This is a genomic window from Ornithinicoccus sp. (assembly GCF_057176825.1).
The window spans coordinates 1064986-1178032 of the sequence record NZ_CM169976.1; the positions used below are offsets into that span (position 1 = coordinate 1064986).

The 113047-nt window shown below is 71.7% G+C and carries 101 protein-coding genes, 1 tRNA gene and 2 pseudogenes (2 of these 104 running past the window's edge); 69 read left to right on the forward strand and 35 right to left on the reverse strand.

The features are described from left to right. The 4 genes from AC1QRC_RS05560 to AC1QRC_RS05575 form a co-directional block, all read left to right on the forward strand. On the forward strand, positions 1 to 834 hold the 3' portion of the coding sequence (locus AC1QRC_RS05560; protein ID WP_484205803.1) for a sugar ABC transporter substrate-binding protein. It extends 531 nt beyond the left edge of the window; 834 of the gene's 1365 nt are visible here — the last part of the coding sequence; its start codon lies beyond the left edge, outside the window; it ends in the stop codon at positions 832 to 834. A gap of 109 nt (positions 835 to 943) precedes the next feature. Then, positions 944 to 2551, forward strand: a complete 1608-nt coding sequence (locus AC1QRC_RS05565) for an ABC transporter permease subunit (RefSeq protein WP_484205804.1) — start codon at positions 944 to 946, stop codon at positions 2549 to 2551. Then, the gene (locus tag AC1QRC_RS05570) at positions 2551 to 3468 is read left to right on the forward strand and encodes a sugar ABC transporter permease (protein ID WP_484205805.1); all 918 of its coding nucleotides are present in this window, start codon (positions 2551 to 2553) and stop codon (positions 3466 to 3468) included. Before AC1QRC_RS05565 ends, AC1QRC_RS05570 begins: the two co-directional genes overlap by 1 nt. Positions 3469 to 3472: 4 nt before the next feature. Beyond that, a complete protein-coding gene (locus AC1QRC_RS05575) occupies positions 3473 to 6385 on the forward strand; it encodes an alpha-amylase family glycosyl hydrolase (RefSeq protein WP_484205806.1) in 2913 nt (970 codons plus the stop codon). Here AC1QRC_RS05575 and otsB read toward each other — a convergent pair. Next, positions 6336 to 7166, reverse strand: a complete 831-nt coding sequence (gene otsB, locus AC1QRC_RS05580; RefSeq protein ID WP_484205807.1) for a trehalose-phosphatase — start codon at positions 7164 to 7166, stop codon at positions 6336 to 6338. The genes AC1QRC_RS05575 and otsB overlap by 50 nt on opposite strands. Continuing rightward, a complete protein-coding gene (locus AC1QRC_RS05585; RefSeq protein WP_484205808.1) occupies positions 7147 to 8619 on the reverse strand; it encodes an alpha,alpha-trehalose-phosphate synthase (UDP-forming) in 1473 nt (490 codons plus the stop codon). The genes otsB and AC1QRC_RS05585 overlap by 20 nt, the downstream gene beginning before the upstream one ends. A 95-nt stretch (positions 8620 to 8714) precedes the next feature. On the opposite strand from AC1QRC_RS05585, the gene AC1QRC_RS05590 reads away from it, so the two are divergent. From AC1QRC_RS05590 to AC1QRC_RS05600, 3 genes are all read left to right on the forward strand, one after another. Continuing rightward, complete coding sequence (locus tag AC1QRC_RS05590; RefSeq protein WP_484205809.1) at positions 8715 to 10466, forward strand: serine/threonine-protein kinase; 1752 nt, start codon at positions 8715 to 8717, stop codon at positions 10464 to 10466. A gap of 235 nt (positions 10467 to 10701) precedes the next feature. Beyond that, entirely contained in the window at positions 10702 to 11658 is a 957-nt protein-coding gene (locus AC1QRC_RS05595) for a transglycosylase family protein (protein WP_484205810.1), read from the forward strand. A 119-nt stretch (positions 11659 to 11777) separates the two neighbouring features. Continuing rightward, positions 11778 to 11850: transfer RNA gene (locus tag AC1QRC_RS05600), tRNA-Thr, on the forward strand. A 13-nt stretch (positions 11851 to 11863) separates the two neighbouring features. Here AC1QRC_RS05600 and AC1QRC_RS05605 read toward each other — a convergent pair. Both AC1QRC_RS05605 and AC1QRC_RS05610 read right to left on the reverse strand, forming a co-directional pair. Continuing rightward, positions 11864 to 12628, reverse strand: coding sequence for an SDR family NAD(P)-dependent oxidoreductase (locus tag AC1QRC_RS05605; protein WP_484205811.1), 765 nt, complete (start codon positions 12626 to 12628; stop codon positions 11864 to 11866). Positions 12629 to 12656: 28 nt separating this feature from the next. Further along, positions 12657 to 13805 carry an acyl-CoA dehydrogenase family protein gene (locus AC1QRC_RS05610; RefSeq protein WP_484205812.1) on the reverse strand — a complete coding sequence of 383 codons (1149 nt, stop codon included), beginning with the start codon at positions 13803 to 13805 and terminating at the stop codon, positions 12657 to 12659. A 68-nt stretch (positions 13806 to 13873) separates the two neighbouring features. Between AC1QRC_RS05610 and AC1QRC_RS05615 the strand changes: the two genes are divergently transcribed. Genes AC1QRC_RS05615 through AC1QRC_RS05630 form a run of 4 tightly spaced genes read left to right on the forward strand, consistent with a single transcriptional unit; the run spans position 13874 to position 16931 of the window. Beyond that, positions 13874 to 14269, forward strand: a complete 396-nt coding sequence (locus AC1QRC_RS05615) for a TOBE domain-containing protein (RefSeq protein ID WP_484205813.1) — start codon at positions 13874 to 13876, stop codon at positions 14267 to 14269. Between the two features lie 7 nt (positions 14270 to 14276). Then, positions 14277 to 15074, forward strand: a complete 798-nt coding sequence (modA, locus tag AC1QRC_RS05620; protein WP_484205814.1) for a molybdate ABC transporter substrate-binding protein — start codon at positions 14277 to 14279, stop codon at positions 15072 to 15074. Continuing rightward, positions 15061 to 15873 carry an ABC transporter permease gene (locus AC1QRC_RS05625; protein ID WP_484205815.1) on the forward strand — a complete coding sequence of 271 codons (813 nt, stop codon included), beginning with the start codon at positions 15061 to 15063 and terminating at the stop codon, positions 15871 to 15873. The genes modA and AC1QRC_RS05625 overlap by 14 nt, the downstream gene beginning before the upstream one ends. Next, complete coding sequence (locus tag AC1QRC_RS05630) at positions 15870 to 16931, forward strand: ABC transporter ATP-binding protein (protein WP_484205816.1); 1062 nt, start codon at positions 15870 to 15872, stop codon at positions 16929 to 16931. The genes AC1QRC_RS05625 and AC1QRC_RS05630 overlap by 4 nt, the downstream gene beginning before the upstream one ends. A 55-nt stretch (positions 16932 to 16986) precedes the next feature. Here AC1QRC_RS05630 and AC1QRC_RS05635 read toward each other — a convergent pair whose 3' ends face one another. Both AC1QRC_RS05635 and AC1QRC_RS05640 read right to left on the reverse strand, forming a co-directional pair. Beyond that, positions 16987 to 17835: an SGNH/GDSL hydrolase family protein gene (locus AC1QRC_RS05635; protein ID WP_484205817.1), complete on the reverse strand. Its 849-nt coding sequence runs from the start codon at positions 17833 to 17835 to the stop codon at positions 16987 to 16989. A 52-nt stretch (positions 17836 to 17887) separates the two neighbouring features. Next, positions 17888 to 18574, reverse strand: coding sequence for a uracil-DNA glycosylase (locus tag AC1QRC_RS05640; RefSeq protein ID WP_484205818.1), 687 nt, complete (start codon positions 18572 to 18574; stop codon positions 17888 to 17890). A gap of 99 nt (positions 18575 to 18673) precedes the next feature. On the opposite strand from AC1QRC_RS05640, the pseudogene AC1QRC_RS05645 reads away from it, so the two are divergent. Continuing rightward, positions 18674 to 18966, forward strand: a pseudogene (locus AC1QRC_RS05645) (DUF3263 domain-containing protein). Between the two features lie 95 nt (positions 18967 to 19061). Here AC1QRC_RS05645 and AC1QRC_RS05650 read toward each other — a convergent pair. The 3 genes from AC1QRC_RS05650 to AC1QRC_RS05660 form a co-directional block, all read right to left on the reverse strand. Continuing rightward, positions 19062 to 19211, reverse strand: a complete 150-nt coding sequence (locus AC1QRC_RS05650) for a hypothetical protein (RefSeq protein ID WP_484205819.1) — start codon at positions 19209 to 19211, stop codon at positions 19062 to 19064. Between the two features lie 62 nt (positions 19212 to 19273). After that, complete coding sequence (locus AC1QRC_RS05655; RefSeq protein ID WP_484205820.1) at positions 19274 to 20140, reverse strand: DUF4097 family beta strand repeat-containing protein; 867 nt, start codon at positions 20138 to 20140, stop codon at positions 19274 to 19276. 47 nt (positions 20141 to 20187) lie between these two features. Continuing rightward, entirely contained in the window at positions 20188 to 20748 is a 561-nt protein-coding gene (locus AC1QRC_RS05660; RefSeq protein ID WP_484205821.1) for a toxin-antitoxin system HicB family antitoxin, read from the reverse strand. Between the two features lie 121 nt (positions 20749 to 20869). On the opposite strand from AC1QRC_RS05660, the gene AC1QRC_RS05665 reads away from it, so the two are divergent. After that, positions 20870 to 21715: an MBL fold metallo-hydrolase gene (locus tag AC1QRC_RS05665; RefSeq protein ID WP_484205822.1), complete on the forward strand. Its 846-nt coding sequence runs from the start codon at positions 20870 to 20872 to the stop codon at positions 21713 to 21715. 187 nt (positions 21716 to 21902) lie between these two features. Continuing rightward, positions 21903 to 23528, forward strand: a complete 1626-nt coding sequence (gene groL / locus AC1QRC_RS05670; RefSeq protein WP_484205823.1) for a chaperonin GroEL — start codon at positions 21903 to 21905, stop codon at positions 23526 to 23528. Between the two features lie 192 nt (positions 23529 to 23720). Here groL and AC1QRC_RS05675 read toward each other — a convergent pair whose 3' ends face one another. Continuing rightward, the gene (locus tag AC1QRC_RS05675; RefSeq protein WP_484205824.1) at positions 23721 to 24017 is read right to left on the reverse strand and encodes a WXG100 family type VII secretion target; all 297 of its coding nucleotides are present in this window, start codon (positions 24015 to 24017) and stop codon (positions 23721 to 23723) included. A 137-nt stretch (positions 24018 to 24154) separates the two neighbouring features. Here AC1QRC_RS05675 and AC1QRC_RS05680 point away from each other — a divergent pair, with 137 nt between their 5' ends. Further along, complete coding sequence (locus AC1QRC_RS05680; RefSeq protein ID WP_484205825.1) at positions 24155 to 24499, forward strand: YnfA family protein; 345 nt, start codon at positions 24155 to 24157, stop codon at positions 24497 to 24499. Continuing rightward, positions 24496 to 25263, forward strand: coding sequence for a DUF4031 domain-containing protein (locus AC1QRC_RS05685; protein WP_484205826.1), 768 nt, complete (start codon positions 24496 to 24498; stop codon positions 25261 to 25263). Before AC1QRC_RS05680 ends, AC1QRC_RS05685 begins: the two co-directional genes overlap by 4 nt. Here the strand turns inward: AC1QRC_RS05685 and AC1QRC_RS05690 are convergent. Further along, positions 25260 to 25784, reverse strand: coding sequence for an HD domain-containing protein (locus tag AC1QRC_RS05690; RefSeq protein ID WP_484205827.1), 525 nt, complete (start codon positions 25782 to 25784; stop codon positions 25260 to 25262). The genes AC1QRC_RS05685 and AC1QRC_RS05690 overlap by 4 nt on opposite strands. Positions 25785 to 25930: 146 nt before the next feature. Further along, positions 25931 to 26431 carry a hypothetical protein gene (locus tag AC1QRC_RS05695; RefSeq protein WP_484205828.1) on the reverse strand — a complete coding sequence of 167 codons (501 nt, stop codon included), beginning with the start codon at positions 26429 to 26431 and terminating at the stop codon, positions 25931 to 25933. Between the two features lie 926 nt (positions 26432 to 27357). Here AC1QRC_RS05695 and AC1QRC_RS05700 point away from each other — a divergent pair. Both AC1QRC_RS05700 and AC1QRC_RS05705 read left to right on the forward strand, forming a co-directional pair. Beyond that, on the forward strand, positions 27358 to 29616 hold the full coding sequence (locus tag AC1QRC_RS05700; RefSeq protein WP_484205829.1) for an HNH endonuclease signature motif containing protein: 2259 nt from the start codon (positions 27358 to 27360) through the stop codon (positions 29614 to 29616). Between the two features lie 103 nt (positions 29617 to 29719). Then, on the forward strand, positions 29720 to 30517 hold the full coding sequence (locus tag AC1QRC_RS05705) for a deoxyribonuclease IV (RefSeq protein WP_484205830.1): 798 nt from the start codon (positions 29720 to 29722) through the stop codon (positions 30515 to 30517). 36 nt (positions 30518 to 30553) lie between these two features. Here AC1QRC_RS05705 and AC1QRC_RS05710 read toward each other — a convergent pair whose 3' ends face one another. Together AC1QRC_RS05710 and AC1QRC_RS05715 are read right to left on the reverse strand one after the other, a co-directional pair. Then, on the reverse strand, positions 30554 to 32617 hold the full coding sequence (locus AC1QRC_RS05710; protein ID WP_484205831.1) for a HelD family protein: 2064 nt from the start codon (positions 32615 to 32617) through the stop codon (positions 30554 to 30556). Positions 32618 to 32699: 82 nt separating this feature from the next. Beyond that, entirely contained in the window at positions 32700 to 33860 is a 1161-nt protein-coding gene (locus AC1QRC_RS05715; protein WP_484205832.1) for a S1C family serine protease, read from the reverse strand. Positions 33861 to 34135: 275 nt separating this feature from the next. On the opposite strand from AC1QRC_RS05715, the gene AC1QRC_RS05720 reads away from it, so the two are divergent. From AC1QRC_RS05720 to ehuA, 4 genes are read left to right on the forward strand one after another with little or no spacing between them, the layout of a single operon-like run. Further along, positions 34136 to 35089 carry a transporter substrate-binding domain-containing protein gene (locus AC1QRC_RS05720; RefSeq protein ID WP_484205833.1) on the forward strand — a complete coding sequence of 318 codons (954 nt, stop codon included), beginning with the start codon at positions 34136 to 34138 and terminating at the stop codon, positions 35087 to 35089. Between the two features lie 11 nt (positions 35090 to 35100). Next, positions 35101 to 35814 (forward strand): amino acid ABC transporter permease, encoded by a 714-nt coding sequence (locus tag AC1QRC_RS05725; protein ID WP_484205834.1) that lies wholly within the window; start codon positions 35101 to 35103, stop codon positions 35812 to 35814. Position 35815: 1 nt separating this feature from the next. Then, positions 35816 to 36463, forward strand: a complete 648-nt coding sequence (gene ehuD, locus AC1QRC_RS05730) for an ectoine/hydroxyectoine ABC transporter permease subunit EhuD (protein WP_484205835.1) — start codon at positions 35816 to 35818, stop codon at positions 36461 to 36463. Continuing rightward, on the forward strand, positions 36453 to 37265 hold the full coding sequence (gene ehuA, locus AC1QRC_RS05735; protein WP_484205836.1) for an ectoine/hydroxyectoine ABC transporter ATP-binding protein EhuA: 813 nt from the start codon (positions 36453 to 36455) through the stop codon (positions 37263 to 37265). The genes ehuD and ehuA overlap by 11 nt, the downstream gene beginning before the upstream one ends. A 13-nt stretch (positions 37266 to 37278) precedes the next feature. On the opposite strand, the gene AC1QRC_RS05740 is transcribed toward ehuA, so the two are convergent. The 3 genes from AC1QRC_RS05740 to AC1QRC_RS05750 form a co-directional block, all read right to left on the reverse strand. Next, positions 37279 to 38787 (reverse strand): sensor histidine kinase, encoded by a 1509-nt coding sequence (locus AC1QRC_RS05740; protein WP_484205837.1) that lies wholly within the window; start codon positions 38785 to 38787, stop codon positions 37279 to 37281. After that, positions 38784 to 39488 (reverse strand): response regulator transcription factor, encoded by a 705-nt coding sequence (locus AC1QRC_RS05745; protein WP_484205838.1) that lies wholly within the window; start codon positions 39486 to 39488, stop codon positions 38784 to 38786. The genes AC1QRC_RS05740 and AC1QRC_RS05745 overlap by 4 nt, the downstream gene beginning before the upstream one ends. Before the next feature lie 67 nt (positions 39489 to 39555). After that, a complete protein-coding gene (locus AC1QRC_RS05750) occupies positions 39556 to 41223 on the reverse strand; it encodes a DNA repair helicase XPB (protein ID WP_484205839.1) in 1668 nt (555 codons plus the stop codon). Positions 41224 to 41277: 54 nt separating this feature from the next. Here AC1QRC_RS05750 and AC1QRC_RS05755 point away from each other — a divergent pair, with 54 nt between their 5' ends. Both AC1QRC_RS05755 and AC1QRC_RS05760 read left to right on the forward strand, forming a co-directional pair. After that, the gene (locus AC1QRC_RS05755) at positions 41278 to 42216 is read left to right on the forward strand and encodes a hydroxymethylglutaryl-CoA lyase (protein WP_484205840.1); all 939 of its coding nucleotides are present in this window, start codon (positions 41278 to 41280) and stop codon (positions 42214 to 42216) included. Between the two features lie 15 nt (positions 42217 to 42231). Next, positions 42232 to 42555 carry a YrdB family protein gene (locus tag AC1QRC_RS05760; RefSeq protein ID WP_484206581.1) on the forward strand — a complete coding sequence of 108 codons (324 nt, stop codon included), beginning with the start codon at positions 42232 to 42234 and terminating at the stop codon, positions 42553 to 42555. Here the strand turns inward: AC1QRC_RS05760 and AC1QRC_RS05765 are convergent. Continuing rightward, complete coding sequence (locus tag AC1QRC_RS05765) at positions 42546 to 42785, reverse strand: hypothetical protein (protein ID WP_484205841.1); 240 nt, start codon at positions 42783 to 42785, stop codon at positions 42546 to 42548. The genes AC1QRC_RS05760 and AC1QRC_RS05765 overlap by 10 nt on opposite strands. A gap of 157 nt (positions 42786 to 42942) precedes the next feature. Between AC1QRC_RS05765 and AC1QRC_RS05770 the strand changes: the two genes are divergently transcribed. Further along, complete coding sequence (locus AC1QRC_RS05770; RefSeq protein WP_484205842.1) at positions 42943 to 44916, forward strand: M13 family metallopeptidase; 1974 nt, start codon at positions 42943 to 42945, stop codon at positions 44914 to 44916. 1 nt (position 44917) lies between these two features. Here AC1QRC_RS05770 and AC1QRC_RS05775 read toward each other — a convergent pair whose 3' ends face one another. From AC1QRC_RS05775 to AC1QRC_RS05785, 3 genes are all read right to left on the reverse strand, one after another. Then, on the reverse strand, positions 44918 to 47149 hold the full coding sequence (locus AC1QRC_RS05775; RefSeq protein WP_484205843.1) for a helicase-associated domain-containing protein: 2232 nt from the start codon (positions 47147 to 47149) through the stop codon (positions 44918 to 44920). 10 nt (positions 47150 to 47159) lie between these two features. Further along, positions 47160 to 47549, reverse strand: coding sequence for a DoxX family protein (locus AC1QRC_RS05780; protein WP_484205844.1), 390 nt, complete (start codon positions 47547 to 47549; stop codon positions 47160 to 47162). An 82-nt stretch (positions 47550 to 47631) separates the two neighbouring features. Next, on the reverse strand, positions 47632 to 48489 hold the full coding sequence (locus tag AC1QRC_RS05785) for a SurA N-terminal domain-containing protein (RefSeq protein ID WP_484205845.1): 858 nt from the start codon (positions 48487 to 48489) through the stop codon (positions 47632 to 47634). 230 nt (positions 48490 to 48719) lie between these two features. On the opposite strand from AC1QRC_RS05785, the gene menD reads away from it, so the two are divergent. Beyond that, positions 48720 to 50486 carry a 2-succinyl-5-enolpyruvyl-6-hydroxy-3-cyclohexene-1-carboxylic-acid synthase gene (menD, locus tag AC1QRC_RS05790; RefSeq protein WP_484205846.1) on the forward strand — a complete coding sequence of 589 codons (1767 nt, stop codon included), beginning with the start codon at positions 48720 to 48722 and terminating at the stop codon, positions 50484 to 50486. 22 nt (positions 50487 to 50508) lie between these two features. On the opposite strand, the gene AC1QRC_RS05795 is transcribed toward menD, so the two are convergent. After that, the gene (locus AC1QRC_RS05795) at positions 50509 to 51831 is read right to left on the reverse strand and encodes a GNAT family N-acetyltransferase (protein WP_484205847.1); all 1323 of its coding nucleotides are present in this window, start codon (positions 51829 to 51831) and stop codon (positions 50509 to 50511) included. 154 nt (positions 51832 to 51985) lie between these two features. Here AC1QRC_RS05795 and AC1QRC_RS05800 point away from each other — a divergent pair, with 154 nt between their 5' ends. Continuing rightward, positions 51986 to 53155, forward strand: coding sequence for an MFS transporter (locus AC1QRC_RS05800; protein ID WP_484205848.1), 1170 nt, complete (start codon positions 51986 to 51988; stop codon positions 53153 to 53155). A 3-nt stretch (positions 53156 to 53158) separates the two neighbouring features. On the opposite strand, the pseudogene AC1QRC_RS05805 reads toward AC1QRC_RS05800, so the two are convergent. Then, a pseudogene (locus AC1QRC_RS05805) lies at positions 53159 to 54426 on the reverse strand (RNA polymerase sigma factor). Then, a complete protein-coding gene (locus tag AC1QRC_RS05810; protein WP_484205849.1) occupies positions 54423 to 54857 on the reverse strand; it encodes a YciI family protein in 435 nt (144 codons plus the stop codon). Before AC1QRC_RS05810 ends, AC1QRC_RS05805 begins: the two are co-directional and overlap by 4 nt. Positions 54858 to 55027: 170 nt before the next feature. On the opposite strand from AC1QRC_RS05810, the gene AC1QRC_RS05815 reads away from it, so the two are divergent. The 6 genes from AC1QRC_RS05815 to AC1QRC_RS05840 all read left to right on the forward strand — a co-directional run bounded on the left by AC1QRC_RS05815 (position 55028) and on the right by AC1QRC_RS05840 (position 62619). Continuing rightward, positions 55028 to 55717: a response regulator gene (locus AC1QRC_RS05815; protein WP_484205850.1), complete on the forward strand. Its 690-nt coding sequence runs from the start codon at positions 55028 to 55030 to the stop codon at positions 55715 to 55717. Between the two features lie 270 nt (positions 55718 to 55987). Beyond that, positions 55988 to 58327: a DUF4153 domain-containing protein gene (locus AC1QRC_RS05820; protein WP_484205851.1), complete on the forward strand. Its 2340-nt coding sequence runs from the start codon at positions 55988 to 55990 to the stop codon at positions 58325 to 58327. A gap of 6 nt (positions 58328 to 58333) precedes the next feature. Beyond that, positions 58334 to 59290: an alpha/beta fold hydrolase gene (locus AC1QRC_RS05825; RefSeq protein ID WP_484205852.1), complete on the forward strand. Its 957-nt coding sequence runs from the start codon at positions 58334 to 58336 to the stop codon at positions 59288 to 59290. Beyond that, the gene (locus AC1QRC_RS05830; protein ID WP_484205853.1) at positions 59278 to 59850 is read left to right on the forward strand and encodes a dihydrofolate reductase family protein; all 573 of its coding nucleotides are present in this window, start codon (positions 59278 to 59280) and stop codon (positions 59848 to 59850) included. The genes AC1QRC_RS05825 and AC1QRC_RS05830 overlap by 13 nt, the downstream gene beginning before the upstream one ends. Positions 59851 to 59947: 97 nt before the next feature. Continuing rightward, a complete protein-coding gene (locus AC1QRC_RS05835) occupies positions 59948 to 61300 on the forward strand; it encodes an FAD-dependent oxidoreductase (RefSeq protein WP_484205854.1) in 1353 nt (450 codons plus the stop codon). Between the two features lie 89 nt (positions 61301 to 61389). Next, positions 61390 to 62619 (forward strand): thiolase family protein, encoded by a 1230-nt coding sequence (locus AC1QRC_RS05840; RefSeq protein ID WP_484205855.1) that lies wholly within the window; start codon positions 61390 to 61392, stop codon positions 62617 to 62619. A 10-nt stretch (positions 62620 to 62629) separates the two neighbouring features. Here the strand turns inward: AC1QRC_RS05840 and AC1QRC_RS05845 are convergent, their stop codons facing one another. Together AC1QRC_RS05845 and AC1QRC_RS05850 are read right to left on the reverse strand one after the other, a co-directional pair. Then, positions 62630 to 63163: a GNAT family N-acetyltransferase gene (locus AC1QRC_RS05845; RefSeq protein WP_484205856.1), complete on the reverse strand. Its 534-nt coding sequence runs from the start codon at positions 63161 to 63163 to the stop codon at positions 62630 to 62632. Continuing rightward, entirely contained in the window at positions 63147 to 64478 is a 1332-nt protein-coding gene (locus AC1QRC_RS05850) for an isochorismate synthase (RefSeq protein WP_484205857.1), read from the reverse strand. The genes AC1QRC_RS05845 and AC1QRC_RS05850 overlap by 17 nt, the downstream gene beginning before the upstream one ends. A gap of 59 nt (positions 64479 to 64537) precedes the next feature. Between AC1QRC_RS05850 and AC1QRC_RS05855 the strand changes: the two genes are divergently transcribed. The 19 genes from AC1QRC_RS05855 to AC1QRC_RS05945 all read left to right on the forward strand — a co-directional run bounded on the left by AC1QRC_RS05855 (position 64538) and on the right by AC1QRC_RS05945 (position 86537). After that, complete coding sequence (locus AC1QRC_RS05855; RefSeq protein ID WP_484206582.1) at positions 64538 to 65227, forward strand: demethylmenaquinone methyltransferase; 690 nt, start codon at positions 64538 to 64540, stop codon at positions 65225 to 65227. A 43-nt stretch (positions 65228 to 65270) separates the two neighbouring features. Continuing rightward, complete coding sequence (locus AC1QRC_RS05860) at positions 65271 to 67136, forward strand: DUF294 nucleotidyltransferase-like domain-containing protein (RefSeq protein WP_484205858.1); 1866 nt, start codon at positions 65271 to 65273, stop codon at positions 67134 to 67136. 92 nt (positions 67137 to 67228) lie between these two features. Next, entirely contained in the window at positions 67229 to 67819 is a 591-nt protein-coding gene (locus tag AC1QRC_RS05865) for an exonuclease domain-containing protein (RefSeq protein ID WP_484205859.1), read from the forward strand. Between the two features lie 124 nt (positions 67820 to 67943). Continuing rightward, positions 67944 to 69266 (forward strand): geranylgeranyl reductase family protein, encoded by a 1323-nt coding sequence (locus AC1QRC_RS05870; protein WP_484205860.1) that lies wholly within the window; start codon positions 67944 to 67946, stop codon positions 69264 to 69266. Between the two features lie 58 nt (positions 69267 to 69324). Further along, positions 69325 to 69687 (forward strand): NADH-quinone oxidoreductase subunit A, encoded by a 363-nt coding sequence (locus tag AC1QRC_RS05875; RefSeq protein WP_484205861.1) that lies wholly within the window; start codon positions 69325 to 69327, stop codon positions 69685 to 69687. A 68-nt stretch (positions 69688 to 69755) separates the two neighbouring features. Next, positions 69756 to 70310 carry a NuoB/complex I 20 kDa subunit family protein gene (locus AC1QRC_RS05880; RefSeq protein WP_484205862.1) on the forward strand — a complete coding sequence of 185 codons (555 nt, stop codon included), beginning with the start codon at positions 69756 to 69758 and terminating at the stop codon, positions 70308 to 70310. A gap of 111 nt (positions 70311 to 70421) precedes the next feature. Continuing rightward, a complete protein-coding gene (locus AC1QRC_RS05885) occupies positions 70422 to 71225 on the forward strand; it encodes an NADH-quinone oxidoreductase subunit C (RefSeq protein ID WP_484205863.1) in 804 nt (267 codons plus the stop codon). Next, complete coding sequence (locus tag AC1QRC_RS05890) at positions 71225 to 72571, forward strand: NADH-quinone oxidoreductase subunit D (RefSeq protein ID WP_484205864.1); 1347 nt, start codon at positions 71225 to 71227, stop codon at positions 72569 to 72571. Before AC1QRC_RS05885 ends, AC1QRC_RS05890 begins: the two co-directional genes overlap by 1 nt. Then, the gene (gene nuoE, locus AC1QRC_RS05895; protein ID WP_484205865.1) at positions 72568 to 73410 is read left to right on the forward strand and encodes an NADH-quinone oxidoreductase subunit NuoE; all 843 of its coding nucleotides are present in this window, start codon (positions 72568 to 72570) and stop codon (positions 73408 to 73410) included. Before AC1QRC_RS05890 ends, nuoE begins: the two co-directional genes overlap by 4 nt. Continuing rightward, entirely contained in the window at positions 73407 to 74720 is a 1314-nt protein-coding gene (nuoF, locus tag AC1QRC_RS05900; RefSeq protein ID WP_484205866.1) for an NADH-quinone oxidoreductase subunit NuoF, read from the forward strand. Before nuoE ends, nuoF begins: the two co-directional genes overlap by 4 nt. Continuing rightward, positions 74717 to 77218 (forward strand): NADH-quinone oxidoreductase subunit G, encoded by a 2502-nt coding sequence (locus AC1QRC_RS05905; RefSeq protein WP_484205867.1) that lies wholly within the window; start codon positions 74717 to 74719, stop codon positions 77216 to 77218. The genes nuoF and AC1QRC_RS05905 overlap by 4 nt, the downstream gene beginning before the upstream one ends. After that, entirely contained in the window at positions 77215 to 78654 is a 1440-nt protein-coding gene (gene nuoH, locus AC1QRC_RS05910) for an NADH-quinone oxidoreductase subunit NuoH (protein ID WP_484205868.1), read from the forward strand. The genes AC1QRC_RS05905 and nuoH (AC1QRC_RS05910) overlap by 4 nt, the downstream gene beginning before the upstream one ends. A gap of 85 nt (positions 78655 to 78739) precedes the next feature. Continuing rightward, positions 78740 to 79381 carry an NADH-quinone oxidoreductase subunit NuoI gene (nuoI, locus tag AC1QRC_RS05915; protein WP_484206583.1) on the forward strand — a complete coding sequence of 214 codons (642 nt, stop codon included), beginning with the start codon at positions 78740 to 78742 and terminating at the stop codon, positions 79379 to 79381. Next, positions 79378 to 80217 (forward strand): NADH-quinone oxidoreductase subunit J, encoded by an 840-nt coding sequence (locus tag AC1QRC_RS05920; RefSeq protein WP_484205869.1) that lies wholly within the window; start codon positions 79378 to 79380, stop codon positions 80215 to 80217. The genes nuoI and AC1QRC_RS05920 overlap by 4 nt, the downstream gene beginning before the upstream one ends. Beyond that, positions 80214 to 80513 (forward strand): NADH-quinone oxidoreductase subunit NuoK, encoded by a 300-nt coding sequence (nuoK, locus tag AC1QRC_RS05925; RefSeq protein ID WP_484205870.1) that lies wholly within the window; start codon positions 80214 to 80216, stop codon positions 80511 to 80513. The genes AC1QRC_RS05920 and nuoK (AC1QRC_RS05925) overlap by 4 nt, the downstream gene beginning before the upstream one ends. 15 nt (positions 80514 to 80528) lie before the next feature. After that, on the forward strand, positions 80529 to 82478 hold the full coding sequence (gene nuoL / locus AC1QRC_RS05930) for an NADH-quinone oxidoreductase subunit L (RefSeq protein WP_484206584.1): 1950 nt from the start codon (positions 80529 to 80531) through the stop codon (positions 82476 to 82478). Next, complete coding sequence (locus tag AC1QRC_RS05935; protein ID WP_484205871.1) at positions 82478 to 84007, forward strand: NADH-quinone oxidoreductase subunit M; 1530 nt, start codon at positions 82478 to 82480, stop codon at positions 84005 to 84007. The genes nuoL and AC1QRC_RS05935 overlap by 1 nt, the downstream gene beginning before the upstream one ends. Then, a complete protein-coding gene (gene nuoN, locus AC1QRC_RS05940) occupies positions 84007 to 85536 on the forward strand; it encodes an NADH-quinone oxidoreductase subunit NuoN (protein WP_484205872.1) in 1530 nt (509 codons plus the stop codon). The genes AC1QRC_RS05935 and nuoN overlap by 1 nt, the downstream gene beginning before the upstream one ends. Beyond that, positions 85533 to 86537, forward strand: a complete 1005-nt coding sequence (locus tag AC1QRC_RS05945; RefSeq protein WP_484205873.1) for a polyprenyl synthetase family protein — start codon at positions 85533 to 85535, stop codon at positions 86535 to 86537. The genes nuoN and AC1QRC_RS05945 overlap by 4 nt, the downstream gene beginning before the upstream one ends. A 77-nt stretch (positions 86538 to 86614) precedes the next feature. On the opposite strand, the gene AC1QRC_RS05950 is transcribed toward AC1QRC_RS05945, so the two are convergent. Together AC1QRC_RS05950 and AC1QRC_RS05955 are read right to left on the reverse strand one after the other, a co-directional pair. After that, entirely contained in the window at positions 86615 to 87280 is a 666-nt protein-coding gene (locus tag AC1QRC_RS05950; RefSeq protein WP_484205874.1) for an HAD family hydrolase, read from the reverse strand. Positions 87281 to 87339: 59 nt separating this feature from the next. Next, positions 87340 to 89292, reverse strand: coding sequence for an HNH endonuclease signature motif containing protein (locus AC1QRC_RS05955; RefSeq protein WP_484205875.1), 1953 nt, complete (start codon positions 89290 to 89292; stop codon positions 87340 to 87342). A 417-nt stretch (positions 89293 to 89709) separates the two neighbouring features. Here AC1QRC_RS05955 and AC1QRC_RS05960 point away from each other — a divergent pair, with 417 nt between their 5' ends. The 5 genes from AC1QRC_RS05960 to AC1QRC_RS05980 all read left to right on the forward strand — a co-directional run bounded on the left by AC1QRC_RS05960 (position 89710) and on the right by AC1QRC_RS05980 (position 93153). Then, positions 89710 to 90351, forward strand: a complete 642-nt coding sequence (locus tag AC1QRC_RS05960) for a CDP-alcohol phosphatidyltransferase family protein (RefSeq protein WP_484205876.1) — start codon at positions 89710 to 89712, stop codon at positions 90349 to 90351. Positions 90352 to 90360: 9 nt separating this feature from the next. Then, positions 90361 to 90870, forward strand: a complete 510-nt coding sequence (locus tag AC1QRC_RS05965; protein WP_484205877.1) for a hypothetical protein — start codon at positions 90361 to 90363, stop codon at positions 90868 to 90870. A gap of 44 nt (positions 90871 to 90914) precedes the next feature. Next, complete coding sequence (locus tag AC1QRC_RS05970) at positions 90915 to 91565, forward strand: response regulator (RefSeq protein WP_484205878.1); 651 nt, start codon at positions 90915 to 90917, stop codon at positions 91563 to 91565. 122 nt (positions 91566 to 91687) lie between these two features. Next, complete coding sequence (locus AC1QRC_RS05975) at positions 91688 to 92242, forward strand: hypothetical protein (protein WP_484205879.1); 555 nt, start codon at positions 91688 to 91690, stop codon at positions 92240 to 92242. 5 nt (positions 92243 to 92247) lie between these two features. Further along, positions 92248 to 93153 (forward strand): universal stress protein, encoded by a 906-nt coding sequence (locus AC1QRC_RS05980; protein WP_484205880.1) that lies wholly within the window; start codon positions 92248 to 92250, stop codon positions 93151 to 93153. A gap of 10 nt (positions 93154 to 93163) precedes the next feature. Here AC1QRC_RS05980 and AC1QRC_RS05985 read toward each other — a convergent pair whose 3' ends face one another. Beyond that, positions 93164 to 94798: a GAF domain-containing sensor histidine kinase gene (locus AC1QRC_RS05985; protein ID WP_484205881.1), complete on the reverse strand. Its 1635-nt coding sequence runs from the start codon at positions 94796 to 94798 to the stop codon at positions 93164 to 93166. A 99-nt stretch (positions 94799 to 94897) separates the two neighbouring features. Here AC1QRC_RS05985 and AC1QRC_RS05990 point away from each other — a divergent pair, with 99 nt between their 5' ends. Further along, entirely contained in the window at positions 94898 to 95917 is a 1020-nt protein-coding gene (locus AC1QRC_RS05990; RefSeq protein WP_484205882.1) for a hypothetical protein, read from the forward strand. Here the strand turns inward: AC1QRC_RS05990 and AC1QRC_RS05995 are convergent. The 6 genes from AC1QRC_RS05995 to AC1QRC_RS06020 form a co-directional block, all read right to left on the reverse strand. Beyond that, positions 95875 to 98445 carry an MMPL family transporter gene (locus tag AC1QRC_RS05995; protein WP_484205883.1) on the reverse strand — a complete coding sequence of 857 codons (2571 nt, stop codon included), beginning with the start codon at positions 98443 to 98445 and terminating at the stop codon, positions 95875 to 95877. The two genes, AC1QRC_RS05990 and AC1QRC_RS05995, sit on opposite strands and share 43 nt — an antisense overlap. A 124-nt stretch (positions 98446 to 98569) precedes the next feature. After that, entirely contained in the window at positions 98570 to 99235 is a 666-nt protein-coding gene (locus tag AC1QRC_RS06000) for a TetR/AcrR family transcriptional regulator (RefSeq protein WP_484205884.1), read from the reverse strand. Positions 99236 to 99341: 106 nt separating this feature from the next. Further along, positions 99342 to 99713, reverse strand: a complete 372-nt coding sequence (locus tag AC1QRC_RS06005; RefSeq protein WP_484205885.1) for a nuclear transport factor 2 family protein — start codon at positions 99711 to 99713, stop codon at positions 99342 to 99344. Positions 99714 to 99811: 98 nt separating this feature from the next. Next, positions 99812 to 100747 carry an EamA family transporter RarD gene (rarD, locus tag AC1QRC_RS06010; RefSeq protein ID WP_484205886.1) on the reverse strand — a complete coding sequence of 312 codons (936 nt, stop codon included), beginning with the start codon at positions 100745 to 100747 and terminating at the stop codon, positions 99812 to 99814. Next, on the reverse strand, positions 100744 to 101841 hold the full coding sequence (locus tag AC1QRC_RS06015; protein ID WP_484206585.1) for a 2-oxoacid:ferredoxin oxidoreductase subunit beta: 1098 nt from the start codon (positions 101839 to 101841) through the stop codon (positions 100744 to 100746). The genes rarD and AC1QRC_RS06015 overlap by 4 nt, the downstream gene beginning before the upstream one ends. Positions 101842 to 101918: 77 nt before the next feature. Further along, positions 101919 to 103808, reverse strand: a complete 1890-nt coding sequence (locus AC1QRC_RS06020) for a 2-oxoacid:acceptor oxidoreductase subunit alpha (RefSeq protein ID WP_484205887.1) — start codon at positions 103806 to 103808, stop codon at positions 101919 to 101921. A gap of 303 nt (positions 103809 to 104111) precedes the next feature. On the opposite strand from AC1QRC_RS06020, the gene AC1QRC_RS06025 reads away from it, so the two are divergent. The 11 genes from AC1QRC_RS06025 to AC1QRC_RS06075 all read left to right on the forward strand — a co-directional run. Beyond that, complete coding sequence (locus AC1QRC_RS06025; RefSeq protein WP_484205888.1) at positions 104112 to 105530, forward strand: serine hydrolase; 1419 nt, start codon at positions 104112 to 104114, stop codon at positions 105528 to 105530. A gap of 47 nt (positions 105531 to 105577) precedes the next feature. Then, entirely contained in the window at positions 105578 to 105934 is a 357-nt protein-coding gene (locus AC1QRC_RS06030) for an NADH-quinone oxidoreductase subunit A (RefSeq protein ID WP_484205889.1), read from the forward strand. Next, on the forward strand, positions 105934 to 106572 hold the full coding sequence (locus AC1QRC_RS06035) for an NADH-quinone oxidoreductase subunit B (RefSeq protein ID WP_484205890.1): 639 nt from the start codon (positions 105934 to 105936) through the stop codon (positions 106570 to 106572). Before AC1QRC_RS06030 ends, AC1QRC_RS06035 begins: the two co-directional genes overlap by 1 nt. Next, complete coding sequence (locus tag AC1QRC_RS06040) at positions 106569 to 107117, forward strand: NADH-quinone oxidoreductase subunit C (RefSeq protein WP_484205891.1); 549 nt, start codon at positions 106569 to 106571, stop codon at positions 107115 to 107117. The genes AC1QRC_RS06035 and AC1QRC_RS06040 overlap by 4 nt, the downstream gene beginning before the upstream one ends. A 176-nt stretch (positions 107118 to 107293) precedes the next feature. After that, positions 107294 to 107569 (forward strand): protein-tyrosine phosphatase family protein, encoded by a 276-nt coding sequence (locus AC1QRC_RS06045; RefSeq protein WP_484205892.1) that lies wholly within the window; start codon positions 107294 to 107296, stop codon positions 107567 to 107569. Between the two features lie 71 nt (positions 107570 to 107640). Then, positions 107641 to 108609, forward strand: a complete 969-nt coding sequence (gene nuoH, locus AC1QRC_RS06050) for an NADH-quinone oxidoreductase subunit NuoH (protein ID WP_484205893.1) — start codon at positions 107641 to 107643, stop codon at positions 108607 to 108609. Next, positions 108606 to 109175 carry a 4Fe-4S binding protein gene (locus tag AC1QRC_RS06055; protein WP_484205894.1) on the forward strand — a complete coding sequence of 190 codons (570 nt, stop codon included), beginning with the start codon at positions 108606 to 108608 and terminating at the stop codon, positions 109173 to 109175. The genes nuoH (AC1QRC_RS06050) and AC1QRC_RS06055 overlap by 4 nt, the downstream gene beginning before the upstream one ends. After that, positions 109172 to 109672 carry an NADH-quinone oxidoreductase subunit J family protein gene (locus AC1QRC_RS06060; protein ID WP_484205895.1) on the forward strand — a complete coding sequence of 167 codons (501 nt, stop codon included), beginning with the start codon at positions 109172 to 109174 and terminating at the stop codon, positions 109670 to 109672. The genes AC1QRC_RS06055 and AC1QRC_RS06060 overlap by 4 nt, the downstream gene beginning before the upstream one ends. Further along, positions 109669 to 109974 carry an NADH-quinone oxidoreductase subunit NuoK gene (nuoK, locus tag AC1QRC_RS06065; protein ID WP_484205896.1) on the forward strand — a complete coding sequence of 102 codons (306 nt, stop codon included), beginning with the start codon at positions 109669 to 109671 and terminating at the stop codon, positions 109972 to 109974. Before AC1QRC_RS06060 ends, nuoK (AC1QRC_RS06065) begins: the two co-directional genes overlap by 4 nt. After that, positions 109971 to 112025: an NADH-quinone oxidoreductase subunit 5 family protein gene (locus AC1QRC_RS06070; RefSeq protein WP_484205897.1), complete on the forward strand. Its 2055-nt coding sequence runs from the start codon at positions 109971 to 109973 to the stop codon at positions 112023 to 112025. Before nuoK (AC1QRC_RS06065) ends, AC1QRC_RS06070 begins: the two co-directional genes overlap by 4 nt. Next, positions 112022 to 113047, forward strand: the 5' portion of a protein-coding gene (locus AC1QRC_RS06075) for a complex I subunit 4 family protein (protein ID WP_484205898.1). Its footprint extends 567 nt past the window's final position; the window shows 1026 of its 1593 coding nt (coding positions 1-1026); it begins with the start codon at positions 112022 to 112024; the stop codon falls past the right edge of the window. Before AC1QRC_RS06070 ends, AC1QRC_RS06075 begins: the two co-directional genes overlap by 4 nt.

Below are 113047 nucleotides of genomic sequence, written 5' to 3' on the forward strand. Positions count from 1 at the left end.
ATCTATGGCGTGCCCTACGCCACCGAGAGCCTGGGCCTGATCCGCAACACCGCCCTGGCCCCCGACGAGCCGGAGACGATGGAGGCCCTGGTCGAGCACGGCAAGGGGCTGGTGGAGTCCGGCGAGGCCGAGGAGGTCATGCTGTCCCCGGTCGGTCAGACCGGCGACGCCTACAACGCCTTCCCGTGGCTGTCCGCCTACGGCGGCGGCATCTTCGGGCTCAACGACGAGGGCGGCTGGGACGCCGACAACGTCATCGTGGGCTCCGAGGAGACCGTCCAGGGTGGCGAAAAGATGGCCTGGATGGCCGAGGAGGGCGCGCTGAACGTCAACGTCGGTCACGACAACCTGGAGGCACTGTTCTCCGAGGGCAAGTCGGCCTACGTCGTCGGTGGCCCGTGGACCATCGCCGCGGCCGAGGGTGCCGGCATCGAGTACGCGATCAGCCCGATCCCGGACTTCGAGGACGGTGGGGAGACCGTGCCGTTCCTCGGGGTGCAGATGTTCTACGTCTCCAGCAAGGCCAAGAACCCCACCCTGGCCCAGGAGTTCGTGAACAAGTACGTGCCGAACGTCGACCTGCAGGTCGCGCTCTACGAGGCCGGTGACCGCCCGCCGGCGCTGCAGGAGGCGCTGGACGCCGTGTCGGCCGACGACGAGGACATCGCCGCCTGGGCGACCGCCGGTGAGGGTGCCCCGCCGATGCCGAACATCCCGGCGATGAACTCGGTGTGGGGCCCGCTGGGCCAGGCCACCTCCGACATCGTCGGTGGTGACGACCCGGCCGAGCGGCTGCAGCTGGCGCAGGACGAGATCGTCTCCGCCATCGGCTGAACGATCCTTCCGTGACAGGCCCGTCCGGACCGTGAACCCCACGGTCCGGACGGGTCTGCCCGGTCCCCCTACTCCTGACCAGTCCCGCTGACCTGCCCCGGAGGCGACGATGCCCCAGACCACCGCACCGCCCGAGCCGCTCCCGGACCTGACGGACCCCGAGCACCTGGAGTTCACCTCGCGCCCTCCGTGGTGGCTGACCGTCACGAAGTGGGTGATGCTCGCCGCGGCGGCACTGCTCGCGGTCTACGTCGCGATGCAGCTGGCCGAGGCGGGTCACGTCGCCTGGGTGGTCCTGGTCGCCTTCGTCGGCCTGTGCATCCTCGCCGTCTACGGCACCCGGCGGGCGATCCCGCTGAAGTACCTCCTGCCGGGCGTGCTGCTGATGCTCACGCTGCAGATCTGGCCGCTGGTCTACACGGTGAGCCTGTCCTTCACCAACTACGGCGACGGGCACATGGTCACCCAGGAGGAGGCGATCGCCTCCATCGAGGCCAACTCGGTCCGGGAGGTCCCGGGGTCCACCCGCTACTCGCTCAACATCGCCGTCCCGGAGGGGCAGGACCCCGCCGACGGCGACCTGGTGTACCTGCTCACCGACCCCGACGGGGTGTTCCTGGCCGGAGACTTCGAGGGGCTGACCGAGCTGGACCCGGACACTGTCGAGTCGGGCCTGACCGGCCGGATCACCTCCGCCGAGGGCTTCGTTGTGCTCTCTGCCTCGGAGGTCAACGCCCGGACGGCGGACCTCAACGAGTTCGCGGTGCCGACCGACTCCGGCGGCATCAAGTCGATCGGGCTGTCCGAGGCCTTCATCGGGGAGCCCACCAAGGTCTTCGACCCCGCGACGGAGACCATCACCGACACCGTCACCGGACAGGTCTATGTCGCCGAGGGAGCCCGGTTCGTGCCGCAGGACGGTCAGGGGGCGGCCCTCCCGCAGGGGTGGCAGGAGAACGTCGGGTTCGACAACTACACCCGGGCGCTTACCGACCCGGTGCTGCGCGCCGGATTCGTCAAGGTGTTCGTGTGGAACGTCGCCTTCGCGGCGATCACCGTCGGCAGCACCTTCATCCTCGGGATGGCGCTGGCCCTGCTGTTCAACGACCCGCGGTTGAAGGGCAAGGGGATCTACCGTTCGCTGTTGATCCTGCCCTACGCCCTGCCGGTCTATGTCACCGCGCTGGTCTGGGCCTCGATGTTCAACCAGGACTTCGGGCTGATCAACGACCTGACCGGGCTCCATATCAACTGGCTGGGCGACGGCAACTGGGCGCGGTTCGCGCTCCTGCTGACGAACCTGTGGCTGGGGTTCCCCTACATGTTCATCGTCTGCACCGGCGCCCTGCAGGCCATCCCCAACGACGTGCGCGAGGCCGCGCAGATCGACGGGGCCGGACCATTCCGCACCGTCCGGTCGGTGATCATGCCGCTGCTGCTGGTGGCGGTCGGGCCGTTGCTGATCGCCTCGTTCGCCTTCAACTTCAACAACTTCGGGCTGATCTACCTGATGACCGAGGGCGGACCCTTCGAGGGCGGGCAGAGCCAGGTCGGCTCCACCGACCTGCTGATCACCTGGGCCTTCCGCCTGGCGCTGGGCGGCACCCAGCCCAACTTCGGCCTGGCCTCGGCCATCGCCGTTTTCATCTTCATCATCGTGGCCCTGATCAGCTATGAGGGATTCCGCCGCACCAAGGCCCTGGAGGACGTGAACTGATGAGCACCACACCCACGGACCTGACCGCACTCGAGGCCGCCACCGGCGACCCGGACCGGCACGAGCCCTCGACCAGCCGGTGGGGCGGCGTCTGGTGGCGCCACGCCCTGGCGCTGTTGGCACTGGCGTTCGCGCTCTTCCCGATCCTGTTCATCATTTCCTCGGCGTTCAACAACGCGGGCACGCTGTCCACCTCCGGGCTGATGCCCACGGTGTTCGGGCTCGACAACTTCAACGACCTGTTCAACGACCGGGCCCGGCCCTACTGGTCCTGGTATCGCAACTCGGTCATCATCTGCGTCGTCGCGACGGTGTGCACCCTGTTCCTGGGGGCCAGTGCCGCCTACGCCTTCTCTCGCCTGCGGTGGAAGGGGCGTCGCGCGGGGCTGCTCTTCATCCTGCTGATGCAGATGTTCCCCGCGGTGCTGGCCTTCGGTGCGCTCTACATCACCTTCGCCAACGTCGGCCAGGTGCTGCCCGCGCTGGGACTGAACACCCTGCTCGGCCTGATCCTGGTGTACCTCGGCGGGGCGATGGGCTCGAACATCTGGCTGCTCAAGGGGTACTTCGACACGGTGCCCAAGGAGCTGGACGAGGCGGCCTACATCGACGGCGCCTCCCACGCGCGCATCTTCTTCACGATCACGCTGCGCCTGGTCACCCCGATCCTGGCGACCGTGGCGATGCTGGCCTTCGTCGGGCTGTGGGGAGAGTTCCTGCTGGCCAGCATCTTCCTCACCGACGTCAACCAGCAGACCCTGGCCGTCGGGCTGTGGCAGACCCGCAACGCCGACCAGAACGCCTACTTCGGCCAGTTCGTCGCCGGGGCGGTGCTCGCCTCCATCCCGGTCGTGCTGGTCTACCTCGGCCTGCAGCGGCAACTGATCGGCGGGCTCACCCAGGGGTCGGTGAAGTAACGACGTGCCCCTCCAACCCCACCACGACGGATCACCGCTCTACGTCTCCGACCAAGCACCCCGGCCGGGTGACACCGTGTCGGTGCGGATCCGCATACCCCGCGCCGCAGGCATCACCGGCGTGCACGTGCGGACCGCCCCGGACGGCGAGCAGGCGTTCACCGACGCACGCCGGGTCGCCGGGTCGGAGGCGGAGGACTGGTGGCAGGCTGAGCTCGTCTGCCACAACCCGGTCACCCACTACCGTTTCCTCCTCGACGGGGGCGAGACCGGGTACGCCTGGCTCAACGGCACCGGGCTGCACGACCGCGACGTGCCCGACGCCGCGGACTTCCGCCTGGTCAGTTACCCCGCGCCGCCGGAATGGGCGCAGCGGGCCGTGGTCTACCAGGTGTTTCCCGACAGGTTCGCGCGGGACTCCTCGGTGGAGCCTGCGGGCCTCCCGGGCGGTCCCCGGGACGACGTGCCGGACTGGGCGCACCCCGCGGCCTGGGACGACGCGGTCGACCTGAGCCGCGAGCGGGGGTCCACCCAGCTCTACGGCGGGACCCTGGACGGCATCGTCGACCACCTGGACCACCTGGTCGACCTCGGCGTGGACGTGCTCTACCTGACGCCGTTCTTCCCGGCCCGATCCAACCACCGCTACGACGCGAGCACCTTCGACGAGGTCGACCCGCTGCTCGGCGGGACGCCGGCGCTGCACCGGTTGCAGGAGGCGGCGCACTCCCGCGGGATCCGCGTGCTGGGGGACATCACCACCAACCACACCGGTGACGCGCACGAATGGTTCCGCGCCGCCCGCGCCGAGCCGGACGGCCCCCCGGGCCGCTGGTACGTGCGCGACCCCCACGCACGCCGTGAGTGGGTCACCTGGTTCGACGTGCCGAGCCTGCCGAAGCTGGACTACCGGGAGCCGGCCCTCCGGGAGGCGATGTATGCCGCACCCGACTCGGTCATCCGCCGCTGGCTGGCGCCGGGAGCCGGGCTGGACGGCTGGCGGGTCGACGTGGCCAACATGACGGGGCGGTACCAGGGCACCGACCTGGCCCACGAGGTCGCCCGGGAGATCCGTGAGGCCGTCGACCAGGTCGGGGAGGCGACTGGGAGCGCGCCGCTGCTCATCGCCGAGCACACCCACGACCACAGCGCCGACGCGACCGGTGACGGGTGGCACGGGGTGATGAACTACTCCGGCTTCACCAAGCCGCTGTGGACCTGGCTGCGGCACGAGGGCTTCGCCCCCAAGTTCCTGGGCAGCCCGGTCCGGGTGCCGCGGCTCGGGGGAGAGGCGGTGGCGCGGACCATCGACGAGTTCGGCGCAATCGTGCCGTGGCGTTCCCGGGTCAACTCCTTCAACCTCATCGGCTCGCACGACACCAGTCGGTTGCGCACCCTGGTCGGTGGGGACCTGGCCACCGCCACCGTCGCCGCCGCGATGCTCTTCGCGGTGCCGGGCGTCCCGATGGTGACCTACGGCGACGAGATCGGCATGCCCGGGGACTTCGGCGAGGCCGGGCGCCGGCCGATGCCGTGGTCGGCCCGTGGGGTCGACGCGGACCTGTGGGACGAGGACCTGTATGCCATCTACCGCACCCTGATCCGGGCGCGCCGGGACAACCCCGCGCTGTATGCCGGGGGGTTGCGGTGGCTGCACACCGGTGAGGACGCGTTGGTGTTCCTCCGGGAGCACCCCGAGCAGACGGTGCTGGTGCACCTGGCCCGTGCGGCGCACGACCCCGTTGCCCTGCCGGCCGGGCTGGTCCCGGGCGTGGACGGACGGGCACGCCCTGGTCGGACCCGCACCGGAGACCACCGGGGATTGCGTCGTGCTGGCCGCGGACGGGCCGCTCGCCCGGCTGTGGGCGCTCCCGACGCGGGCCCCTGCGTGGGACGAGGCGGCGTCGTGAGCGGGCGGCTGGCCGACATCGCGGCCTACGCGGGGGTCAGTGAGGCCACCGTGAGCCGGGTCCTGAACGACAAGCCCGGCGTGGCCGCAGCCACCAGGCAGGCCGTCATCACGGCGCTCGACGTGCTCGGCTACGAGCGGCCCAGCCGGTTGCGGCGCAGCAGCGCCGGACTGGTGGGCCTGGTGGTGCCTGAGCTGACGAACCCGATCTTCCCGGCGTTCGCCCAGGCCGTGGAGACCCACCTGGCCGCGGCCGGGTACACCCCGGTCCTGTGCACGCAGACGCCCGGTGGAGTGCACGAGGACGAGTACGTGCAGATGCTCCTGGACCGTGGCGTGGCCAGCATCCTGTTCATCAGCGGGTACCACGCAGACTCACGGGCCGAGGTCGCACGCTACGCCAGGCTCCGGGAGCGGGGCCTGCCGATCGTGCTGGTCAACGGCTACCGGGAGGACATCGACGCCACCTTCGTGAGCCACGACGACGCGTCCGCTGTGCAGCTGGCCGTCGGCCACCTGCGGGACCTGGGGCACACCCGCATCGGGCTGGCGACCGGCCCGGCGCGGTATGTGCCGGTACAGCGCAAGACGACCGGGTTCCGCGCGGCGATGGACGGGCTGCTCCCCGCGGAGCAGATCGACGAGCTGGTCGTCACCACGATGTTCAGCGTCGAGGGCGGGCGTGCCGCAGGGGCGCGGCTGCTGGAGCGGGGCGTGACCGCGGTGGTCTGTGGGTCCGACATGATGGCCCTGGGCGTGGTGCGCGCGGCCCGTCAGGCCGGGCTGGAGGTGCCCCGCGATGTCTCCGTCGTCGGCTCCGACGACTCCCAGCTCATCGGCTTCACCGAACCGCCGCTGACCACCATCCGCCAGGACGTCCTGGGGATGAGCGAGGCCGCGGTCTCTGCCGTGCTGGAGCAGATGGGCGGGGCGAACCCCGAGCGGAGGGAGTACCTCTTCAGCCCCGAGTTGGTGCTGCGCCGCTCGACCGGCCCCGCCCCCCGCTGAGCGACTCCAGGAGGGTGCCCAGGGCCGCGACCACCGCGTCCTCGTCGGGGACCCAGGTGTCGGCCGCGGACTCGCCGGACCCGACCTTCACGGTCAGTGTCTCCACGCCGGCGGGGGCCCGCTCGGCGAGGTGGGTGAAGGCGCGCTCGTCGGTCACGTCGTCGCCCAGGTAGACCACGGACGCCGCCCCGACCCGGCGGGCCAGGCCCAGCAGGGCCGGGCCCTTGCCGGCCTCGGTGACGGCTAGCTCCAGGACGTCCTTGCCCGGGGTCACATGCACCCCCGGGTGGTGCGCGGCCAGCGTGGCGGCGGCCTGGATGGCGTCCGCGGCCACGTCCCCCGGCAGGCCCCGGGTGTGCAGCACCAACGCCGTCGGCTTGCGCTCCAGACGGACCCCGGGGTGGACCTGCTCGATGCGGCGCATGCCGTGCTCGAGCTCGGCCAGGCGTCGTGCCGCGGCCGGGTCGACCCCCTCATCCCGGGCCCATGGCGTCTCAGCCCCGTGGGAGCCGATCAGCAGCAGGGGTGGTGTGGCGCCGCTGAGCTGCTCCAGCACCGCCAGCTCCCGGCCGGAGACCAGCGCGACGGTCACGTCGGGGACCGCGGCGAGGGCCGCCAGCAGGTCGACCGACCCGGGGAGCGGTGCGGCCCGCATTGGGTCATCGACCAGGGGCGCCAGGGTCCCGTCGAAGTCCACCCCGACCAGGAGAGGCAGGTGCTCGGCGGCGTAGGCCAGTCGTGCCTCGGGAGCGGGAGCCTGCTCAGTCCTTCCGGTCGTCACCGGACCTCCTCGGAGGGCGTTCGGGGGCCATCTGCAGCGCGCCCAGGTACCGGCGCGCCCAGGTCTGGACGTCGTGGGAGAACACCCGGCGCCGCATCGACTGCATCCGCCGTTGCTTGGCCGCAGGGTCGTCCCGCATCGCGAGCAGGATCTTACGCTTCAACCCGACGATGTCGTGCGGGTTGCACAGGTAAGCCTGGCGCAGCTCGTGAGCGGCCCCGGTGAACTCGCTGAGCACCAGCGCACCCCCGAGGTCGTGCCGGCACGCGACATACTCCTTGGCCACCAGGTTCATCCCGTCCCGCAACGGGGTCACCAGCATGACGTCGGCAGCCTGGAACAGCGCCGCCATTTCCTCGCGCGGGTAGGACTGGTGCAGGTAGTGCACGGCGGCGTGCCCGATCCCGGAGTAGTCACCGTTGATCCGACCGACCATGCCGTCGATCTGGTGGCGCAGCTCCTGGTAGGCCGCGACCCGCTCCCGGCTGGGGGTGGCCACCTGGATCAGCGTGACCTCGGGCGGGTGGATGTCGCCGTCCTGCAACAGCTCGGCGACCGCGCGCAGGCGGTGCCGGATGCCCTTGGTGTAGTCCAGCCGGTCCACGCCCAACAGCACCGTCCCGGGGTTGCCCAGGGAGGCGCGGATCTCCTGGGCGCGCTCCTGGACGGCGGGGGTGCGCGCCAACTCCTCCAGGCCGGTGGCGTCGATGGAGATCGGCACCGCTCCGGCCCGGACGGTGCGCGGGGCGGCGCCGAGCAGTTCGTCGTCGGCGCCCTCCCACCGCACGACCTCGCCCTTGCTGGTCGTCCCGAGCAACTGCCGGCAGGCCCGGATGAAGTTGCCCGAGTCGGTCAGCCGCTGGAACCCGAGGAAGTCGGCGCCCAGCAGGCCGCGCAGCAACTCCTCGCGCCAGGGCAGTTGCCCGAAGAGCTCGACGGGCGGGAAGGGGATGTGGTCGAACCAGCCGATCCGCAGGTCGGGGCGCAGGTCCCGGAGCAGCGCGGGCACCAGCTGCAACTGGTAGTCGTGCACCCACACCGTGGCACCACGGGCGGCCACCGCCGCGGTCGCCTCGGCGAACCGCTGGTTCACCCGTGCGTAGCTGGCCCACCACCGGCGGTGGAAGGTCGGGGGCACGATCACGTCGTGGTAGATCGGCCACAGCGTGGCGTTGCTGAAGCCCTCGTAGTACTCCTCAAGCTCCTGCCCCGTGAGCGGGACGGGGACGAGGTACATGCCACCCTCACCCTCGAACGGCGCCGGGGCCTCACCGGTGTCACCAGCCCAGCCGACCCACGCCCCGTCGCGGTGCCTCATGACGGAGTCCATCGCCGTCACCAGGCCCCCGGGGCTGGTGCGCCACTGGGTCTGTCCCTCGTGGTCGACCACACGGTCGACGGGCAGCCGGTTGGCCACGACGACAGTGTCGAAGGTGCGTCCGCCTGAAACCATCTGAGCTCCTCGTGCGTTCGCTTCTTCGTGGCCGAGCCTAGTTCACCCGGCTCAGATACGAGACCTGGAGGAGCTGACCGCATACCGTGGAGACCATGACGACCGAGGAGACGTGGCAGGAGGGACCAGAGGTCCCCCGCCAACTGGGTCGCTACGCCCTGGGGCCGAAGGTTGGCGAGGGCGGGATGGGCGTGGTCCACCGGGCCCGCCGGGACGACGGCACCGAGGTCGCGATCAAGGTGCTCCGTCCGCACATCGCGCACGACCCGGCGGCTCGCCAGCGGCTGGAGCGCGAGGTGCACACGCTGTCTCGCGTGCACCACCCGCGGGTGGCCGCGGTGCTGGATGCCGACGTCGCGGGGGAGGCGCCCTACATCGTCACCGAGTACGTCCCGGGGGCACCCCTGGACACCGTCGTCGCCGAGAACGGCCCCGTCCGGGGTGAGGGGCTGGTCCGTCTGGGGCGCGGGCTGGCCGAGGCGCTGAGCGCGATCCACCAGGTGGGGATCGTGCACCGGGACCTCAAGCCCGGCAACGTGCTGATGGTCGGCCACGACCCGGTCGTGATCGACTTCGGGATCGCCCAGGTGGCCGACGACGTCCGACTCACCATGACGGGGATGGTGATGGGCACCCCCGGGTACCTCTCGCCCGAGGTTGTCGAGGGGGGCCGGGTCACCGAGGCCACCGACTGGTGGGGCTGGGCGGCCACCCTGGCCTTCGCGAACTCCGGGCAGCCGCCGTTCGGCCGCGGGCCCATGAGCGTGGTGCTGGACCGGGTGATCCGGGGGCGCAGTCAGATGGAGGGGGTGGATCCTGAACTGGCGCCGCTGCTGGCGGCGGCCCTGGACCCGGTGCCCTCCCGACGGCCACCGTCGCACGAGGTGATCCAGGCGTTGGAGCTGTATGCCGATCACCGTCCGGTGACCATGGCGCTGACCCAGCAGGTGCGGCGCGAGCCCGAACCGCGGGACACCACGCCGGAGAACCCGTGGTCGGTGGGGGTCGCCGACCCCACGACGGTGCAGCCGGTCGACCAGACGCGGGTCCAGCCCAGCGCACCACCCGCCGGGGCGCGGCAGGGTGATCGGCAGGGACCCCGCCCCGCACCGGGGGCCCCCTATCGCGGGCAGCCGGTGCGGTACGACCAACCCGGCCCCTCGGCATACCCCCCGCAGGGGACCTCGCCGTATGCCGCCGGGTACGGGCAGCAGGTCTCCGGTGACCCGCGGATCGGCCGGCCGACCCGCAGCGGCACGATCGCGGCCTGCCTTGTCGCGTTCGTCGGGCTGGCCGCCGTCGTGCCGTTGGTGGCCTGGGGGATCCTGGCGACCTGGTCCCTCGTGGCCCGGACGACCGATCAGGCGGTGACCTCCCTGGTGCTCCGACGCCACCAGATCGGGCCGCGTCGCTCCGACCTGCCGGTGGCCGTGCTGTCCAGTCCCTGGCACGTCATCCTCGCCGCCTTCTTCACCGTGCTGGCGCTCGTCCTCCCGCTCGCGATCGGGGTCGGGGCCACGGTGCTGACCGCAACGGTGCTGACCGAGTTCACCTCCTACGCCGCGGGCTACGAGCACCCGCTCCCGGTGGCGCTCGGGTCGCTGTTGGGGGCCGTCATCGCCTGGTGGGGCCCTGGTGGTCTGTCGCTGCGGCGCGGGTCGCGCACCGTGCTGCGGGCCGTGGTGCCGGCGGGCCTGGGCACCCAGGTGGTCGCCACCTTCCTGGTCGCTGGTGGGGTCGCACTGGCGGGCTGGGCGCTCCTGGACGGGGTGGACGTCTCGTGGTGGCCGCTGCAGGACGGGGAGGCGCCGTTCCGGGACCTGATCCCCCAGGTCTTCCGCAGCTGACGCGGCACGACGTCACACCCGTCCCACCCACACCAACAGCCCCTCTTGGTGCGGCAAAATGGGTGCCCACCGGGGGTATGTCAAGAGTCAACTCAGGCCTGTGACCTGCGACTTTGCTTCGACGACTCCACAATCAGAAAAGTGTTGGGTACGGTGGTTTGCGTTTGTTGCCCGTCTCCCCTTGTGGCCACGTCCCCTGCGTGGTCCCGCCATGACCGGAAGGACAACCCACCTCATGGCCCTTGCACAGCACCGCTCTGCCTCCATGCCCTCGACCTGGCGCCGCCGCGTCCTCGGGGTCGGGCTCGCCGGAGCCGCCGCCATCGCCAGCGTGGGTCTCACCGCCCCCGCCGCCCAGGCCTCCGGCGTCTGGGACCGAGTCGCCCAGTGCGAGTCCGGTGGCAACTGGTCGATCAACACCGGCAACGGTTTCTACGGCGGCCTGCAGTTCTACCACCCCACCTGGGTCGGCTACGGCGGCCAGCAGTACGCCCCCTACGCCCACCAGGCCTCCAAGTCCCAGCAGATCGCGATCGCCCAGAAGGTGCTCGCCTCGCAGGGCCCGGGCGCGTGGCCGGTCTGCTCGGTGCGTGCCGGGCTGACCCGTCAGAACGGTGGGGCTCCCGTCAGCTCCCCGCCGGCCGCCAACCCGCCGGCCGCCTCCCCGCCGGCGTCCTCCAACCCGCCGGCCACCTGGACCGGCACCCCGGTGACCCGGTACGTCCCGGGCAACGGTGCGGTCAACGTCCGCTCCGGGCCGGGCACCGGCTACCGCGTGGTCGGCACCCTGGCCGCCGGCACCCAGGTGAACGGCACCCAGGCCAGCGGCTGGGTCAAGATCGCCGACGGTCGCTTCGTGAGCACCTCGGTGCTGTCCTCGGGTAGCGACCGCGTGGTCACCCCGCCCTCGCGCAGCACCGGTCGCCTGCTGGTCAAGGACGGCATCCGCGGTCCGCTGACCACCGTGGCGATCCAGCAGTGGGTCGGCACCACCCAGGACGGCAAGTTCGGCCCGATCACGACCAAGGCGCTGCAGCGCAAGGTCGGCACCACGCCGGACGGCATCTGGGGCCCGAAGTCCCAGGCCGCGCTGCAGGACTACCTGGGGATCTCCCGGGACGGCTCCACCTACATGAACGCCCGGACCGTGTCGGCCCTGCAGGCCTACCTGAACAACAACGTCATCGGCTGACCACCCGGTCGCTGACAACCCGGGCCCGGTGCGGAGACTCTCCGCGCCGGGCCCGCTCGTCATATTGGGTACCATCGTCGTCGGCCGTCCGGGCCCCTCGGCCCGCACGGACGGCATACGCCCCTGTAGCTCAGTTGGTAGAGCATCCGCCTTGTAAGCGGACGGTCGCGGGTTCGACTCCTGTCGGGGGCTCCGTCAGCCAGCGCTAGCGCGGGGGCATCCGCAGCGCGCCGTCGAGCCGGATGACCTCGCCGTTGAGCAGCGGGTTGTCCACGATGTGCGCGACGAGCGCGGCGTACTCCTCCGGCCGGCCCAGCCGGGAGGGGTGGGGGACCAGCGCCTCCAGGGAGGAGCGCACCTCATCACCCAGCCCGGCCATCATCGGGGTCTCGAAGACGCCGGGGGCGATCGTCATGACCCGGATGCCCTTGTCGGCCAGGTCGCGTGCGGCGGTGAGCGTCAGCCCCACCACACCTGCCTTGGACGAGGCGTAGGCGGCCTGCCCGATCTGGCCGTCGAACGCCGCCACGGACGCCGTCATCAGGACCACGCCGCGATCACCGTCGACGGGCTCGTGGGCGGCCATCGCCTCGGCTGCCAGGCGCAGCACGTTGAAGGTGCCGATCAGGTTGATCTCCACGACGGCCCGGTAGGCGTCCAGTGACAGGGTGCCGCGGCGGGACAGGATCCGGCCGGGCGTCGCGACCCCGGCGCAGTTCACCACGACCCGGAGCTCGCCGAACTCGCCGGCAGCCTCGACCGCGGCCCGCACCTGCTCCTCCTCACGCACGTCGGCCGCGGCGAACCGGGCCCGTTCGCCCAGCTCGGACACCAGCTCCTCGCCGCGACCCCCCGGGAGGTCGACCAGGACGACACGGCCGCCCTCGGCCAGGAAGCGACGGGCCGTCGCCTCGCCCAGGCCGCTGGCGCCGCCGGTGATCAGGGCGACGGTGTTCTCGGTGATCTGCACGGGGTGTTCCTCCTGCGCTCGGGTGGGGTCAGTCCTTGAGCAGCTGCCGGGAGATGACCAGGCGCTGGATCTGGTTGGTGCCCTCGAAGATCTGGGTCACCTTGGCCTCGCGCATGAAGCGCTCGACCGGGAAGTCCTTGGTGTAGCCGTAGCCCCCCAGCACCTGCACCGCGTCGGTCGTGACCCGCATCGCGGCGTCCGTCGCGACAAGCTTGGCCACCGACGCCTCCTGGGAGTGGGGCAGACCGGCGTCCTTGAGTCGCGCCGCGTGCAGGTAGGTGGCCCGCGCCGCCCCCACCGCGGCAGCCATGTCCGCGAGCAGGAAGGCCAGACCCTGGTTGTCGGCGATGGGGCGGCCGAACTGCTGGCGCTCCTTGCTGTATGCCGTGGCCTCCTCGAGCGCCCGCTGCGCCAACCCGGTGGCTGCCGCGGCGATGCCGAGCCGGCCGGAGTCCAGGGCGGCCAGGGCGATCTGCATGCCCTGCCCCGGCTCTCCGACGAGACGGTCGGCCTCCAGGGGGACCTTGTCGAAGAGGACCTCGCGGACGGTGTCGCAGTCCAGCCCCATCTTGCGCTCCGGCTCGGCGAAGCTGAGCCCCTCGGCCCCGGCGGGCACGAGGAAACAGCTCAGGCCCCGCCCGCCGTCGTCGGAGGTCCGCGCGAACGTGGTGTAGAAGTCGGCGTGGCCGGCGTGCGAGATCCAGGCCTTGCCGCCGGTGATCCGGTAGCCGCCGGCGTCGGCCGGGACCGCCCGGGTGCGGATGGCGGCGACGTCCGACCCGGCCTGCGGCTCGGACAGACAGTAGGCGCCCAGCTGGTCGCCGGACAACATGCCGGTGAGGTACTTCTCCTGTTGCTCGGGGGTCCCGAAGTGGGCCAGCGGCGCGCAGGTCAGGGAGTGGACCGAGACCCCGACGGCCACCGACATCCAGGCGTGGGCGATCTCCTCGACCACCTGAAGGTAGACCTCGTACGGCTGACCGCCCCCGCCCAGCTCCTCGGCATACGGCAGGGAGAGCAGGCCCGCGCCGCCCAGGAGTTCGAAGGTCTCCCGCGGGAACCGGCCCGCCGCCTCGGCGGCATCCACCTGCGGCAACAGGTTCTTCCGGGCGATGTCGCGGACCAACTCGATGAGATCTCCAGCTTCCTCGCTGGGCATCAGGCGCTGCACGGGCATGCGCGCACTGTACCCACTGGCCCAGCACCCCGTGCAGGAGCCGAAGAATCGGCGATATAGTGCCATTCATGCCGCACTTGAGGATTGGCGAAGCCGCAGCCCTGCTGGGAGTCAGTGACGACACCCTGCGTCGCTGGGCCGACCAGGGGCGCCTCCCGGTGTCCCGCTCGGCCTCGGGGCGCCAGCAGGTGGAGGGCGCGGACCTGGCTGCCCTGGCCCAGGAGCTCGCGACCGAGCAGCACTCGGGGTTGCGCGCCTCGGCCCGCAACCAGTTGCGGGGCATCGTCACCAAGGTCACCGCGGACACCGTGATGGCCCAGGTGGAGATGCAGGCGGGCCCGTTCCGCGTGGTCTCGCTGATGAGCAGCGAGGCGGTGCAGGAGCTGGGTCTGGACGTCGGCGTGGTCGCCGTCGCCTCCATCAAGGCCACCCACGTCATCGTCGAGATCCCACCGGAGAGCTGAGGCCACCATGTCCCGCACCCGCACCCGCACCCTTCGCCGACTCGCCGCTCTGGCCGCGGTTCCGGCCCTGGCCCTCACCCTGGCCGCGTGTGGCGATGACACGGGGGAGGCTGGGGCCGGGGGCGAGGTCACCGGGGACGTCGTGGTGTATGCCGCAGCCTCCCTCACCGACACCTTCACCGAGTTGGGGGAGCAGTTCGAGGAAGAGCACCCGGACACGTCGGTCACCTTCAACTTCGCCGGCAGCTCCGCGCTGGCCCAGCAGATCATCTCCGGGGCGCCGGTGGACGTCTTCGCCTCCGCCTCCCCGGCCACGATGACGCAGGTCACCGACGAGGACCTTGCCGACGGGGAGCCGGTCGTGTTCGTGAGCAACCGGTTGCAGATCGCTGTGCCCGCGGGCAACCCCGCGGGCGTCACCGGCCTGGAGGACTTCACCAAGGAGGACCTCACCATCGCCCTGTGCGCCGAGGAGGTGCCGTGCGGTGCGGCCTCGGTGAGGGTGTTCGAGGCGGCCGGGCTCACGCCGGCCCCGGACACCTACGAGGAGGACGTCCGGGCCACGTTGACCAAGGTGGAGTTGGACGAGGTCGACGCGGCGCTGGTCTACCGCACCGACGTGCTGGTGGCCGGCGACGCGGTCGAGGGCATCGACTTCCCCGAGTCCGAGGAAGCGGTCAACGACTACCCGATCGTGCTGCTCACCGACGCACCGAACGGCGCTGCCGGCCAGGCTTTCCTGGACTTCGTGCTCTCCGAGGCGGGCCGCTCGGTGCTGGGCGACGCCGGTTTTGACCTCCCCTGAGCCGCGGGGGCGGGGGACCGGCATCCCGCCGGTCCTCCTGCTCCCGGCCGCCCTCGGCCTGCTCTTCCTCGTCCTGCCCCTCGCGGGGCTGCTGGTCCGGACGCCCTGGGCGGACCTGGGGGAGCACCTGGCCCGGCCAGCGGTGCTGGAGGCGCTGCGTCTCTCCCTCCTCTCCGCCGTCGTGGCGACGGGGATCTGCCTGGTCCTCGGCGTCCCACTGGCGTGGGTGCTGGCGCGGGCCACGGTCCCGGGGATTCGGGTGGTCCGGGCGCTGCTCACCCTGCCCCTGGTGCTGCCGCCGGTCGTCGGCGGTGTTGCCCTGTTGCTGCTGCTGGGGCGCCGGGGCCTGATCGGGCAGTACCTCTACGAGTGGTTCGGGGTCAGCCTGCCCTTCACCACGACGGCCGTCGTCCTCTCGCAGGCCTTCGTGGCGATGCCCTTCCTGGTGATTGCGGTCGAGGGCGCACTGCGGGGGGCGGACCGACGCTACGAGGACGCCGCGGCCACCCTCGGTGCGGGGCGCTGGCTGACCTTCCGGCGGGTCACCCTGCCGCTGGTCGCTCCGGGCATCTCGGCCGGGGCGGTGCTGTGCTTCGCCCGCGCGCTGGGGGAATTCGGCGCCACCATCACCTTCGCCGGCAACTTCCCCGGGGTGACCCGGACCATGCCGCTCGCGGTCTACCTGGCGCTTGAGTCGGACCCCGAGGCCGCGATCGTGCTCGCCCTGGTGCTGCTGCTCGTCTCCGTCGTCGTGCTGGTCAGCCTGCGCGGCCGGTGGGTCGCGGGGGCAGCGTCGTGAGCGGCTTGCAGGCCCGGCTGGAGGTCCAACGGGGAGCGTTCGAGCTCGCCCTGGACCTCGCCGTGGGCTCCGGGGAGATCGTGGCGCTGATCGGGCCCAATGGGGCCGGCAAGACCACGGCGCTACACGTCCTGGCGGGATTGCTGCGGTTGGGCTCCGGGTCGGTCCGGCTCGGCGACCGGGCGGTGGACGACCCGGCCACCGGCAGCTTCGTGCCGACCGAGCGCCGGGAGGTCGGGATGGTCTTCCAGGACTACCTGCTCTTCCCCCACCTGACGGCGCTGGAGAACGTCGCGTTCGGACCCCGCGCGACCGGAGCCCCCCGCGCGGTGGCGCGGGCCATGGCGCGGGAGTGGCTCTCCCGGGTGGGGGTCGCCGAGCACGCCGGCTCCCGACCGGGTGCGCTCTCCGGCGGCCAGGCCCAGCGTGTGGCCCTGGCGCGGGCACTGGCCACGCACCCCCGGCTGCTCCTGCTGGACGAGCCCCTCGCGGCGCTGGACGCCGGCACCCGGATGGAGGTGCGGGCCGAGCTGGCCCGGCACCTGGCGGCCTACGACGGAGCCACCGTCCTGGTGACCCACGACCCGCTCGACGCGATGGCCCTGGCGCACCGGATCGTGGTGTTGGAGGGCGGCCGCGTCGTGCAGGACGGACCGCCGGCGGAGGTGGCCCGGGCCCCGCGCACCGAGTATGTCGCGAGCCTCGTCGGGTTGAACCTGCACCGGGGCACCGCGCACGACCTGATCGTGGAGGTCGAGGGCGGTGGGCAGCTGCACATCGCCGAGCCCGCGCACGGCTCCGTCCTGGTGAGTTTCCCTCCGGCGGCAGTGACCCTGCACCAGCGCCGGCCCGAGGGGTCGGCCCGCAACGTGTGGCAGGGCCGGCTGGAGAGCCTGGAGCAGCACGCCCACACCGTGCGGGTGCAGGTGGTCGCCCCGGGCCACCCGACGGTGTTGGCCGACGTCACCGCGCTGGCGGTGGCCGAGTTGGACCTCACGCTGGGCTCCCCGGTGTGGGTGTCCTTCAAGGCGACCGAGGCCCACGTCTATCGCGCCTGACGGCATACGGAAAGGGCAGCCGCCGGGCCCACCCGTATGCCGAAGGCGGGTGCCGCTACTGCGGCAGCTCGGGGGGAGGGCTCAGGGAGGGGCGCTTGGGCTCCACGCCGTCCCCGGAGGAGCGACCCTGCAGCCGGCGTTGCACCCACGGGGCGGCGTACTCACGGGCCCACGTCGCGTTGTCCCGCAGCGCGTCGATGCGTCCCGGCTTGGGCTGCGGGGGCAGGGGCACGCGCCAGTCCGCCTCGTCCGGGGCGTGGCCGAGCGTCTCGTAGGCGGCGAGTGCCACCCGGCGATGGCCCTCCTCGGTCATGTGGATCCGGTCGGGGGCCCACATGCGCCAGTCCCGGAGGAAGTCGAGGGACCACTGGTTGAGCACGAAGCAGCCGTGGCGTTCGGCGATGGTCCAGATGTGGGCGAGGAGCACGGCCGCCCGTGGGCGCACCCGCTCGATGATCGGTGCGCCCACCGGGTCGGTCGGCGTCGCCATGAGGACATCGGCCCCGGAGGCCCGCAGTCGCTGCACCGCCGACTCGAGCTGGTCGGCGAGCGCGTCGACATCGGCCTTCGGGCGCAGGATGTCGTTGCCGCCACCGACGATGCTCACCAGGTCGGGCCGCAGGGCCAGGGCCGCCTCCACCTGCCGGGTGGTGATGTCGTCGATCTTGCGCCCCCGGATGGCCACGTTGGCATAGCTGAACTCCTCCGAGTGGGCCGAGAGCAGCGCCGCCAGCCGGTCGGCCCACCCGATGTAGCTGTCCTCGGAGGTGGGATCGGCATCGCTCATCCCCTCGGTGAAGGAGTCGCCGACGGCCACGTACCGCGGCCAGGCACGGGGCTCCGGGCGGATGCTCCCCGAGCGGCCGGGGCCGGTCGGTGGGCTGGTCGTGGGCTGCTGCGCCATCGCTTCCTCCATGCCTCGATGTTACCTGTCGGTAAGTTGGTGGGTGGCGGGGTCAGGGTAGGGACCAGTCGAGCGCTCGCCCGCCCTGTCGGACGAGCAGCTCGTTGGCCCGGCTGAACGGCTTGGACCCGAAGAAGCCCCCGCGGGCCGACAGCGGTGAGGGGTGGGCGCTCTGGATGATGGGCACGTCGCCCAGCGAGCCCGCCAGGGTCCGGGCGTCCCGTCCCCACAGGATCGCGACGAGCGGGCCGCCCCGCCGTGCCAGCGCCGCGATGGCCAGGTCGGTCAGTTGCTCCCAGCCCTTGCCCCGGTGACTGGCCGGGGCGCCCGGCCGCACGGTGAGCACCCGGTTCAGCAGGAGCACCCCCCGCTCGGCCCACGGCGAGAGGTCCCCGGTGCTGGGCAGCGCCACCCCGAGGTCGTCGGTCAGCTCGGCGTAGATGTTCTGCAGGCTCCGCGGGATCGGGCGCACGTCCGGGGCCACCGCGAAGGACAGGCCGACCGCGTGGCCCGCCGTGGGGTAGGGATCCTGCCCCACGATGAGCACCCGGACCCCGTCGAGCGGCTGCTGGAAGGCCCGGAGGATGTGGGGTCCGGCGGGCAGATAGCCCCGTCCGGCGGCCACCTCCGCCCGCAGGAAGCGGCCCAACTCGGCCACCGCGGGGGCGGCCGGCGCCAGGGCCTCTGCCCACGTCGGGTGGACCAGATCGGTCAGGGGTGCGGCGGCCTCCGGGATCACACCGGCACTGTATGACGTGCCCACGGACCGCCGTAATGACAAGGGTGTGATTCATTGCGTAGAGTGGCCCGAGCAGTCGCCACCGAGGAGGGACCACCCATGGGAGCAGCGCCCGAGGCCGACACCGCGTCGCCGGCCGCCGAGCTCAGCGACCGGGATCGCAAGATCATCGACTTCGAGCGGCAGTGGTGGAAGTACGCCGGGGCCAAGGAGCAGGCCATCAAGGACCTGTTCGACATGAGCGCCACCCGCTACTACCAGGTGCTGAACCAGCTGGTGGACTCCCCGGCCGCGCTGGCGCACGACCCGATGCTGATCAAGCGGCTGCGGCGGATGCGCGGCCCAGCGGCAGAAGACCCGCGTCGGCGCGCCGGCTCGGCTTCGAGCTCTGAGGCGACGCCGCTACCGGCATCCCCACCGACGGACGAGGCGGGACCACCCACTGGGTGGTCCCGCCTCTGCATACCGCCGGGACGTGTCGCTGGTCTTAGCGGCGGGCGCGGCGGCCCGCGAAGGCGGAGGTGCCGCTCTGGGCCAACGGGTTGCGGCTCAGTGCCCTGGCGTTGTCACGCTCCAGGTCGTGGGTGCGCTCCCGGGCCTGGTCGCGGGCGAGGTCGGCATTCATCATGTGGAACATCGGGATCTCCTTGGGTGGGTGAGGTGTGGGTTGGTCTCGTGTGGGGAGGGGCAGGTATGTCGTCAGCTCGCGTCGCGGTCGGCCGGCGCCTCGTCGCGATCCGTGGGGCCGGGGACGTGGCGGACGACGACGTCGCCGCTGACGGTGCGGGTGCGCAGCTCGACGTAGTCCTGGCCCTCGGCGGGCTCGCCCAGGCTCTGCAGGTCCGAGCGCACGCTGCCGGACACGGTGTTCAGGTCGGTCCAGACCGGCGTGCCGGCCAGCACGCCGACGGTGATGTCACCCGAGGCGCTGCGCACCTGGGTGGTCCCGAGGCGCACCAGGTGCACCTGGGTGTCGCCGCTCGCGGTCGTGGTGGACAGCTCTCCGGAGGCATCGTGCACCGTGACGTCTCCCGATCCGGACTTGGCCTGCAGCGTGCCGACGAAGCGCTGCACGGTGAGGTCGCCGCTGCCGCTGACGGTCTGGGAGACGCCCCCGAGGCGGCCGACGGTGAGGTTGCCGGAGCCCGACTTGGCGGTCAGTCCGTCGGCGACGCCGTCGATGCGCACGTCGCCGGATCCCGCGGTGAGCTCGGCGGCACCCACCTGCTCCAGGGTGACGTCGCCCGAGCCGGTGCGCAGGGTGACACCGCCGACCGGGCCGGTGGCCCGCAGGTCCGCCGATCCGAGCACGGCGCTCAGGTCGCTGCCAGCGGGAAGCGTGGCGGTGACGCGCAGCGAGGCGCTGCCGAAGAACAGCCCGCCGCGCTGCTTGGGGCCGATCACCGAGATGGTCCGCCCGTCCTGCTCGATCCGGGTCTCGTCGGCCAGGCGGCCGGTGACCTCCACGGTGGTCTCCATGGTGTCACCGGAGCGGACGGTGATGTCACCGGCGCCGATCTCCAGGTGCAGGAGGACAGGCTCGGGGGTGCTGAACGTGCGGTTCATGGGAGTTCCTCGTCTCTGTGATGTCAGGGTGGTGTCAAGGGGCTGGGTCAGGCCCAGCCAGTCATCCGGCGGCCCCGCCCCCCGGGCTTGCCGGGGGGAGTGGGCGGGGAGGGCGGACCGAAGCCGGCGATGTTGGGAAGGTCCACGCTCCAGCCGCGACCATCCAGGTGGATCCGGTTGCCCCGTGTCGCACCGCGGACCGCCTCGACGAGCCAGCTGTTGAGGGACACCCCGGTGTCTGCGGCCAACTCCTCGGCGCGCGCCTTCAGGCTCTCCGGAAGTCGGAGCGTGATCCGCACCTGCGCAGCAGATTCCTCCGGTTCGACGTCCTCCGGGCCGAGCTGCTCCGGCTCACCCTGGGGCGCGCCGACCGACTCGAGGACGAACTCCACGTCGCGGCCACGCAGGCGGGTGTCGACGCTGCCCGTCGGGAGCTCCGCGCTGATCTCGGCCGCGGCGTCGGTGATCGCCTCAAGGAGGGTGAGGCGGACTGCCGGCTCGAGGGCCAGCAGCAGGCGGTCGGCGCCTGCGACCACGTCGGGGCCGCCGAGCTCGGTGGCTGCGGTGACCTCCTGGCGGAGCCGGGCGATGTAGGTGCTGAGTTCCATGACTCCACTGTGACACCACTGTGGTGTCATGTCAACACCAAAATGATGTCAATCTGTCGTCACCCGGGCGGCGGGTGGTGTCGGCCGGTGGCTCCTCACCGGGACCGCCTACCCTGGAGGCATGCCTGAGACCACCTGGCGCGAGCTCGCTCCAGGGGTCTATCTGCGCCACCACGAGGAGTTGGAGCTGAACTGCGGCCTGGTGGTGGGCCAGGAGCGCGCGCTGGTGATCGACACCCGCAGTACGGCGGAGCGGGGGCGCGAGCTCGCGGCGGCGGTCCGGCAGGTGACCGACCTGGAGCAGGTCGTGGTCAACACCCACGCGCACTATGACCACTGCTTCGGCAACGTGGCCTTCCGCGACTCGCAGATCTACGCCCACGCCGACGCCGTGGAGGACCTGCGCAGCACCGCCGAGCACCAGCGGGAGCAGGTGGTGGCGCACCTGCGGCGCACCGACCGGGAGGCGCTGGCGCAGACCTACCTGGACACCGAGGTGGTGCTGCCCTTCTACCTCATCGAGGAGGACACCGCCCTGGACCTGGGGGGCCGCGCCGTGCATCTGCACCACGGGGGGCGTGGTCACACCAACCATGACCTCGTCGTGTCGGTGCCGGACGCGGGCGTGGTCTTCTGGGCGGACCTGGTCGAGCAGGGTGCGGATCCGGCGATGGACGACTCCTACCCGCTGGAGTGGGCCGCGACCCTGGCGCGGCTGCGTCGGCTGCCGCAGGTCGCGGACGCCACGGTCCACGTGCCGGGGCACGGAGAGGTCGTCGGGCCCGACTTCGTCGCTGCCCAACAGGCCACGCTGGAGGCCCTGGGGGCTGCGCTCTCCGAGGCGCTCGGGACCGGGGTGCGGGAGGTTGACGCGCTCGTGGCCAAGACCCGGGGCCTGGGGCTGCAGGACGCCACGCTGCGCGACGCCGCCGTCCGGGCCCTGGAGACGGGCCGCCTCCACCGCTGATGCATTTGCACTCAGGGGGTCCGAGTGCTAATCATGGTCCTAGCACTCGGGACACCCGAGTGATAACAGTGACCGTCCTGTCGAGGGCGTGTGCGGTCGGGCGACGTGAGCCCGTCCCGCCACGGCCGTCCGTCGCGGGCGACCGGCCGGTCCCCAACCCGTTCAGCGTGTGGGAGGAACCACCCGAATGGCCAAGACCATTGCTTTCGACGAGGAGGCTCGCCGCGGGCTCGAGAAGGGCATGAACACCCTTGCCGACGCCGTGAAGGTGACCTTGGGCCCCAAGGGCCGCAATGTCGTGCTCGAGAAGAAGTGGGGCGCCCCCACCATCACCAACGATGGTGTGAGCATCGCCAAGGAGATCGAGCTCGAGGACCCCTACGAGAAGATCGGCGCCGAGCTGGTCAAGGAGGTCGCCAAGAAGACCGACGACGTCGCCGGTGACGGCACCACCACCGCGACCGTCCTGGCCCAGGCCATGGTCCGCGAGGGCCTGCGCAACGTGGCCGCCGGCGCCAACCCGATGGCCCTCAAGCGCGGCATCGAGACTGCCGTCGCCGCGGTCAGCGAGGAGCTGCTGACCCAGGCCAAGGAGGTCGAGACCAAGGAGCAGATCGCCCAGTCCGCCTCCATCTCCGCCGCCGACAACGAGATCGGCGACATGATCGCCGAGGCGATGGACAAGGTCGGCAACGAGGGTGTCATCACCGTCGAGGAGTCCCAGACCTTCGGCCTGGAGCTCGAGCTCACCGAGGGCATGCGCTTCGACAAGGGCTACATCTCGATGTACTTCGTGACCGACACCGAGCGCATGGAGACGGTCCTGGAGGACCCCTACATCCTCGTGGTCAACTCCAAGATCGGCGCCATCAAGGACCTGCTGCCGGTGCTGGAGAAGGTCATGCAGTCCGGCAAGCCGCTGGTCATCATCGCCGAGGACGTCGAGGGCGAGGCGCTGTCCACGCTCGTCGTCAACAAGATCCGCGGCAACTTCAAGTCGGTGGCCGTCAAGGCCCCCGGTTTCGGTGACCGCCGCAAGGCCATGCTGGCCGACATCGCCATCCTCACCGGTGGCCAGGTCATCTCCGAGGAGGTCGGCCTGAAGCTGGAGACCACCGAGCTCGACATGCTCGGCCAGGCCCGCAAGGTCGTCGTGACCAAGGACGAGACCACCATCGTCGAGGGTGCCGGTGACGCCGACCAGATCGCTGGCCGGGTCAGCCAGATCCGCGCCGAGATCGAGAACAGCGACTCCGACTACGACCGCGAGAAGCTGCAGGAGCGGCTGGCCAAGCTGGCCGGCGGCGTGGCGGTCATCAAGGCCGGCGCGGCGACCGAGGTCGAGCTCAAGGAGCGCAAGCACCGCATCGAGGACGCCGTCCGCAACGCCAAGGCTGCGGTCGAGGAGGGCATCGTCGCCGGCGGTGGTGTCGCCCTGATCCAGGCGTCCACCGCGCTCGAGGGCCTGTCCCTGGAGGGTGACGAGGCCACCGGTGCCAACCTGGTGCGCATCGCCATCGAGGCCCCGCTGAAGCAGATCGCCGTGAACGGTGGCCTGGAGGGCGGTGTCGTGGCGGAGAAGGTGAAGAACCTGACCCCGGGCCACGGCCTGAACGCCGCCACCGGTGAGTACGGCGACATGCTGGGCTTCGGCGTCGCCGACCCGGTGAAGGTGACCCGCTCGGCGCTGCAGAACGCGGCCTCCATCGCGGCCCTGTTCCTGACGACCGAGGCCGTCATCGCCGACAAGCCGGAGAAGGCCCCGGCCATGCCGGCCGGCGCCGACGGCGGCATGGGTGGCATGGACTTCTGATCCACCGCGTTCCTCGCGGACCACGCGGCGGGGCGGTCCCCTTTCAAAGGGGGGCCGCCCCGTTGTCATACCCGGGTGTCATACCCGAACGGGGCGGCCCCGGCGGTGCCCGGCCGGGATGGGGAAGGGCCGGGCCGGGCACCGGGTCGCTGCGGGGTGAACCGCAACGTCACCGCGGGGTGAACCGCAGTGTCACTGCGGCGTGAACCGCAACCGGTTGGCCTGCTCGACCAGCTCGTAGTCTTCCCCGGCCAGCTTCAGCGCGGCGGAGATGTTCTGCAACGACACCCGGACCTTCTCCTGGGTGGCGTTCCACTCCTGGGTGACGCCGGCGAAGTTGGCGGCCGCGCCCCCGCGCCAGCAGTCCTGCAGCGCGTTGAGCTTGGCCATCATGGCCCGGACGTCGCCCTCGATCTGGGCGGCGATCCGCTGGATGTCTCCCGAGGCTCCCGCGATCCGCGCGGTGTCCACGGCAAAGGTGTTGCTCATGTGCCCTCCCTGGTCCCGGTGGCCGACCCCCACGGCCGGCACCTCGTGGACACGACACTAGGGCGGACCGGGTCGGCCCGTTCCCGGTTATCCACAGGCGCTCCCGGCTCGGGGCGTCCCTATTAGGGTCGGGCGGTATGACGATTGCCCGCTCCGTGCTGCTCTTCGCCCTCGCCGCACTGTTGGAGATCGGCGGCGCCTGGATGGTGTGGCAGGGACTGCGTGAGCACCGGGGCTGGCTCTGGGTCGGCGCCGGGGCCGTGTTCCTCGGGCTCTACGGCGCTGTCGCCACGCTGCAGCCGGACGCGAACTTCGGACGGATCCTCGCGGCATACGGCGGGGTTTTCGTTGCCGGATCGCTGGCCTGGGGGATGGTGGTCGACGGCTTCCGGCCTGACCGTTATGACCTGATCGGCGCTGCCGTGTGCCTCGTGGGCGTCGCCGTCATCATGTACGCACCCCGGGCGGTGCCGGGAGGATGACGATCTGGATCGACCCTCCCCTCTGGCCCGCGCACGGGCGGCTGTGGTCGCACGTGATCAGCGACACCTCGCTGGAGGAACTGCACGACTTCGCCCGGCGGGTGGGCCTGCCGGAACGATCGTTCGAGGGGGACCACTACGACATACCGGAAGACCGGCACGCAGCTCTCGTGGCGGCCGGAGCCACCCTGACGGGCGCGACGGACCTGGCGCGGCGGTTGCAGGCCAGTGGACTACGGTTCCGCAAGCGGAAGGGGGAGCGCCCACTCGCCCGGGTTGTCGACGGTCTGCCGGCCGTGCGCGGGCCCCACGTGCTGGACGTCGTCGCCTCCCCGCACGAACCCCCGGCCGGTTCGGGTGCCGCGGTCGTGCTGGTGCGGTCGCCAGGGGACCGGCTGCTTCTGGTGCGCAGCACCTCCCGGTTGGGCTGGGCCCCGCCGGGCGGGAAGGCCGAGGGTGGGGAAGGACCGCGGCGGACGGCGGTGCGGGAGTTGCACGAGGAGACGGGGTTGCGCCTGGCCGTCGACGTGCTGCACCCCGTGGGGTATGAGCGGATCACCATCCGGGCCGGGGATGAGGCCGGCCCCTGGTCCGCGGGGGACAACCTCATCGCAGTGTTCGGGACCGTGCTGCGCGACAGCCCGACCGTGGCACCCGTGGAGGATGACGTCACGGACGCCGCGTGGGTCCACCTGGTCGAGGCGCGTCGCCGGTGCGGGGACCAGCCGTGGTGGCTGCTGGTCCAGCGGTGGCTCGGGAGCTAGCGACCCAGGCGTCCGAGCTCACGCTCGACGTTGCTGACGGCAGCCGCCTGCCACTCCCGGTGGCCGTGCGAGGTCCGGTAGACCGGGCCGCGCCCGACCAGCGCACGCAGGATGGACGCGCGGCCGTGCGCATACAGCGGGTCCGGCACGTGGGCGTACTCGCGGCGGACCTGGGAGCAGTACTCGTCGAACCGCTCGGGCGGTGCGGCCAGGATCCACAGATCGGCGTCGTGGAAGGCCGCCAGTGGGCCGGTGCGCGCCGGTGCCCCCTCGGCCGACGCCGCGCCCTGGTGGTCGGCGGTGAGGAGGATCAGCGCCTCCACGGTGTCGACGGTGGCCGCGTCGACACCCAGGTGGTGCAGGTGGTCGCGGGCCAGCGCGGCGCTGCGGTGCTCGTTGCTGCCGGCAGCGGCGCGCGGGTCGTAGCTGACGTCGTGGAACCACCCGGCGACCCGGGCCACGCGCGCGCCGACGGCGTCCACCGCGCCGGCCCCTTCCAGGGTGGCTAGCGCGCTGAGCACCTCCGAGAGGTGGGCCAGCGTGTGGTAGGCCCGGTGCAGCTCGCTCCAGGCCCCGGCCAGCCATTCACCCTCGGCCCGGCACCGGTCCGGGCCGGCGTGGGGCGCCAGCGCGGCAGCATCCGCCGCCCACTGGTCGAGCAGGTCGGTCAGGCCGAGAACGGCAGGGTTTCCTTGGCGCTCTGGCCGATGTCGCTGACCTTGGCCTTGGCGCTGCGCGAGGCGGTCTTGGCGGCCGACTTGGCCCCGCTGAGGAAGCTCTGAGTGGCCAGCGTCAGGCCGGCCCCGACCAGCCAGATGTCCTTGGCGATCGGGGTGCCGTCCTGAGTGGGGCGGATGCCGTCGTCCTGGGTCATCCCCGGGGTGCGCAAGTACATGCCGATCAACCCGGCGCCGAACCCGGCGAGGGCCGCACCCGCGACGGCGGAGGGCACCTTCGGGAACAGCAGTGCCGCGCCGAGCGCCGTCTCGCCCGCTGCCAGGAGCTGGGCGAAGTCGGTGGGCTTGAGGGACGACAGGAACGGGTAGGCGCCGCTCGCCATCCCGTGCAGGCCGGCGGCGGTCTCCTCGTCGGCGCCCCACTTGGACAGGCCCGAATTCAGGATGTAGGCGCCGGTCGCCAGGCGCAGCGGGACATGGGTCGGGTGCATGTGGACTCCTCACACGGTGGACGAGCGGACGGGCGTCGGTGCCCTGCCACCGATCATGCCCCGATTCGCCTGCCGATCTCCACCCAGGGCCTGACGGGATCGCAGAATCCCCCGTCAGAGTGCGGGGGACGGGAGCCGGTGGCGAGGAGGTGCTCGTCTGTCGGGGGCGGGATTTGGTGGAGTTTGTTTGTGGACAGGCTTGCGAAGTTGTGTACGGGTGTTCTACGATAGGGGGGTATCGGAGAGGTCGCACCGATTGGTTTCGTACGGGGAATGCGGGGCCGGGGTTGGTGGGGTCTGGGAGTCGGCGGAGAGGGGGTGTTGTCGTGGATCGGTCATCCGGGGGTGCGGGGCGGGAGTTGTTTGAGCCGGAGTGGCGTGTCCGGTTTGATCGGTCGTTTGCCCGGGTTGCTGTGGAGGAGGTTTTGCCGCGGTTGGTGGGGTTGCGGGTCGGCGAGGGCCTGGTCGAGCCGTTGATGGTGGGCCTGCTGGAGTCGGTGGAGTCGGTGGGGGGTATGCCGTGTCGTGCGGATGTCCATCGGGGGTGGGTGCCGGCGGGTGCCCGGTTGGTGTTGCTGCCCGAAGACGAGGGCGGGCCCGAGGGCGAGTCTGACGCCGTGGGGGGCGAGGGGCGCGAGGGCGAGGGGCGCGAGGGCGAGGGGCGTGACCCTGTTCGTGTTGAGGGGCGGGTGGGTCGTTTGGTGGCGGCGTTGACTGAGTGTGAGTTTCCTGAGGCGGTGGTGGGCCAGTTGGTCGCGTTGGTGCCGGTGTTGGCCTCGGGCGCGGCGGGGGAGTGCCCGGCCGGGGGCCTGCCGGGTTCACCGGCCGAGGGTCGGGGTTGTCCGGTCGAGGGTGGGGGGACGTTGGCCGGTGGTGGGGGGTGGGGTGGGGCTTCGGGTCGTGCGCGGGCTAGTGATGGGGAGTTGGTGGCGGCGGTGGAGGCGTCGGTGGTGTTGTCGCGGTGGTCGGAGGCGTTGTTGGCGGGGGTGTTGCGTGATTTGGCGGCGGCGACGGGGCAGGAGTTGTTGGGTCGTGCTGGGGTGGCGGGGCCGCAGGAGTTGTCGAAGACGGCGCGGGGTCGGTGGCGGGCGAAGGTGAAGTCGGTGTTGGCGCATGAGGTGCAGTTGGTGACGGGGTGGGGGATTCAGGATTGTCATGACCGGGTCGGGTTCGCGACGGGGCCGGGGTTGGCTACGGGGGTGGTGTGGGAGGCGTGGGCGGGTGGGGAGGTGCAGTGGAATCAGGTGCGGGCGTGGTGGTCGGCGTGTCGGCATATGCCGGTGGAGGTTGCGGCGCAGGTGGCTTCGGAGACGTTTGGGCCGGGTTCGGCTCGTGCTCGTTCGGCTCGTGATGGTGGGGTGGATCCGGGTTCGATGGCGCGGGAGGGGTGGGGGGAGACCAAGGACACGTTGGCTCGGTTGGTGGCGGCGTTGTTGGGGGAAGATCCGGCGGCGGCGCGGGCGGGTCGTGCGGCGGCGTTGGCTCGTCGTGATGCCCGGGTCGTGTTGGAGGATGATGGGACGGGGTGTTTGACGATCACGGGGGGTACTGCTGCGGTCGTGGCCGCGATCAACCGGATCGATCGTGCTGCTCGGGCGTTGCGGGCTGCTGGTGATGAGCGGACCCTGTCCCAGTTGCGGGCTGATCTGGCGTTGTCCCTGCTGATCCATGGCACTACCAACACCACAGGACGTGCGACTGCCCCGGCAGACGCGAACACGACAGGCAGCCAGAACACGACGGGCAGCGACGACCAGACGGCAGCGGAGTGCCAGTCAGCAGACGACGACACGACGGGCAGCGACGAGCGCGCGGGCAGCGCCGGTCAGAGGGGCAGTGGGGGCAGTGCGCCCTGGTTCGTGCCCGAGGGTGCTGTTGCCGAGCCGGGGTGGGCCGGTCACGACACCGGTGCTAATGACACCGACCCTGACACCGGTGCTGATGACACCGACCTCGGTGACACGAATGCTGATGGCGCCGGTGCTGGTGGCACCGGCGCTGAGGAAGCTCGCGGCACGGGGCGTGGGGCGATGGGGGCTGAGGTTCCCGGGGGCCTTGAGGGGCCTGGTGTTGGTGGTGATCTGTTTGGTGGGGTGGATGAGGAGACGGCGCGGGTGTTGTCGGGGGATCCGCGGGTCAGTCTTGAGGTGATCGTGCCGTTGGATGTGTTGCTGAGTCCGGAGTCCTCCGGGGTCGGGATGATCCCGGGCCATGGGTACTTGTCGGGCGAGGAGGTGCGTGAGTTGGCGGTCCGGGCTGGTGGGGTGTTGCGCCGGTTGGTGACGGACCCGGTGGATGGGCATGTGATCGAACGGTCTGCCACGACGTATCGTCCGGATGCGCAGATCAGGGCGTTTGTGCAGGCTGCGGATCGGCGGTGTCGGGCGCCGGGGTGTCGGCGTCCTGCGCAGGAGTGCGATTTTGATCATGTGGTGGCGCATAGTGAGGGTGGGCAGACCAGTTGTCGGAACGGGATGTGTTTGCATCGGTCGCATCACTCGTTGAAGACTGCGCAGGTTTGGTCGGCGCAGATCGATGAGGCGCGTCGGGTGAGGTGGACCACGTTGCTCTTCGGGTGTTACACGACTCGCACGTTTGATTACCGGGTGCTGCTCGATCCGTTGCCCACCGGCCAGGGTGATCGCAACGAGACCGGTGAACCCGGCAGGCCCGGGAGCACGGGGGGTGGGTCCGGCGGGGCGGGTCGTGAGTCGTCGGGGTCCGGCGGTGCGGAGCGGCGTGCGGTGGCGCGGGAACGGTTGGCTGCGGCCGAGGCTGGTGACGTTGACCTGCAGAACCGGTTGATCTATGCCGCGCTGGCGCACCGGGAGCGGCCTTCCAGGTTGGTCGATGAGGATGACTACTTTGATCCCGAGACCCGGTCCCTGGGACCGGCCTGGGTGCATCACCAGGCCCCGATCAAGCTGCGGCACCAGACCCGTAAGGGGCACCGGCGTGGTGGGGCCCCGCCGGACCAGCCCACACCCGAGGACATCCTCGGCCTGCGCGACGACGACAACGACAGCCACAGCGACCGCCCGGGCAAGAGCACGGGCACCGGCACGGGCAAGGGCAGCAGCGGCGAGGGCGGCCGCGGCGGCAGGGGCGACGGACAGGGCAATCGCGGTGGCCACGGTGACCGCGGACCGAGTATCGACCGCGCCGAACCGCCACCACCCTTCTGAGGGGCACGAGTCTGAGGGGCACGAGTCCCTTCTGAGCAGCATGAGCCCCTGGCTCCCGCACCCTTGAAAGCGCCGCCGCCTCCATGGGAGATACCGTCGGTACATGCTCATCGGTGCCCACGTCGACCAGACCGACCCGATCGCAGAGGCCCGCGCCAGGGACGCCCGGGCGGTGCAGATCTTCCTCGGTGACCCGCAGGACTACAAGGGCCCCCAGGTCCGCTACCCGGGCGGCGCCGAGGCGCTGCGGGCGGCGGCACAGGAGGCAGGGATCGCGCTCTACGTCCACGCGCCCTACGTGATCAACGTCGCGACGACCAACAACCGGATCCGGATCCCCAGCCGCAAGCTCTTGCAGCAGCACGTCACGGCCGCCGCCGAGGTGGGGGCAGCGGGAGTGATCGTGCACGGCGGCCATGTCCTGGCCAAGGACGACCCGGAGAAGGGGTTCGACAACTGGCGCAAGTGCATCGACGGGTTGGACGCTCAGGTCCCCGTGCTCATCGAGAACACCGCTGGCGGGGGCAACGCGATGGCGCGGGGTGTGGAGAGCCTGGAGCGGCTCTGGGCGAGCGTGCTGGAGGCGGACGAGGGGAGCGAGGTGGGGTTCTGTCTCGACACCTGCCACGCCTACGCCGGCGGCGAGGATCTTGCCGGACTGGTCGACCGGTTGCACTCCGCGATCGGGCGGATCGACCTCGTCCACGCCAACGACAGCCGGGACGCGCAGGGGTCGGGCGCCGACCGGCACGCCAACCTGGGCCAGGGCACGCTCCCCGCCGACGACCTCGTCGCGGTCGTGCGGGAGGCTGACGCCCCGGTCATCGTGGAGACACCGGGCGGCGCGGAGGAGCAGGGCGCTGACATCGCCTGGCTGCGCGAGCGGCTGGCAACAGGCTGACCGACCGGGCAGCAGGCTGACCGCCCGGGCCGGGGGTTAGGCGGCGCCGGCCAACGGACCGGGCAGCGGCCGGGCGTGGACCACCGTGAGACCGCTCACGGCTCGCGTCAGCACGACGTAGAGCCGGCGCAGGCCGGTCCGTTCGTCGGGCTCCGCAGCGGCGATCTCGGCCGGCTCCAACACCACGACCTGGTCGAACTCCAGCCCCTTGGCGACCGTCGCCGGCACGACCTGGACCTGGTGCAGCTCCTCGTGCTCCCCGCCCAACACGTCGTGGGGCACCCCGGCGTCCGCAAGTGCAGCCGAGAGGCGGCCCGCCAGGGCGTCCGGGACGATCACGCCGACGGACCCGGGCTCCGTGCCCAGCGCGGTGACCTCCCGGACCGTTTCGGGGAGCAGGTCCTCGGCGGCGATGGTGCTGACCTGGAGGCGGCCGGGGTTCTCCCGGACGGAGACCGGGGCGCCGAGCCCGGGTGCCATGTGCGGCAGCAACTGCGCTGCAAAGTCGATGACCGACGCCGGCACGCGGAACCCGCGGTCCAGGACCTCCAGGTGCGCGTCCTCTTTGCCGAGGTGGCGCAGCGACTCCTCCCAGGATGCCGTGGCCCATGGTGTGGTGCCCTGCGCGATGTCACCGAGAACGGTCAGGGATCCGGTGGCGGCCCGCCTCCCGACGGCCCGCAACTGCATGGGGGAGAGGTCCTGCGCCTCGTCGACCACGATGTGGCCCAGGCTGGGGGTCCGCTCGAGGATGTCGCCCAGCTCGTCCAGCAGCACCGCGTCGGCGGCGCTCCACCGGGCAGACCCCTTGGAGCGGGCGGGCTTCTCCCAGCGCAGCAACTCCTGCTCCTGCGCGGTCAGGTCACCCTGTGCCGCCGCAGCAAGGGCCTTGGCGTCCGACCACAGCTCCCAGAGCACCTGCCTCGGGTCGAGCTGTGGCCACAGCGAACGCGCGTAGTCGCGGACCGGCTTGGACCGTGCCACGGCGTCCTGCACCCGGTCGTCCGGGGTGTCCCCGGCACGCTCCATCCGGACCAGCACGGCGTGGGCCAGGCGGTGCGGCAACATCGCGCGGGCGGCCTCGTACCGGACCCCCCGCCCGGCCAACTCGTCGAGGATCTCCTGCACCTCGAAGGCGCCGATCCGCCACCGGCGGGAGCCGCGCGGCACGACCAGCGGCTCCTCGGCCCGGCGGACGCGTGACCAGACGGCGCGCCGCAGCACCGTCGCGAGCCGGGCGTCCCCCTTGAGGGTCGCCAGGTGGGGGCTGTCGACGGCGCGCACGGTGATGTCACCCACCAGGTCCTCGACCGTGGTGTGGCGCACCTCGATCTCGCCCAGGGCCGGCAGCACGGCACCCACGTGCTCCAGGAACGCCCTGTTCGGCCCGATGACCAGCACGCCGGCCCGGGCGAGCCGCTCCCGGAACGCATAGAGCAGCCAGGCAGCCCGGTGCAGACCTACGGCCGTCTTGCCCGTGCCCGGCGCACCCTGCACGCAGATCGTCGTGGTCACGTCGGAGCGCACGATCAGGTCCTGCTCGGGTTGGATGGTCGCGACGATGTCGCGCATCGGGCCGACCCGGGGTCGCTCGATCTCTCGCGCCAGGATCGCCGAGCCGCCGCCGGGGCCCGCGCCGACGTCGCCCGGCTCGGGGGCCAGCAGGTGTTCGTCCTCGTATGCCGTGAGCTCGCCCCCGTCCACCCCGAACCGGCGGCGCAGCACCACGTCCATGGGCTCGGTGGGCGAAGCGCGGTAGAACGCGGTCGAGACGCCCGCCCGCCAGTCGATGACGACGGGCTCGCCGGCACGGTCCGAGACGTGGCGCCGCCCGATGTAGTGGGGCTGTGCGGGGCCACCTCCCCCCGGACGCAGATCGACCCGGCCGAAGAAGAGCGTGCTGCCGGGGTCATCCAGCAGGGACTTCGCCCGCTGCCACAGGGTCCACGCCAGCTGTTCCTGGGCGATCTGGTCGCCGGCCTGGACCTGCAGCGAGAGGGTGTGCTCGCGCATCCGGGCCAGCTCGGCGCGGGCCCGGGCCAGGTAGTCCTGCTCCCGGGCGAGTTCCTGGGCAGGGTCGGGGGCGGGGAGATTGGGCATGAAAGGGCCACCTCGGATCGACCAGGGCGAAAGGGGGGAGACGAAAGACCCTAGCCGATCCGAGGTGGCCTGTCTTGGGGGTTTACCGCTGTTGCTCGTCGGGTCGGGCGTCCAGCGTCGCGGTGACCTCCTGGCGCTCGCCGTCGCGTACGAAGCCCAGCACCACCTCATCACCCGTCGTGCGGGCGCGCACCTGCGCGACCAGCGACAGGGCGCTGTCCACCCGCTCGCCGTCGATGTCGGTGATGACGTCACCGGTCTCCAGACCTGCCGCCTCTGCCGGGGACCCGGACTCGACCTGGCTGATGCCCGCCCCGTTGCTCGTGGAGTCCTCGGTCTCGGCGGTGGCGTCCTCCAGTCCGACCCCGAGGAAGGCGTGCTCGGCCGTGCCGTACTCGATGAGCTGGCCGGCGATCGACTCGACGACGCCAACCGGGATGGCGAAGCCGATCCCGATGCTGCCGCTCTGGCTTCCGGTCATGCCGCTGGACAGGGTGGCGATCGAGGAGTTGATGCCGACCAGTCGACCGGCCGAGTCGACGAGGGCGCCGCCGGAGTTGCCGGGGTTGATGGCCGCACTGGTCTGGATCGCGTTGGTGACCACGGGGGTCGACTGCCCCTGCTGCATCGGGTCGCCCTGCTCGCTGGACTCGGTGGAGACGGGGCGGTTCAGCGCGCTGACGATGCCCGTGGTCACCGTCCCGGAGAGGCCGAGCGGGTTGCCGATCGCCATGACCGGGTCGCCGACCGACAGCTCGCCGTCGCCCAGCTCGACGGGCACCAGGTCGGACGGGGGGTCGGCCAGCGCGAGCACCGCCAGGTCGGTGGAGGCATCCTCGCCGACGATCTCGGCCTGGTAGGTGCGCCCGTCGGCGAGCGTTACCTGCACCTGGTCGGCGCCGGACACCACGTGGGCGTTGGTGACGATGCGGCCCTCGGCGTCCCACACGACACCGGAGCCCGCGCCCTCCCCGGTCTGCGAGGCCACCCCGATGGAGACCACGCTCGGGCCGACCTGGTCGGCGATGGTGCCCCAGTCGGTGGCGGTCTCGATCGAGGCGTTGGTCGCCTGCGTCGCCGTGGACCCGGCCGACTCGACCACGACGGGCTGGTCGTCGCTGCCCGCCTGCACCACGGCATACGTCCCGCCAGAGGCGAGCCCCGCGGACAGCAGCCCGACCGCCAGGATGCCGCCCCACCGGGATGCCCGGCCGCCCTGTCGCGGCGTGCTCTGCGTGCTCATGTCGTCCTCCTGTGGCGTGGGTCGTCGGGCTGTATGCCGTGCGCTCGGTGACCATCAGAACCCGGCTACATCGGCGGGCACTGGGAGAATCCTGGGAGTGGCCTGTGGATCTCGATGCGACAACGATTCGGTCCAGGGGCCGGTTTGCACTTGAGCCTGGGCCCGCAACTCCCTACGGTCAACGGTGATCCCGATGTCCCATCGGGGCGGCGTGTCCCCACGGTCGACCCGTGCGGTGGGAGGCATCTGCCTCGTCAATCCGAAAGGACCCGTGAATGCACAAGTCAACGACCCGACGGGGTGCGCTGCTGGCCAGCCTGGCCGCCGGAGCCCTGGTGCTGACCGCCTGCGGTGGCGACGACGGCGAGGCAGGCAACCTGCTCGAGGAGCTGAGGGAAGAAGGCAGCATCACCGTCGCCTTCGCCGGTGAGGAGCCCTACAGCTGGGAGGACGACAACGGCGACCTGACCGGCGCCACGATCGCCCTGGACCGGGAGATCTACGCGGCTCTGGGGATCGAAAACGTCGAGGGCCAGTATGTCGACTGGAACGCCCTCATTCCCGGGCTGAACCGTGGCGAGTACGACGCCGTGTCGGCCGGTATGTCGATCCTGCCGGACCGCTGTGCCCAGGCCTCGTTCTCCACCCCGTCCCTGATGTACACGACCGGGCTGATGGTGCCCGAGGGCAACCCGATGGGTCTGAGCGACATGCAGAGCGTGCAGGAGAGCGACGCCCTCCTCGCCGTGCAGTCCGCCACGATCGAGCAGGGCTACTCCGAGAGCCTCGGGATCGACGGGGCGATGACCGTGCAGAGCTCCCTGGACGGCATGGAGGCCGTGGCCAGCGGTCGCGCCGACGTCTTCGCGCTCACCGCGATCTCGCTGCGCACCATGGCCGAGAACAACCCCGACCAGCCCGTCGAGGTGACCGAGGCGTTCACCGCCGAGATCGACGGCGTCCCGCAGATCAGCGCCGGAGCCACCGTGTTCCGCAACGACGACACCGAGCTGCGCGAGGCCTACAACGAGGAGCTGCAGAAGATCGTCAACGACCCCGAGCGGTTCGAGGAGGTCGTGGGTGAGTTCGGCTTCTCCGAGGCCGAGCGCCCCGCCGAGGATCTGACCGTCGAGATGTTCTGCGACGGCAGCGAGGAGAGCCTCAAGGAGGCCGCCGAGATCCAGGACGCCAAGGGCGGTGACAGCTCCGACCCGACCGATGAGGGCTGAGGACTCCTCACGTGGGTGAGTTCTTCTCCGATGTCGGCAGGACGCTGCCGAGGTTGATCGAGGACGGCCTGTCGGCCACCCTCTACTCCTTCCTCGGCGGCGCCGTGCTGATGATGATCGTCGCGGTCGTCCTGGGCGTCTCCATGCACCAGGGTCCGGCCTGGCTGCGGGTGGTGGCCCGGGTGATCGTGGAGGTGTTCCGGGGCACGTCCCTGGTGGTGCAGCTCTTCTTCCTGTACTACGTCCTCCCGCCCGTCACCGGCATCGACCTGCCGGGCATCTGGACCGCCATCATCGGCCTGGGGCTGAACTACGGCGCCTACGGGGCCGAGGTGGTGCGGGGCTCGCTGAACGCCGTGCCGAAGGGCCAGTGGGAGACCACGACCGCCCTGTCGATGCCGTGGTTCACCAAGTTCCGCAGGGTCATCTGGCCGCAGGCCTGGGCCCTGATGCTGCCGGGCTTCAACAACCTGGCCGTGATGCTCGTCAAGGGCACGGCCGCGGTGAGCCTGGTGCTGCTCAACGACGTGACGTTCGAGGCCGGTATCGCCCGGCGCAGCGTCGGGACCTGGGTCTCCTTCGGCAGCGCGATGCTGATTTACCTGGTCATCGCCCTGCTCGTCTCCATGGGGTTCCGCTGGATGGAACGCCGGGCGCAGCGTCGACTCGGCTTCAAGGTCGGTCGGGCACGGGCGACGAAGGCTGTCGCCGAGGCGGTGGCGTGAGATGAACATGGAACTGTTCTTCGAGGCGCTGCCCCAACTGCTTGAGGCCTTCCTCAAGGTCACGCTGGTTGCGACGGTCTTCGGCTCGCTGATCGCCGTCGTGCTCGGGCTGGTGTGGGCCATCGCGGTCCGCCAGCTGCCGAAGTGGATCGGCTACCCGGTGAAGTGGGTCCTGGACCTCATCCGGATGACCCCGCTGCCGGTCCAGCTCCTGTTTGCCCTCTACGCGATCGTCGACTTCTACCCACGCGTCAACGCGCTGTGGGTCGGGATCGCCGTGCTCGGCGTGCACTACTCGACCTACATGGCCGAGTCCTACCGAGCCGGGATCGAGTCGATCCGGCAGGGGCAGTGGGAGGCCGCGACGGCGTTGAGCCTGCCGGCGTCCCGGACCTGGCGGGCCGTCATCCTGCCGCAGGCGATCCGCAACACCCTGCCCTCCCTGGGCAACTGGGCGATCGCCATGTTCAAGGACACACCGTTCCTGATCTTCATCGCGGTGTCGGAGATGGTCACCGAGGCCCGGGAGTTCGGTGGTCAGTACTTCACCTATCTCGAGGCGTTCACGGCCGCCGGCCTGATCTTCCTCGCGGCCAGCTACCCGACCGCGCTCCTGATGCGGAAACTGGAGAAGAAACTTGCCTACTGACAACGCACCCCAGACCACGCCCGCCGGGGCCGGCGCGGCGAACCATCGCGTCCTGTTCCGGGACGTGGTGAAGCAGTACGGCGACCTGACCGTGCTGGACCACCTCAACTTCAGCGTCGCCCAGGGAGAACGGGTCACGCTGATCGGGCCCAGCGGCTCGGGCAAGACCACCATCCTGCGCCTGCTGATGACGCTGGAGGACCTCACCGACGGTTACATCTTCGTCGACGGTGAGCCGCTGACCCACGTCGAGCGCGACGGCAAGCGCGTGGCGCTGAAGCCCAAGGAGGTCAGCCGCACTCGGAAGCGGATCGGCATGGTCTTCCAGCAATTCAACCTGTTCCCCAACATGTCGGTGATCGAGAACATCATCGAGGCTCCGGTGCACGTCCTGGGCAAGAAGCCGGAGGAGGCGCGCGTCGAGGCCAAGGGATTGTTGGAGAAGGTCGGGCTCGCCGCAAAGGCGGACGCCCACCCGATGCAGCTGTCCGGCGGGCAGCAGCAGCGGGTCGCCATCGCGCGGGCACTGGCGATGCACCCCGAGATCCTGCTGCTGGACGAGGTGACCTCGGCGCTGGACCCCGAGTTGGTCGGGGACGTGCTCGGCACGCTGCGCAACCTCGCCGAGGAGACCGACATCACCATGCTGATCGTGACCCACGAGATGCAGTTCGCCCGGGACGTCTCGGACCGGGTGATGATGTTCGACGGCGGTCAGATCGTGGAGGAGGGGACGCCGGAGAAGATCTTCACCGACCCCGACCACAACCGCACCAAGAAGTTCCTGGAAGCCGTGCTCTGATCCTGCCCGGCGCTCAGGCCGGGGCGGTCTCCTGCGTGCTCGCCGGCGCGGCGGCGCGCGGGAGCTCCACCCGGAAGGTTGCCCCGCCGCCCGGCGTCGGCCGTTGCCGGACGCTGCCCCCGTGGCGGCCGACGATGGCGGCGACGATCGCCAACCCGAGCCCGGTGCCGCCGCTGGCGCGGTTCCGGGACGGGTCGGCACGGTAGAACCGCTCGAACACCCGCTCCGCCACGTCCGGCGGGATCCCCGGGCCGTGGTCCCGGACCTCCACGATGCTGCGCCCCTCGGTGACCCCGACGGCCACCTCGACCGGGGTGCCGGCGGGGGTGTGCTCCAGGGCGTTGGCGACCAGGTTGGTCAGCACCTGACGCAACCCGTGGTCGTCGCCGGTGGTGTGGACGCCGGCGAGCTCACCGGCGTCGGGGTCGAGCGGCACCAGCCGGATCTCGCGGTCGTCCCGACGCACCCGGGCGTCCTGCACGGTGTCGGCGGCCAACACGGTCAGGTCCACGTCCCGGGGCCGGGGTTGCGGCTGGCTGTCCAGCCGGGTGAGCAGCAGGAGGTCCTCGACCAGCCGGGCCATCCGCCCGGCCTCGTTCTCGATCCGGCGCATCGCCCCGGCCACGTCATCGGGCTCACGCACACCACCGACCCGGTACAACTCGGCATACCCCTTGACGGTGGCCAGGGGAGTGCGCAGCTCGTGGGAGGCGTCGGCCACGAACTGACGCATCCGCCTCTCCGAGGCCTCCCGCACCGCGAACGACTGCTCGATCCGTGCCAGCATGGTGTTGAGCGAGTCGGACAGCGAGGCCACCTCGTCGTTGGCGCCCCGCGGGGGGATCCGGCTGGTCAGGTCGCCCGCAGCGATGGCGCGGGCCGTGTCCTCGATCCGGGCGAGCGGCCGGAACGAGCGGCGCACCGCAAACCACCCGAGGAGCCCGACCGCCACGAGGGTGCAGAAGCCGACGATGCTGCTGAGCAGCACGAGCTGCTTGACGGTGTTCTGCATCGAGGTCATCGACACGGCGACCGCCAGGGTGCCCTCGCCGCGGCTCAGCCGCTTGGCCAGCACCCGGTAGTCGGTCTGGCCGTCCACCGACTCGACGGTGAAGGCCTGGGGGGCCGCCGACAGGGTCAGCCGCTCGTCGTCCCAGTCGATCCAGCCCAGGTTCGGTGGGGAGTCGCCCTGGTTGCCGGGGATCCATTGGGGGGCGGTCCCTCCCTGGCGGTCGGATGCCAGGACGTAGTAGGTGTTGGGCGGGACGAACGCGTCCGCCATCTGGGTCGGGTTGTCCTGCAGGTTGGCGAAGGCCATGGTGGCCAGCGGCTGGATGTAGGTGTCCAGGTCGGTGTCGATCCGGTCCGTGAGGTAGTCGCGCAGCAGGTATGCCGTGAGGGTGGTCGTGGCGACGAACGCGGACAGGGTGAGGAGCACGACGACCGAGACCAGCCGCCAGGTCAGGGACAGGTTGTGCAACCGGGTGTAGACCCGGCTGCGGGCCCTGAGCAGGGGGCTCACGCGCTCTCGCGGGGCTCTCGCAGCACGTAGCCGACGCCGCGCTTGGTGTGGATCAGCGCGGGTCCGTCGACGTCCACCTTGCGGCGCAGGTAGGAGATGTAGGACTCCACGATCCCCATCTCACCACGGAAGTCGTAGTCCCAGACGTGATCCAGGATCTGGGACTTGGACAGCACGCGGCCCCGGTTCAGCATCAGGTAGCGCAGCAGCTTGAACTCGGTGGGGGAGACCTCGATCACCTTGCCGCCCCGGCGCACCTCGTGGCTGTCCTCGTCCAACTCCAGGTCGGCGACCCGCAGGGCCGTGTCGTCCTCGTCCTCGACGGCTGCGGTGCGGCGCAGCACCGCCCGGATGCGCGCCACGACCTCCTCCAGGCTGAACGGCTTGGTGACGTAGTCGTCGCCGCCGACCGTCAGACCCTTGACCTTGTCGTCCAGGGAGTCGCGGGCGGTGAGGAACACGATCGGCACCTGGCGCCCCTGCTCGCGCAGCCGCCTCGTCACGGTGAACCCGTCCATGTCCGGCAGCATGACGTCCATCACGGCCAGGTCGATGTCGTGCTCGGCCGCCATCTTCAGGGCGGTGTTGCCATCGGCGGCGGCGTGCACCTGGAATCCGGCGAACTTCAGGCTGGTGGCCAGCAGTTCGCGGATGTTGGTCTCGTCCTCGACGACGAGCAGGGTGGCTTCGGGCGTGCTCATACCACCCAGTGTCCGGCCGTTGTCTGGGAAATGCCTGACAAGCCGCTGGGACGGGTGCCGACCCAGGTCAGTCCGTGACGGGCGGGCTGAGCTGGTCCAGCTCGTCGGCGTCCACGATCCGGTAGCCGTAGCCCTGCTCGGCCAGGAACCGCTGCCGGTGGGCGGCGAACTCCGCGTCGACAGTGTCGCGCGAGACGATCGTGTAGAAGTGCGCGGTGCGGCCGTCGCCCTTGGGGCGCAGCACCCGGCCGAGGCGCTGGGCCTCCTCCTGCCGGGAGCCGAAGGTGCCGGACACCTGGATGGCTACCGAGGCCTCCGGCAGGTCGATGGAGAAGTTGGCGACCTTGCTCACCACGAGCAGGTCGATCTCGCCCTCGCGGAACTGGCGGAACAGCTTCTGCCGCGTCGCCACCCCGGTCTCCCCGGTGATCAGGGGAGCGTCGAGACGCCCGGCGAGGGTGTCCAGTTGCTCCAGGTACTGCCCGATCACCAGGGTCGGCTCCCCCCGGTGCCGCGCGACCAGTTGGTCGACCACCGCGTCCTTGGCGGGGGCACACGAGGCGAACCGGTAGCGCTCCTCCGGCTCGGCCACGGCATACGCCATCCGCATCGAGTCGGACAGGCTGACCCGCACCTCGACGCAGTCCGCCGGCGCGATGTAGCCCTGGGCCTCGATGTCCTTCCACGGCGCGTCGTAGCGCTTGGGCCCGATGAGGGAGAACACGTCGGACTCCCGCCCGTCCTCCCGCACCAGGGTCGCGGTCAGCCCGAGCCGGCGCCGCGCCTGCAGGTCGGCGGTCATCCGGAAGATCGGGGCCGGCAGCAGGTGGACCTCGTCATAGACGATGAGGCCCCAGTCCCGGGCGTCCAGCAGGTCCAGGTGTGGGTAGACGCCCTTCCGGCGCAGCGTGAGGACCTGGTAGGTGGCGATGGTGACCGGGCGGATCTCCTTGCGGGCGCCGGAGTACTCACCGATCTCGTCCTCGGTCAGCGAGGTGCGCGCCAGCAGCTCGTCGCGCCACTGCCGGGCTGCGACGGTGTTGGTGACCAGGATCAGGGTGGTCGTGCCCGACTTGGCCATGGCACCGGCCCCGACCAGCGTCTTCCCGGCGCCGCAGGGCAGCACGACGACCCCGGAGCCCCCGTCCCAGAAGCCGTTCACGGCCTGCTGCTGGTAGGGCCGCAGCGCCCACCCGTCCTCCGCCAGGTCGATCGGGTGCGCCTCGCCGTCGACATACCCCGCCAGGTCCTCCGCGGGCCACCCGACCTTGAGCAGCTCCTGCTTCAGGTGGCCGCGCTCGGACGGGTGCACCGCGACGGTGTCCTCGTCGATGGTCGCGCCGATCAGCGGCTTGATCTTTTTGTGGCGCAGCACCTCGGCGAGGACCGGGCGGTCGGTCGTGCGCAGCAGCAGGCGGGGCTCCTCCCCGGAGTCGTCCCGCTCCAGGGTCAACCGGCCGTAGCGCGCCATCGTGTCGGCGACGTCCAACAGGAGAGCGTTCGGGACCGGGTAGCGACTGTGCGTCACCAGGGCGTCCACGACCTGCTCGGCGTCGTGGCCGGCGGCCCGGGCGTTCCACAGCCCCAGCGGCGTGACGCGGTAGGTGTGCACGTGCTCGGGGGCACGCTCCAGCTCGGCGAAGGGCGCAATCGCGCGCCGCGCCGTCTCGGCGTCGGGGTGGTCGACCTCCAGCAGGAGGGTCTTGTCGCTCTGCACGATCAGGGGTCCGGTCATCGCGGGGTCAACGCCGCACGGCACCGGGCTTGTTCCCGGTGCGAGGATGGGCCCATGACGAGGACGCTGCCGATGGTCGAGCCGATGCCGGACCTGCCCCGGCGGGTGACCATCTATGAGGTCGGCCCCCGCGACGGGCTGCAGAACGAGAAGTCCGTGGTGCCGGTGGAGGTGAAGGCCGAATTCGTGCGCCGCCTCTTCGCGGCCGGTATGCAGACCGTCGAGCTGACCTCGTTCGTGCCGGCCACGTGGGTGCCCCAGCTGGGTGATGCGGAGGAGTTGATCGACCTGCTCGGACCGGCGGGCACCGGGCGGCAGCGGCCGGTGCTGGTGCCCAACGAGCGTGGCCTGGACCGGGCCCTGGCCAAGGGGGTCTCCTCGATCGCCATCTTCGGCAGTGCCACGGAGTCGTTCGCCCAGGCGAACCTGAACCGGTCGATCGCCGAGTCGGTGGCGATGTTCGCCCCCGTCGTGGACCGGGCGCTGGACGCCGGGGCGTGGGTGCGGGCCTACGTGTCGATGTGCTTCGGGGATCCCTGGGAGGGACCGGTGCCCGTGGAGCAGGTGGTCGACTCGTGCTCCCGGCTGATGGACCTGGGCTGTGACCAGCTCAGCATCGGCGACACCATCGGGGTGGCGACCCCCGGCCACGTGGACCGGCTGCTCGACGGTCTCGACGCTGCCGGCATCGGCGTGGACCAGATCGGGGTGCACTTCCACGACACCTACGGCCAGGCGCTGTCCAACACGGTGACCGCGCTCGCCCGGGGAGTCAGCGTGGTCGACGCCAGCACCGGCGGGCTCGGGGGCTGTCCGTACGCGAAGTCGGCGACCGGCAACCTGGCCACCGAGGACCTGGTCTGGGCGCTGGACGGCCTGGGCATCGAGCACGGCGCGGACCTGGACGCATTGGTCGAGACCAGCGTCTGGATGGCCGGGCAGCTGGGGCGGCCCTCACCCTCCCGCGTCGTCAAGGCCCTGGCCGGCGGGTAGGCACCGGACGTGGCCATGGCCGTGGTCCTGACCCTGGTGTTCCTCGGGGAGGTGCTGGCGCTCGTCGCGCTGGGTGCCTGGGGGTGGCACCTCGGGGACGGCTGGGCCGTCTCGGCGCTGCTGGCCGGTCTCGTCCCCGTCGTGGCGGCGCTGCTGTGGGGGCGCTACGCGGCGCCGAAGGCGCGGCACCGTGGTCGCTGGGCAACCCCGGTCACCAAGGTGCTGGTGCTGGGCGGCGCCAGTGCCGCGCTGTGGCACGCCGGGCAGCCTGGGTGGGCACTGGCGCTGCTGGTGCTCAATGTCGGGGCGAACGCGCTGGCCCGCCCGGCTCAGCGGTAGAGGTCGCCCGGTGCCTCGGCCGGGCCCGGGTCGGCCTCCTGCTCCCCGGCCTCCTGCTCCTCGATCTCCGGCTCCGCAGTGGGCTCGGCCGCTCCATAGTCCGGCAGGATGAGCACCCCGGCGTCGAGGTCCACCTCGGCCCCGCGGGTGGCCGGGTCGTACCCCTCACCCGAACCCGCCTCCTCCGAACCCTTCCCGGAGGGGTCGAACAACTTCCCGAACACGCTCATGGTGACCTCCCGATGTCGCCGTCCACCCCACCGTATGCCGTGCGCCCGGCCGGGTGCATCCGGGTGCCTCGTAGTGCCCGACTAGGGCAGTGCATGGTCCGGGGCTTACCGTGTGGCCAAAGAGACTTGGACAGCAGGGGAGCAGGAGGACGGGGTCGTGAGGGAATCAGGGATCGCCCGGAAGCACATGGACGAGGGCATACGCCCCCAGGACGACCTGTTCGGTCACGTCAACGGCAGGTGGCTCGCCACGGCACAGATCCCCCCGGACCGGGGCCGCTACGGCGCCTTCGACATGCTCCGGGAGAGCGCCGAGAGCACGGTGCACGAGCTGATCGAGCGGGCGGCGGCCGACGAGCCGTCCCTGGACAGCCCGGCGGGCAAGGTCGGGGCCCTGTTCGCCAGCTTCATGGACACCGAGGGCGTGGAGGCACGGGGCTCGGCCCCCCTGGCCGTCGACCTGGCCCGGATCGCGGCGGTAGCCGACCCCTCGGGTGTGGTGCAGGCGTCCGGGGTGCAGGAGCGGCACGGCGTCGACGGGCTGGTCCACTTCTGGGTGACCTCCGACGCCGGGAACCCCGGCACCAACATCGGCTACCTGCACCAGGGCGGCATCGGGTTGCCCGACGAGGCGTACTACCGGGACCCCGCGCACGAGGCGACGCGCACGGCATACCTGTCCTATCTGGAGACGTTGCTGTCCCTGGCCACCGACGAGATCACGGCGGCGGGCCTGGACCTGGGGGAGGGCGCCGCCCAGCGGGTCCTCGACCTCGAGACCCGCATCGCCGCGGCGCACTGGGACCGGGTGACCGCGCGGGACGCGGTGAAGTCCTACACGCGGATGTGCCGGGCCGAGCTCGAGGACCTGACGCCCGGCTGGGACTGGGCCGCCTGGGCCGGCGGCATCGGCGCGACCGACGGCGCGCTGGACCACGTGGTGGTCCGCCAGCCGGACGTGCTCACCGCGATCGCCGCCGCCCTCACCGAGGTGTCTGTCGCGGACTGGCGCGCCTGGCTCGTGGTGCGGTTGCTGGACGGCACCGCGAAGTACCTGCCCGAGGAGTATGTGCAGGCACACTTCGACTTCCACGGCCGCACCCTGTCCGGCACCCCGGAGCTGCGGGAGCGGTGGAAGAGGGGAGTCGGCCTGGTCGAGCAGTTGCTCGGTGAGGCGGCGGGGCAGCTCTACGTCGCCGAGCACTACCCGCCGGAGGCCGCCGAGCGGATGCAGGAGCTGGTGGCCAACGTCGTGGCGGCGTTCGAGGAGCGCATCGCCGAGCTGGAGTGGATGGGGAAGCAGACCCGGGCCAAGGCCCTGGAGAAGCTGGCGCAGTTCCGCCCCAAGGTCGGGCACCCGCCGGTGTGGCGCGACTACTCCGCCTACGAGGTGCTGCCCGACGACCTGCTCGGCAACGTGCGACGCGGGCACGCTGTCGCGGCCGACCGGGAGCTGGCCAAGATCGGCCGCGCCGTCGACCCGGACGAGTGGCTGATGACCCCGCAGACGGTGAACGCCTACTACCACCCGATGCTCAACGAGATCGTGTTCCCGGCGGCGATCCTGCAGCCGCCGTTCTTCACGGTGGAGGCCGACGACGCGGTGAACTACGGCGGAATCGGCGCCGTCATCGCGCACGAGATCGGCCACGGGTTCGACGACCAGGGCTCGCGGTTCGCCGGCGACGGCTCGCTGACCGACTGGTGGACCGAGCAGGACCGGGCGGCGTTCGACGAGCGGGGGCAGGCGCTGATCGAGCAGTTCGACGCGCTCTCGCCGCGGGACCTGCCGGACCAGCACGTCAACGGCGGCCTCACGGTCGGGGAGAACATCGGCGACCTGTGCGGCCTCAACCTGGCGCTCGCGGCCTACCGGAAGGCCAACGGGGGAGACCCGCCCGTTATCGACGGCTGGACCGGCGAGCAGCGATTCTTCCTGGGTTGGGCGCAGGTCTGGCGGGGCAAGGCCCGGACGGAGGAGCTGGGGCGCCAGCTCGCCACCGACCCGCACAGCCCGTCGGACCTGCGGGGCAACGTCGTGCGCAACGTGGACGCCTTCCACGAGGCCTTCGGGGTGTCCGAGGGGGACGGGATGTGGCTGGCGCCGCGGGAGCGGGTCCGGATCTTCTGACCTACTCCGTGGCGCGCACGCCCGTGACCCGGTGCAGCAGGAAGGTGCGCGGCTGGTCCTGGTCGCCGACGGTGCCCCGGACCCGGCCCCCTTCGACCGCTGTCGGGCGCACCAGCAGCGGCTGCACGCCCCCGACCTCGTCGGCGTAGCCGATCCACACCGCGACCCGCTCGGCGGCGGCCTCCCGCAGCATCGAGAGGGTGACCACCGGGTCGGTGCCGTGCGGCACGCCCCCGGCGGTTCCCTCGGGCACTGCCTCCCGGGCCTCCTCGCCGCGGCGCATCCCCGCCACCACCTTGTCGGCGATGTCCGGGCCCACGCTGCTCACGTGGACCGGAGGGGCCGCCCGTCGGCTGGTCCGGTGGTCACGGGCGGCGCCGAGCTCCACCCCGCCGTCCCCGCCCTCGGCGATGGGGCCGTACTGACGCTCGCGCAACAGGTCGAGCACGGTCGCGGCACCGACCGGGCTCACCAGGACCGTCGGCGCGATCCGCCGCAACTGCAACATCCCCAGCTCCCGGTCGGCCAACACCCGGTCCAGGAGCGCCTCGTCGTCGGAGCGCAGATAGGCCGCTGCGGACCCGACCCGCGCCACCCCGTGGCGCCGGGCCACGTCCCGCACCAGGTACTCCAGTGGCTGCGGGACGCCGGTGCGGCTCACCGCTGCGACCTCGGACAGCACCCGGTCGGCGGACCACCCGGCATCGAGGCCCCGGCGCACGCTCTGCTCGGTGAACCGGTGCACCGTCGCCCCGCCGCGGGACTCGACATCGGCGAGCAGGTGGAGGACACCCCGTGCCGGGCCGTCCAGCCGCCCCGGGGCGACAGCGGTCAGGTCCGCCTGGAGCAGCACGTGCTCCACGGCGTCGGGGATGTGTGACGCCATGACCTGCGCGGCGCCGGCCTGGTCGCCGTCCAGGAGGAGGCGCCCCGCCGAGGCCAGCGCCCCGCGACCGGTCACCCCGGCCCACTCGGCCTCCCTGCGGACCGTCGCCAGGTCAGGGTCCCCGAGGCGTGAGAGGCGGACCGGGTGCCGCCACCGCAGCAGGTCCAGCAGGGCCGAATCGTCTGGGGCGCTGCCCGGGTCGAGGGTGGCGAGGGCGGCCAGCGCGTCCTGCCTGCGCTGCCGACCCGCCGGCCAGGAGGTCTGCAGGCTCAGCGCGTTGACCCTCGTGCCGTCCCGGTTGCCGACGAGCGAGGGTGCGGCCGAGGTGGTGAGCCAGGCCAGGGCCAGGGCCGCCCAGCGCTCCCCGGCCGGACGCTCGGCCCAGTCGTCGGAGTCTCCGGTCGGCATCCACGAGGGCTCGGTGGCGTCGTCGGCGGCGATCAGGCCGGCGGCCAGCATGACCTCCAGGAGCCAGGCGGCGTGCCCGGTGCCGGTCTCGGTGAGCGTGGCCACCCGCGACAGGTCCCGGACCGCCAGGCCTCCGGACCGCAGCACCCGCGGGGGACGGGCCCCCCACTCGTCGAGGACCTCGGCCACCAGGGAGATCAGCTCGGCCGCCCGGCCGCCGGCGCTCGCGTCGACCACCGCGGGATCCACTGGGGAACCGGCGGGGACGGGCGGTTCCAGCGCGGGCTCCCGGTGCAGCACACCGCCGCGCAGCGCCAGGGCGACCTGGCGCGGCAGCAGCACGTGGGTGTCGTCGACCCGCTGCAGCAGTCGGGCGTGGACGAGTGCGGCCCCGGCCTGGCCGATGGCGCGATCACCGCTGCCGCCGCCGGACAGGACGCCGGTGGGCGGTCCCCACGTCAGCGCCTGGAGGATGGCGCGCTGCGGCCCGTCCAGATTCTCCAGCGCACGGTCCAGCGCCGGTCCCTCCGGGACCTGCTCGCCGGGTGGACCCAGCCCGGCGGGGACGCCGATCACCTCGACCACGGTGCGGACCGGGCGGACGCCCTCGGGGGAACGCCAGGCCAGGGCCAGGTCCACCAGGTCGGTCACGAGGGTCGCCACGGCGGCCGAGCGCGGGGGTTGGCCGAGCAGGGCGGCAACCGTCGCGGGACGGGCGGCACCCGCGACGACGAGGGCCTCGAGCGCGCGCAGGTGGGCCAGGTCCACGGAGTCCAGGGCCCGCTGCACGCTGGCACGGGTGGTCGCGCGGGCGGCGAGGGCGGTGACGTCCGCGGGGGCGGGCCGGGCCAGGTCGGGGCGCCGCTGCAACAGCGCTGACAGTTCGCGGTCGCTGCGCAGGCGCAGGTCCTCGGCGAGGCTCCGGGCGGCGGTAGGCACCCTGGACACGCTAGTCGCCGGCGGCGCCGAGGGCGGCCCTGACCAGCGGCCACTGCACGGGGAGCCGGGCCACCGAGCCGGCGAACGCCGCCCAGGCCCCGGCGCGTTGCACGCGCGCGGCCCGCCGCCCCAGCGACACGCTCATCTGCACGTTGGCGGGGAACACGGCCACCAGGAGCGCCGCGCTGGCCAGCCCCGCGGGCCTGCGGGTCGCCGGGTGCAGCAGCCCGGCCGCACAGCCCAACTCGGCCACGCCGGACACCTGCACCAGCGGGCGGCGGTGGTCGGCGAGGAACGTCGGGATGATGGGCTCGAAGATCTGCGGTCGGACCAGGTGCAGGACCCCCGAGACGGTGAAGAGACCGGCGACCAGCCGCCCTCCGGGGGTCAGCGCACGCACACGGTGACGACTGGTCGTTGTCCGGTCGGAGGCCACCGCCCCATCCTGCCAGCAGGCGGGACGGGGCGGCGACATCCTCGGATCAGAGGTGGACGGTGACGTCGGCCTCGGCACGCAGCTCCTCGACCAACTGCGTGATCGCCTCGTTCTCCTGCTCGGCCGTGAGCGCGTCGGCGATCTGGTCCTTGACCTCATCCAGCGGCGGGAGTGCGGACCCGGTGGAGCCGGACTCGCTGTCGCCACCGCCCTGCTGGGCGGCCAACTCGTCGTAGTACTCCTGGATCTCCTCGTCCGTCGGCTCCTGGATGTCGAGGTCCTCCTCGATGAGGCGGTCCACCTTGATCTTCTTCTCGACCTCGGCGTCGACCTCGTCGGCGGCGATGCCCTGCTCCTCGAGCGCGGCGATGAACTCCTCGGTGGACCCGAGCCCGCTGTTCGTGGCCAGCTCCTCCAGCTCGGCCTCGATGTCCTCGGCGCTGACTTCATAGCCCTTCTCGTCGGCGGCCTGCAGGAGCAGCTCGTTGCTGATCATGCCCTCGATGGTCTCCTGCTTGAGAGATTCCTCATCGACCTCCTCCCCGCTCATCTCGGCGGTCATCTGGGCCTGCTCGTAGCTGGTCTGGTAGTTCTCGGCGAACTCGTCCTTGGAAATCTCGGTGCCATTCACCTCGGCAACGACGTCAGGCACGTCGGAAAGGTCGGCCTCCGGGGCGGCTCCCTGCGTGGCGGCGGCGCCGTCATCGGTGGCGGCAGCACCGTCGTCGGTCGCGCCGGCACTGTCATCGGTGGCCGAGGCGCCGTCCTCATCGCCGGGCGCGGCAGAGGCGCCCTGCGTGGTGTCGGCGCCGTCACCGGTGGTGCTGTCCTCGGAGCTGCACGCGGCGGCGCCGAGCAGGCAGACGGCCAGTCCGGCCGTGGTCAGCCATGTCTTGTTCCGCATTCTTCTCCCTCATTGTCGAAACGGTCGGCCAACGTATCACGATTGGATAAACTCGCCGCATTTCATATTCTCAGGGAATTGCCAGGAAAGGCTATTAATGAACGCCCAAAGAATACGAGTTGTCCAGTGCAGTCTCCCTCGTGCCACGGTGTCGGCTACCCTGCGCGGATGCCACGGCAAGCCGACGCCCCGGTCCCGGCGACCACCCCGAGCGCCCGGGTGGACCGGCCGTGAACCCGGCGACGATCCACGCCCGCGTCCTGGTCGACGAGCTCGTCCGGTGCGGCGTGCGCGACGTCGTGCTGTGCCCCGGCTCGCGCTCCGCACCGCTGGCGTATGCCGTGCTGGCGGCGGAGCGTGCCGGTGCGCTGCGCCTGCATGTCCGGGTGGACGAGCGGACCGCCGGGTTCCTCGCGTTGGGTCTGGCCAAGGTGTCCCGCCGCCCGGCCGTGGTGCTCACCACCTCGGGGACCGCCGCGGCCAACCTGCACCCCGTCGTGCTCGAGGCCGATCACGCCGCGGTCCCCCTGATCGTCCTGACCGCGGACCGTCCCGCAGAGCTGCGGGGCACCGGGGCCAACCAGACGACCCGGCAGCCGGGCCTGTTCGGCGCCGCGGTCCGGTGGGAGGCGGACGTGCCGGCGGCTGCGTCGCCGGCCCAGGGTGGGGAGCAGGCGCCCTGGCGATCGGCGGTGTGCCGGGCTTGGTCGGGATCCGTGGGGGCGCTGGGCGGTCGCCCCGGTCCGGTCCACCTGAATATCGCGTTCCGGGACCCGCTGGCCCCCGACGAGGAGGACACCGGGGCAGGAGGCCAGGACTGGCCCGGGCTCGCCGCGGGCCTGCGCGGGCGGGAGGACGGACGCCCGTGGACCGAGGTGCCGGAGCCCGAGTCCGAGCGCGGGGCAGGTCCCGGTCTGGACTCTGTCGCGCGGACCCTGATGGTCCTGGGAGACCTGCCCGACCCGGCACTGGCGGAGCAGGCGCTCCGGCTGGCCGGTCGGCGCGGTTGGCCGGTCATTGCCGAGCCGTTCGGGGCCGGGGACCGGCGGGGCGTTGTGCCGCACGGGCCGCTGTTGCTCTCCGCGGAGGAATGGGTCGCGCGGCACCTGCCCGAGCGAGTCCTCGTGGTCGGCCGGATCACGCTGAGTCGCGCCCTGGGCAGGGTGCTGCGGACCCCTGGCGTGCGGGTCGAGGTGGTCACCACCGGCCCGGAGTGGCCCGACCCCTCCCACGTGGTGCGTCGGGTCCATGCCTGGGACACGCTGCGCCGCGCGGTGTCCGGGACGGCGCCGGGCGGTGACGTCCGCTGGGCCGCCGCCTGGGTGCAGGCCGGGATGGACGTGGCGCGGGCAGCCCGACCGGTCCTGCTCGGCTCCTGGCCCTCAGGGCCGGCGGTCGCCGGCACCGTCCTCGCGTCCCTCGACCCGGGCGACACGCTCGTGGTCGGATCCTCCAACGCCGCCCGGGACGTCGACCTCGCCGCCTCCTGGCGCCCCGACCGCGGCACCAGCCGGCCCACCGTCGTCGCCAACCGCGGCCTGGCCGGGATCGACGGCACGGTCTCCACCGCGCTCGGTGTCGCGTTCGCGGCCGCGGCGCAGGGTGCGCCTGCCCGGACCGTCGCGCTGCTCGGCGACCTGACCTTCCTGCACGACGCCGCGGGCCTGCAGCTCGGCCCGGAGGAGCCACGGCCCGACGTGACTTTCGTCGTGGTCAACGACGACGGGGGCGGCATCTTCGCCACCCTGGAGTACGGCGAGCCCGCGAGGGCAGCCGACTTCGAGCGCGTCTTCGGCACCCCCACCGGGACCGACCTGGCAGCGCTCTGCCGGGCGCACGGCATACGGCATGGCGCGGTGGGGAGCGCTGCGGAACTCACCGAGCTCCTCACCCGGGAGGAGTCGGGGATCAGGGTGCTGGAGGTCCGCGTCGACCGCTCCGGTCACCGGGACCTGCGGGCCCGACTGGCGCGGGCCGCGGCGGAGGCCGTGCGCTGACCCGCGAGGACGCGCTGACCCGCTAGAACCCGATGGCGCCGAATGGCTCGGTGTCGGCGCGCATCGCGCGGCTGAGGCGGGCGACCGCCCCGGGTGTCACCTCTGTCACCACTCCCGCCGCGGCCTGCGCCGCGAGGGGACGACCGCCAAGGTAGGCCGCGCCGAGGGCCTGGACGGGCAGGCGCACGTCGGCGGCGTCGTCCGTCGGCAGGCAGGCGCCGACCCCGTCCGGCCCGGCCGCCAGGCGCCACCGCCGGGCGTTCCACGGGCAGAGCTCGTCGACCACGTCGAGGACGACGTCCACCGGGCCGGCGTATCCGCGGGCGGTCAGGGCCTTGTCGACGTCCACCAGCCGGACCCACAGCCCGTCGTACTGGCGGACGGTGACGGCGCGCGGCCCGCCGGCCCACCAGAGCAGCGGGTCGTCGGGGGACCGGTCGTAGAAGGTGACCTTGGAGGTCAGGTCCAGGTCGACCAGCCGCCGGGCTAGCGCGAGGAGGGTGCCGGCGTCGGTGGCGCCGATCTCCCGGACCCGGACCTCGCCCTCGGGCTGGTGTTCATCGCTCCACTTCGAGACCCGGCGGAACACGGCATACCCCGTCAGGTCGGCCCCGCGCTGGGCGAACATCACCCGCAGCGGCTCCTGGGTCCCCCGGACCTTCGGTGCGTCGGCGAACCAGCCGCGAGCGATGTCCTCGCCCCGGGTCACCGTGCCGAGGGTATGCCGTGCCGCGGCCAGGTGCGCCCGCTGCAGCGCGGCGGCGGCCTCGTCGGAGTCGGCGTCGACGAAGTGGGTGGAGACCTCCGCGGCCGAGGCGTCCAGCTCCTCCCCGGCCCGGAACTCGGTCCCACGGCCCATGTCGAGGGAGACGTCACTGGACGCGCTGCCGTAGCCGAACCGGCCGTAGATCGCGGGCTCGGAGGCGTGCAGGCCGGCGACCGGGGTCTCCCCGCTGTCGTGCAACCCGTGCAGGTGGTCGACCATCATGCGCCGCAGCACGCCGCGGCGGCGCTGGTCCGGGTGCACCCCGACCCAGGTCAGGCCGGACATCGGCATGGTTGTCAGCGACCCGTCCGGCCCCGGGACGGTCAGTCCCATGAGCCAGGCGCTGTAGGTGCCCACCAGGGGGACGGGGGCCCCGGCCGGGGCGCCGAGCGGGCGGGGGCCGGTCGGCTCCACGCCGCGGGTGCGGGAGAAGTCCAGGTTCCGGACGTAGTCGGCGCCGTCCTGCCCCGGGGCGACCTCGAACCACACCGTGTCCTCGAAGTGACGGATGCGCTCGGCGTCGGCGGGGGTCAGGTCGACCAGGCGGGTCGCCGTCGGGTGCTCCTCGGATACGCTCACGGGGTCACTCTCGCGCCTCGGTCGGGTCCACGCCACACCTTTTCCGCAGGCGCGTCTCCCCGCCTGAAGGAGCCCCCGACCCGCCGTGTCCGCAGCACCCCAGCCACCACCTCGGTCCGAGCGTCTCCCGACCCGGCAGGGGACCGGATCGCCCGTGGCCGTCGCCGTGGTGTTCGCCGCCGCCGGCTTCGTGATGGCCCAGACCCTCGCGAGGGTCCCCGCGCTCCGGGACAGTGTCGGGGCGAGCCAGGCCGAGCTGGGTCTGGCCCTGGTCGGGGGCGGGCTGGGCTCGCTGCTGGCGATGCCGCACACGGCACGTCTGGTGGCGCGCTTCGGCAACCGGCCGGTGACCGCGGTGGCCCTCGTGCTGGGGTCGCTGGGCTGGGGGTCGGTGGCGTTCGCGCCCAACGTCTGGGTGCTCGCCGGGCTGCTGGTCCTGGCCGGCGCCCCCGTCGGGGTCTGGGACGTGTCGATGAACATCCAGGGCTTCCGCGTGGAGCAGCTGCGCTCGCGGACGCTGATGCCCTACCTCCACGCGGCGTTCTCCGCAGGAACGGTGCTCGGCGCGGGCCTCGGGGCGGTGGCGGCCTGGCAGGGGGTGGGCCTCGCCCAGGTGCCCGTGGGGGGCGTGATCGCGCTGGTGGTGGGGCTGTGGTTCGTCCGGGCCTTCGTGCCTGCGGAGGACTCTGGCGGGGAGGAGGCGTTCGAGGCCGAGGCCTCGGGTGGCCCGGCCGTCGGAAGCACGCAGCCGGCCGAGGGCGAGCCGGCCCGCCGGGGCATCACGAGGCTGGAGATCCTCATCGGGGTGGTCTGCCTGGGGGCCGCGCTGGCCGAGGGGGCCGCCAATGACTGGTTGGCGCTCCTCCTGGTGGACGTGCGCGGGGCACCCGAGGCCTTCGGTGCGCTCGCCTTCATGGCCTTCAACGTCACGATGCTCGTGGGTCGCCTGGCGGGCGGGTGGGCGACCGCGCGGTGGGGTCGGCACGTGATAGCCCGGGTCGGTGGCGTGCTGGCCGGCACCGGCATCCTGCTGGTCACCCTCGTGCCCTCCCTGCCGGTGGCCCTGGTCGGCGGCCTGTTGTGGGGGCTCGGTGTCTCCACGGTCTTCCCGGCCGCGATCTCCGCGGCGGGGGAGGTGCCGGGGCGGGGGACGCGCGCGATCGGGGTGGTGAGCACGATCGCCTATGGCGCGTTCCTCTTCGGCGCCCCCACGATCGGGCTGTTGGCCGAGGGCTTCGGGCTGGATCGGGCGCTGTGGCTCGTGGTCGGATTCCTGGCCCTGATGGTGGTGCTGGCGGGCGCGCTCAGGCCGCGCAGCCGGTAGAGCTCAGAGGGCCGCGGCCTTGGCCCGCAGCACGTCCGCCTCGCGCTGGTTGCGCGCCAACTCTGCGGCGGTGACCAGCTCGGAACGGGCCTCCTCGGTGCGACCCAGCCGGGCCAGCAGTTCGCCGCGGACGCTGGGCAGCAGGTGGGACCCGCGCAGGCTCCCGGCGGACGCGAGCCGGTCCACGATCCGCAACGCGGTGGCCGGCCCCGTGGCCATCGACACGGCGACCGCCCTGTTCAGGTCCACCACCGGGCTGGGGGCGAGTTGCCCGAGCGCCTCGTAGAGCAGGACCACCTGCCCCCAGTCGGTGTCGTCCACGCTGCGGGCGACCGCATGACGCTCCGCGATGGCGGCCTGCAGCCCGTAGCTGCCACGTCCGCGCCCCACGGCGTCGGCCCGCGCCAGCGCCGCCTGACCGCGGCGGATCTGGGTGTGGTCCCAGCGCGACCGGTCCTGGTCGGCCAGCAGCACCGGGGTGCCGTCCGCGGCCACCCGGGCCGCGAACCGGGAGGCCTGGAACTCCATCAGCGCCACCAGCCCGTGCACCTCCGGCTCCCGCGGGAGCAGCCGGGCCAGCACCCGGCCGAGCCGCAGCGCCTCCTGGGCCAGTTCCGGCCGGATCCACCGGTCGCCGGAGGTTGCGGCATACCCCTCGGTGAACATGGCGTAGACCACCCCCAGGACGCCGCCCAAGCGCTCGCCCCACTCCGACGGCTCCGGGGCCTCGAAGGGCACCCGGGACGCGGCCAGGGTCTTCTTGGCCCGGGTGATCCTGGCCTGCACCGTCGGCACCGGGACGAGCATGATCCGACCGATCTCCTCCGTGGTGAGACCCCCGACGACCCGCAGCGTCAGGCAGACCTGGGCCTCCCGGGACAGGACCGGGTGGCAGGCCGTGAAGACCAGCCGCAGCACGTCGTCCGCGATCGGCTGCCACACCTCGTCCGCGGCCTCGACCAGGTCGTGCGCCATGGCCCGGTAGCGCTCGTCCAACCGGTCCCGTCGGCGCCAGCCGTCGATGGCCCGGCGCTTGGCCACCGTTGTGAGCCAGGCGCCGGGGTTGCGCGGGACACCCTCGGCTCGGCCACTGCGTCAGGGCATCGGCGACCGCGTCCTGGGTCGAGGTCCTCGGCGAGGCCCAGGTCGCCGGTCACCCTGGCCAGGGTGGCGACGACCCGGGCGCCCTCGATCCGCCAGACGGCGTCGACGGTGCGGCGGATGTCGTGCCCGGCAGCACCGTCGGGCGGCCCGTTCGACGGTCCGGTCAACGCTGTGCCCGGGCCGCCTGCTCCTCGCGCCACCCCTCCTCCTTCTGGACGTACTCGTTGTCGGCGTAGTCGGCGAAGTCGCTCTCGTCGGTCACCCGGCGCACCTCCAGCTTGCTGCCGGGGCCGAGCGGGCACCGGGTGGCCCACTGGGCCGCCTCCTCCTTGTCGGCCACCTCCAGGATCCAGAACCCGTTGAACAGCTCGTGCGTCTCGCCGTAGGGCCCGTCGGTGACGATGGGGGTCTCGGCGTCGAAGTCGACCACGAAGCCCTCCTCGGCGGCGGCCAGACCCTCCCCGGCCAGCAGCACGCCGGCATCCATCAGGGCCTCGTTGTAGGCGGCCCATCGCGTTGATGATCTCCTCGAAGTCGATCTCCTGGGAGGCCTGCGCCGCTGCCTCGGAGTTGCCCGCATGATCAGCATGTACTTCATCGTTCCTGCTCCTTCGTTGCGGGGACGCCTCGTGCGTCCTCCTGCCTACCCGTCGAACGGGCGCGAGACGGATCGACACGTTGGGTCTACTCATTCTGCGGGAGGACCTTCACACTTTCTCCACACGTCGCCCGCCCCGCGGGCACTCCCCGGCTCCTACGCTCAGGGACATGACAGACGTCCGACTGGTCCTCGTCGTCGAGGACGACCCGACCATCAACCAGGCGCTGGCCGACCGGCTGACGGCCGAGGGGTTCGCGGTGGCGCGGGCGTTCGACGGCCCCGGCGCGGTCACGGCATACCAGGAGCAGTTGCCCGACCTGGTGCTGCTCGACGTCATGCTGCCCGGGTTCGACGGGCTCGAGGTGTGCCGCCGTATCCAGGCGAGCCGGCCGGTGCCCGTCCTGATGCTGACGGCCCGGGCCGACGAGACCGACCTGCTCGTCGGGCTGGGCGTCGGGGCCGACGACTACGTGACCAAGCCGTTCCGGATGCGGGAGGTCGTGGCCCGGGTGCGGGCGCTGCTGCGCCGGGTCGACCGGGCCGCCGAGCTGGCGGCCACGCCCGGGCCGCTGCTGACGGTCGGCGACCTGTCGCTCGACCCCGCCGGCCGCCGGGTGCTGGTCGCCGACGCGGAGGTGCACCTGGCCCCGCTGGAGTTCGACCTGCTCGCCGTGCTCGCCGGCGCACCCGGGACGGTGCACAGCCGGGAGTCGCTGATGTCCGAGGTATGGGGGTGGGCGGACGCCCGCGGGACGCGCACTCTGGACAGTCACGTCAAGTCGCTGCGGGCCAAGATCGGCGCCGCTCGGATCCGGACCGTGCACGGCGTGGGCTACGCGCTGGAGGCACGACCGTGACCGATCAGCACCCGCGGGCCGAGCGTCCGCTGGACGGGGTCACCTCGATCACCGTCAAGATCGGGCTCCTCGTGGTGCTGAGCATCCTCGCGGCCGTGGTGCTCCTCCAGGTCGGCAGCGCGGCCGGACTTCCCGGGTGGCTCACCCTGCCGGTCACCCTGGCCGCGGCCCTGGGAGTCAGCAGGTGGCTGGCCCGGGGCATGACGTCCCCGCTGCGGGAGATGACCGCGGGCGGCCGGGCGCATGGCGGGCGGCGACTACTCGGCGCGGGTGGGCGCGACCTCCGTCGACGAGGTCGGCCGGCTCGCCCACGCCTTCAACACGATGGCCCACGACCTCGGCGCCGCGGACCAGCAGCGCCGGCAGGTCGTGGCGACCGTCTCGCACGAGCTCCGCACCCCCCTGGCGGCGCAGCGGGCCCTGCTGGAGAACCTGGTCGACGGCGTGGTCACCCCCGACGACCAGGCGCTGCAGACCGCGCTGGCGCAGTCCGAGCGGCTCAGCGCGCTGGTGGCGGACCTGCTCGACGTGAGCCGCGTCGACGGCGGGGCGGTCCCCCTGGCGCTGGCCCCGGTGCGGGTGGGTGACCTGGTGTCGGACGGTGTGGCCGAGGCCGGCGTGGGGGGCCGGCGGGTGCGCGTGGTGCAGGAGATCGAGCCGCCCGACCTCGTGGTGCACGGTGACGCCGCGCGGTTGGCTCAGGTGGTCGCCAACCTGCTGGACAACGCGCTGCGGCACAGCCCGGCCGAGGGCACCGTCGTGGTCCGTGCAGCCACCGAGCCGGGGGACCGGTGGTCCCTGGAGGTGGTCGACGAGGGACCCGGCATCCCCGCCGGGCTGGATCAGCGCGTGTTCGACCGGTTCGGCGTCGGTGACGACCGCAGCGGCGGGACCGGTCTCGGGCTGGCCATCGCCAGTTGGGTGTGCCAACTGCACGGCGGCTCGATCACGGCGCTGCCCCGGGCCGACGGCCAGCCCGGTGCCCGCGTCAGGGCGCTGCTTCCCACATCCCCCACGACCCCATCCCCGACCGCGGCTGAGCACATCGAGCAACCCGAGCCACCCGAGGAGCCAGAGATGACCACCACCCAGCAGGACCCGGGCACCCAGACGACCGACGCCCTGTTCGGCGACCTCTGGCCGGAGCGGGGTCTGGTCACGGCGTCCGTTCCCCTGGCGGGTTCCGTGGCCATCGGGGCGCTGGCGGCGGTCGTGCTGCCCGACCGCAACCTGGGGCTCGGGGTCCTGCTGGTGCTGCTCTCCTCCGGGGCGCTGGTGCTCGCCCAGTCGGTGCACCGTCGCCGGCCCTGGACGCTGCTGTCCGCCGCCCTCTGCCTGGGGTTGGCCTCCCTGGTGGTGCTGCGTGCCGCCGAGTGGCTGGCGGTGCTTGCGGTGCTCGTGGCGGGAGTGCTCGTCACGACGGCCCTGACGGACGCGCGCCGGGTGCTGGCGATGCTCGCCGCGGGGATGGCGTGGGTGCTCAGTGGGGTCCGGGGGCTGCCGCTGCTGGGGCGGACCCTGACAGCGGCCAGTCGGCAGGAACGTCTCTGGCCGGTGCTGCGCACGACCGCGTTGTCCCTCGTGGCCCTCGTGATCTTCGGCGGGCTGTTCGCCTCCGGGGACGCGGTGCTCGGCTCGTGGGTGTCCGCGGTCCTGCCGGACATCACGATCGCCGACACCCTGGTGCTGCGCGGCTTCGTCTGGTTCCTGGTCGGTGGGGTCGTGCTGGCCGCCTGCTACCTGGCGCTCAACCCGCCCAGGGTCGAACGGGTGGCGCTGACGCCCGCCCGCCCGGTGACCCGTCCCTGGGAGTGGGCGGTGCCGGCGGGGGTCGTCGTCGCGGTGTACGTGGCCTTCCTGGTCGCCCAGGCCTCGGCCATGTGGGGTGGCCACGACTACATCCGGGGTGCCGGGGGGACCCGGTATGCCGATCACGCCCACGAGGGATTCGCCCAGTTGACGGTGGCCACGGCACTGACCCTGGTGACCATCGCCCTGGTGGTGCGCAAGGCGCCCCGCGAGACCCCGGCCCAGCGACGGTTGCTGCGGTGGGTGCTCGGGGTGCTGTGCCTGCTCACCCTCGTGGTCGTGGCGTCGGCGTTGAGCCGGATGGCCGTTTACCAGCAGGCCTACGGCTTCACGGTGCTCCGGGTCCTCGTCGACGCCTTCGAGCTGTGGCTCGGCATCCTGGTGCTGCTGGTCATGGTGGCCGGGGTCCGGCTGTCCGGGTGGTGGCTGCCGCGGGCCGCGCTGGCCTCCGGGGCGGCGTTGCTGTTGACGATCGGGCTGGCGAACCCCGAGGCCTGGGTGGCCCGCGCCAATATCGACAGGTTCCACACCGAGGGCAAGATCGACCTGGCCTACCTGTCCACCCTCGGTCCGGACGCGACACCGGTCATCGAGGCCGGGCTGCCCGCTGAGATGGCGGCCTGCGTGCTCACCGGGCAGTCCGCGCCGGCGACGGACGACTGGCTCGGCTGGAACCTCGGCCGGGCCAGGGCCGCAGCCGTGCCGGACCCCGACCCGGCCGGGGTGTCGGCCGACTGCGCCGTCCGGTGGAGCAGCCATGCCGCGATGAGTTCCCAAGGTCCTGACGGTCTAGCCCCCTGAGCGCCCGTGAGCAGCCACGAGCCCGAAGCCAAGGAGCGGATCATGATGGAGCCGACCACCCACACGCTTGAGCTGCCGGGGGTCGCCCTGGCCTACGACATACGGGGAGACCTCGGCGCCACCACGACCGACCGGCCGGCACTGCTGCTGATCGGCTCGCCGATGGGGGCATCCGGGTTCCCGACCCTGGCCGGGCACTTCACCGACCGTCCGGTGATCACCTATGACCCGCGGGGTGTCGAGCGCAGCGTGCGCTCCGACGGCTCGGGCGAAGTCACGCCGGAGCAGCACGCGGCGGATCTCCACGCCCTCATCCAGGTGCTCGGGGTCCCGGCCCTCGACGTGTTCGCGTCCAGCGGTGGAGCCGTGAACGCGCTCACCCTGGTGTCCGTGCACTCCGAGGACGTCCGCGTCGTCGTCGCCCACGAGCCCCCGGCCGCCGCAGCGTTGCTCGACGCCGGGCCCGCCCTGGCCGCCTGCGAGGACATCTATCAGACCTACCAGCGGGACGGGCTGGGTCCGGCGATGGCCAAGTTCATCGCGATCACCACGCTGCAGGGGCCGGTGCCGGAGGACTACGCCGCGCAGCCCGGGCCGGACCCCGCAATGTTCGGGCTGCCCACGGAGGACGACGGCACCCGGGACGACGTCCTGGTCGGCCAGAACATCCGGACGATCACGGCCTACCAGCCGGACGTTCCCGCCCTCACCACCTCGGGCGCCCGCGTCGTGATCGCCGTCGGTGAGGAGTCCGGAGAGGAACTGGCCGCCAGGGCAGGGCGCGCCGTCGCCGCCGCCATCGGCTCCAGCCCCGTCACGTTCCCCGGCGGGCACGCCGGCTTCCTCGGCCAGGAGTACGGTCCGGAGATGGCCGGTCGCCCTGAGGAGTTCGCCGCGGCACTGCGCCGGGTGCTCGATGAGGCGCCCGCCGCCGGGGCCGAGGGGGCGCCATGGGCCGGCTGATCTACTCGGTGATCGGATCCCTGGACGGCTACCACGTGGACGCCGACGGCAGCTTCGACTGGGCGGTGCCCGGCGAGGAGGAGCTGGCCTTCATCAGCGAGCAGGAGCGCGGGGTGGGCACCTACCTCTACGGCCGGCGGATGTATGAGTTGATGCACGTCTGGGAGACCGACCCGGCCGCAGCAGCCCAGTCGCCCGAGTCGGAGGTCTTCGCCCGGATCTGGCAGGCGGCGGACAAGCTGGTCTACTCCACGACGCTGGAGCGGACCTGGACCGACCGGACCGTGCTGCGCCACCGTTTCGATCCCGCCGAGGTCAGCGCGCTGAAGTCCCGGGCCACGGCGGATCTCAACGTCGCGGGGCCCACCCTCGCGGAGCACGCCTTCGCGGCCGGCCTGGTCGACGAGGTCCAGGTGCTGCTCGTCCCGGAGGTCGTCGGCTCGGGCCGGTCCTTCCTGCCGCCCGCGCGCACGTCCCTGGACCTGGTGGACCAGCGCATCTTCGACAGCGGGATGGTGTGGCTGCGGTATGCCGTGGTGCCGGTCCGCGGCACGGGGTGAGGGGGTCCGGTGTGACGCGGATCGCACCGCCTCCGTTTGGTTCCTCGACCTCATTTAAGTAAGGGTGGTCTTACCTAAATCGTGTCGAGGAGTTGTTGTGCGAGATATCCGCGTCGCCGTGATCGGTGCCGGCCCGGCCGGCATCTACGCCGCCGACATCCTGACCCGGGAGCACCCGGGCGCCAGCGTTGACATCATTGAGCGGTTGCCCGCCCCCTACGGGCTGGTGCGCTACGGGGTGGCGCCGGACCACCCGAGGATCAAGGAGATCGTCAAGGCGCTGCGGAGGGTGCTCGGCCGTCCGGAGATCCGGTTCCTGGGGAACGTCGACTACGGCACGGACCTCAAACTCGCCGACCTGGACCGGTTCTACGACGCCGTGGTCTTCGCCACCGGCGCCGCGACAGACCGGCCGCTGGAGATCCCCGGCATCGACCTCCCCGGCTCCTACGGTGCCGCCGACTTCGTGTCCTGGTATGCCGGGCACCCGGACGTGCCCCGCGACTGGCCCCTGGAGGCCGAGTCGGTCGCCGTCATCGGCGCTGGCAATGTCGCCCTCGACGTCGCCCGGATGCTGGCCAAGCCCGCCGACGAGCAGCGGGGCACCGAGATCGCGGACAACGTCTACCAGGGGCTGAAGCGGAACCGCGCCAGGGACGTGCACGTCTTCGCCCGCCGCGGCCCGGCGCAGATCAAGTTCACCCCGATGGAGTTGCGCGAGCTGTCGCACAGCCCCGAGGTCGACGTCATCGTGCACCCCGAGGGGTTCGAGATCGACGAGGCGGGTCAGCAGGCGATCAGTCGCACCAAGAGCACCCGTCTGGTCGTCGACACCCTGCTCAAGCACCTCGAGGCCGAGCCCACCGGGGCCGCCCACCGGATCCACATCCACCTCTGTCAGGCGCCCGTGCGGGTACTGGGACGCGACCACGTCGAGGGTCTGCGCACCGAGCGCACGGAGCTGCAGGGCGACGGGTCCGTCCGCGGCACGGGGGAGTACGTCGACACCCCGGTGCAGGCGGTCTACCGCGCGGTCGGCTACCTGTCGACCCACCTGCCCGACGTGCCGTTCGACCATGCCGCCGGGGTGGTGCCGCACGACGCCGGCCGGGTGTTGGACCTCGACGGGTCGGTGCTGGGCGGCACCTACGTCACCGGGTGGATCAAGCGCGGCCCGGTCGGGCTGATCGGTCACACCAAGTCCGACGCCGCGGAGACCGTGGCTAGCCTGCTGGCCGACCTGGACGGGCTCCCGGCCGCTGAGCTGCCCGACCCGGACGCGGTGGTGGAGCACCTGCGCGCGCGGGACGTCGACGTGGTGACCTGGGAGGGCTGGGAGCGGCTGGACGCCCACGAGGTCGCCCTCGGGGAGACGGCCGGACGGGAGCGGATCAAGGTCGTGCCCCGGGAGGACATGCTCGCCCACGCTGGCTTGAGGCAGCCCGTGTGAGGGGGCGGCGAGCCGCGGTGGACTCGATCGGCCTGGCGTCCTAGCGTGGCGCAGACGGCGAGGTCCGCCGTTCACGAAGTGGAGCCGCGATGACGACCCTGTCCCCATCCTGCCCGGCCTTCCTGGTCGGCGGCACCCGCACGCCCGTCGGGCGCTACGGCGGTGCCCTGAGCAGCGTGCGTCCCGACGACCTGGCGGCCCTCGTGGTGGGCCAGGTGGTCACCGCGGCGGGACTGGACCCCGAGGTGGTCGACGAGGTCATCCTGGGCAACGCCAACGGCGCCGGTGAGGAGAACCGCAACGTCGCGCGCATGGCGTGGCTGCTGGCCGGGTTCCCGGACACGGTGCCCGGGCTGACCGTGAACCGGTTGTGCGCGTCGGGACTCTCGGCGATCACCCTGGCCTCGCAGATGGTGGCCGCCGGTGCCGCCGACGTGGTGGTCGCCGGGGGCGTCGAGTCGATGTCGCGGGCCCCCTGGGTGCTGGCCAAGCCCGACCGTGGCTTCGCCCGTCCCGGGGAGATCGTCGACACCTCCATCGGGTGGCGCTTCGTCAACCCCGCCTTCCGGGACGAGTCCCGCTTCTCCGCGAAGACGACGCTGTCGATGCCCGAGACGGCCGAGGAGGTCGCGCGGGTGGAGGGGATCTCGCGGGAGGACGCGGACGAGTTCGCGGTGCGCTCGCACGACCTGGCCCTCGCCGCGGTCGCCGCCGGGCGGCTCGCGGAGGAGATCACCCCGGTCACGGTCGCCGGCCGCAAGGGCGCCACGACCGTGGTGGACACCGACGAGGGGCCGCGCGAAGGGACGACGGCGGAGGTGCTCGCCGGGTTGCGGCCCGTCGTGGCGGGAGGGACGGTCGTCACCGCCGGCAACTCCTCGACGCTGAATGACGGCTCGTCGGCGGTCCTCGTCGTCTCGGAGCGTGCGATCGAGCGATACGGACTGACGCCCCGGGCGCGCGTGGTGCACGGGGCCTCGGCGGGTGTCGCTCCTGAGGTGATGGGCATCGGTCCGGTGCCCGCAACCCACAAGGTGCTCGACCGGGCCGGGTGGTCGATCGCGGACCTGGGCGCGGTCGAGCTCAACGAGGCGTTCGCGACCCAGTCCCTCGCCTGTGTCCGCCGGCTCGGGCTCGACCCGGAGACGGTGAACCGCGACGGTGGTGCGATCGCGCTCGGGCACCCGCTCGGGTCCTCGGGCTCCCGGATCGTGGTCACCCTGCTGCGGCGGATGGCAGCAGAGGGTGCCGACCGAGCGCTGGCCACCATGTGCGTCGGCGTCGGTCAGGGGACTGCCCTGCTGCTGGAACGGGTCTGAACGACTCCGGTCACGAGCGCAGGTCGATCCAGTACCGCCGTTTGGGGGAGCCGCCCTGCACCGCCGGGCGGACGTCCTCCAGGACGCCCCCGTTGCCCTCGATGGTCCGGGCGGAGGCCTGGTTGTCGTCGTCGCAGGTGACCAGGGCGCGCTCCACACCCAGGCCGCGCAGCACCCCGAGCGACTGACGCAGGATCTCGGTCGCGTACCCCCGCCGCCGCTCGGCCGGCCGGACGGCATACCCGACGTGGCCGCCCACCTCGCGCAGGTCGGCGTTCAACCGGTGGCGGATCGAGGTGCGCCCCACGACCCGCTGTCCGCCGACGCCGTCCACCACGGCGAGCAGGAAGGTCATCGGCACGCGGCCCGAGGGCAGGTCGACCCCGAGCCTGGCCCGTTCGTACCGGGCGAGCTGATCCGGCCACGGCCCGTCCGCCAGGCAGAACCGGAACCCCTCCGCCAACAGTTCCTGGTGGGCGGCCCGGACCGCTGCCTCGTCCTCCGGTCGCGGGTTGCGCAGCCGCAGCTCAGGAGTCGAGGGCATAGCGCATGGCCGCGAGCTTGACCTCGGTCTCGGCCAGCTCGGCGTCGGGGTCCGAGGCGGCCACGATGCCGCCGCCGGCGAACAACCGCATGCTCGTGTGGTCCGCCCCGAACTGGCCGCACCGCAGCGCGATCCCCCAGTCCCCGTCCCCGGCGGCGTCGAGCCAGCCCACCGGGCCGGCGTACCGGCCGCGGTCCATCCCCTCGATCTCGGCGATGAGGCGTCCGGCGACGTCCGAGGGCGTCCCGCACACGGCCGCCGAGGGGTGCAGCGCCGCGGCGAGCCGCAGCGAGGTCGCGCCGTTGTCGGGCAGGCCGCTGATGTCGGTGGCCAGGTGGTAGACGTCGGGCAGCTCCAGGACGAACGGCTCGGCGGGCACCTCCAGGGCGCTGCAGTGGGGCGCGAGGGCGTCGGCGACCGACCGGACGGCGAAGGCGTGCTCCTCGAGCTCCTTCTCGTCCGAGACCAGGTGCAGCCGGGGGTCGCTGCGGTGGGTCGGCTCCAACTCGGGGTGTGCCTCGGTGACCAGCGGGCCCGGCGTGCGGTCGCGGCGGACGGTGCCGGCGAGCACCCGGGACCGGACCCTGCCGTCCTGCAACCGCACCAACATCTCGGGGGTCGCGCCGACCAGGCCGTCGACGGCGAAGGTCCAGGTCGCGCTGTAGCGTCCCGCCAGCCGGCGCAGCACCCGCACCGGGTTCAGCGCTTCATCGCTCGCGGCGACGACGTCCCGGGCGAGGACGATCTTGTCGACCTCACCCGCCCGGATCCGGTCAATCGCGCCCCTGACGACACCGGGCCACTCGGCCGACGGCACCGTGCCGTCGCTCAGCCGCACGGCCGCGGGGCTTTCCGCACCGTGCGACGCGTGGCCGGGGAGCGCGGTGAGATCGGCGAACGCCCGCTCCGGGCCCCCGTCGGACTCGACGGTGGTGACCCAGCAGCGCCCCGCCCGCCGGCCCACGATGACCTCGGGCACGACCAGGGTGCCACCGCGGGCGGAGTCGGCGGCGAAGGCGAAGGAGCCGAAGGCGAGCAGGCCGGTGCCCGGCTCCCCGACCTCGTCCTGCACGGTCGCGGCGGCGACCACCTGGCTCCACCACTCCTCGGCGCGGACGAACCGGTCGGGTCCGTGTGTGGTGACCTCGGCGGCTCGGCCCCACCCGACGATGCCGTCGCCCTCGCGGACCCAGGACAGCACGCTGGCGGGGTCGGCGCCGGCAGCGACCGCGGCGTCGAGCCACCCGAACAGGTCGGCCGACGGGGCGACCTCCCGGGTGCGGGCCCGGAGCCGGGGCGGTGCGATGACGGTCACGGCAGGTCAGCCTATGTCCTCCGGTCCCCGGGCTCCGCACAGGTGCGAGGATGGGCGCCATGATCCGCGCCAGCCTGGACAAGCAGCCGCACGAGGTCGCCGAGATGTTCGACGACGTGGCGAGCCGCTACGACCTGACCAACGACGTGCTGTCGCTGGGTCAGGACCGGCGCTGGAGGCGGGCCGTGGTCCAGGCGGTGGACGCCTTGCCGGGGGAGCGGGTGCTCGACATCGCCGCGGGGACGGGGACCAGCAGCGAGCCGTATGCCGATCGCGGGGTCGAGGTGGTGCCCGCCGACTTCTCCCAGGGCATGTTGCACGAGGGGAACCGCAGGCGCCCGGACCTGCCGTTCACCGCGGCCGACGCGTTGGCGCTGCCATTCGCCGACGGCTCTTTCGACGTCGTCACCATGTCGTTCGGGCTGCGCAACGTGGCGGACGTCGGACGGGCGCTGGAGGAGTTCCACCGGGTCACCCGGCCGGGGGGACGGCTGGTGATCTGCGAGTTCTCCGCGCCGACCAACCCGGCGTTCCGCACCGTCTACCGGGAGTACCTGATGCGTGCCCTGCCCACGGTCGCCCGCCGCGTCAGCAGTAATCCGGATTCCTACGTCTACCTGGCCGAGTCCATCCAGGAGTGGCCCGACCAGGCGGCGCTCGCCCGGCAGGTGCGGTCGGCGGGCTGGGAGCGGGTGCGCTGGCGCAACCTGTCCGGCGGGATCGTCGCGCTGCACCACGCGGTGCGGTAGGCGGGCGGCCGGGGCGCACAGCAGGGCGAGGAACGGCATACGGATGAACACCGACGTCACCCAGGTGCGGGACTTCCTCGCCCAGCACGCGCCGTTCCGGGAGCTCCCGCCGGACGCGCTCGCGACGCTGGCGCGTTCGATGACCGTGCGCTACGTGCGGCGCGGCACCCGGATCCGGTCGGTCGGGGATCCCGGGGAGGACATGTTCGTGCTGCGGTCGGGGGCGGTCGACATCACCGATCCAGAGGGCGCCCTGGTGGAACGCAGTGACCCCGGGACCTCCTTCGGGATGTCGGCGCTGGTCGAACGGGCCCCCTCGCGCTATGACTTCACCGCCCTTGAGGACTGCCTGCTGCTGGTGGTGCCGGGGGAGGTGTTCGACCGGGTCTGTCGGGAGCACGAGGGCTTCGCCGGGTTCTACACGCAGGCGCACACGGCGCGGTTGCGTCGGGCGGTCGGGGTACTGCACGCGACGGCACGCGGTGGGGCGGTGCTCAAGACCGAGGTGTCCGACCTGGTGCGGCGCCCCCCGGTGACCATCGGGCCGACGGCCACGATCCGCGAGGCGGCCCGGCTGATGACCGACGAACGGGTTTCCTCGGTGCTGGTCCTCGAGGCCGGACGGCTGGTGGGCATCCTGACCGACCGCGACCTGCGGACCCGCGTGGTGGCCACTGGGCGCACCACCGAGGACGCGGTGGGTGCCGTGATGACTCCCGACCCCGCCACGGTGCGCGAGGGCGCACTGGCCTTCGAGGTGCTGATGGAAATGGTGGGCCGCACCATCCACCACCTGCCCGTCGTCGACGGCAGCGGCAGGGTCCGGGGCCTGGTCAGTGGGACGGACCTGATGCGGCTGGAGCACAACAACCCGGTCTACCTCGTGGCCGACATCGCCGCGGCGGCCGACGAGGCGGCGTTGGCCCGGTACGCGCAGCGGATCCCGGTGATCCTGCAACAACTCGTGGCGGAGGACGCCTCGGCGGACGACATCGGCCGGGTGGTGACCGCGCTCGGGGACGCGATCGAGCGGCGCCTGCTGGTGCTTGCCGAGCAGGCTCTCGGGCCACCCCCGGTGCCCTACTGCTGGGTGGTGCTCGGCTCCCAGGCCCGGCAGGAGCAGGGCCTGGCGAGCGACCAGGACAATGCCCTGGTCCTCTCGGACGAGGCGGAGCGCGCGCACGACGGGTACTTCCTCGACCTGGCCGTGCGGGTCCGCTCCGGGCTGGCTGCCTGCGGGTATGCCGAGTGCCCGGGTGAGGTGATGGCCACCAACCCTCGGTGGCGGGCCCCGGTCCGCACGTGGCGGCAGCACTTCGCGGGATGGCTGGACACCCCGCAGCCGCAGGCCGTGCTCAACGGCGCGATCTTCTTCGACATGCGGCCCCTCCACGGGGACCACGACCTGGTGACGGGGCTGCGGCACGACGTGCTGGCGCAGACCGCCGACGCGGCCCTGTTCCTGGCCTATCTGGCCTCGCACGCGGTGGGGCAGCGCCCACCGGTCGGCTTCTTCCGTGGTTTCGCGCTCGTCCGACAGGGGGAGCACCGCGACACCCTGGACCTCAAGCACGGGGGAGTGTCCGTGGTCGTCGACCTGGCACGAGTTCACGCGCTGCGCCACGGGCTGCGCGAGGTGAACACGCGGACGCGGCTCGCCGACGCAGCGCTCGCCGGCTCGCTCAGCAGCTCCCTGGCCGCCGAGCTGCGGGACGCGCTGGAGTTCTTGGCCTACGTGCGGTTGCGGCACCAGGGTCACCAGGTCCGGGCCGGGCGGGCCGCCGACAACTTCGTGAACCCCGCCGACCTCACCGACTTCGACCGGCGTCACCTGCGGGACGCCTTCCGGATCGTCCAGGCGGCGCAGCAGTCGCTGTCCCAGCGGATGGCCCTGGGGCACCTGTCATGACGGGGCGCCGGCTTGCGCCGTGGTGGAGCCGTGACGGTCGGACCGGCCGCAACCCTGACAGCGCCGGCCCGACACCAGACCCCGCCTGTCCGGTGCAGGACCTGCGGCTGCTCGCGGTCGACCTGGAGACCACGGGTTTGAACCCCGCCCGCGACGACGTGGTGGCCGTGGGGCTGGTCCCGGTCAACGGGCGCGACATCGACCTGTCCGGTGCGCGGCACGTGGTCGTGCGCCCGGAGGCGGGTCGCGGCGTCGGGCACAGCGCGACGCTGCACGGACTCACCGACGACGACCTGGCCGCCGGCGCCGACCTGCGCGAGGTGCTCCCGGAGGTCCTCGCGGCGCTGGAGGGCCGGGTCCTCCTCGCCCACCACGCGGTGATCGAGGTGGGCTTCCTCACCCGGGCTTGCCGCCGCCTGCTCGGTGAGGCGCCCTCCTTCACCGTGGTCGACACGGTGCACCTGCACCGCCGGGTGCTGCGCCGGGGCCGCGCCCACGGCGCGGTCCGAGACGGGGAATTGCACCTCGCTGCAGCCCGCGCGCACGTCGGGCTGCCCCCCTACCCGCCGCACGACGCGATGACCGACGCCCTGGGCTGCGCCGAGCTCTACCTGGCCCAGGTGGCGCACCTGGCAGGCGAGGGGTCCCTCGTGCTGCGCCAACTCACCGACCGGGTCCGCTGAGCGGGCCGGGCAGACCCCAGCGGCAGCGCTGTTTCGGGTGAGGCAAACCTTAGTGATCGTTCCTCCGTGGTGGACCTAGACTGGCCCGGAGTTCGTGAATCCCTTCACAAGCGAGGCGTCTTCGGTGAGTGAGCAGTCGGTCGCAACCGCCCCCGTCCGGTTCGACGAGACGGCCGACGTGATCGTCGTCGGTGCGGGCCCGGGTGGGTCGGCCACTGCGGCATACCTGGCCGCCCACGGCCTCGAGGTCCTGCTCCTGGAGAAGACCGCCTTCCCCCGCGAGAAGGTGTGTGGTGACGGACTCACCCCGCGTGCGGTCCGCGAGCTCATCACCCTCGGGGTGCCCACCCCGGAGGAGGACGGGTGGATCCGGAACTGGGGGCTGCGGATCATCGGTGGCGGCATGCGGCTGCAGCTGGACTGGCCGGACAACAGCGCCTTCCCGCCCTACGGCCTGGTGCGGACCCGCCAGGACTTCGACGACATCCTGGCCAAGCACGCCCAGTCCCGGGGCGTGAAGCTGCACCAGCTCACCAACGTCGTGGGCCCTGTCCTGGATGACCGCACCGGCCACATGGTGGGAGTCCGCGCCAAGGTCATGGGTTCGGACAACCGGCCGACCGGCGAGGAGGTGGCCTACGGGGCGCCCGTCGTGGTCGCCGCCGACGGGAACTCCTCGCGCCTGTCGCTGTCCATGGACCGCCCCAAGCGGGACGACCGCCCGATGGGCGTGGCCGTGCGCACCTACTACACCAGCCCCCGACACGACGATGACTACCTGGAGTCCTGGCTCGAACTGTGGTCCACCAACGACGCGGGGGAGAAGATCCTGCTCCCCGGCTACGGCTGGATCTTCGGGGTGGGGGATGGCACCTCCAACGTCGGGCTGGGCATCCTGAACACCTCCGACGCCTTCGGCAAGGTCGACTACAAGGACGTCATGCGCCGCTGGGTGGCCACCATGCCCGAGGAGTGGACGTACTCGGAGGAGACGCAGGTCGGTCAGATCCGCGGAGCCGCGTTGCCGATGGGCTTCAACCGGCAGCCGCACTACGACCGCGGCCTGTTGCTGGTGGGCGACGCCGGCGGCATGGTCAACCCGTTCAACGGCGAGGGCATCGCCTACGCCATGGAGTCCGGTCGGCTGGCGGCCGAGGTCATCGCCCAGGCGATGGCCCGCACCACCCCGGAGGCCCGCGAACGCGTCCTGCAGTCCTATCCGCGGGTGATGAAGGACGCGCTCGGCGGCTACTACACGCTCGGGCGCCACTTCGCCCAGCTGATCGGTCACCCCGAGGTGATGCGACTGGCCACCAAGTACGGTCTGCCGCGCAAGACCCTGATGAAGTTCCTCCTCAAGGTGATGGCCAACCTCGGGGAGCCTCACGGCGGCCGCGTCGACGACCGCATCATCACGGCCCTCACGAAGATCGCTCCTGCGGCATGATGGGCACGAGCACCCCTAGGATTGGGCCGCGGCGAGCCACCCGAAAGGAGCGTGGGCGATGAGCCAGACCTATCTGCCCCTGCTGATGTTCTTCGCGCTGGGACTCCTCTTCGCGGGTGTCTCCGTGGCGGGTGGTGCCGTGATGGGTCGGCGCACCTACAACCGGGCCAAGGCCGAGGCGTACGAGTGCGGGATCCAGCCGACGCCCCCGGCCCGGGACGGCGGGCGCATCCCGGTCAAGTACTACCTGACCGCCATGCTGTTCATCGTCTTCGACGTCGAGGTGCTCTTCCTCTACCCGTTCGCGGTCGCCTTCGACCAGGTCGGGCTCTTCTCCGTGGTGGCGATGCTGCTCTTCCTCGTCGTGGTCTCGGTCCCGTTCGTCTATGAGTGGAGCAGGGGTGGTCTGGAATGGGACTGACGGTCAGGGCGACGCACGCGGCGCTGGCAGACGGCGCGTCCCGGTCACGGAAGGCATGGGTGTGAACGATGGGACTTGAGGAGAAACTCCCGTCCGGCTTCCTGCTCACCACGGTCGAGGGAGTCGTGGGGCAGATGCAGTCACGGTCGGTGTGGCCGGCCACCTTCGGGCTGGCGTGTTGCGCCATCGAGATGATGGCCGTCGGCACCCCGGACTACGACATCGCCCGCTTCGGCATGGAGCGGTTCGCCGCGACCCCGCGGCAGGCGGACCTGATGATCGTGGCGGGCCGGGTGAGTCAGAAGATGGCCCCGGTCGTGCGCCAGGTCTACGACCAGATGCCGAACCCCAAGTGGGTGCTGTCGATGGGAGTGTGCGCCAGCTCCGGCGGCATGTTCAACAACTACGCGGTCGTCCAGGGCGTGGACCACATCGTCCCGGTCGACATCTACCTGCCGGGCTGTCCGCCGCGGCCCCAGATGCTGCTCAACGCGCTCCTGTCGCTGCACGAGTCCATCCGCAACTCCAAGATCGGCGTGGACCGCGTGGAGGCGGCCCGCAAGGCCGAGGCAGCGGCGCTGGCGGCGACGCCGACGCACGAGATGAAGGGGTTGCTGGCGTGATGACAGCGACGCGAGGACACGAGCGGAGCGAGGCCCGGAGCGAGCGCGGAATCGCGCCGGAGGTGATGGCGTGATGACAGCGACGCGAGGACACGAGCCGGAGGTGATGGCGTGAGCGAGACCCCGGATGCCCCGAAGGACGACGCCGTGACTCCTGGCGCCGACGAGAGCAGCGCGAGCCCGACCGAGGCCGGCACCAGCCCGCACGACGACCTCCCGGTCGAGGAGACCGCACCGGCGGCGACGGACGAGCCCGGTGCGCCCGTCGTGATGGCCCGCAAGCGCGGGATGTTCGGCTCCTCGCTGGGCAACGACACCTCCGGCTACGGGGAGCTGGAGCGCCCGGTGCTGTTCCCGGGGGCCACCGCCCGCCCCTACGGGGGCTGGTTCGACGACGTCGCCGACGCGCTCGAGCAGGCGATCGGCTCCTCCTACGGTGACGCCGTCCCCGCGGTGGTGGTGGACCGGGGCGAGCTGACCCTGCACGTGCACCGGGAGCACCTGCTCACGGTGATGCAGGCGCTGCGCGACGACCCGGCGCTGCGCTTCGAGATGATGAACGGTGTCTCCGGGGTCAACTACCCCCAGCACACCGGTGCGGAGCTGCACGCGGTCTACCACCTGCTCTCGATCACCAACGGGGGCAGGCGGGTCCGGGTCGAGACGAGTTGCCCCGACGAGGACCCGCACGTGCCCTCCGTGGTCTCGGTCTACCCGGCGGTGGACTGGCACGAACGGGAGACCTTCGACATGTTCGGGATCGTCTTCGACGGGCACCCGGCGCTCACCCGGATCCTGATGCCGGACGACTGGCGCGGGCACCCGCAGCGCAAGGACTACCCGTTGGGTGGGATCCCGGTGGAGTACAAGGGCGCCACCATCCCGGCGCCCGACCAGCGCAGGAGCTACAGCTGATGACGACGCAGACACAGGACGACCTGTACGGGGGACCCGAGGACGACGCCGCGGGGGGCGTCTTCAACGCCTCCGGCGGCGACTGGGACCAGCTCGTGGAGGACATCCACGAGCTCGGCGAGGAACGCATCGTCGTGAACATGGGCCCGCAGCACCCCTCCACGCACGGCGTGCTGCGCCTCATTCTGGAGCTGGACGGCGAGACGGTGCGCGAGGCGCGGGCCGGCATCGGCTACCTGCACACCGGCATCGAGAAGAACATGGAGTACCGCACCTGGACGCAGGGCACCACGTTCTGCACCCGGATGGACTACCTGACGCCGATCTTCAACGAGGCGGCCTACTGCCTGGCCGTGGAGAAGCTGCTGGGCATCACCGACCAGATCCCGCAGCGCGCCAACGACATCCGGGTCCTGATGATGGAGCTGAACCGGATCGGTTCGCACCTGATCTGCATGGGCACCGGCGGCATGGAGCTGGGCGCCACCACGGTGATGACCGTGTGCTTCCGCGAGCGGGAGCGGATCCTGCGCTTCTTCGAGGCCGTGACCGGGCTGCGGATGAACCACGCGTACGTCCGTCCGGGCGGGGTGGCCCAGGACGTGCCCGCCAGCGCGCTGGACCTCTTCGAGTCCGAGCTGGACGAGCTGCGCAAGGGCATCCGGGACCTGGAGAACCTGCTCCTGGAGAATCCCGTCTTCAAGGGCCGCACCGTGGACGTGGGACACCTGGACCTCACGGGGTGCATGGCGCTGGGGATCACCGGCCCGATCCTGCGCTCGACGGGCCTGCCGCACGACCTGCGCAAGAGCGACCCGTACTGCGGCTATGAGACCTACGACTTCGAGGTGGTGACCCGCGACGGCGCCGACGCCTATGACCGCGCCTGCATCCGCATCGAGGAGATGTGGGAGTCACTGAAGATCGCCGAGCAGGCCATCGCCCGGCTGCGTGCCAGCGAGGGTGAGCCGGTCATGGTCGCCGACAAGAAGATCGCCTGGCCCGCCCAGCTGTCCGTGGGCGGCGACGGCCAGGGCAACAGCCTGGAGCACATCCGCGAGATCATGGGGGAGTCGATGGAGTCCCTCATCCACCACTTCAAGCTGGTCACCGAGGGATTCCGGGTCCCGCCGGGGCAGGCCTACGCCGCCATCGAGTCGCCGAAGGGCGAGCTCGGGGTGCACGTCGTCTCCGACGGTGGCACCCGCCCCTTCCGGGCGCACTTCCGCGACCCCTCGTTCCACAACTTGCAGGCCGCCTCGGTGCTCGCCGAGGGTGGCCTGGTCGCCGACGTGATCGTGGCCGTGGCCTCGATCGACCCCGTGATGGGAGGTGTGGACCGATGAGCGCCACAGGTGAGGCCCACGCACCGGGCCCGCTGCACCACCAGACCCCGCTGCACGCCAGCGACGAACCGTATGAGGACGATGTCCTGGCCCAGCTCACGCAGGACGCGGCGCACGTGATCGCGCGTTACCCGCAGAAGCGGTCGGCGCTGCTGCCGCTGCTGCACCTGGTGCAGTCGGTCGACGGGTACGTCACCGGCCGGGGCGTGCAGTTCTGCGCCGACCAGCTGGACCTGACGACCGCCGAGGTGTCCGGTGTGGCCACCTTCTACACCCAGTACAAGCGTCACCCCAATGGGGAGTACACCGTCGGGGTGTGCACCAACACGCTGTGCGCCATCATGGGCGGCGACCAGATCTTCGAGGAGGTCAGCGAGTACCTCGGCATCGGCCACGACGAGACCACCGCCGACGGCAAGGTGACGCTGGAGCGGGTCGAGTGCAACGCGGCCTGCGACTTCGCCCCCGTGGTCATGGTCAACTGGGAGTTCTTCGACAATCAGACCCCTGAGTCCACCAAGACGCTGGTCGACGACCTGCGGGCGGGTGCCGAGGTGCGGCCCAGCCGTGGCCCGGGCCGGGTCTGCTCGTTCAAGCAGGTCTCGCGGGTGCTCGCCGGCTTCCCCGACGGGCTCGCCGACGAGGGCGTGAGTGCCGGCCCGGCGTCCCTGGAAGGGCTGCGGCTGGCCAAGGAACGCGGCTGGACCGCGCCGGGGGAGGGTGCGGCCGAGCAGGCGGGGTCAGCCGAGGACACCAGCAGCGACAGCGCGCCGCACACCGGCGGGCAGCACAGCTCCACGGACAGCGCGTCCGGCGGGGACAAGGAGGCGGACCGGTGAGCACGACGCTGACACCCATCCTGACCAAGTTCTGGGACGACCCGCAGTCCTGGTCCCTGGCGACCTACGAGCAGCACGAGGGCTACCAGGGCCTGCGCCGCGCCCTCGAGAGCGACCCTGCCGACCTGGTCCAGGCCGCCAAGGACTCCGGGCTGCGCGGCCGTGGCGGCGCCGGCTTCCCGACCGGCATGAAGTGGGGCTTCCTGCCCCCGCCGGACGGCGGGCCCCGCTACCTCGTGGTGAATGCCGACGAGTCCGAGCCCGGCACCTGCAAGGACATCCCGCTGTTGATGGCGGCCCCGCAGTTCCTCATCGAGGGCATGGTCATCACCTCCTACGCCATCGGCTGCAACCACGCGTTCATCTACCTGCGCGGTGAGGTGGTGCACGTCTACCGCCGGCTGCTGCGCGCGGTCGAGGAGGCGTATGCCGCGGGCTACCTGGGCAAGGACATCTTGGGCAGCGGCTACGACCTGGACATCACGGTGCACGCCGGCGCCGGCGCCTACATCTGCGGGGAGGAGACGGCACTGCTGGACTCCCTGGAGGGTCGGCGCGGCCAGCCTCGCCTGAAGCCGCCGTTCCCGGCGGTCGCAGGCCTGTACGCCCGCCCGACCGTGGTCAACAACGTCGAGTCCATCGCGAGCATCCCGCCGATCATGCTGCACGGTGCGGACTGGTTCGCCGGGATGGGCACCGAGAAGTCTCAGGGCTTCGGCATCTTCAGCCTCTCCGGGCACGTCACCCGGCCCGGGCAGTACGAGGCACCGCTCGGCATCACGTTGCGGGAACTGCTCGACATGGCCGGCGGCATGCGGGGCGGCAAGAAGCTGAAGTTCTGGACCCCTGGCGGCTCCTCCACCCCGATCTTCACCGACGAGCACCTTGACGTGCCGCTCGACTTCGAGTCGGTGGCCGCGGCGGGCTCCATGCTGGGCACCCGCGCGCTCCAGATCTTCGACGAGACCACCTCCGTGGTGCGCGCCGTCTCCCGGTGGATCGACTTCTACGCCCACGAGTCCTGCGGCAAGTGCACCCCGTGCCGCGAGGGGACCTTCTGGCTGAAGCAGATCATGGAGCGACTGGAGGCCGGCCACGGCAGCCAGGACGACATCGACAAGCTCGTCGACATCTGCGACAACATCCTGGGCCGGGCGTTCTGCGCCCTCGGTGACGGCGCGACCAGCCCGGTCACCTCCGCGGTGCAGTACTTCCGGGAGGAGTTCGAGGCCGGCATGCACACCCCGGCCGACGAACTGTTCCCGCCGGAGCGGTCGACCCTGTTCGCGAAGGAGGGCCAGCCGGCATGACGATCAACACCTCACCCGCCTCGGGCGGCAACGCGGTGGACACCGGCGGCAACGCCGAGGTCCCGGCCGAGCCGGACGTGAAGATGGTCGAGCTGACCATCGACGACGTCGCGGTCAGCGTGCCCGAGGGAACCCTGGTGATCCGTGCCGCCGAGCAGATCGGCGTGCAGATCCCCCGGTTCTGCGACCACCCGCTGCTGGACCCCGTCGGCGCCTGCCGGCAGTGCCTGGTGGACGTGGCGACCCCCGACAAGGACGGCAACTACCGCCCGATGCCCAAGCCGCAGGCGTCTTGCACGCTGGCGGTGTCGCCCGGCATGCAGGTCAAGACGCAGCACACCTCGCCGGTGGCGGACAAGGCACAGCAGGGCGTCATGGAGCTGCTGCTGATCAACCACCCGCTGGACTGCCCCGTCTGCGACAAGGGCGGAGAGTGCCCGCTGCAGAACCAGGCCATGTCCAACGGCCGGCCGAAGACCCGCTTTGAGGACATCAAGCGCACCTTCCCCAAGCCGATCAACATCTCCTCCCAGGTGCTGCTGGACCGGGAGCGCTGCGTGCTGTGCGCGCGGTGCACGCGGTTCTCCGACCAGATCGCCGGCGACCCGTTCATCGCCCTCATCGAGCGCGGTGCACTGCAGCAGGTCGGCATCTACGAGGAGCAGCCGTTCGAGTCCTACTTCTCCGGCAACACGGTGCAGATCTGCCCGGTGGGTGCCCTCACCGGCGCGGCATACCGGTTCCGCTCCCGCCCGTTCGACCTCGTGTCGACCCCGAGCGTGTGCGAGCACTGCGCCTCCGGCTGCTCGATCCGCACCGACCACCGGCGCGGCGTCGTGTTGCGGCGGATGGCGCTGGAGGACCCGGAGGTGAACGAGGAGTGGAACTGCGACAAGGGTCGCTGGGCCTTCCCGTATGCCGTGCAGCCGGACCGGTTGCGTGACCCGGTCGTGCGGGACGCCGACGGGCAGTACCGCGTCGCCTCCTGGGACGAGGCACTGGCGGCCGCCGCGAGCGCACTCGGCGCGGCCCGGACCGACCGCGGGGTCGGCGTGCTCACCGGTGGCCGGCTCGCCCTCGAGGACGCCTACGCCTACAGCAAGTTCGCCCGGATCGCCCTGGGCACCAACGACATCGACTTCCGCGCCCGGCCGCACACGGCGGAGGAGACCGAGTTCCTCGGGGCCCGGGTCGTGGGCAACAACACCGTCCACTTCTCCGACCTGGAGACTGCCGCCTCGGTCCTCCTGGCCGGGCTGGAGCCGGAGGAGGAGTCCCCCTCGATCTTCCTGCGGCTGCGCAAGTCCAACCGCCAGCACGGCACCCCGGTCTACGCGTTGGCACCCTTCGCCACCCGCGGGCTGGAGAAGGTCAACGGCACCCTGTTGCCGGTGGCACCGGGCACCGAGGCCGAAGTGCTGCGGGCCATGGTCGAGCACCCCGGCGACGAGGGCCTGCTGCGTGAGGCGACCGATGCGCTGACCGCCGACTCGGTGATCCTGGTGGGCGAGCGCCTGGCCGCCGTGCCCGGGGCACTGTCGGCCGTGGCGGCCCTCGCCGAGCACACCGGTGCCTCCCTGGCCTGGGTCCCGCGGCGTGCGGGAGAGCGAGGCGCCATCGAGGCCGGCGCCCTGCCCACGCTGCTGCCCGGCGGACGCCCGGTGCAGGACGCCACGGCGCGCCAGTCCGTGGCCGAAGCCTGGGGCGCCGAGATCCCCGCGGAGCCCGGACGCGACAGCGGCGCGATCTTCGCCGCTGCAGCCTCCGGCGACCTGTCGGCGCTGCTCGTGGCGGGCGTCGACCCGGACGACCTGGCCGACCCGGGCACGGCCCGCGCGGGGCTGGAGCGCGCCTTCGTGGTGTCCCTGGAGTTCCGCGAGTCCGCCGTGCACGAGTACGCCGACGTCATCCTGCCGGTCGCCCCGCAGCAGGAGAAGTCCGGCAGCTTCGTGAACTGGGAGGGCCGGGTCCGCCCCTTCGAGCAGGCGCTGGACTCCAACGCCCGCAGCGACGCAGGGGTGCTGGACCTGTTGGCCGGAGCCATGGGCGTTTCCCTCGGCACGCGCTCCGCGAACGCCGTCCGGGGAGAGTTGGAGGCGCTGGGCGCCTGGGGTGAGCGGGTGCCCGCCCCGCAGGTGCCCGCCGGGGGCCCGGCGCGACCTGCCGAGGGCGAGGCTGTCCTGGCGACCTGGCACCACCTGCTGGACCTCGGGTCGTTGCAGGACGGTGAGCCCTTCCTGGCCGGCACCGCGAAGAAGTCGGTGGCCCGGCTCTCGCCCGCGACCGCGGCCGCAGCCGGCATCGCCGAGGGCCAGGGCGTGCTGGTGAGCACCGAGCACGGGGAGATCACCCTGCCCGCAGCCCTCACCGACATGCCGGACCACGTGGTGTGGGTGCCGACCAACTCGACCGGGTCCACGGTGCGCACCACCCTCGGGGTCGATGCCGGCGCGGTCGTCCGGGTCGGTGCCGCAGAGCTCTCCGGAGGTGTCGCATGAGTGCGCTGGCAGCGGTGGGCGACCTCACCGCATACGGACCCTCGGTGCTGGCCTCCGTCCCGGTCCAGATGACGGACTACCCGGCCGCCGACTTCAGCGACACGCCCTGGTGGCTGTCCCTCATCAAGGCGGTCGGCGTCTTCGTCTACCTGCTGTTGTGCGTGCTCATCGTCATCTGGTTCGAGCGCCGCGTCATCGGGCGGATGCAGCAGCGGCCCGGTCCGAACCGGTTCGGGCCCTTCGGCATCCTGCAGACCCTCGCCGACGGCCTGAAGCTGATGATGAAGGAGGACGTCACCCCCAAGGCCGCGGACAAGGTGATGTTCATCCTGGCCCCGCTGCTCGTCGGGTCCCTGGCGTTCGTCTCCTTCGCGATCATCCCGCTCGGCGGCACGGTCCAGATGTTCGGCCACACCACGCCGCTGCAACTGACCGACACCCCGGTGGCCGTGCTGCTGGTGCTGGCGGTCGCCGGAGTCGGGGCCTACGGGTTCGTCCTGGCCGGGTGGTCCTCCGGCTCGACCTACCCCCTGCTGGGCGGGCTGCGCTCGACCGCGCAGGTGATCTCCTACGAGATCGCCATGGGGCTGTCCCTGGTCGCGGTCTTCCTCTACTCGGGGTCGATGTCGACCAGCCAGATCGTGGCCGCGCAGGACGGGCTCTGGTACATCATCCCGCTGTTCTTCTCCTTCGTGGTCTACGTGATCACGATGATCGGCGAGACCAACCGCCTCCCGTTCGACCTCGCCGAGGGTGAGGGCGAGCTCGGCGGTGGGTTCCACACCGAGTACTCCTCGATGAAGTTCGGCATGTTCTTCCTCGGTGAGTACATCAACATGTTCACCGTCTCCGCGCTGGCCACCACGCTGTTCCTCGGTGGCTGGCAGGCACCCCCGGGCATCGCCGCGATCAACGACGGCATGTTCAACGAGGGTTGGTGGGGCCTGCTCTGGTTCACCATCAAGATGTGGCTGTTCATCTTCTTCTACGTGTGGGTGCGCGGCTCCCTGCCGCGCGTGCGCTACGACCAGTTCATGAAGCTGGGCTGGAAGGTGCTCATCCCGGCCTCCCTGGTGTGGGTGATCGCCGTGATGATGATCCGCGCCGCGCAGGTCGGCTACTTCGGTGAGGGCCGGTACGTCCTGCCGATCACCCTGGCCGTCGTCGGCGTGGTCGTGATCGGGGCGTTGCTGCTGCTCGACAAGCGGTCCAGCGACGCCCGCGAGGCGACCCTCGCCGCCCGCCGGCCACCGGCCGAGGTGGACCCGTTCGCCGGTGGGTTCCCGGTGCCGCCGTTGCCCGGCCAGACGCTGGTGGAGCCCCGCAGGGCGGTGGAGCGTGCCGAGCCGGTGACGGTGAGCGCGGGCGCGCCGTCGGGGACCGACCCGTCCGCCGACCCGACCGATTCCGACAGCACGGAGGACACTCGTGGCTGAGTCACAGACCCCCGAACCGGACACCACGGGATCGGGCACGACGGGCAACGAGAAGGCCGCCGAGCGCGGCGGCTTCTTCTCCGACCTGTTCGCCCCGGTCGCCGGGTTCGGTGTCAGCTTCGGCACCATGTTCCGCAAGGTCTACACCGAGGAGTACCCCGAGGAGCGGCGGCCCACCCAGCCCCGGTTCCACGGCCGGCACCAGCTCAACCGGCACCCCGACGGCCTGGAGAAGTGCGTCGGCTGTGAGCTGTGCGCGTGGGCCTGCCCAGCCGATGCCATCTACGTCGAGGGCGCCGACAACATCGACGGCGCCCGGTTCTCGCCGGGGGAGCGGTACGGCCGCGTCTACCAGATCAACTACCTGCGCTGCATCTTCTGCGGGCTGTGCATCGAGGCGTGCCCGACCAGGGCCCTGACGATGACCAACGAGTACGAGCTCGCCGACAGCGCCCGGGCCCCGCTGATCTACGAGAAGCACCAGCTGCTCGCCCCGCTGCGTGAAGGCATGCTCCCCCCGCCGTTCCCGATGGCCGAGGGTATGGAGGAGCGCGATTACTACCGGGGAACCGTCACCACCTCCACCGCCGCCCAGCGGGACTACGTCGCGCAGCGGGACACCGACGGCGAGGTCCCCGAGGTCGAGGCCGACCTGCCGCAGGCCCAGGTCGAGCGCGACGTCCACGAGGGCGCGCAGGCCGATCAGTCCGAGGAGGTCACCCGATGAGTGGCGCTGAGGCCCTGCTGTTCTGGGTCCTGGCACCGGCGACGGTGCTGGGCGCCCTGGGGCTGCTGTTCGCCCGCAAGGCGGTCCACGCCGCGATGGCGATGGCGCTGGTCATGGTGTCCCTGGGTGTCTTCTACATCGCCCAGCACGCCGAGTTCGTGGGAATCATCCAGATCTTCGTCTACTCCGGCGCGGTCATGATGCTGTTCCTCTTCGTGGTCATGACGGTCGGCGTCGACGCGTCCGACTCGATGATCGAGACGCTGCCCGGTCAGCGGGTGTGGTCCTGGATCCTGGGCCTGGTCTTCCTGGCACTGGCGGTCGCCATGGTCGCCCGGGTGAACTTCCCGGAGTACTCGGACGCGTTGGCCGCCGCCCAGGCAGAGGGGTCGATCACCGCGCTGGCGCGCGAGATCTTCAGCGTGCAGGTCTTCGGCTTCGAGGTCCTGGGCACGCTGCTGGTCATCGCGGTCATGGGTGCCATGGTGCTGGCCCACCGCGAGCGGCTGCTGCCGCGCCGTGACCAGCGCGCGTCGGCGGCCCACCGGGTCCGGTCCGGCTCGTTCCTGGCCGGCAAGCCGAACCCCGGTGTCTACGCGCGGCACAACGCCTCCGACACGCCGGCGTTGCTGCCCGACGGCACCCCGACCGAACTGTCGGTCCCCCGCGTGCTCGTCGCCCGGGACCAGCTGATCGACCCGGAGGTCTTCGAGGAGGCGACGGACACGGCATACGACTCGATCGGTGCGGCCGAGGGTGACGAAGCCGGCGCCGATGCCGACGAGTCGGACCGTGCTGATCGGACCGGCGCGACGTCCGAGGAGGCACAGCGGTGAACCTGTCGGCCTACATCTACCTGTCGACCATCCTCTTCACGATCGGTGCGCTGGTGGTCCTCACCCGGCGCAACACGATCGTGGTGTTCATGGGCATCGAGCTGATGCTGAACGCCTGCAACCTGGCGCTGGTTACCTTCGCCCGGATGCACGGGGCCCTGGACGGCCAGGTCTACGCGCTGTTCGTCATGGTCGTCGCCGCCGCCGAGGTCGTGGTCGGCCTGGCGATCATCATGTCCATCTATCGTGCTCGTCGATCGGCCTCGGTCGACGATGCCAACCTGCTGAAGCTGTAAGGAGCGAGCGTGTCCCTGCTTGAGACGAGCGCGATACTCCCGCTCGCCGACCCCAGCGCCGTCCGGGCTGCGGAGGCCACCGGCACCGCAGGCCTGGCCTGGCTGTTGGTGGCGCTGCCCCTGCTCGGTGCCGGCCTGCTGCTGCTCGGCGGTCGCAGGACCGACTCCTTCGGGCCGATGCTGGCCACCCTGCTGTCCTGGGGAAGCTTCGTCGTCGGCGCCCTGATCGTCGTGCAGCTGCTCGGGATGCCCGCGGACGAGCGGTCCCTGTCCCTCCAGATGTGGGACTGGGTCTCTGCCGGTGACCTGTCGGTGCATGTCGGGCTGCTGCTGGACCCCCTGTCGCTGGCCTTCGTGCTGCTGATCACCTTTGTCGGGTCGCTGATCCACGTGTACTCCCTGGGGTACATGGCGCACGACCCCGACAAGCGCCGCTTCTTCGCCTACCTGAACCTGTTCGTCGCCGCGATGCTGATCCTGGTGCTGGCGGACTCCTACCTGCTGCTGTTCGTCGGCTGGGAGGGCGTCGGTCTGGCCTCCTACCTGCTCATCGGGTTCTGGAACCACAAGCCGGAGTACGCGACCGCCGCCAACAAGGCGTTCGTGGTCAACCGGATCGGTGACCTGGCGCTGCTGATCGGCATGGGTCTCATGCTGGCCACTTTCGGGTCCCTGGACTATGCCGGTGTCCACGGCAGCGCCGCGGGTGCCAGCGAGACCACCCTGACGATCCTCGGCCTGCTGCTCCTGGTCGGGGCCTGCGGCAAGTCCGCGCAGTTCCCGCTGCAGAGCTGGCTGGGCGACGCGATGGCCGGTCCGACCCCCGTGTCAGCGCTGATCCACGCCGCGACGATGGTCACCGCGGGTGTCTACCTGATCGCCCGCAGCCAGGCCATCTTCGACCTCACCCCCGACGCCCAGCTCGCCGTCGCCCTCGTCGGCACGGTGACCCTGGTCTTCGGGGCGGTCGTCGGCTGCGCCAAGGACGACATCAAGAAGGCCCTGGCGGCCTCCACGATGAGCCAGATCGGCTACATGATGCTGGCGGTCGGGCTGGGCCCGATCGGCTACGTCTTCGCCATCTTCCACCTGATCACCCACGGCTTCTTCAAGGCGGGGATGTTCCTCGGGGCCGGTTCGGTCATGCACGCGATGAACGACAACGTCGACATGCGCCGGTTCGGTGACCTGTCCAAGAAGATGAAGATCACCTGGCTGACCTTCGGCGCGGGGTGGCTGGCCATCATCGGTTTCCCGTTCCTGTCCGGCTGGTGGTCCAAGGACCTCATCATCGAGTCGGCGTTCGTCGGCGAGGGATGGCGCCCCTGGATCCTGGGTGGGGCCGCCATGCTGGCGGCCGGGCTGACCGCCTTCTACATGTCCCGCCTGTTCCTGATGACCTTCCACGGCAAGGCGCGCTGGGAGGACGAGGCGCACCCGCACGAGTCGCCGCTGACGATGACCGTCCCGATGATCATCCTGTCCGTCGGCTCCGTGGCCCTCGGTGCGCTGCTGTGGCCGACGGGGATCTTCAACGACTGGCTGGAGCCGGTGTTCGGTCACGCCGAGCACCACGAGCCGGTAATCCCGGTGCTCACCATCCAGATCCTGGTCTTCCTCCTCATGGTCGCCGGTGTCGCGCTGGCCTGGTGGAACTACGTGCGGCAGGAGGTGCCCCAGGTGGCTCCGGCCGGTTCGTTCCTCACCCGGGCCGCCCGGCGGGACCTGTTCCAGGACGACGTCAACGAGGTCTTCCTCCGCAACCCGGGCGACCAGCTGGTCAAGGGGATGGTGGCCACGGACACCGACCTCGTCGACGGGGCCATGGTCGGTGGGGTCACCGGTGGGGTCTCCGGCCTCTCGTCCGTGCTGCGCCGGACCCAGACCGGGTTCGTGCGTAGCTATGCCATGACGATGCTCGCAGGCGTCGTCGCCGTCCTCGGTGCCGTGTGGGTGATGCAGTGATGACCGACTTCCCGTGGATGACGACCCTCCTGCTGGTCCCGGCCGTGGGGGCCCTGGTGGTCGCCCTGCTGCCCAAGGGCTTCGCCCGGGTCCGTGAGGTCGCGCTGGGAATCTCCCTGCTGACCCTGGCCCTGACCGCGGTGGCCGTCAGCAACTTCGATCTCGGCCGCGCCGGCGAGCTCCAGCTCACCGAGACCTACTCCTGGATCCCGCAGTTCGGCGTGAGCTTCGCCCTGGGCCTGGACGGCATCGCCCTGTCGATGATCGTGCTCTCGGTCATCCTGGTGCCGATCTGCCTGGTCGCAGCCTGGGACGACGTCCCTCTCGACGGGCGCCGCCAGCACGGCTACTTCGCCTGGATGCTGCTGCTCGAGGCGTTCATGATCGGCGTGTTCGCCGCGACCGACGTCTTCTTGTTCTACGTCTTCTTCGAGGCGATGCTCGTCCCGGTCTACTTCCTGATCGGTCGGTACGGCGGCAAGCAGCGGGCACAGGCCGCGACCAGCTTCCTGCTGTACTCACTGTTCGGCGGCCTGGTGATGCTGGTGGCCGTCATCGCGCTGTACCTGCAGGGCCCCGGCGGCTCCGACGGCTTCCTCCTGGAGCGTCTCACCGGGCTGGAGATCGGTGGCACCACCGAGATCCTGCTCTTCCTCGGCTTCTTCCTGGCATTCGCCATCAAGGCGCCGATGTGGCCGTTGCACACCTGGCTGCCCAAGGCTGCCAGCGAGGCCCGTCCGGCGACCTCGGTGATGCTGGTGGCGGTGCTCGACAAGGTCGGCACCTTCGGGATGATCCGGTTCTGCCTCCAGCTCTTCCCCGAGGCGACCGAGTGGGCCACGCCCATGGTGATGGTCCTGGCGGTCATCTCGATCCTGTTCGGGGCACTGCTGGCCATCGGGCAGACGGACATGATGCGCCTGATCGCCTACACCTCGATCAGCCACTTCGGGTTCATCGTGCTCGGCATCTTCGCGCTGACCACGGTGAGCCAGACCGGCGCGACGCTCTACATGGTCAACCACGGCTTCACCACCGCGGCGCTGTTCCTCATTGCCGGCATGCTCATCGTGCGCAACAACGGCAGCCGCCACATCCCGTCGTACGGTGGGTGGCAGCGGGTCACCCCGCTCCTGGCCGGCACGCTGCTGGTCGCCGGTCTGTCCGGGCTGGCCCTGCCGGGGCTGAACGCCTTCGTCTCCGAGTTCATGGTGATCGTCGGCACCTTCCAGCGTTACCCGGCCTTCGCGGTCGTGGCCGCCACCGGGGTCATCCTCGCAGCGCTCTACATCCTGCTCTGGTACAAGAAGCTGGCCACCGGCCCGGCACCCGAGCTGGCGGAGCCGGTGCCCGACATGGGCCTGCGGGAGAAGTTCGTGGTGGCGCCCCTCATCGCGGCGTTCCTGGTGCTCGGCTTCTACCCCAAGCCGGTGATAGACGTGCTGGAGCCCGCCGTGGCGACCACCCTGCAGACCGTGGGGATCACCGATCCTGCGCCGACCGCCGACCTCGAGGGGAGTGACCGCTGATGTTCACCGCTCCGGAGATCGAGTACCTGGCGTTCCTGCCGCTGCTCATCGTCTTCACCGGCGGCCTGATCGGCTGTCTGGTGGAAGGGTTCGCCGGCCGCGACCGACGCTACGCGATCCAGTTCCCGCTGAGCATCATCACCCTGGTGGCCGCGTTCCTGGCACTGGTCCTGGTGAGCCGCCACCACACCGGCATCACCGCTGCGGGTGCGCTCGTCACGGACAACCCGGCCCTCGTCATACAGGGTCTGGTGCTCCTCCTGGCCACGACCGGCGTGCTGGTCATGGGAGAACGGCTCGGCGGTGCGACCCCCGACGCGTTCACCCAGGCCGGGGTGTCCGTGCCGGGCTCGGCCGAGGAGGCGCTGGCGACCAAGCTGGGCGCCACCACGACCGAGGTGTTCCCGCTGACGCTGCTGTCGGTCGGAGGCATGCTGCTGTTCCCGGCGGCCAACGACCTGCTGGTGATGTTCATCGCCCTGGAGGTGCTGTCGCTGCCGTTGTACGTCCTGTGCGGGCTCGCCCGCCGGCGCCGGCTGCTCTCGCAGGAGGCTTCCCTGAAGTACTTCCTGCTCGGCTCCTTCTCCTCGGCGTTCTTCCTCTTCGGCGCCGTGCTGCTGTACGGCTACGCGGGGTCGATGCGCCTGGACGCCATCGCGGCGGCGGTGAGCACCGGCGTCGGCATGGAGGGACTGCTCGGACCGGGCATCGTGCTGCTCGCGGTCGGCCTGCTCTTCAAGATCGGTGCCGTGCCGTTCCACGCCTGGACGCCCGACGTGTACCAGGGGGCGCCCACCCCGGTCACCGGCTTCATGGCCGCCTGCACCAAGGTGGCCGCGTTCGGTGCCATGCTGCGCATCTTCTACGTCGCGGTCGAGGGTGCCCGCCTGGACTGGCAGCCGGTCCTGGCCGCGGTGGCCGCGCTGAGCATGGTGGTCGGGGCCGTGATGGCGATCCAGCAGACCGACGTGAAGCGGATCCTGGCCTACTCCTCCATCGCGCACGCCGGGTTCATCCTGGCCGGCCTGTTGGCGCTGGAGCGGGCCGGAGCCTCGAGCACGATGTTCTACCTGGTGGCCTACGGCTTCATGACCATCCCGGCGTTTGCGCTCATCACCCTGGTCCGGACCTCGGGCTCGGAGGCGACGCACATCACGCAGTGGTCCGGCCTGGCCCACCGGCACCCGTGGCTGGCCGGGGCGATGGCCTTCCTGCTGCTCGCCTTTGCCGGCATCCCGCTGACGTCCGGGTTCACCGGCAAGTTCGCGGTGTTCTCCGCGGCGATCTCCGGCGGGTACTGGTGGCTCGCACTGATCGGCGTGCTGGCCAGCGCGGTCACGGCCTACATCTACTTCAAGCTCATCATGCTCATGTACTTCGGTGATCGGGCTGCGGCCACCCACGTGGTGCGTCCCTCCGCGCTGACCACCTGCGCGGTGGTGGCCGGGGTGGCCATCACCGTTGGCCTGGGCATCATGCCGGCGCCGATCCTGGAGCTGGCCGAGGGCGCAGCCCACTTCCTCCGGTGAGTGGTGGCGGGAGCGGGACCGAGGTCGTGATCCCCGGGATCGACCCCGAGCTCAACGCACGGGTCCTGGCCGGGTTGGACGCTGTCGACCGGCGGCTGACGGAGGTGCTCGCCTCCGACGACGAGTTCCTCGCCGAGGCCGGCGGGTACCTGGCCCGAGCCGGTGGCAAGCGGTTCCGGCCGCTGCTGACTCTGCTGTGTGCCGAAGTTGGCGACGGGATCGGTCCCAGGGTGGTCGACGCCGCCGTCGGGGTCGAGCTGACCCACCTGGCCTCGCTCTACCACGACGACGTCATGGACGAGGCCGACCTGCGCCGTGGCGTGCTGAGCGCCAACCGTGCCTATGGCAACTCCACGGCGATCCTGGTGGGCGACCTGCTCTTCGGCACCGCCTCGTATGTCGTGGCCGGGCTCGGCGCGGACGCCGTCCGGATCCAGGCGGAGACCTTCGTCCGACTGTGCGCCGGCCAGATCCGGGACACCCGCGTGCCGGCGGAGGGGCAGGACCCCGTCGACTACTACCTGAACGTCCTCGCCGACAAGACCGGGGCGTTGATCGCCACCGCAGCGAGGTACGGCGGGCTGTACGGAGGCGCCGACGACGAGACCACCCGCGCGCTGACGGAGTACGGCGAGCGGATCGGGGTGGTCTTCCAGCTGGCCGACGACCTCCTCGACATCGCCTCTGATGCCGACGACTCCGGCAAGACGCCGGGCACCGACCTGCGGGAGGGCAAGGCGACTCTGCCGGTGCTGTTGGCCCGAGGCTCGAGCGACCCGGCCGATGCGGAGCTGCAGCGACTGATCGCGGGGCCGGTGGCCGACGAGGACCTGGACCGTGCCCTCGCCCTGCTGCGTGCGCACCCGGCGATGACGGAGGCCCGCCAACAGACGCTGGCGGCCGCGCGGGAGGCGGAGGAGCTCCTGGCGCCGTTGGGTGAGGGGCCGGCAGTCCAGGCGCTCCGGGCGCTGGTCACGGGTGTGGCGCTGCGTTCGACCTAATCGTCGGGCTGTGCTCCGCCGGACGCGGCCGTGCGAGAGCGATCGCTCACCTGACGCGGCCGTGCGAGAGCGATCGCTCACCCGAAGCGGCCGCCGTGCTCGCCGAAGACCAGGGCACGCCACCCGAACGCCTCGGCCCCGGCGACGTTGTCGACGCGGTCATCGGTAAAGACCACGTCCGCGGGGGCCACCGCGCGCCCGAGGTGTCGTTCGATCGCGGCGTGCGCAGCGGCATACGCCTCGGGGTCCGGCTTGGCGACCCCGAACTCGGAGGTGTTGAGCACCACGTCCACCAGGTGCTCCAACCCGATCTGGTGCAGCTCGCGAGGGATGTTGTCGGTGCCGTTGGTGAAGACGAACACGGGGGTCCCACCGTCCTCGAGCTCCGCCATGAGATCGAGGGTGGGCTGGATGGGGGTGCCGCGGTAGGCCACCCACCGGTCCAGGGCGTCGCGGGCTGCCGTCGTCGCCACCCCCTGCCTGACGAGCTGTTCGTGGATCGAGTCGACCCAGGCCGCGAACGTGGTGTGCCCGGTGACCACCCGCTGCAGGTAGGCCCGGTCGAATGCCGCGGCCAGGAACTGCTCGCCGGTGAGGCCGATCCCCGCCGCGATGGCCTCCGACGACCCTGGCTCGAACTCGCGCACCACTCCGTCCAGGTCGAACACGACGGCGTGGGCGTCTCGTGCCAGGTCGCGCAGCCGGTCGAGTGAGTGCTCGTAGGGGTCAACGGTCTGGCTCATGCGCTCATCCTCTCAACCGGGCAGGGGGTCGATCCGCCGGCGCTTGGCCCCTGTCGAGGTTAGGCCCCGACCGGCGTGGACTCGTCCAACTCGACAAAGAGACCGCGATCCCTCCTGTGGAGCTGAATGACCGGAGGGTCGCCGTCGACCTCGGGCATCCGGATGCTGTGGACGTCCTCGATGTCGCACTCCTCCGGTGCCAGACCGCGTCGGGGCCGCCCCTGGGCGGCGTGGTGCCACAGCTCGAGCCCTGCGAGCGCTTGACGGCTGTGCTGCCACCAGTCCTGGAGGACGGCGGCGAACTGGCTCTCGACGGCGCTGCCGTCCTGGACCCGGCGCCCATCGGGGCTGATCAGATGGTCCATTGCCAGGGGGATGTCGACGGGATCGAGTTCGTACTCGTCGCCGTGGAGCAGGCGGTCCAACTGGTCGCGGAACCATCGGTACCTGCCGTCGCTGCCGTCGTCGGCGGCTGCTGTAGCGGCGCCCCAGTCCTGGGGTAAGGTGGCGTAGGTATGGCCCGTGGGGGAGGTCCAGAGGACATCGCCGTTCTCCTGGAGCAGGGCGGACCACAGAGCCCGGGTCTTGGCGTCGTGGTGGAACTCGCACAGACTCTGCAGCTCACTGCACCGCGTGCGGCCGCCCGTCCCGTCGGGTGCCCAGGGGGTGATGTGGTCCAACTGGCACCGGCACGCAGGACGCTGACAGCCGGGGAACCTGCAGGTGCCGTCGCGGGCGGTCGTCTGGGTGCGGATCTGCGGCGTCGGGGCGTAGGAGTCGGTGGACTTCTCGACAAGATGCCCCAACTCGTCGGTGACCAGCCGGGCCCACACCGAGCCGGAGGCCAGGGCCGCCTCCCGTGCTCGAAGCGCCGTGATGGTCGACCAGCCGGGCAGGTCCCCCACTCCGTTGCAGTGCCCCAGGAGTGTCTCCAGCGAGACCACGATGTCCACCCGCGCCGGGGGGAGCTCGCCCAGCTCGCGGTACCGGACAGAGGGGCGCCGACGGCCCTCGGCACCGCCGCACTCGCCACCGGACCCGGTCGCGTCGCCCGACTCGTCCACCACGGGGGCGATGGTCCCGAACTGGATGAGGTCCAGGGCCACGTCAGAGCGGAGTTGGGCCAGCGTGCGTGGCTCGTTGCCGAGCCGCTTCGCAGCCCGGGCGATGGCATCGATCCGCGTGTGGGCGGCCACGATGCGTTCGATGCTGCCCGAGGTGCGGATCTGCCCGGTGCCGTCGTCCTGCACGCGGGCGGTGGAGTCGCGTGCGTCCAGGGCCTTCTGGTCGCGTTGGCGGGCCAGCTCGGGTGCCGCCGACAGGTGCCGGGTCACGGCCCGCTGCAGCGCCTTGGTGAAGGATTGCTGGGACCGCCGCGTGCCGTCGGGCCTCCGGGGCAGCACGGCGTCGGCGATGGTGGCACGGTCGGCGGCAGGGAACAGGTCGGTCGCCTCGGCGACGCGCCACGCCCGGTAGGCGTCCGCTGCACCGTTGGCGAGCGAGGTCGTGAGCGCCTCGCGCGCCTGCGCGGGTGCGGTGGCCAAGTCCAGCAGCTGCCGTGTCGCGCCGCGACCACGGCCGGTCGCCACCTCGATCTCCGTCTGGGTGGCCTTGCGTGCGTCCCGCCTCCATCGGCGCCGCTTCGTCGTGGACAGTTCCTCCTCAGGGCCCGGTGGCCGACATCGTTCCCACATGGCCGAATACAGCCGAGACGTCGCCCCCACGGCGACCGAGTCCAGCCATCCGTGCAGCGCCTGGGCCGCCTCGATCGTGTCCGTGTGCGCCCGCGCGCCGTCCTGCGGGGACGAGGCCTCGGCTCCCCGGCCAGCCTCGGCTCCCTGGCCAGTGTCGCGGCCGACGGTGTGGATGACCACGGCCAGGGCCGCGGTGATCTCCGGTGCGACGCCGGACTCGTCGAGGGCCTGAGTCAGCCGCCCGATGAGTTCGTCGAGGTCTGTGTCTGTGCGGTGGCGCTCCCGCGTCGGTCCGCCCGTGTCGTGGTGCCCTTCCATGCCATCCCGCCCCCTGTGGTCGATGTCCTTGGTGGCACGGTAGGGGCCGGCACCGACAGAGCGGAAAGCACGGGTGTGACCTGCACTGTCCTCCTGAGGAGGACACCCTGGAGGGGGCCATTTCGGCACCGGTGGACGGTCGACGCTGGACCACGTCAGGAAGGGAGACAGGCAGCGGCCCCGGCGCGCACCGAGCACGGACGGCAGCCACTGGTCGCCCTGAGGGAGTGTCCTCACAGCGAGGACATGCCTGGTCAGAGGGGTCAAGAGCTGCCGCCGATCCAGGCATCCCACGGCCGAGCATGTCCGCGGGGCCGGCATGCGGCATACGGAACGCCGTGCCGCGACCACGGGCGGTGTCCCACGCGTATTACAGTGGCAGGAGACAGTACTGGCGGGCGGGAGCAGGGAGGCGACATGGCTATCGGCCGATCGACCCCCCCGTCCGCGACACCGGGGCCCTCGGCGGCACCGATCCCCCTCGGGTCGCGCACGCAGGAGCCCATCGACACGGTGGCCAACGGCGTGACCCTGGTCCGCACCGTGGTGTCCGTCGTCCTGGCGGTGTTCGCGCTCGTCGGGTCCTCTGTGCCCCTGCTCATCGCGGCGTATGCCGTCTACTGGGTCGGCGACATGGCCGACGGTTGGTCGGCCCGTCGGCTGGGGCAGGAGACCCGCATGGGGGCGGTGTTCGACATCATCAGCGACCGGGCCTGCACCATCCTGTGTGCCGCCGCCTTCATCACGATCGATCCAGACGTCGCGGTCCCGATCGCGGTGTTCCTCGTGCAGTTCGCGGTGCTCGACACCATGCTGACCCTCGGCTTCCTCTACTGGCCGGTGAAGGGCCCCAACGACATGCACCTGGTCGACCGCCCGCTCTACCGGTGGAACTGGTCGCCACCCGCCAAGGCCGTCAACACCTCCGTCGTCGTGCTGCTGTGCCTGATCGGACAGCCCATCGCCGCGACCGTCGTCGCAGCAGCGGTGTGTGCCCTGAAGGTGTGGTCGCTGGTCCGGATGCGCGGCCTGTCCGTCGGCACGATCGTCCCGAGCTGAGCACGCCTGGTGGAGTGGCTAGACGGGCAACCCGCGGTGGTCGCGGGCCTGGCGTTCCTCTACGGGTTTGCCTCCGCGCTGTTCCCCGTGATCAACATCGAGGTGGTGGCGCTGGCGCTGCCCGTGGCGCAGCCCAAGGGCTGGCTGCTGTCGGTGCTGAGCATGACGGTCGGGCAGACCGTCGGCAAGATCGTCATCTTCCAGGCGGCACGGGGTGGCGCCGCCTGGCTGGAGCGGTGGAAGGAGCGCAACTCCGCCCGTGACTCCCAGCGGGGGCCGGCCTGGTGGCGGCGCATCGTGGAGTGGAGCAACAACCTCTTCCGGCTGCTGGACTACACCTGGCCGGCAGGCGGCGTGGTCCTGCTCTCCGCCGCCGTCGGCATCCCACCCCTGGCCGTGGTCAGCGTCGTGGCAGGGGCACGGAAGACGCCGCTGTGGATCTTCGTGCTGGCCACCCTGGTCGGTCGCGGAGCCCGGTTGCTGGTCCTGGCCGTGCCCGTCGCGATGGCCTCCGGCTGAGGGCCATGGAGACAGCGAGCAACGGGACGGGGTAGAACTGGTGCATGGAACCGGCCAGCACCCCGATCAAGGTCTTCCTCCTGGACGACCACGAGCTTGTCCGCCGGGGGCTACACGACCTCCTCTCCAGCGAGCCCGACATCGAGATCGTGGGTGAGTCGGGGTCGGCCCAGGAAGCGGCACGGCGGATCCCGGCGCTGCGCCCCGACGTGGCCGTCCTGGACGGCCGGCTGCCGGACGGGTCCGGGGTGGAGGTATGCCGTGACGTGCGAGCCGTGGACCCGAGCATCCGGGCGCTGATCCTCACCTCCTACGACGATGACGAGGCGCTCTTCTCGGCGATCATGGCCGGGGCTTCCGGGTACGTGCTCAAGCAGATCAACGGCACCGAGCTGGTGGACGGCATCCGCAAGGTCGCGGCCGGGATGTCGCTGCTGGACCCCGCGTTGACCAGCCGGGTCATGGAGCGCCTGCGCACCGGTGACCCCCAGCAGGCGGAGCTGAGCAAGCTCACCGAGCAGGAGCGCAAGATCCTGGCCCTGATTGCCGAGGGCATGACGAACCGGCAGATCGGGGCGCAACTGTTCCTGGCCGAGAAGACGGTCAAGAACTATGTGTCCAGCCTCCTGGCCAAGCTCGGCCTGGAGCGCCGCACCCAGGCCGCGGTGCTGGGCGCCAAGCTGTTCGACAAGTAGCCGGCCCCCGGACGGGACTAAGGTCCCGGCGTCTCCGGTCGCTCGACCCTAGGGGTGAGATCGGGATCCGAGCACCATGGAAGTGGCAGGACGACCTGCCAGCCATGACAAGGAGAAGGACGATGGCAACCCGGATCTCACACCACACCACACACGACGCCCCGCACCGTGAGGTCGGGGTCAACCAGCCGTTGAGCGCAGCCGCCCGGAAGGTGATGGCGGTGCTGCGCGTGATGTTCGGCTTCTACTTCCTCTGGGCCTTCCTCGACAAGACGTTCGGGCTCGGCTTCGCCACCCCCGCCGAGCGTGCCTGGGTCAACGGGGGCGACCCCACGATGGGCTACCTGTCCAACAGCGAGGGCACCTTCGGCAGCTTCTTCCAGTCCCTCGCCGGCCAGTTCTGGGTCACGCCGCTGTTCATGCTGGGCCTGCTCGGCATCGGCGTCGCCCTGATCGCCGGGGCGGGCCTGCGGATCGCCGCCGTGGGTGGCGCCGCGATGTACATCCTGATGTACTTCGCCGCTCTCCCGCTCACGACGAACCCCGTCATCGACGACCACCTGATCGGTGCGGTCGCGGTCATCCTGTTCGCCCTGGCGTACGCCGGCGACACGTGGGGCCTGGGCCGGTGGTGGAGCAACACCGCGATCGTGCGCCGCTACCCGATTCTGCGGTGACTCCGGTGAGCGTCGCCGCAGCGGAAGCCCACAGGGCACCGGTGCTGGTCGGCGTGGACGGATCGGCCAACAACGCCTCCGCGGTCGCCTGGGCGGCCGCGGAGGCGACTGCTGTCGGGCGGGACCTCGTGCTCGTGTATGCCGTGGGAGACGGCATCCCCCGCGTCACCGGGGATCGCGAGAGTGCGCGGGTGAGGGCCGCGGCCCGGGCCACCCTGGAACGATCCGCCCGTCGCGTCGCACGGGACTTCCCGCTCCTGAAAGTCCATACGGACGTGGCCCTGGTGCCTCCCGACGAGGCCTTGGCCTCGGGGTCATGCTGGTCCGCCGACCTGGTGGTCCTGGGGCGCCGGGGCGCTGGAGGTTTCAGCCGCATGCTGCTCGGATCAACGTCCCTGACCGTCGCAGGGCGCGCCCCCGGCCCCGTGGTCGTGGTGCCGGCCGTCCGCCCGCCCGGGCGGCAGCCCGCGAGTCCGGCAGCACGGCCCTTCCGGGTCGTCGTCGGGATCGACCCTGAGGAGCCCTCGGCCGAGGCCCTGGAGCTGGCGCTGGAACGTGCGGCGCACCCCGGCTCGGTGGTGGAGGTGGTCGCGACCTGGCAGGCGCCGTGGTCGGCCGCCCACGAGGGTCGGGGTATCCCCGAGGCGTGGGGCAGCGGGCAGGCGCGAGCCCGCACCGCGTTGGGGGAGTTTGTGCGGCCCTGGCAGACGCATCCGCTGTTCCGTGAGGGCCGGGCCAGCACCTCCGTCGTCGACGGACACCCTGCCGGGGTCCTGTTGGAGCATCAGCCAGACGACGGGCTGCTCGTCGTCGGCCGGGGAGGATCCTCGGCGCACCCTGGGTTCCGGATGGGTCCGGTCACCTGGACGGTGCTGCACCAGGCCGAGTGCCCGGTGTTGGTCGTCCCCTGACGGGTGTGGGTCAGGTGGCGGGGTCGAGTGGCACCCGCCAGAGCACCTCTGCCCCCTGCGGCGTGCGGTTCCCGACCTCCACCAGGCCGCCCCGCGAGGCGGCCCGGCTGCGGATGTTGCGCAGCCCGCTCTCCCGGACATGCTCGGGGATGCCGACTCCGTCGTCGCTGATCCGGCAGGTCACCTCCTCACCGGTGACCGTGACCTCCACCGTCGTGGAACTGGCGCGGGCGTGGCGGGCGACGTTGGACAGGGCCTCCCGCAACACGGCCAGGAGGTGGATCTGCAGGTCGTCGTCCAGGGCGGCGTCGACCGGGCCATGGAACTGGGCGACCGGCGTGAAGCCGAGCGTTGTCGCGTAGCTGGCGATCAGGTGCCGCAGGTCGGCCCGCAGCGAACTCTGACCGGGCCGGTGCTGCAGCTCGAAGATGGTGGAGCGGATGTCGCGGATCGTCGCGTCGAGCTCGGTGACGGCCGACTGGAGCCGCTCCTGCACCTCGGGCCGCACGGCGAGCCGACTCGCCCCCTGGAGCTGCAGACCGGTGGCGAACAAGCGCTGGATCACAAGGTCGTGCAGGTCTCGGGCGATCCGGTCGCGGTCCTCCAGGAGGGCCAACAGGCGCTGGTCGTTCTCGCGTTCCACCTGGTCGAGGACCAGCGTCACCTGCAACGCGAAGGCGCGCAGGAGATCCTGCACCTGGGCCTCGCCCATCCCGGTGGGTGGCCGCCAGCGACCCACGACCAGGGCCACCGGCTGCCCCGAGCGGGGACGTGCCGGCAGGATGGTGGTGCGGTCCCGGCGCGGCGTCGCGTCGGGGGCCACGGGCGTGGTGTCCTCCACGAGGTCCACCTGCGCCCCGGTGGCCAGGGAGTGCTCGATGGAGTCCCGGTGGGTGGCCAGCACGGCAGCGGCCTCCGTGCCCGAGGCCGCCAGCACCTGCTGCTGGCCGCTCGCGTCCACGGCGACCACGACCACGCCGTCGGCTGCGGTCAGGTCCATCAGGTGGGTGGTGACCTTGGGCAGCACCACCTCGATGTCGACCTCGGTGAGCAGCTCGCGCAGGATCGACCAGATGCCGTCGACCACCTCGGTCCGCACCGCGTTCACCGACCGTTGTTGCAGTGAGTCGATGACCGCACCGGCGACCAGGGAGAGGCCCTCGACCAGCTGCTCGTCCTCCGCGGTGAACTCCAGGCCACCCGCCCTCTCCGTGAGGTAGAGGTTGCCGTAGACCCGGTCGCCGATCCGCACCGGCATCCCCAGGAACGAGCGCATCGGGGGATGGCCGGGTGGGAAGCCCGAGGAGTCGGGCGCCTGGGTAAGGTCGGCCAGTCGCACCGGCCGCGGATCCTGGATCAGGCGGCCCAACAGGCCCCTGCCCCGTGGGTAGTCCCCGATCGTGCGCCGCACCTCCTCGGTCATGCCGTGGGTGAGGAACCTCTTGAGCCGGTCCGGCTGCACCTCGTCAATGACGCCGAGGGCGCCGTACCTCGCGCCGGAGGCCTCGCAGGCCAGCACCACGATCCGGCGGAGCACGGCGTCCAGGTCGCCCTCGGCGCCGAGGTCGTGCACGGCCGAGAGCAGCGCGCCGAGCCGGTCGCCCGTCCCGGGCGGTCCACTGGGGGAGGTGCTCGCGGATTCCACCCACGAAACGCTACCGGGTGGCGTCGCCGTGCGGGCCGGTGCATGTCGGGGCGGCACGTACCCTGCTGTCATGAGGAGTGGCGCCAGCAGGAGGACCGTATGACGTGGGGTACCCGGCGTGCGCTGGCTGGTGTCTGGGCGATGCTGCCGTTCGCACTCCTGCTCGTCTCGATCCGGGTCTGGTCGGACCCCCCCTCCCAGGTGCCTACCCACTGGTCCGGAACGTACCCGGACGGGCTGTCCGACGGGGGGTCGGTGCTGGTGACGGCCCTGGTCGTGGCGGGATTCGGTGCAGTGCTGGCGTCGCTGGTCGCGCTGCTGCGTGTGCTGGTCCCCGGGGTGTGGTCCCGGTGGATCGTGGCGGCCCTGGCCACCGTGTCCGGCGGTGCGGCCGCGGTGTGGGGGGTGAGCGCCGGGGCGACCCGGTTGGTGGGGGACCCGGCGCAGGTTCACGTGGCGTGGTCGCTGCTCGCGGTCCTCATCACTGTTGCCTTCGGTGTCGTCGCCTACCTCGTGCACGGCCGCGAGGTGCCGCCACTGGAGGAGCTGCTCGACCGCATACCCGAGCAGTCACGGGTCATCCCCGCGCGGGCCGGCGGGGACGGCGCGGCGTCGGCGCACTGGCAGGGGAGGTCCCGCAACGGCCTCCTGGTCGGCATCAGTGTGTTCACCGCCGTGGTCTTCGCGATCTGCGCGGGACTGCTGCTCGTCTCGGACGGCGGGCCCTGGGTTGCCTCGCTGATCACCCTCGCCGGGGTGCTGCTGACCCTCTTCGTGCTGGCCTGGTCCTCGATCCTGATCACGGTGGACGACCGCGGGCTCCGGATCCGGTCGGCCCGCCTCCCGGTGACCCTGCTGACCGTGGCGGCCGACCAGGTGCTGGGGGTCGAAGTGCATGATCTGGACCCGATGCGGTGGGGCGGCTACGGGCTGCGAGGTACTCCCGGTCGGACGGCCTTCATCGTGCGGGGAGGGGACGGCATCGTCGTGCACCGCGCCAACGGGACGCGGCTCGCCCTCGAGATCACCGAGGACGAGCCGCGTGAGGGGGCAGCGACGCTGCTACGCGTCGCCGGTCAGGCGTTGGCCGGCTCCCGCTCCGGGTCCGCGCCCAGCTGATCGTGCTCGATCCCGAGGTCGCGCTCCAACTTGGCGCCCTCGACGTCCACCTCGGGCAGCGCCCGCTCAAGCCAGGCCGGAAGCGCCCACGCGCGCTCGCCGAGCATGCTCAGGACCGCCGGGGTCAGCGTCATCCGCACCAGGAAGGCGTCGACCAGCACACCGATGGCCAGGCCCAGCCCGATCGGGCGGATCATCATCAACTCGGCGAAGGCGAAGCCGCCGAAGACCGAGATCATGATGATGGCCGCGGCCGTCACCACCCGGGCGCTGAGGTTGAACCCGCTGACCACGGCCGAGCGGGCATCCTCGCCGTGCACGTGCGCTTCCCGCATCGCGGTGACCAGGAAGACCTGGTAGTCCATCGCCAGCCCGAAGAGCACGCCGATCAGCAGGATCGGCAGGAAGCTCAGGATGGGGCCGGGGTCGTGCACGCCGAAGAAGGAGCCAAGGACGCCCCACTGGAAGACGGCCACGACGACGCCGAAGGCGGCTCCGATGGACAGCATGAAGCCGGCTGTGGCGAGCAGCGGCACCAGCAGGGAGCGGAACACCAGGAGCATCAGCACCAGGGACAGTCCCACGACGACCAGCAGGTACACCGGCAGCGCCTCGGCGAGCTTGGCGGAGATGTCGATGTTGGCGACGGTCTGGCCGGTGAGGCCCAGCTCGCCCCCGTTGTCCTGACCGATCCTGTCCGCGGCGGAGTCCAGCGAGTCCACGAGCTGCACGGTCGACTCCTCGGCCGGCCCGCCCTCGGGGACGATCTGGAAGGCGAGCGTCGTCCGGTCCTCGCTCACCCCGAACGGCACGATGTAGTGGGTGCCGTTGACCAGGGCGAGGTCCTCGCCGATCTCGACCTGCTTCTCCATCAGGGCGGTGTCCCCGTCCGCGACGGGCTCGTCGAGGGTGAACATGGCGACGATCGGGCCGTTCGCGCCCTCACCGAAGTTCTCCCGGATCAGGTCGTAGGACTGGTAGGCCGTGCTCTCCTCGGCCTCGGAGCCGCCGTCGGGCAGGCCCAGGCGCAGGTCCGTCACCGGGAAGGCCGCGACCGCGACGACGGCGACGACGCCGATCACCGAGAGGATCGGGTGACGTTGCACGAGCGCAGCCCACCCGCTGCGCTTGGGTCCCTGCTCGGCCTCCAGGTGGCGCGACCTGCCGCGGGAGCGACCCAGGGCCCGGTCGCCGAGCAGGGAGAGCAGCGCCGGGGTCAGGGTGATGGCGACCAGCACGGAGACCAGCACGGTCCCGGCAGCCACCAGGCCCATCACGCCGAGGAACGGGATGCCGGTCACGACGAGCGCAGACAGCGCGATGATCACGGTCATCCCGGCGAAGGTCACGGCGTTGCCCGAGGTGCCGTTGGCCAGGGCGATGGACTCCACGGTCCCCATGCCCTGGCGCAGCTGGGCGCGGTGCCGGTTGATGAGGAACAGTGAGTAGTCGATGCCGACCGCCAGGCCCAGCATGAGCGCCAGGGCCGGGGTGACGGAGTTCATGTCGACCACGGCGGTGAGGGCCATCGCCGCACCCACGCCGACGCCGACCCCGATGACCGCCATCAGCAGCGGCAATCCGGCGACGAGGAGCCCGCCGAGCATGATCAGCAGCACGACTGCGGCGACGATGAGGCCGATCACCTCGGTGACGCCCATCACGCTGCTCAGGTCCTGGGTGATGACCTGGCTGTACTCCACCCCGATGCCGGCGTCGGACAACTGGGTCCCGATCTGCTGGATCTCTTCGCCGGTCTCGGGCGCGAGGTCGGTGCTCTCCTGGTCGAACTGCAGCTGGACCAGGGCGACGGTGTTGTCCTCGGTGACGAACCGTAGCCCGTCATTGAGGGAGCTGAACCGGGAGCCGAGGGCGAGCTCGGCCCGCCCGGAGTCAATCTCCTCCTGGCCGCTCGCCAGCTCGGCCCGCCCGGCGTCGATCTCCTGCTGCCCCTGCGTCAGCTGCTCGTCGGCGGCTGCCAGTTCGGCCTCGGCCTGGGCGACCACGTCGGCCGGCAGCTGGTCCCGGTTGGCTTCCAACTGCTCCTGCCCCGCCTCCCACTCGGCGCGGCCTGCGTCGATCTGGGACTGGGCCTCGTTCAGCTCCGCGCGGCCCTGGTCGAGCTCGGCCTGGCCGTCCTCGAGGTCTGCGGAGGCGGACTCCAGCTCGGTCGCGCCCGAGTCCAGCTCCTCCTGGGTGCTGAAGGGGTCCACGACCGTGCGGACCTGCTCGACCTCGCCCCACTGGGCGAGCACGTCCTCGATGACCTGGCGGTCTGCCTCGTCGAACCCGTCGTCGCTGGTGAGCACGACCGGTCCCATGGCGCCCGCCGCGTCGGGAATCTCCTCCCGCAGGTCCTCCAGGACCGCCTGGAAGCGGCTGTCGGGCATGGTGAACTCGTTGGTCAGCGGCTTCATGAACACCGCGGCGGCGGTGCCGGCGGCGGCGATGATCACGAGCCACGTGGTGACGGTGCGCCACGGGTGCTGGGCGCACCAGCGCCCCAGGCGGTGCAGGAAGGATGCCACTGTTGATCCTTTCGGTGACACCGGTCCGTGCCGGTGTCCGGGATGCGTTCGTTCGGTCGGGTGTCGTGCGGTATGCCGTGGGGAGCGTCGCCGCTGACCTCGCCTCCGGCCGTGGTCGGGTCTGTCAGTCAGTCGGTTGCGTGCTGGGGCCCTCGTGCCGTGTGGGGGTGGTGGCCCAGCCGGCACGGACGTGGTCCAGGACGCGGAGCATCAGGTCGTTGAACTCGGTGGCCGCCTGCTCGTCGACGGAGTCGCCGACTCGCTGCAGCCACTCGGCCTCCACGGCCTCGAACAGCGCCATGATCGCGGCAGCGAGGGTGGCGGTGTGCAACGCGTCCCCGGCCCCGGGGCGCTGACTCAGCAGTCCCTCCAGCCAGCCCCGGTGGTGTTGCCAGACGTTGAGCTCCAGCGCCGTGGGGCGGCCGGCGCGCCGGCCGCCGGATGACTCGGTCGAGCACGCGAGGGCGTGCATCCAGGTCAGCAGTTCGGCGCCGATGGGGGCGTCTTCGAGGGCCCGCATGATCGCGGTGACCTGGTCCTCCTCCGCGGGACGGGCCAGGAAGGCCGCCTCCAACGGGGCCAGGGGGGCCGAGGTGCCCTCGGCGAGGGCGGCCTCGATACTCGGGAAGTAGTTGAAGAAGGTCCGTCGGGAGACCCCGGCCTGCTCGGCGATGTCCTCCACCGTCAGCGACTCCAGGCCGCCCGCCGAGACCCGTGATCGGAGGGCCCCCAGCAGCGCCTCACGGGTGCGGGCCTTGTTCTGCTCCCGCCGGCTGGTGGTCACGCTCATAGGGTCGAGAGTACGGGGATATTTGCACTGAGTGCAACTCTGCACGGAGTGCAAACAGTGTGAACTGGCTCACGGCCCCCACCGCGCCGCTCCGGCTCGCGTTCGGTCAGGGCGCGGGGACCTGCTCGGCGGACTCGTACCTGGCCACGGACACGAGGCAGCCGTCCTCGACGTGGAAGAGCACCCAGGTCGGCGTGGGCTCGGTGGGCGCCGGGAACGGCACGTTGTCGGCCGTCCAGTGGGCCAGTTCCGCCACGACCACGCGACCGGATCCCGTGGGGTCCTCGACGATCTCGTGTTGCGGCTCGAGCCTGATCCCGGACCGGGCCAGCCAGCCACGCATCAGGTCGTGCCCACGGCCGGTGCCGCGCGGACCACCCACCGCGACCTCGGGGTGGGCGCAGGCGACCGCGCCCTCGACGTCACCGGCGTTCACCGCCTCGTGCCAGGCGATCACCGTCTCTGCTGCTCCTCGCATGCCTCCACCCTGACCCGCTGGGGCTCTCGCGGCAAGGCCCCGGGCGCTCGCAATCAGGCCGCGGCCGTCGCGGCAAGGGCCGTGGACGACGTCGGAAGCTACAGCGTGGCGCCCTCGGCCGCCCGGGCCAGGCGCCGGGACCGGCCTGCCGCCCGGAGCGAGTCGATGGTGAGCACGGCCAGCGCCAGCCAGACCAGGGCGAACCCGATCCACCGGGACGTCGGCATCACCTCGCCGAGCAACAGCACGCCGCACATCAGCTGCAGCACCGGGGTGAGGAACTGCAGCATCCCGATCGTCACCAGCGGCACCCGGCGGGCCGCCCCCGCGAAGAGCAGCAGCGGGACCACCGTGGCCACGCCGGTGGAGATGAGGAGCACCGTGTGCCCGGCCCCCTCCGTGGTGAAGGTCGCGCCACCGGAGACCTGGATCCAGACCAGCAGCGCGATGGCGAACGGGGCGACCAGGAAGGTCTCGCCGGAGAGGGACTGCCAGGCCGTGAGGGTGTCCCCGACCCGCTTCTTGAGCAGCCCGTAGGCGGCGAACGACAGGGCCAGGCTGAAGGAGACCCACGGCGGCCGCCCGTAGTCGATCGTCAGGTAGAACGCGGCGAGCGCACCCAGCCCCACCGCCACCCACTGCCAGCGACGCAACCCCTCCTTCAGGACCAGCACGCCGAGAGCCACGGTGACCAGCGGGTTCAGGAAGTACCCCAGCGCCGCCTCGGTCACGTGCCCGGTGACCACGGCGAGGATGTAGACGGTCCAGTTCGCGGCGATGAGTGCACCGGCCAGGCCGACCGTGAAGGCCTGCTTGGGGTGCCGCACCAGGTGCCAGAACCAGCGAGCCTGCCCCATCACCGTCATGGCCACCAGGCAGAGCACCAGGGACCACACGACGCGGTGGCCCAGGATCTCCAGCGGTGCGGCCGGCTTCAGCGCGGCGAAGTACAGGGGGAAGGCGCCCCACAGCCCGTAGGCGGCAAGTCCGTACGCGGTGCCGCGGCGACGCTCCGAGTCGGGCCCCTCCTTCACCCGCCCACGGTCCAGGTGTCCTTGCCGTGGAGCAGGCTGGTGAGATCGGCATCGCCGGCCGGCCCGCCGGCGCTGGCGCGGGCTGCCTCGACCTGGGCGCGGACCCGGTCGTCGTAGGTGGGCCGCTCGACGCTGCGGAAGATGCCCATGGGCACGTGGGCCATGGTGGGGTCGTCGAGCCGGGACAGCGCGAACGCCGCACTGGGCTCCTCTGCCGTCGGGTCGTGCACCACCACCGAGGCGCCCTCGGCCCCGCCGGTGGCGTCGAGATCTGACTCGGGGACCACCCGCAACTCCCCGGACTCGGCATCACGGACGACGATGTGCGCGCCATCAGGGTGGTCGGGGTTGCCGAACCGCACGGGTTCGCCGGCGACCAAGTGGGCGATGCGGGCGGCGCCGGAATCCCGGTCCTTGAGCAGCTGGAAGGCGCCGTCGTTGAAGATCGGGCAGTTCTGGTAGATCTCGACCAGGGCCGTGCCCCGGTGGTCGGCCGCCGCGCGCAGCACCTCGGTCAGGTGCTTGCGGTCCGAGTCCAGGGTGCGGGCCACAAAGGTGGCCTCGGCCCCCAGGGCAAGGGACACCGGGTTGAAGGGCTGGTCCACCGACCCGAGGGGTGTGGACTTGGTCACCGTGCCCACCTCGGACGTCGGCGAGTACTGGCCCTTGGTGAGCCCGTAGATCTTGTTGTTGAACAGCAGGATCGTCAGGTTCACGTTGCGCCGCATCGCGTGGATCAGGTGGTTGCCGCCGATCGAGAGGGCGTCGCCGTCCCCGGTGATCACCCAGACGGAGAGATCTTCCCGGGCGGTGGCGAGGCCGGTCGCGATGGCCGGTGCCCGCCCGTGGATGGAGTGCATCCCGTAGGTGTCCAGGTAGTACGGGAACCGCGAGGAGCACCCGATCCCGGAGACGAAGACGATGTTCTCCCGTCGCAGCCCGAGCTCGGGCAGGAACCCCTGGACCGAGGCGAGCACGGCGTAGTCCCCGCAGCCCGGGCACCAGCGGACCTCCTGGTCGGAGGTGAAGTCCTTCTTGGTCTGCGGGGCGGCCCCCTCGGGCTGCCGCGGGACTCCGTGCGTGCCGGTCGGCATACCCAGGTCGGTGCTGGTGCCGGGTGTGGTGGTGCCGGCAGTGGTGGTGGCGGTGTCGGTCTCGGTGGTCCGCGCGGTCATGTCGCTGACTCCTCGGTCTCGGCGGTGGCAAGCACGGTGCGGTGGAGCACCTCCGCCAGGTCGGTGGCGCCGAACGGGAGACCGCGGACGGCGGTGTGGCTGTGCACGTCCACCAGGTAGCGGCCCCGCAGCAGCAGCGCCAGCTGCCCCAGGTTCATCTCGGGGACGATCACCCGGTCGTAGGAGCGCAGTACCTCCCCGAGGTTGGTCGGGAACGGGTTGAGGTGGCGCAGGTGGGCGCGGGCGATGTGGGTGCCGGTGCCGCGGACCAGGCGCACGGCGGCGGCGATCGGCCCGTATGTCGAGCCCCACCCGAGGACGAGGACGCGCGCCTTGCCGCCGGGGTCGTCGACCTCGACGGGCTCGACCGTGTCGGCGATGCGGTCGATCTTGGCCTGGCGCAGCCGGACCATGTGGTCGTGGTTGTCGGGGTCGTAGGAGATGTTGCCGGTGACGTCGGCCTTCTCGATGCCGCCGATGCGGTGCTCCAGCCCCGCGGTGCCCGGGATCGCCCACGGCCGGGCCAGGGTCTGCTCATCCCGCAGGAACGGGTGGAACACCGGCTGGCCGTCGTCGTCCGTGGCGTTCGGGGAGGTGGCGAACTCCACGCCCAGGTCGGGCAGGTCGGCGACCTGTGGGATCAGCCAGGGCTCGGACCCGTTGGCCAGATAGCCGTCGGACAGCACGATCACCGGTGTGCGGTAGGTCGTGGCGATCCGGACCGCCTCCAGCGCGGTGTCGAAGCAGTCCGCGGGCGACTGCGGGGCGATGACCGCGACCGGGGACTCGCCGTTGCGGCCGTGCAGTGCCTGCAGCAGGTCGGCCTGCTCGGTCTTGGTCGGCAGCCCGGTCGAGGGCCCTCCCCGCTGGATGTCGATCACGACCAGCGGGAGCTCGGTGGCCACGCCCAGACCGATCGTCTCCGCCTTCAGCGCCAGGCCCGGCCCGGACGTGGTGGTCACGCCCAACGCGCCGCCGAAGCTGGCCCCCAGGGCCATCCCGACCGCGCCGATCTCGTCCTCGGCCTGCAGCGTGGTGACCTCATAGCGCTTCAGCGCGGCCAGTGCGTGCAGCACGTCCGAGGCGGGCGTGATCGGGTAGGACCCGAGCACGACCGGCAGCCCGCTGCGGTGGCCGGCGGTGACCAGCCCCAGAGCCAGGGCCTGGTTGCCGGTGATGGTGCGGTAGGTCCCCGGGGGCATCGGTGCCGCGGCGACCTCGAAGCGCACGGCGAAGTCCTCGGTCGTCTCCCCGTAGTTCCACCCCGCGCGAAGGGCGGTCAGGTTGGCCTCGAGCACCTCGGGGTCCTTGGCGAACTTGGCCCGCAGGAACGTCTCGGTGCCCTCCAGGCTGCGCGAGTACATCCATGACAGCAGGCCCAGGGCCAGCATGTTCTTGGCGCGTTCCTTCTCCTTGCGGGTCAGGTCGAAGGCGGCCAGCGCCTCGACCGTCACCGACGTGAGCGGGATCTCGTGCACGTGCCAGGACTCCAGGGACCCGTCCGTCAGCGGCGAGACCTCGTAGCCGACCTTGGACAGGTTGCGCTTGGTGAACTCGTCGGTGTTGACGATCACCGTCGCCCCGCGGGGGATGTCGGCGAGGTTGGCCCGCAGGGCCGCGGGGTTCATCGCGACCAGCACGTCGGGGTGGTCGCCGGGGGTGAGCACGTCGTGGTCGGCGAAGTGCAACTGGAAGCTGGAGACCCCGGGCAGCGTCCCGGCGGGTGCGCGGATCTCCGCGGGGAAGTTGGGCAGGGTGGACAGGTCGTTGCCCAGGCTGGCGGTCTCGGAGGTGAACCGGTCACCCGTGAGCTGCATCCCGTCGCCCGAGTCGCCGGCAAACCGGATCACGACGCGGTCCAGCCGTTGCAGGGGCTTGCTACTCATGCCGGCACTGTCACCAGATCTCGTGAGGACGGTGGTTGAGCCGCTGGCTGCGGTCCCCTTCATGGTAAGGGCCTCCTGACCGCCGCGCCCTCCCGGGAGCGGCGTGGCCGCGAATCGGTCGCCCGACGGGTGGGATCATCCGCTGGGGGGAGGTGGGCCCCCGCTGGCGTCTTTAAGGTGGTGGACATGTGGAGCGCGGGTGGCACATGGGGACACCGGACCGGTCGACGGGGATACCGGACCGACCGGGCGAGACTGAGGGGAGTACGCACCCTGACGGCCCTTGGACTCGGGGCGGCGTTGGTGCTCGCAGGCTGTAGCAGCGACGATCCGGCGGGGACGACGGACGAGGCGGGGACGACGGACGAGGCGGGGACGCACACGAGCGCCGACGGCGCCACCGCGACCTCCGGTGCCGAGCCGGCACCCGCCCTGCCCGCCGGCGCACTGGGGGAGCAGGCCAGGTGGGTGCTCGACCTGCTCGACCCCGGGGCCAGGGGGCCGTCCGCAGAGGAGGCGCAGGAGCGGTTCTCCGCCGAGTTCCTCGAGGCGGTGCCAGCCGACCAGATCGAGCCGGTGCTGGTCGACCTGCGGGAGGGCGGTCCGTTCACGGTGGTGGCGGTGACCGAGCAGCCGGCCGGGGCCGACGGCACCAGGTCGGCCCAACTCAGACTCACCGGGGAGAGCCCGGTCGTGCTCAGCATCGCGGTGGACGCCGAGGAGCGGATCAGCGGTCTGCTGCTGCAGCCGGACAGCACCGCGGACCTGCCGCCACTCGACTCCTGGGAGGACCTGGACGACCAGCTCGCCGACCTGGGCGGGACCACGCAGATCTACGTGGCCGACGTCGCGGACGGCACCTGCGTCCCGGTGCACGAGACCCCCGACGCGCAGGCCGCCCCGTCGGGCTCGGTCTTCAAGCTGGTCGTGCTCTCGGCGGTGGTGGACGCCGTCGCCGACGGCGACCTCGACTGGGAGACCGAGCTGACCATCACCCGCGAGCTGAAGAGCCTGCCCTCCGGGCAACTGCAGAACCGGGAGGACGGCTCGGTGGTCACCGTGCAGGAGGCCGCCGAGATGATGATCGCGATCAGCGACAACACCGCCACCGACCTGCTCATGGACGCCGTGGGGCCGGAGCGGGTCGCCCGGGCGGTCGAGGGCATCTCCGTCGAGCCGGACCGGCTGACACCGCTGCTGACCACCCGGGAGTTCTTCCTGCTCGGGTGGGGCGCCCCCGACCTCCGGGAGCAGTGGGCCGACGCAGACCCCAGCACCCGCGCGGACCTGGTGGCGCAGCTCCCGGAGGACACCTCCGGGCTCAACCCGCTGACCATCACCACGCCGGCCTGGCCCGACGGTGTCGGGTGGTTCCTCACGGGGGAGGAGGTCTGCGCCGTGCACGCCGAGCTCCAGGAACAGGCACAGACCGACGCCGGCGCACCCGTGCGGGACATCCTGGCGGCCAACCCCGGGCTCCTGCCCCCCGCTGGCACGTCCTACCAGGGGTTCAAGGGCGGCTCGGCACCCGGCGTGCTGGCCTACTCCTTCTACCTGGAGGCCGACGGCAACCCGGAGACCGACGGCGAGGGCGGCGACGGCGCTGGGGCCGGGGGCGGGCGGGTCCTGGTCCTCCAGGTCCGCCACGAGGGCGCCATCGTGGACCAGCCGTTCAACGACCTCACCCAGGCCGCGCTCGGCCTGTTGGCCTCCGGCGGCTGAGACAGGGTCCACGGCCAGCCGGGGCGACGGCGCTAGGCTGCCGTGCGATGACCGATTACCTCGTGGTTCTCGCCGTGGCTCTCGCCGGGGTGGCCCTCGTCGCGGCCGCGGCCGGAGGGCGGCGCCTGCTCGCGCCGCACGACGCGCGCCCGACCAAGCTCACGACATACGAGTCCGGGGTGGACCCCGTCGGGTCGGGGTGGAGCCAGGGGAGCCTGCGCTACTACGGCTACGCGTTGCTCTACGTCGTGTTCGCCGTGGACGTGGTCTACCTCTTCCCCTGGGCGCTGGTGCTGCGCACCGACCTCGGGGCGGCCTCGCTGGTCGAGATGGCGATCTTCGTCGGGGTGCTGGTGGTCGGCCTGGCCCATGCGTGGCGCCGCGGCCTGTTGAGGTGGGTGTGATGACCGTCGACCTACCCGAGCCCCGCGTGGGACCCGCCGCAGACAAGGCGCCGGCCGCCGTCCGCGTGGTGCTGAACTGGGGTCGCAAGTACTCGCTGTGGGTGTTCAACTTCGGCCTGGCCTGCTGCGCGATCGAGTTCATCGCCGCCTCGATGGCCCGGCACGACTTCATCCGTCTCGGCGTCATCCCGTTCGCCCCCGGACCCCGCCAGTCGGACCTGATGGTGGTCTCCGGGACCGTCACCGACAAGATGGCGCCCGCGATCCGCCGTCTCTACGAGCAGATGCCGGAGCCGAAGTACGTCATCTCCTTCGGCGCCTGCTCCAACTCCGGCGGCCCCTACTGGGACTCCTACTCGGTCACCAAGGGCGTCGACCAGGTCATCCCGGTGGACGTCTACGTCCCCGGGTGCCCGCCCCGGCCCGAAGCCCTGCTCGCCGGCATCGTGACGCTGCAGGAGCAGATCGCCGGGGAACGTCCCGGGCGGGCCAGGGCCGGCTCCCGCCCCCGGCCGTATGCCGAGGCGCCGGTCTCCGCCGCCGAGGTCACCCGGGACCTGGTCGAGCCGCCCGCGTCGGCGCAGGACGGGGATTCGCCGAAGGACGGGGAGTCTCCGCGGGACGGTGACCAGGCGTGACCACGCTCGGCAGTGGGGCCCAGACCCGCGACCTCGAGCCGGGGGAGTGGGTGTCGGCGGTCACCGCCGCGCGGGACGCCGGCTACGACTACTTCGACTGGCTCTCCGCCGTGGACCAGACCGACGCCGACCAGGACCCGGGGCTGGACGTCCTGGTGCACCTGATCGCCACCAGCCCCGAGGCGCCGCGGCCGCTGGCCCGCCTGCTGCTGCGCACCCGCCTCCCCGACGGCGCCCTGCTGGCGAGTCTCACCGGGGTGTTCGCCGGTGCCGCCTGGCACGAGCGGGAGACCCACGAGATGTTCGGGGTGGAGTTCACCGACTTCGACGACGGCACCGACCAGAGGCTGCGCCCCCTGCTGCTTCCCGACGGGTTCGAGGGCACCCCGCTGCGCAAGTCCTTCGTCCTCGCGGCGCGGGCGTCCAAGGCCTGGCCCGGCGCCAAGGAGCCGGGGGAGTCCGACTCCAGCAAGAGCAAGCGGTCGCCGAGCCGACGCCGGCTGCTGCCGCCGGGGGTGCCCGACCCGTCCTGGGGCCCCCGCTGAGCTCCCGGAGGCCTCCGGTCCCCGGCTGGGACGAGGCAACCCCCGGCGTCCTGCGACTCCCCTCCGGTCGACTCGTCCGGGGCCGTCCCGTCGGTGAGCACCGCGAACCGGAGGCCGACCTGACGGTCTTCCTGCTGGGGTCGACCCCGCCGGAGACGGACCACGACACCGCATGGGTGCGGTGGCGCGACTTCGGGCTCCCCGCCGACCGTTCCGTCGCCACGCAGGTGCTCGCCGAGGCGTGGCGCCGCGCGGTCGACGAGCGGGTCGAAATGGTTTGCCGGGGCGGCCGCGGACGCACCGGCACCGCGCTGGCCTGCCTCGCCGTGCTGGACGGTGTGCCGCCCGAGCGGGCCGTGGCGTTCGTCCGGGAGGGCTATCACCCCGGCGCGGTGGAGACGCCGTGGCAGCGGCGATTTGTCGCCGGGTTCGACCCGACCGGGACCGGCTGAGCCCCCGTGACGGACCGCCGAGCGCGGCCGAATTCCCGCCGTCGGGGGTGACAGTGGATAGGCTGCCGACGATGCTCAGCGAGTTGCCGCTGCTGGCGGAGACCATCATCAAGGCCGTCGTCGTGCTGGCGGCCTTCCTGATGCTGCCCCTGGCGGTGGGTCAGACCGAGCACAAGGTGATGGGTCATATGCAGGGACGGCTGGGCCCGATGGAGGCCGGACCGCACGGGATCGCCCAGCTCGTCGCCGACGGGATCAAGTTCGCGCAGAAGGAGGACGTGGTCCCCGCGGCCGCCGACCGCTGGGTGTTCCGCCTGGCCCCGGCCGTCGCACTGATCCCCTACCTGGTGGCGCTCGCGGCCATCCCCTGGTCGTCGACCTGGATCGCCGCCGACCTGCCGGCGGGCCTGCTCTTCGTGCTGGCCGTCACCTCGGTCGGGGTCATCGGCACCCTGATGGCGGGATGGGGCAGCGGCAACAAGTACTCCCTCATCGGCGGGATGCGCGCCGCCGCCCAACTGGTCAGCTACGAGCTGCCGCTGGCGCTCGCCGCCGTGTCCGTCGCGCTCGCGGCCGGCACCTTGTCCCTGGGCGGGATCGTCGGGGAGTGGCAGTGGTGGTGGCTGCTGTGGCAGCTGCCCGGTGCCGCGGTCTTCCTCGTCGCCACCGTCGCCGAGCTCCAGCGGGTCCCCTTCGACGCCCCGATCGCCGACGGCGAGATCGTCTTCGGCCCCTACACCGAGTACACCGGCCTGCGCTTCGCGTTCTTCCTGCTCGCCGAGTACGCCGGCATCGTGGTGATGTCCCTGCTGTTCGCGGTCCTCTTCCTCGGCGGCTGGGGCGGCCCGTGGGCGGAGGTCCTCGGGCCGCTGTGGACCGTCCTCAAGGCCGGGCTGGTGGTCCTGCTCATCCTCTGGCTGCGGGTGGCCTGGCCACGGGTCCGGGAGGACCAGCTGCAGCGGCTCGCCTGGCTGGTGCTGCTCCCGGTCGCCCTCGGCCAGGTCGCCCTGACCAGCGTCGGGGTGGTGATCTGGGGATGAGCGAGGACCAGAAGCCCCCAGGCCTGATCGCCTCGGCGCGGGCGCTCGGCCGCGGGATGGCCACCACGGCCAAGGTTTTGGCGCGTGCGCCGCACACGACGCAATATCCCCACGTCGAGCCCGACCTGCCAGACCGCTCCCGGGGCGTCATCGCGCTGCTGGAGAGCAACTGCACCTCCTGCATGCTGTGCGCCCGGGAGTGCCCCGACTGGTGCATCTACATCGACTCCCACAAGGAGACGGTGGAGCCCGGCCCGGAGGGCGGCCGGGCCCGCTCGCATAACGTCCTGGACCGCTTCGACATCGACTACTCGCTGTGCATGTACTGCGGCATCTGCATCGAGGTGTGCCCGTTCGACGCCCTCTTCTGGGCCCCCGACTTCGCGTATGCCGAGGGAGACATCCGCAACCTGCTGCACGACAAGGAGCGGCTCGAGGGCTGGATGGGCCAGGTCCCCGAGGCCGCGCTCCCCGAGGGCGGGCGCGGTGGGCGGGTGGCCGCGGCGGCAGCCAAGGCCGCTGCCGAGGCGGAGCGGGACTCTGGGACCGAGCGGGGGGCCGAGTGACCAGCCGGGACGTCCTGTTCGTCGCGGTGGGTCTGCTCACCGCTGCCAGCGCCATCCTCGCGGTGACCTCGCGCCGGGTGCTCCACGCGGGCCTGTGGCTCGTCGTCAGCATGGGCGGCCTCGCCGGCTGCTACCTGGTGCTCGGTGCCGAGCTGGTCGCGTTGGTCCAGCTCCTGGTCTACGTCGGCGCCGTGGTCGTCCTCGTGCTGTTCGCCCTGATGCTGACGCGGGTCGGTGCCACCCCGGAGGACGCACCCCAGGGCTACCGCGCGCTGTCGGCCGTCGTCGCCCTCGCGGTGACCGTGCTGCTCGGCGGCACCCTGGTGGCCGCGTTCGGGTGGGACGCGGTCGCCGTCACCGGACCGGACGGACCGGACGTCGGGGCGGCGATCTTCGGCACCTGGGTCTGGCCGTTCGAGTTGCTCTCGCTGCTGCTGCTCGCGGCCCTGGTCGCGGCCATCGCGGTCGCCACCGCGGGGAAGGGGCGGGTCAAGTGATCACCCCCGCCCTCCCGCTGCTGCTGGTCGCCGTGCTCGCCGGCGCCGGCACGTACGGCGTGCTCGCCCGCCGGCACCTCGTGCTGGTGCTGATCGGCGTCGAGCTGCTCATCGCCGCGGCCGGGCTGCTGCTGGTGACCGTGGGGCAGCTGTACCCGGACCCACTGGCGTCCGGGCCCGTGCTGACCCTGTTCCTGATCACCATCGCGGCGGCCGAGGTGGTCGTCGCCCTCGCGGTCCTGATGGCGTTGTTCCGCAGCCGCGGTGATGTGGACGGGCACCGGGAGGTGACCCGCACATGATCGGCACCCGCGACCTGCCCTGGCCCGACCTCGGTGAGTGGGAGCTGCCCTCCCTGCCGATGCCCGACCTCCCGGTCCCCGACCTGCCGATCCCCGAGCTGCCGGGAGCCGCGGCCCAGTACGCCGTGGCGGTCCCCTTGGTCGCCGCCGTGGTCGGCCTGCTCGTCGTCAGGCGCTCCAGCCGGGCCGCGGCCTGGACCGCGGTGCTGGGGTCCCTGCTGACCCTGGCGGTGGTGGTCGCCCAGGCGTACGCGCTCACCCAGACCGGTGGGGTGCGCTCGTCCGGCACCGTCGGACCCCTCGCCCTCGGTGACTTGACCGTCCCGCTGGAGCTCACGGCATACCGGCTGACCGCCCTCACCGCGGTGGTGGTGGCGCTGGTCGCCTGTGTCGTGCAGGTCTTCGCCCGCTGGTACCTCTGGTACGACCCCCGCTACCGGCAGTTCTCCTCCACCGTCTCGCTGTTCACCGCCGCGATGTTGCTCGTCGTGCTGTCCGGGGACGTGCTGCTCACCCTCATCGGGTGGGAGGTGATGGGCTGGTGCTCCTACCTGCTCATCGGCCACCTGTCCGCCAAGGACTCGGCGAACCGCGCTGCCATCAAGGCGCTGCTGGTCACCCGGCTGGCGGACGTCGGGATGTGGCTCGGGCTGATCGCGCTCGCGGCGCCGGCGGGCAGCACCCGGATCGCCGACATCGTCGACCACTGGGTGGTCCTCGACGGCGACGGTGCCCTCGCGACCCGGCCCGGCGGTGGCGTGCTGCTGGCGCTGGCCATGATCGGCGTTGTGGTCGGCGTGCTCGGCAAGTCGGCCCAGGTGCCGTTCCAGGACTGGCTCCCGGATGCGATGGAGGGCCCCACCCCCGCGTCGGCGCTGATCCACGCCGCCACCATGGTCGCGGCCGGCACCGTCGTGCTGGCCCAGCTGTTCCCGCTGCTGCAGGCCAGCGGCCCGGCCCGGCTCCTGCTCGCCGTCCTGGTCTCCGTCACGGTGGTCGGGGCCGCGCTGCTCGCCTTCGCCCAGCCGGACCTGAAGCGGATGCTGGCCTGGTCCACCGTCAGCCAGGTCGGGTTGATGCTCGCCGCGCTGACCGTCGTGCCCTCCGGCGCCGACCCGGACGCGGCGATCCTGCACCTGGCCTCGCACGGTGTCTTCAAGGCGCTGCTGTTCCTCGCACTCGGGTGGCTCAGCGTGCTCACCGGGGGCACCGCGATCGCGTATGTCGTGTCGGGGCTGACCCGCTACCGCAGCGTCCGGCGGCCGATGGCGATCGGGCTGCTGGCGCTCGCCGGGGTGCCGCCTATGGTCGGCTTCGTCTCCAAGGAGCTCATCCTGGGCCAGGCCGAGGCCGGGGTGGAGGCCGCGGGTGGCCTGGCCAGCACCCTGGTCCTGGCAGCCGTCGGGGCCAGCGTGCCGCTGACGGCCGCCTACTGCATGCGGGCGTGGCTCGTGCTGGCCAGGGACCAGCCGATGCGCCAGCCCGCCAAGACCGGTCACGAACGGATCGACGACTTCTTCGCCGAGCCCGAGGTGGTGCACGAGGCCGCCGGCATCGAGGAGGCCGAGGCGGCGATCTCCTCGACGGCGCGCGTCGGGATCAGCCTCCTGGGCTTCCTCAGCGTCGTCGGCGGCGCACTGGCCTTCACCCCCGTGATCCAGGTGGACGTGCGGGTCGACCTGCAACTGCTCATCGCCTCGCTCGTGCTGATGGCGGTGGCTGCCTTCGCCGTCTGGCTGGCCTCCCGCGGCATCCGGTCCCGGGACGCGGCCACCCGGCTGCCGCTGCCGCTCAGCCTGGCGGCCGAGCGTGGCCTGGGGGCGGGCGCGCTGTACCACCGCGTGGTGGTGCGCCCCGTGCTCGCGCTGGCCAGGGGAGTCACCTGGGCCGACCGCGAGGTGCTCGACGGATATGTCCGCGGCGCCGGAGCCGGCAGCCGGGTGCTCGGCTGGCTGGCTGAGCGGACGACGCCGTGGCGTCCGGCCGGTGCGATGACCCTCGTCCTGTTGGGCGTCGTGATCCTCGGCGCGGTGGGGGTGGTCCTGGCATGAACCTGGACTTCCTGTCCCTGGACTTCCTCGACCCGGTGGCCCCCTACGGGCCGTTCGTCGCGGTGCTCGCCCCCCTCGTGGTCGCCCTCGTGCTGGTGGTCGCCGACCGGTTCCCGGACCCGCCCACCGAGGGGCTCTCCCGCCCCATCGCGCTGGGCGGTGCGCTGGTCTCCGCGGCGGCCGCGGTGCTGGCCGTGCTGCAGCGCCCGGACGTCGACCTGCCCTGGATCCCCGCCATCGGGGTCCGCCTGGACCTGACCGTCGACGGGATCAGCGCCCCGCTGCTGCTGCTCACCGCCCTCACCGGCGTGGTGGCCGTCGCCCTGCGCTACCACGAGCCCGAGCGGGACCACCCCGCCAAGGAGGTGACGGCCCCGCTCGACCTGGGCGGACGGCATACGGCGCAGTCCCTGGCCACCTACTACGGGTGCCTCCTCGTCGTCCTCTCCGGCGCCATGCTGGCGTTCCTGGCCCGGGACGCCATCGTCTTCTTCGTCGCCTTCGAGATGGTGCTAGTGCCGATGTGGCTGCTGGTCGCGCGGCACGGTGACGGCACCAGCGGCGCCGACCGCGACGGCGCCGCGGCCCGGTTCGTCCTCTTCACCGCCACCGGCTCCACCCTGATGCTCGTCGGCATCCTGGCCCTGGCCACGGCGACCGGCACCAGCGACATGGGGGCCTGGCCCGAGCGTGTCGGCACCCTGGGGGTCGGCACCCAGGTCGTGGTCGCCGCCCTGCTGGTCGTCGGGCTGGGGATGAAGATCCCTGTCTTCCCGCTGCACACCTGGCTGCCGTGGGTGCACTCGACGGCGCCGACGGCCGGCTCGGTGCTGCTCGCCGCGGTCCTGCTCAAGCTCGGCGTGTACGGCCTGATCCGTCTCGTCGTCGCCCCGTTGCCGGACGGGTTCGCCACCGTCTCCCCGGTGTTGGCCGGCTTCGCCGTCACCGGGATCGTGTGGGCCGGGCTGGCGTGCCTGGTCGAGCGGGACCTGAAGCGGCTCATCGCCTGGTCCTCGATCGCA

Excerpts from the sequence above, each read along its gene's own strand:
- AC1QRC_RS05935 (WP_484205871.1), top strand. The coding sequence starts at position 82,478 with ATGACCGACTTCCCGTGGATGACGACCCTCCTGCTGGTCCCGGCCGTG.
- AC1QRC_RS05810 (WP_484205849.1), bottom strand. The coding sequence starts at position 54,857 with ATGAAGTACATGCTGATCATGCGGGCAACTCCGAGGCAGCGGCGCAGG.
- AC1QRC_RS05760 (WP_484206581.1), top strand. The coding sequence starts at position 42,232 with ATGGCCGTGGTCCTGACCCTGGTGTTCCTCGGGGAGGTGCTGGCGCTC.
- AC1QRC_RS05615 (WP_484205813.1), top strand. The coding sequence starts at position 13,874 with ATGCCGCACTTGAGGATTGGCGAAGCCGCAGCCCTGCTGGGAGTCAGT.
- AC1QRC_RS05675 (WP_484205824.1), bottom strand. The coding sequence starts at position 24,017 with ATGAGCAACACCTTTGCCGTGGACACCGCGCGGATCGCGGGAGCCTCG.
- groL (WP_484205823.1), top strand. The coding sequence starts at position 21,903 with ATGGCCAAGACCATTGCTTTCGACGAGGAGGCTCGCCGCGGGCTCGAG.
- AC1QRC_RS05745 (WP_484205838.1), bottom strand. The coding sequence starts at position 39,488 with ATGAGCACGCCCGAAGCCACCCTGCTCGTCGTCGAGGACGAGACCAAC.
- AC1QRC_RS05970 (WP_484205878.1), top strand. The coding sequence starts at position 90,915 with ATGGAACCGGCCAGCACCCCGATCAAGGTCTTCCTCCTGGACGACCAC.
- AC1QRC_RS05815 (WP_484205850.1), top strand. The coding sequence starts at position 55,028 with ATGACAGACGTCCGACTGGTCCTCGTCGTCGAGGACGACCCGACCATC.
- AC1QRC_RS05715 (WP_484205832.1), bottom strand. The coding sequence starts at position 33,860 with ATGAGCACGCAGAGCACGCCGCGACAGGGCGGCCGGGCATCCCGGTGG.
- AC1QRC_RS06030 (WP_484205889.1), top strand. The coding sequence starts at position 105,578 with ATGACCGATTACCTCGTGGTTCTCGCCGTGGCTCTCGCCGGGGTGGCC.
- AC1QRC_RS06015 (WP_484206585.1), bottom strand. The coding sequence starts at position 101,841 with ATGCCGACCGGCACGCACGGAGTCCCGCGGCAGCCCGAGGGGGCCGCC.
- AC1QRC_RS05990 (WP_484205882.1), top strand. The coding sequence starts at position 94,898 with ATGACGTGGGGTACCCGGCGTGCGCTGGCTGGTGTCTGGGCGATGCTG.
- AC1QRC_RS05590 (WP_484205809.1), top strand. The coding sequence starts at position 8,715 with ATGACGACCGAGGAGACGTGGCAGGAGGGACCAGAGGTCCCCCGCCAA.
- AC1QRC_RS05880 (WP_484205862.1), top strand. The coding sequence starts at position 69,756 with ATGGGACTTGAGGAGAAACTCCCGTCCGGCTTCCTGCTCACCACGGTC.
- nuoE (WP_484205865.1), top strand. The coding sequence starts at position 72,568 with ATGAGCGCCACAGGTGAGGCCCACGCACCGGGCCCGCTGCACCACCAG.
- modA (WP_484205814.1), top strand. The coding sequence starts at position 14,277 with ATGTCCCGCACCCGCACCCGCACCCTTCGCCGACTCGCCGCTCTGGCC.
- ehuD (WP_484205835.1), top strand. The coding sequence starts at position 35,816 with ATGAACATGGAACTGTTCTTCGAGGCGCTGCCCCAACTGCTTGAGGCC.
- nuoH (WP_484205868.1), top strand. The coding sequence starts at position 77,215 with ATGAGTGCGCTGGCAGCGGTGGGCGACCTCACCGCATACGGACCCTCG.
- AC1QRC_RS06035 (WP_484205890.1), top strand. The coding sequence starts at position 105,934 with ATGACCGTCGACCTACCCGAGCCCCGCGTGGGACCCGCCGCAGACAAG.
- AC1QRC_RS05905 (WP_484205867.1), top strand. The coding sequence starts at position 74,717 with ATGACGATCAACACCTCACCCGCCTCGGGCGGCAACGCGGTGGACACC.
- nuoN (WP_484205872.1), top strand. The coding sequence starts at position 84,007 with ATGTTCACCGCTCCGGAGATCGAGTACCTGGCGTTCCTGCCGCTGCTC.
- AC1QRC_RS05685 (WP_484205826.1), top strand. The coding sequence starts at position 24,496 with ATGACGATCTGGATCGACCCTCCCCTCTGGCCCGCGCACGGGCGGCTG.
- AC1QRC_RS05755 (WP_484205840.1), top strand. The coding sequence starts at position 41,278 with ATGACGAGGACGCTGCCGATGGTCGAGCCGATGCCGGACCTGCCCCGG.
- AC1QRC_RS05950 (WP_484205874.1), bottom strand. The coding sequence starts at position 87,280 with ATGAGCCAGACCGTTGACCCCTACGAGCACTCACTCGACCGGCTGCGC.
- AC1QRC_RS06020 (WP_484205887.1), bottom strand. The coding sequence starts at position 103,808 with ATGAGTAGCAAGCCCCTGCAACGGCTGGACCGCGTCGTGATCCGGTTT.
- AC1QRC_RS05860 (WP_484205858.1), top strand. The coding sequence starts at position 65,271 with ATGAACACCGACGTCACCCAGGTGCGGGACTTCCTCGCCCAGCACGCG.
- AC1QRC_RS05975 (WP_484205879.1), top strand. The coding sequence starts at position 91,688 with ATGGCAACCCGGATCTCACACCACACCACACACGACGCCCCGCACCGT.
- AC1QRC_RS05565 (WP_484205804.1), top strand. The coding sequence starts at position 944 with ATGCCCCAGACCACCGCACCGCCCGAGCCGCTCCCGGACCTGACGGAC.
- AC1QRC_RS05750 (WP_484205839.1), bottom strand. The coding sequence starts at position 41,223 with ATGACCGGACCCCTGATCGTGCAGAGCGACAAGACCCTCCTGCTGGAG.
- AC1QRC_RS05875 (WP_484205861.1), top strand. The coding sequence starts at position 69,325 with ATGAGCCAGACCTATCTGCCCCTGCTGATGTTCTTCGCGCTGGGACTC.
- AC1QRC_RS05845 (WP_484205856.1), bottom strand. The coding sequence starts at position 63,163 with ATGCCCTCGACTCCTGAGCTGCGGCTGCGCAACCCGCGACCGGAGGAC.
- AC1QRC_RS05955 (WP_484205875.1), bottom strand. The coding sequence starts at position 89,292 with ATGGAAGGGCACCACGACACGGGCGGACCGACGCGGGAGCGCCACCGC.
- AC1QRC_RS06000 (WP_484205884.1), bottom strand. The coding sequence starts at position 99,235 with ATGAGCGTGACCACCAGCCGGCGGGAGCAGAACAAGGCCCGCACCCGT.
- AC1QRC_RS05610 (WP_484205812.1), bottom strand. The coding sequence starts at position 13,805 with ATGCCCGTGCAGCGCCTGATGCCCAGCGAGGAAGCTGGAGATCTCATC.
- AC1QRC_RS05920 (WP_484205869.1), top strand. The coding sequence starts at position 79,378 with ATGAGTGGCGCTGAGGCCCTGCTGTTCTGGGTCCTGGCACCGGCGACG.
- AC1QRC_RS05960 (WP_484205876.1), top strand. The coding sequence starts at position 89,710 with ATGGCTATCGGCCGATCGACCCCCCCGTCCGCGACACCGGGGCCCTCG.
- AC1QRC_RS06005 (WP_484205885.1), bottom strand. The coding sequence starts at position 99,713 with ATGCGAGGAGCAGCAGAGACGGTGATCGCCTGGCACGAGGCGGTGAAC.
- AC1QRC_RS05855 (WP_484206582.1), top strand. The coding sequence starts at position 64,538 with ATGATCCGCGCCAGCCTGGACAAGCAGCCGCACGAGGTCGCCGAGATG.
- AC1QRC_RS05765 (WP_484205841.1), bottom strand. The coding sequence starts at position 42,785 with ATGAGCGTGTTCGGGAAGTTGTTCGACCCCTCCGGGAAGGGTTCGGAG.
- AC1QRC_RS05660 (WP_484205821.1), bottom strand. The coding sequence starts at position 20,748 with ATGGAACTCAGCACCTACATCGCCCGGCTCCGCCAGGAGGTCACCGCA.
- AC1QRC_RS06070 (WP_484205897.1), top strand. The coding sequence starts at position 109,971 with ATGATCGGCACCCGCGACCTGCCCTGGCCCGACCTCGGTGAGTGGGAG.
- AC1QRC_RS05655 (WP_484205820.1), bottom strand. The coding sequence starts at position 20,140 with ATGAACCGCACGTTCAGCACCCCCGAGCCTGTCCTCCTGCACCTGGAG.
- AC1QRC_RS05830 (WP_484205853.1), top strand. The coding sequence starts at position 59,278 with ATGGGCCGGCTGATCTACTCGGTGATCGGATCCCTGGACGGCTACCAC.
- AC1QRC_RS05705 (WP_484205830.1), top strand. The coding sequence starts at position 29,720 with ATGCTCATCGGTGCCCACGTCGACCAGACCGACCCGATCGCAGAGGCC.
- AC1QRC_RS05680 (WP_484205825.1), top strand. The coding sequence starts at position 24,155 with ATGACGATTGCCCGCTCCGTGCTGCTCTTCGCCCTCGCCGCACTGTTG.
- AC1QRC_RS05710 (WP_484205831.1), bottom strand. The coding sequence starts at position 32,617 with ATGCCCAATCTCCCCGCCCCCGACCCTGCCCAGGAACTCGCCCGGGAG.
- AC1QRC_RS05720 (WP_484205833.1), top strand. The coding sequence starts at position 34,136 with ATGCACAAGTCAACGACCCGACGGGGTGCGCTGCTGGCCAGCCTGGCC.
- AC1QRC_RS05635 (WP_484205817.1), bottom strand. The coding sequence starts at position 17,835 with ATGGCGCAGCAGCCCACGACCAGCCCACCGACCGGCCCCGGCCGCTCG.
- AC1QRC_RS05650 (WP_484205819.1), bottom strand. The coding sequence starts at position 19,211 with ATGTTCCACATGATGAATGCCGACCTCGCCCGCGACCAGGCCCGGGAG.
- AC1QRC_RS05585 (WP_484205808.1), bottom strand. The coding sequence starts at position 8,619 with ATGGTTTCAGGCGGACGCACCTTCGACACTGTCGTCGTGGCCAACCGG.
- AC1QRC_RS05695 (WP_484205828.1), bottom strand. The coding sequence starts at position 26,431 with ATGCACCCGACCCATGTCCCGCTGCGCCTGGCGACCGGCGCCTACATC.
- AC1QRC_RS05890 (WP_484205864.1), top strand. The coding sequence starts at position 71,225 with ATGACGACGCAGACACAGGACGACCTGTACGGGGGACCCGAGGACGAC.
- nuoH (WP_484205893.1), top strand. The coding sequence starts at position 107,641 with ATGCTCAGCGAGTTGCCGCTGCTGGCGGAGACCATCATCAAGGCCGTC.
- AC1QRC_RS05595 (WP_484205810.1), top strand. The coding sequence starts at position 10,702 with ATGGCCCTTGCACAGCACCGCTCTGCCTCCATGCCCTCGACCTGGCGC.
- AC1QRC_RS05665 (WP_484205822.1), top strand. The coding sequence starts at position 20,870 with ATGCCTGAGACCACCTGGCGCGAGCTCGCTCCAGGGGTCTATCTGCGC.
- AC1QRC_RS05785 (WP_484205845.1), bottom strand. The coding sequence starts at position 48,489 with ATGCGGAACAAGACATGGCTGACCACGGCCGGACTGGCCGTCTGCCTG.
- AC1QRC_RS05840 (WP_484205855.1), top strand. The coding sequence starts at position 61,390 with ATGACGACCCTGTCCCCATCCTGCCCGGCCTTCCTGGTCGGCGGCACC.
- AC1QRC_RS06055 (WP_484205894.1), top strand. The coding sequence starts at position 108,606 with ATGAGCGAGGACCAGAAGCCCCCAGGCCTGATCGCCTCGGCGCGGGCG.
- AC1QRC_RS05570 (WP_484205805.1), top strand. The coding sequence starts at position 2,551 with ATGAGCACCACACCCACGGACCTGACCGCACTCGAGGCCGCCACCGGC.